Source organism: Pseudoalteromonas sp. MEBiC 03485 (assembly GCF_004195145.1).
GTDB classification, from domain to species: Bacteria; Pseudomonadota; Gammaproteobacteria; order Enterobacterales; family Alteromonadaceae; genus Pseudoalteromonas; species Pseudoalteromonas apostichopi.
On record NZ_SGBT01000001.1, the window covers coordinates 1,007,057 to 1,122,399 of the forward strand.

Below are 115,343 nucleotides of genomic sequence, written 5' to 3' on the forward strand. Positions count from 1 at the left end.
CCCGTGAAGCGTTTGCATCATTAAAGCATGCCGTGATTACAACGCCTGCCGGCCAAGAGGTGATGCTGGGTGATGTCGTTGAACTGAACGAAAAACCTGGTATTAGCTATATTCGCCGTGAAGGTGGCTATCGTACTGTGTATATCTACGGCAGTATCGATGAAGAAGCGATTGAACCGGGTGAAGTTGTTAAGCAAGTTGATGAGAACTTATTACCGCAGTTAAAAGAAGAATACCCATCAGTTAAAACTGAGCTAGGTGGTTCTATTGAAGAACAACAAGCGCAAGCTAACGAGCAAATCATGTTCTTCATAGGCGGTATGATTTTAGTGTATATCTTGCTTGCAGTGCCGCTTAAAAGCTATTCACAACCTCTTATTGTTATGTCGGTTATTCCATTTAGCTTAACTGGTGCTATTTGGGGCCACTTCTGGTTTGGCTTAGATATTAGCTTGATGTCAGGCTTTGGCTTGATTGCTGCAGCGGGTGTTGTAATTAATGACTCGTTAGTTATGACCGACTTTGTGAACCAAGCACGCCGCGAAGGTATTTCAACTCGCCAAGCGGTTATTGAAGCAGGTTGTGCGCGTTTTAGGGCAATCACCCTGACTTCAATTACAACCTTTGCCGGTGTCTTACCAATTATGTTCGAAACTAGTCTGCAAGCTAAATTTGTAATTCCGATGGCTGTCGCACTTGGTTTTGCGGTTATGTTTGCAACCCTAATCACTTTAGTACTAGTACCTTGTTTGTATATTGTTATGAGTGATATAGGTAATGGCTTCTTGAATATATTCCGTGCAGGCCACAGAGTAGTGACCAGAAGAAATCTAGCAAGAGATTAAAAGTCTCATCAGTTTAAAAGCCAACCAAGCGGTTGGCTTTTTTGTATCTCATGCATTTCTAGTAACTATTTGCTATATAAGATGTTTGGTTACATTCTTTTGTTTGATTTGTGATTCGGTCACGATTATACTCAATCTTGTTTTTGGCAAACTAACTGAAAAGTTAGGACGCAAAGTTTCCGGTCTAAGGTTTTATACTATGATAGCGGGGCCGCTGATAAGCACATAATCTAGTGCTTTGGTTCACTTGCCTCAAACTAAAAGTATTTTTTGTTCGGTTGTTGGATAATACCTATTAGTTGTTCTTAGGGTGATATTTTGTTTATGCATACGTCAATGGCCTCCGGGAAGTGGTTGCCGATTGGTTGCTTGAATCATCATACCCAACTGTTTGTTGGTGATAGGGTGATTGTGACCTTTTATGACATGCAAGGAGAGCTAGTCGATTTATCATTCGAATACCCGATCAGCAGTGCCGATCAGGGTGAGCCTCATAATTGGCCACGTTCTGTTGCTGAGCATATAAACGTGCATATTCCGCTAGTAAAAGCGGGCAAAATGACTGAACAAGGTTTAGTGGTTGCGTACCGTTCAAACCAAATTTATGCCCTTGAAGGCTCGGGCATTACACATGTAAAAGTGGCGTTTAATTGTATCGCCAAGTGTGAAGAGCGAGTAAAAGATAGTCTGCAAGATTATGACTATGTTTATCCTCAAGCATGCAGCGATTACAGTGCAGGAATTAAGGTTTTACAACCTAAAACAGGCCATATTTATATGTGTAAACCATGGCCATTTAGCGAGTTTTGTCGTGTTAAAGATTCACACAACCCGCTATTTGAACCAGGTGTAGGAAAAAGCTGGGCTATGGCTTGGCAGCAAGTTTCACATTAAAAGTTTCCCCCTAAATGCTATTTTAGCATTGCTTAGCCCACTCAATTTGAGTGGGCTTTTTTAATACCAACCCGCAATAATACTTAATCATTTTGAGGGATTAAACCTGCCGCTAACTGCGTTAAAAATTTCTCATTTAGAACAACTGATTAACGAAATTTTTGCCTTGTTATCAACGAGGTTTTATTGCCTCAAAATAGACTACTTAATTAAGCTGATTGGTATAATTCTGTGATAAACTGCCAGCAATTCGTTTTTTATTTTGGTTTTTTCTTGTGTCGTCAAATTCGTATTCTTTGTCTTTATTAGCGCATCCTCCTGTTGCAAAAAAACAGCCACACCAATTAACTACTCACCAACAGACGCGCACCGATAATTATTATTGGATGCGTGATGATGAGCGTGAAAATACAGATGTATTAGCGCACTTAAATGCTGAAAATGACTATTGCGATAAGCAACTAGCCGACATAAAACCACTTCGTGAGCAGTTATTCAATGAGTTAAAAGGCCGTATTGTAAAAGATGACAACACGGTACCCGTTAAAGATGGCAAATATTGGTATCACTCAGAAGTACGAGGCGATGATGAATATGCACGTCATTATCGCAGCAGTTCAATTGAAGCGCGTGATAAGCAGTTATTGTTAGATGTAAACCAATTAGCCGCTGACTACGAATTTTATGAACTAGGCGAGGTTGCAATTAGCCCAGACGAGCAGCTACTTGCCTATTCTGAAGATACTGAGGGCCGCCGTATTTATACTGTGCGTTTTAAAAATATCGCCAGTGGTGAAATGTTTAGCGATGTTCTCGAAAATACCGAAGGTCAAGTGGTGTGGGCTAATGATAATAAAACAGTTTTTTATGTTAAAAAGGACCTACAAACCCTGTTGGGTTTTCAAGTTTACCGCCATGTTTTAGGTACGCCACAAGCAAATGACGTACTTGTATACGAAGAACAAGATAAAAGCTTCTTTATGGGACTAGGAAAAAGCCGTGATGAAAGCCTAATTATTATTGATCTTGCGACCACAGAAACAAATGATATGTGGGTGCTTGACGCTAATAACCCAGAGCGTGAATTCAGCGCATTAATGCCACGCGAAGAAGGCCATGAATTTGATGTCGATAAACTGGGTGATACCTTCTATATTGTGACGAACTGGCAAGCGAAAAACTTTCGCTTAATGACTGCAACGCAAAGCACTATTGCCGATAAAACGCGTTGGCAAGAGCATACTCCACATCGTGAAAACGTGTTGTTAGAAGGGGTCGAGATTTTTGATAATTTCCTTATTCTTACAGAACGAGAGCTAGGTCAAACACGTTTTGTGGTGGTCAATCAGCATGCTCAACGCTTGACGTTAGAGTTTGATGACCCTTGTTATTATGCTGCAATTGCAATGAACCCTGAGCCGAATGTGAGCTCTGCACGTATTTATTATTCAAGCTTAACAACACCGGGCTCTTTGTATGATGTTGATTTAAAAACAGGTAACAAAACCTTATTAAAACAACAGCAAGTGCTTGGGGATTTTAATCCAGAGCATTATCGCTCAGAACGTTTAATGGTTAGAGCAAGAGATGGCGAGCAAGTGCCAGTGTCATTGGTTTACCGTATTGATCAATTTAATAAAAATGGCACGAACCCGCTGTTACAGTATGGCTATGGTGCCTACGGTATTACCATCGATCCTAGCTTTTCAAGTAGCTCATTAAGCTTACTAGACCGTGGCTTTGTTTATGCGATTGCCCATATTCGTGGTGGAGAAATGCTAGGTCGCCATTGGTATGAGCAAGGAAAGAAGCAACATAAGCAAAATAGCTTTAGTGACTTTATTGATGTTACTCGTGCGCTTACTGAGCAAGGCTATGCACACCCGCATAAAGTATTTGCATCGGGCGGTAGTGCTGGTGGTTTGCTAATGGGAGCTGTGGTCAACCAAGCGCCTGAGCTTTATTTAGGGATAGGTTGCCATGTGCCATTTTTAGATGTGTTAACCACTATGCTTGATGAGAGTATTCCACTTACAACAAATGAGTATGACGAGTGGGGGAATCCAAATGACCCGGCGTTTTATGATGTGATTAAAGCCTATTCGCCCTACGATAATATCGAGCCCCAGGCTTATCCTAATATTCTCGTCACCACCGGATTCCATGACTCTCAAGTACAATATTGGGAGCCAATGAAGTGGGTCGCAAAGCTGCGTGAATTTAAAACCGATGACAACATCTTGGTGTTCAAAACCGACATGGATGCAGGTCATGGTGGTGCATCGGGTCGCTTTAAAAGTCTTGAAGAAAAGGCATTAGAAATGGCATTTTTTATTGCTTTATTACCAAATTAAGACTTAGATAAATAAGTGAATAGATGCTATAAGCATAAAACTTAAGTTGTATTTCAAAGGGGTGAGCATGTTTAAAGCCCATGGTGATTGGCGTTATTTTGTTGAGCCGCCGGTGATTTATGTGGAAATTAGTGGCAGCTTTAACAAAGAAGCTGTTGCTTCATTTAGTATCGAAGTTGGTCAAGAAATCATGAAATACCCTGAACATTCAATTCAGTATGCCGTGGTTAATTTGGAGCAATTTGAATTAGCGACTGCTGATAGTATTGAGATTGCAAGGGCTTACTTTCAGGCCGTAAAAGCGCGGGGTTACAAACGTGTTGACTATATTAAAGCAAATATTATTGCTCGCAATTTGTTAGAAACCGTTTGGTCAGGTGTAGAGATGGATATTAATTTTCACCCAGATGCTGAAAGCTTTTTTCAAGCAAGACCCGAGTACGATAATTTAAGAAAGTGGTTAAAGTAATACCTTCTGAATATAAAAAAGCCCTCATTTGAGGGCTTTTTCGTGTCAATTCTGAATATTAATCAAGGTAAGCTTTTAGCATCCAAACAAGTTTCTCTTGTTCTTTGATGTAGTCGCCCATTAATGATGCTGTACCTTCGTCGTCTGCATTACCTGCTTGTGCTAAGATTTCACGCTGCATTTGGATAAGCGTGCTGTAACCTGCTAATAGATTTTCTACTGCAGCAGTGCCTTCAGTGATGTTTTTTGCTTCACTAATCTTGCTATCTTCGATGTACTCAGAGAATGCATGTACAGGTGTACCACCTAAAGTTAAAATACGCTCTGCAATTTCATCTACTTTCTCAAGTAGTAAGTTATAAATTTCTTCAAATTTAAGGTGTAATTCAAAAAAGTTACGACCTTTGATATTCCAATGAAAGCCGCGTGCGTTCATGTATTGAATTTGGTAGCAGCTTAGTAAAGAGTTTAGTGAATTTACGATGTCTTCACTTTTTGCGCTGTTTAAACCAATTGCATTTACCTGTGACATAGATTGCTCCTTAAAAAACCGTTAAGTGTTAACTTGCTAGTGCTTGACGTTAAGTATTAGTCATCTTGATTAATCTGTAAAATGGTTTAATTCGAACACAGTGATAGGTTTTAACTATCAAAGGTTGGTTTTTTCCATTTATGCACTATCAACATAACTTTGAATTACTTTTATATAGACTTGGGGCAACTGAGCAAAAAATCTACCTTATTTAATAAATATCCAAAAATTAGGCAGAAAGTATGATCTAAAACAAAGTTTGCACCTGCTTACAAACACGCTGATTTAGAACTTGATTTAGGTCAAAAAATCAACGAACCAGAAGCGCATAATGACTTTACCGCATTTAACCAGGAGAAGAAAAATGGACGGTAAAACAGTTAAAGAAAGCAAAGCTGAAATAGTTGTTGTAGTGATTGCATTACTTGCATTTGTTATCGGTTTGGTAGGTCATCTAGCTGGGGCTAGCTTCGCAAATTTTGATACCTTTGGCTACATTGCTGCACCTGTGCCACTGATCTTAGGGATCATCGTTTTAATCTCATATAAAGTGGCTGCAAGTGCTGAAGATTAAAGTGTCACTCACTTTGATTTATAAGCTTAATAATGTAATCCATCACTTGGCGTGAGTAGATCATACTGGTGTGACTTAAATGAAACACCTTGTGTTCTGCCATGCCATGGAGCTTAGTTTCATCCATCAACACCGTACCATCAGAGATACTACCTTTGGCAATAAGCGGCATTAGACCTATTGGTAAATCGCCTGCAATACTATAAAGCTTGGCATCAAACGGCCAATCCCCATTCTCTGATAATAAAAATTCCACACTGTTTTTTAACAGCATTTCAAAGCCCTTTTGCTGCATTTGCTTAGCAATATGACTGCCTTTATGCGGGGTGCCTAAGGTGATCACCTTTTCGACATGGCGACTTTGAAGAGAATTGGCCTCTAAGTAAGCGCGAGCAACCAAGCCGCCCATAGAATGACAAACTAAGGCGGTCGGCTTACCACCGATAAAGCGATCAATCTTATCGAAAATTGCCGCTCTATCGGGAGAGAGCGTGTTATAGGTCAAATTGAGTATTTTTAAACCTGACTTTTCAAGGCGCGCGCAAAGTGGACGCATCACAAAGCCCGACATATAAAGTCCGTGTAATACTACAACCTGCCTAATTGCCATCGCATTCCTTACATTAACTGTTGCGGTTTAATTTCGATATTTGCTGTATCTGAGCTAACCCATACTTCGCCATCTTGAACTGTGATAGTGAGCTTAATATTGCGATCGGCTAACTCTGCTAATGCCTGAGTAGCAGCATAATCGAGACTAAAAATACTCAAGTTTTTAAAATCATACAACTTAGGCTGATGTTTTTGCCACCAAATTGCTTGGTTATTTTCACCGTAAGTATACAAAATAACTTGCTTGGCTTTATTGCAGGCTTTTTTCAGGCGCTTTTCGTCAGGTAGTCCAAGCTCAATCCATAGTTCAATTTCTTCGCTGTAGTTAATGTGCCAAAGCTCAGGCTCGTCATCTGCGCATAAGCCTTTCGTAAACTCTAAGCCTTCACGAGCATTAAGTGCAAAAGCTAACAAGCGGATCATCAAGCGTTGTTCGGTTTCTGATGGGTGTTGTGCCAGTGTTAAATTGAAATCTTGATAAATGTGGCGGTCCATATCGCTTAACGATAATTGCGCTTTAATAATGGTTGATTTAAGAGCCATAATTGCTTACTTGAAAAAATTTGCGCCATTATAGCGCAATTAATCTTACCGACACTTAAATATCTCCAGCGAAACTCTAGGTTAATCCTTATTTATTATCACAAGCGGTATTCGTAAACCTAAATTACTTCGGTGACATTTTAGTCACATTTACTTTGCTAACGTCTAAAGTTGATTAACTCGAATTCAATAATTAGGGCTATTTGGGAGGATGAAAGTATGTGCAAGTTATTGAAATCAAGATCATGGTTGATGCCAAGAGGGACGCAATTATGAGAGAACAATTTAGACAGATACTCTGGTCACTTGCATGGCTATTGTTGAGTAGTTTGGCATTTTACTCTTACGCAGTAGAAGAGCCGGGGGCAATAACGGTTATTGTCAAAAATCAGACTACAGATCGACCACTTCCAAACGCACAAGTCATACTTAAGAAACGAGAAACCTCTGCAATACAAACCTTACAAACTGATCTACAAGGGCGTATTGTTGTTGAACAACTCGATCCGGGCCTTTACTCAATAAAGATTACAAAAAGTGGTTTTGCGGCTTTATACGAACCAAGTATTCGCGTTGTAACACGAAAAAATACGAAGGTTGAATTTGACCTTAGAGAACAAGCCATAGAGGTAGTTGAAGTAAGAGCCCAACAAGCTGATACATTTACTTCAGGTTCTAGCACCTATCTCGACAGAGAATCTCTGCGAAGTGCCGTGGGAGGAGGTGCAGATCCACTACTTTCTCTAGATGGATTGCCAGGTGTCGCATCTGACAGTGAATTTGCAAGTTTTAGTGTGCGTGGTCGAGGCCCAAGAGATAATTTACTCTTTGTTGATGATTTTCCTTTTGATAAAGCTATTCACTTTGATGCGACGTTAGGTGAAGAGGAAGATGTAGGAGGCGGTGGTCGCTTTTCTATATTTGCCCCAAATGTAATAAATGGAGCAGAATTTTCCCCCGGCGGGTGGCAAGCAGCTTATGGTGGTCGTGCAGGATCTTTGCTGAAGCTAGAAGTGGCCGATGGTAACCCTAGCCCATCTGCAAGTTTTCGCTACGACCTTGCTGGTTATGAAGTTGGTTATGACGGCCCTATAAATATCACTGATGAAGCAACTATGCTTTTTTCTGCAAGGCGGCTAGATTTTGGTGCCTTGTTTGAAACTATCGAAGAGCTAGATATTGGTGAACCTGTTTTAAGGGATATTATTTTTAAATCAGTGATACCCATTAATCAAAATAACACTTTTGAAGTGTTACTCATGGATACGCATGAGAAATATACTCGTGGCGTTGAGCATGTTTCTGAATCACCTAATTTTGAAGATACTGCATTGCAAAATGCCGAGCAAGATAGTGACCTGTATGGTTTAACATTGACCACGTTGCTTGGTGAAACCGCTGTTTTGACTAATAAAGTTTACTACCGAAAAAGTGATAAATTGAGCTCTGAAGGTGAGGCTTATCCAGATCTTGTGCCCGAGGGAACGCCAGCTTCTGAATACCCTAGTCGAGAAGACATTATTACTATATCTGAAGGTGAAACAGAAATTGGTTGGAGAAGTGATTTTGAGGTAGAAAATCAATTAGGGATGTTGAGCGTCGGTGCCCGAATTACGCAAATTGAACTAGATTACAGCACATTTTTAGATGGTGAATGGAATCGGTTTGTTTATGATAGTGACGATTATAGACCTGACTCACAGCAAAAGTTTATTGTACTAACACCTGAAAGCCTTAATTCAGTCACGTCTTTGAAAGAAGTAAACTATGCAGGCTATATAGAACAAATTTTTGAAATGGGTGATTGGGATTTTGGTACAGGTTTACGATTTGAACGAGATGGGTTTGCTGATGAAAGTTTTATATCACCTCGATTCAGCATTAACTGGATGCCAAGTCAAAAGGTAAGGTATTTTGCAACGGCGGGGTTATTTCATCAGTCACCGCGATATTTAGAACTCGCGGCTAACGAGACTAATAATCTTAAAACTGAAAAAATAACCCATACGAGTGTTGGCTTTAAATATTTCCCTAATGCCAACTGGTCATTACTAACGGAAGTTTATTATCAGCAGCTTAGCAACTTAGTGGTTGACCTAGACCGTACCAGTGGAACTTATGCAAATGATGGTGATGGTACTTCATATGGTGCTGATTTTGTGCTTAATGCTACTATTTTCGAAGGTCTTTACGCCAGTGCAACCTATTCTTACAATGATGCGGTCGTAGACCGAAAGGATGGTTTTGGCGACGTAGCTGCTGAATTTAGTCGTGAACATGTTGCCACGTTAGGGCTGACATGGGAGATAAGTGACCGTTGGAAGCTTGCTGGACGATATAAATACCTTTCTGGCAGACCAGATGACATATTTATTGTACATGAAGATGTTTTGGGGCCAGGACAGCCTTTACGTTACTCTAAGGAAATTACAGAGCGTAATGTTGGCCGCAAAGAAGGATCAGGCTCATTGAATGTTCGTGTAGATTACCGACGTGCCTTTGGTCCTATTGATGTTACCGCCTTTCTTGATGTTATAAATGTCACGGCAGCTTCATCAGCTGATGACACTGAGTTTGATTACCGCCGAGGAATTGAAGTCGTTGACGATAGCGAAGCTGAACCGCTGATCGGGTTGCGATTTGATTACGCTTGGTAAGGAATAAAAATGCTAGATGCTTTGAATACTGAGCCGATCAGAGCTTTGATTGTTGAAGATAACCGTGACATTAGTGCGAATATTGCTGCGTATCTAGAAAGGCACAGTTACCTCTTGGACTTTGCTTATGACGGTATAAGTGCAATGCAACTAGCGATGAACAACAAGTTTGATGTCATTGTTTTAGACCTAATGCTTCCAGGGATGGATGGCTTACACTTTTGTCAAAAGTTGCGAGCTGAAGCTGACGTTGAAACACCTGTACTTATGCTCACTGCGAGAGACACGCTTGATGATAAACTGAGAGGATTTGCAGTAGGAGCCGACGATTATTTGGTAAAGCCATTCGCATTGCAAGAGTTACATGTGCGCCTGCAAGCTCTTTATAAGCGGAGTCACGGCAATACCAACAAAGTATTGACTGTGTCTGATCTAACGATGAATAAGTCCACCTTGCAAGTATATCGTGCTGGCCAGCTTATTGAGCTTAATCCTGCAAGTATGAAGTTATTGCAGCGGTTAATGGAGGTATCTCCTTCTGTTGTTACACGCGATAGTCTCGAAACTTTATTATGGGCAGATGAGCCTCCTGATGGTGATGCGCTTCGTTCGCACATGTACAAGTTAAGACAGGCAATTGATAAACCATTTGATACGCCATTGATTCATACTGTGCACCGTATCGGCTATCGAATTGCAAAGGACTTCCAATAATGTATCGGCATAGTTTGCACAAACGTGTCGCTATTGCATTTGCAATGTGTGTGGCTGTGCTGAGTATTGCATGGGGTTTTGCTTTCTTTGCTGCAATAAGATTGAGTGAAGATCGAGTGCTAACCCAGCAATTGCAAGTTGCATCAGATAACTACCCTGCCATTACTACAAATCTTAAGGCGTACGATAAAGTAGATAACTTACCTCAATCACTTCAAACGTGGGCGCAAACAAATCCAGCAGTTGGGTTGTATGAATTTGATAGCGAAGAATTACATGTTGCCGTTATTGATACAGGTAATGAGCAGTCACATGGGTTTGTAGTGTTTGATGTCGCGCAGATTGAGGCTTCTTCGTCAGAGGATTGGTGGTTATTATTCATTATTAGCAGCCTTGTAGGAACATTGGGGTTACTAGGCTTTGGGCTTGGAATTGTTGTGATGCGTCGAGCTTTGGCTCCCGTAACTCAACTTGCTAAAGCTGTGGCCGACATTGATCCTGAGCAATTATCAAACGAAGATTACAAGCGTATAGATGCTAACCGATATACAAATGATGAAGTTGGCATGCTCGCAATTACAATAGAGCAGGCTTTTGAGCGAGTTAGTGCATTCATCGCAAGAGAACGCTATTTTACAGACTCAGCAAGCCATGAATTGCGCACGCCAGTGACAGTCATTACCGGCGCCCTAGAGCTTTTAGAACAAAGCCAATTGACTCCTGCCGATATGAAGGTGATAGATCGTGTAAGGCGGGCAACATACGACATGAATAAAATGATCGAAATGTTTTTGTGTCTTGCTCGTGAAACTGATGATGGCTTGTATGATGAGCAGTTTTTAGTAATGCCACTGGTAAGAAAAGCAGTAGAGCAGCAACGCTATTTGTTAAACGGTAAACTCGTTGGTGTTGAACTTGATGAGCTTGCCAACCCCATAATTTATGGGCATGCACAGGCATTTTCTATTGCGGTTAATAACCTGGTGCGAAATGCGTTTGAGCATACCCTTGCAGGACAGGTACCGATTGCAATTTTGATTAAAGAGCATGAATTATTAATCACCAATCAGTTCAGTGGCGGTGATGCCCAGCATACGGCGACTGAAACAGCTTCTCACGGCTATGGCTTAGGTTTAGGTATTGTGCAACGCTTATGTGAGCGCAATGGTTGGTCATTCTCACTGCATGCAGATACAGCGCATGTAGTCGCTCGTCTTTCGTGGTGATGGAAGGCGTGATTTTATTTTTAAACAATCCTGCTTGATGTAGTAAACTATACCTATCAGCAAAATCCCCATGGCGTTAGCCTTTAAAATAAGAGCTTAATAATTAAATGAGTAGAGCAGGAATACAGTGGTTCCCGGGTCACATGAACAAAGCCCGAAACGAAATTAAAGAAATCATGCCACAGATGGATGTGATCATTGAGGTACTTGATGCCCGTATTCCTTATAGTAGTGAAAACCCAATGGTTACTGCGCTGCGTGGCGATAAGCCGGTGATCAAAATCATGAATAAGGCGGACTTGGCTGATCCTAAGTTAACGCAAGCTTGGAAAGACTACTTTGAGCAGCAAAGTGGTGTGAAAGCGATTGATTTTGGTAATGATAAAGCAGGTGAAGTGCACCGTATTAATGAGCTTTGTAAAAAATTAGTGCCGCATAAAGTGGGTGCCGATAAACAAATTAAAGCCATGATCATGGGTATTCCAAATGTTGGTAAATCAACACTTATTAATACTTTAGCTGGCCGTATTGTGGCAAAAACAGGTAATGAGCCTGCGGTAACAAAAGCGCAGCAACGTATTAAGCTTGACGATGGTATTATGCTTTACGACACGCCGGGTATGTTATGGCCGAAAGTAGAGAACGAAAACTCAGGTTATCGTTTAGGTGCAACCGGTGCAATTCGTGATACCGCTATCGATTATGAAGAAGTGGCAAGTTACACCGCTGAATATTTATTGCATGCATACCCAGAGCTTTTAAAAAGCCGTTATAAAATTGATGAGCTACCAGAGTTTGACTGGGAGTTTGTTGAAATGGCAGGTAAAAAGCGTGGCTGTATCCGCGGTGGTAATCAAATCGATACTTACAAAATGTCTGAAATTCTTATTAATGAATTACGCGATGGCATTATTGGCCGTATTACCATGGAAACCCCGGCTATGCGAGAAGAAGAAGAGCAAATGGTTGCTCAGCTTCGCGCTGCTGCTGAGGCTAAAAAAGCAGCTAAAGAAGAAGAAAAAAAGCAACGCCGAGCGCGTGCGCGTAAAAACCGCCGTTAATAACTCGTCGTTTTGTTTTAGACATAAAAAAAGCCCTATAAGGGCTTTTTTAGTTTCATATCTACCGTCACCGATATGAGCAATGTAGCAAGTAAAATAGTAGGGCGACCACCTGTTGCCAACATCAAGGGGCGTTGCGATTAGCAACAGGCGATCTTAGCTTTATCGTGGGCCACACGTGTTTCAGGGTCGAGAAACAAATCAGTTTATTCCGAACAAGTACTTCGTTGTCTTGTTGATATTGATTATCAATTAGATTTGCATGTCTGTCAACACTCAATTGAAAATAATTCTCATTTCTTTGTGTCTGTTTTTTAACCTTCTGTAATACAGTGCATTAGCACTAAAGTTAGGCTGTAAATTACTAGCAATAAAAACTATGCTGGGGGCTATAACAATTAAAATAATCACATACGATGTTCTCAATTTGGTCAATAAGCCTTCTTGCAATTGTGTATCTGGCAATTTTATTTGCGGTTGCTGGGTGGGCTGATAAAAGAAAAGTATTACCCTTCAAAGGGTTAACCTATGGTTTGTCTCTTGGGGTGTATTGCACTTCATGGGCGTTTTTTGGTACTACCGCACAAGCTGCGTATAACGGCTGGTGGTTGGCACCGACCTATGCCGGCACCATTTTGCTATTTATTTTTGGTTGGCAAGTGTATTGCCGTATAGCGCATATTTGTAGGCAACAAAAAATAACCTCGATGGCTGATTTTATCGCTACGCGATATGGTCAGTCGTCTAGCTTATCTGGGCTAATTTCACTTATTTCAGTGATTGCGATTGTGCCCTATATCTCTTTACAGCTAAGTGCAACTGCACAAAGTATTAATTTACTAACTAACCGCTCAATGATGCAAAGCCACGAAGTGTGGGCCGATAGTACTTTTTATATCACCATCGTGTTGGCACTTTTTGCTATTTTGTTCGGTGCTCGGCGCTTAAAACCCAGTGAGCATAACCCAGGCCTGATAGCCAGTATTGCTTTTGAGTCAGTGGTTAAGTTATTGGCGTTTTTAGCGGTGGGTTTGTATGTTTGTTTTGCTTTGTTCGACAGTCCTGTAGCACTGTTTGAAAAAGCCCGAGATCTAAATATTGATCAGCAAGTGGCTGCCACGCAAAGTCCAACCTATGTGTATGTTGCCCATACTTTACTCGGTATTTTGGCGACCTTATGTTTGCCAAGACAATTCCACATGAGCTTTATCGAAAAAAATAACGATAAAGAACTGGCCTCGGCACGTTGGCTATTTCCGATTTATCTATTACTCATTAATCTGTTTATTCTACCGATTGCATACGCCGGATTAATTTACTTTCAAGGCCAAGAAGTAGGTTACGACACCTTTGTATTAGCTTTACCTATGGCTGCTGATGATGCCTTTGTGGCGTTATTAGCCTTTTTAGGTGGCTTTTCAGCGGCAACCAGTATGGTGATAGTGTCATCAATTGTGCTTTCAGTGATGATCACCAATGACTTTATTAACCAGTTTATTTTACGCCGCTCTCAACTTACATCGAGTAGCCGCGGGCTTGATAAAAACAATCTATTACATGCTCGTAAAATCGTTATCGTATTGATTTTATTGCTTAGTTATTTTACTCACCGAGTGCTGGGTGAAAGCACAACCCTTGCAAATGTGGGTTTGATGTCGTTTACCTTAGTCGCGCAATTTTCACCGGCCATGATCATTGGCTTATGGTGGCGACAAGCATCGTGTCGTGGTGCGCAACTGGGGATTTTGAGCGGCTTTATTATTTGGGGTTACACACTTTTACTGCCGAATATCGCTGGAGGTTTAGGTAGCGATAGCTTATGGCTTGAGAATGGACCTTGGGGAATAAGCTGGTTAGCACCTACTGATTTATTCTCTTTAGGTATGGAAAGCATCAGCCAGGCGCTACTGTTATCGTTAGGTGCGAACTGTTTAGTGTATTTCCTAGTGCCGTTATTTAGTCGTGCAACTTTGGCTGAGCGTTTGCAGAGCAATAAGTTTGTTTCTCAGCTTAGTGATTCTCGAGTGAGTAATCATCTACAGCCTTTGAGTTACCATGACTTAGGCGCGCTAATGCAGCGATTTGCCGAAAAAGAAGCTGCACAGTCTTTGGTAAATCATTACTTTCCGGATGATAAAAGTAAGTGGAAGCGTCCTGCCAATGTTGAGTTAGAGCTATTAGTTGAGCGCGAGATGTCAGCGGTGATTGGGGGAGCATCAGCACGGCTTATTTTAGATGTAGCTAAAAATGAGCAGCGTCAGCCTTTAGAGCAGGTTGCTGAATTTGTTGATGAAGCGAGCCAAGTACTTAAGTTTAATCGTGATTTATTGCAGTCAACAATCGAAAATATTCAACAAGGGATTAGTGTGGTTGATAGTGAGCTGCGTCTTGTTGCTTGGAACCAGGGTTATAAAAGCATGTTCGCTTATCCTGACGATGCTTTATACATTGGCCGCCCAGTAGCTGATATTATTCGATTTAATGCCGAGCGCGGCTTATTTAGCGGTGAGAGCATGACCAGCGAAGTCGAAAAACGCTTAGCTTATTTACGCCAAGGTAGTGCTTATAAATATCAGCGCTCGCACAATGATGGCCGTGTGTTTGAAATGCAAGGTAACCCACTGCCTGGTGGCGGCTTTGTAACAACCTATACCGACATCACCGAGTTCGTAAAACAACAAAAAGCGTTAACCGAAGCAAATGTTAGCCTTGAAGAAAAAGTAGCGGCACGCACCTTAGCTCTGACCCAAGCAAACCAAGAGTTGTCGATGGCAAAGCAAGTGGCGGAGCAAGCAACGGTCAGTAAAACGCGCTTTTTTGCTGCTGCTAGCCATGATTTGCTGCAACCTTTCAATGCTGCGAGCTTGTTTTGTTCTTTAATGAATGAAAAAGCCCAAGATACCGAACTTAAAGAGCTAGCGATGAATATTAAGAATTCACTGGGCAGTGCCGAAGAGTTGTTATCGAGTATTTTAGAGTTAACCAAGCTCGATTCAGGCTCGTTTAAAGTACAAATGAGTGAGTTTGCTGCCAGCTCGTTGGTTGAGCCGCTGCGTAATGACTACGAAGCCCTTGCCCGCGAAAAAGGCTTAAAGTTTATTATTGAAACCTGCGATGTGCGCTTGCATACCGACAAAGCGCTGCTGCGACGAGTGCTGCGTAACCTTTTGAGTAATGCGATTCGTTATACTGAGCAAGGTGAAGTGCGCTTAAAAATGCAGTACGACGACGACCATGTATCCTTTATTGTTGAAGACACAGGGATCGGTATTGCATCGAGCGATCAACAAACTATTTTCCAAGAGTTTAAACAGCTTGGTGCAAAACCAAGCGCCGAGGGGTTAGGCTTAGGGTTGGCAATCACTAAACGTATATGTGACTTACTTAAAATACCCCTAGTGATGGGGTCTGAGCTTGGTAAAGGCACGCAATTTACCCTCACTCTGCCTTGTAAAGTGAGTGCTGCGCCAGCGCAAGCGAAAGGGGCAGAGGCATCACAAGAAACAGAGCTGGGGCAATTGCGCATTTGGCTGCTTGATAACGACCGAAACGTATTAGAGGCATTAAAGCAGTTACTCGAAAATTGGGGCTGCGAAATATCAACGGCCACTAACTTAGCGGAGCTTGAGCAGTTAAAGGCAAGCCAAGCCCTGCCGCAATTGTTGATTATTGATTATCAGCTTGATGATGGGGTAACGGGCCTTGAAGTGATTGAGCAAGCTGCACTAACACGCTTACCTGCCATAGTGAATACCGCGAATCATGACGAAGGAATACGCGAGTTAGTGCTCGATGCGGGCTATCCATTGCTTTATAAGCCTCTGAAAGCGCCCGCTTTAAAACGCATGATTAAGCGACTGACTTAATCTGCGTTTTGCTCAGTTGCTGGGGTATTAGCTTTAGTTAAGTGGTTACCATGGGTAGTAAATGTTTTATCCCAGCCCAGTGCCACAATACTAGGATCGACAACAACTGCATTACCTCCACCATAAGCAACATCGGTACCTAAAATATCGGTAATATCGTAATTATCGATACTAAAAGAGAGGTTTTGCACAACTTGGTCTTTATCTGGTTCTTGAATAACTAATGATTGAAGATGGTCAGCTAAGTCTTCTTCAAAGTTAGGGAAATAGTTTTTCTTTTCAAGGTATAACGAAGAAACACGTGTGCTATGAGTATCAATAACACTGCCTCGATTTGAATTTACAAATTGCACTGCATTGTTAGTCAGGGCGGTAAATACATTTTTCGCTGTATATGGGTAGTTAAGTAAATTTGGGCTACCAATATAACCACGGTAATAGCCATATATTAATAGCGGGTCATTGTTAAATAGCGGTGCAACAATGTTGTACTCTATATCGTTTAATGAATACTGGTTACCGTTAAAGTTAAAGCGTGGCTTATCAAAAAAACTTGGCTCTTCGTTTATTAGCTTAGATAAGTTTTTTACTGGGTACTGCTGGACTAACTCATTGAGTACCGTCACGTTATAAAGATTGAACCAGTAAGCTAGCAGTTCAGACTTTGGCAAGTTACTCAAGTTAATCTTATTTGGCAGGTCGGCCATATTTTTTTGTATGACCTGCAAGGCTTGCCTCATTTTAGGATTGTCTTTATATGAATCATAATAAAAGCGGTTTGCTTCTGTTGCTGTTGAAGGTTTAGGGTTGGATGATAAATGTGTACCAATCGTCGTGGTGTGTGAGGTGATGCGGTAGCGGTCAGACATGCCTAAATCAATGACCGAAGCACTTAATATTTGCCCATAGCCAGCGTAATCAAGAGTAATGTTTGAGTTTGCATCATACTGATGAAATTGGCTAAATTTTTCTTGGTTAATTGCTGTGATGGCTGTTTTATTAATAGGAGCCTTTGAATTACAGGCCGTAACTAAAATTAGTGATGTTGTTAATGCGATGGTCTTTATAGCGCTTTTCATTTTTACCACCTTCCTTAGTACAGAAAATAAACATATTACTTTTACTTTAAATTGGCAATATCCAGGTAATTAACACAGAAAAAACAAGACTTAAAGTTGGCTATTGCGGTTTTGCTAAGTGTTTTAGTTGGGTATTTCAGGGGGATTAAAGCGGCTCATAGCGAGCCGCTTTAGGTTTATATTATTTATCTTCAGACTCTTTAGTTGGTAAGTCTTTTATTTCAACGCGAGTATTTGCTTCATAGTATTTTTGCGTGATTTTTTGCAAAATCTCGCGGCGTAACGGGCTTACATGGCCGACTTCTTTGGTTAAGTTTTCACCATAAGTAACAAAATTAGTATCGAAGCCCTCTGCTACTATACTCGGATCGGCGACAGTCGCGTTACCTCCACCATATTCAACATCGCTACCTAGAATGTCGGTAATATCGTAGTTATCGATACTAAAAGAGAGGTTTTGCACAACTTGGTCTTTATCTGGCTCTTGAATTACTAACGATTGAAGGTGGTCAGCTAAATCTTCTTCAAAGTTAGGAAAATAGTTTTTCTTTTCAAGGTATAAAGAAGAAACTCGAGTGCTATGGTTACCTATCACACTACCGCGGTTTGAATTTACAAATTGCACTGCATTGGTGGTCAGGGCGGTAAACACATTTTTTGCTGTATATGGGTGGTCAAGCAAGTTTGGGCTGCCAATGTAGCCACGGTAGTAGCCATATATTAATAGCGGGTCATTGTTAAATAGCGGTGCAACAATGTTGTACTCAATATCGTTTAATGAATACTGGTTACCATTAAAGTTAAAGCGTGGCTTATCAAAAAAATTTGGTTCTTCGTTTAATAACTTGGTCAGGTTTTTAACAGGGTACTGCTGCACTAATTCATTGAGTACCGTCACGTTATAGAGGTTGAGCCAGTAAGCGAGTAACTCTGATTTTGGTAAGTTACTTAAATTAATTTTGTTCGGCAGGTCGGCCATATTTTCTTGCACTATTTGCAAGTCTTGCTTCATCTGAGGATTCTTTTTGTACGAATCATAATAAAAGCGGTTTGCTTCTGTTGCAGTCGACGGTTTTGGGTTCGACGACAACCGCGTGCCTATTTTGCTCGTATTATTTGAAATGCGATAGCGGTCTGACATACCTAAATCAATCACTGAGGCATTTAATATTTGTCCGTAGTCAGTGTACTCAAGGGTGATATTTGATTTTTCATCGTACTGATGAAATTGGCTAAATTTTTCTTGGTTAATAGCTGTCGTTGCTGTTTTATTAATAGGGGCCGTTGAATTACAGGCTGTAACTAGAATAAGTGATGTTGCTAATACGATGGGTTTTATGGCGTTTTTCATTTTTATGACCTTCCGTAGTTTAAAAAATAAACATAGCGTGGTTTTTTTATAAGCGCAACAATCTGTTGTTTTTGTTTAAAGTACTAACCTTTTTCGTTGCTTAAGTAGGTACGGTGATGTTAGCTTCTGTGCCTTGCTGGGGTTTTGAGTTTATCGATAACTCAAAACCTTGGTTGCGCACAAGTTCTCGGGTGATCACAAGCCCTATACCTGTGCCATTTGCTTTGGTTGAGTAAAATGGCACGAACAAGTTATCAGGGTTTTGAATACCACAACCTTGGTCGCTAATTGCAATATTTAAGCTATCACCTTGCCTTGACCAAGTGAGGCTAGGGGCTGAATTGCTGCCTGCTTCAAAGGCATTTTTTATCAGGTTGATCAATGCTTGTTCTAGCTGGCCTAAGTCGGCATCAACATATAATTCTTCACTGCTATTTATCACTAGTTCAGGAAATATAGCGCTTAAACGTGTGTTTAGTTGCTCGCTACTGATTGTCTGTTTTTGTGCGGGGGGTAGCTTGGCAAACGCACTGTAACTGGCTACAAAATCAAGCAAGTGCTGAGCGCGTTTTTCTATAACTTGCAGCATATCTTGGGCGAGATCATCGTGACTGCTAATTTGTCCTTGGCGCTTAAGGGTTTGCAATGATTGACTCATTGAATAAATCGGCGTGAGTGAGTTACGCACTTCATGATTTAACACTCGAATTAACCGTTGCCAAACAAGTTGTTCATTATCGCGAAGCTGTTGCTCAATTGAAAAGAAGGTCAGTAATTCAAAGTTTCTGCCGGTCCGCCAAAAAGTCTGCGATGAGATTTGAAAGCGTTGTTTAAACAGTGAGTCGTTGTTTTGTTGCCATTCGCCATCATGCAGGGCAATGCCTAAGTCGCTGGCCGATTTACCTTCAATCTGGCGATGGATAATACTGTTTTTAAACGCCTTATTACTAAAGTAAATCAAGCCATGGGGGTCTAGTATAACGATGGGTAAGTCCAGCATGCTGGCAAACTCAAACACAAACTCTTCTGTTTGCATATAATGGCGCTTATTTTTGGCTATTTTATTGCTGAGCTTGGCAAAATCTTGCTTAAGCGCTGCGACTCGTCCACTTTGATAAGACGCTAAATGCCAACTATTACTTTCGTCATTTGCCAGTGCATCTAGTTGCAGACCAAAGCGTTCAATCACATCGATGATCACGCGGTAGCTTTTAATTAAAGCAAAAGCGCTTATCCCGATAAACGGCAATAATAGGCTAATACTGGCAAACCAATCTAGTTTTAAGCTGAGCGAAAGGGCAATACCAAGCGTAAATAGCACCGCTATAACCATAAAAAAATAGCGTCGAATACGCTGCTCTAACGACAACTTGCTACTCATTTAGCGTTCTACTTCTTTTAAATCGAGCTGATGTTTATCAATGCGACGATAAATCGCCGATTTACTTAATCCTAAAAATTCTCCTGCGGCGATAACATTACCATTAAATTGCAGCAGCGCTTTTTGAATCATTTGTTTCTCAAGCTCTTCAAGGGGCAATAGTGGCAAGGCTTGTTCAGCATTACTATTCGTTTGCTCGCAACTTGGTTGATCTAAAATGAGGTCATTGGCTTGAATATTGTTGTTATCGCTCATGATCACCGCGCGTTCAATGCAGTGGCTTAGCTCACGAATATTACCAGGCCAGCTGTAGTTTTTTAGCGCGTTTAGAGCATCAGGACTTAGCGCCATATTTGCACGTTGGTATTTTTTACCATGCACCAATAATAAGTGTTCTGCCAAGGGGGCGATGTCGTCTTTTCTGTCGCGAAGCGGTGGAATGTGCAGTTCAATGGTATTGAGTCTAAATAATAAGTCACGGCGGAACTCACCCTGCTCAATGGCCGTAGCTAATTCACTATTGGTGGCAGAAATAATGCGAACATCGGCGGTTTTGGTTTGGCTTGAACCTAGCACTTCAAACTCTTTGCTTTCTAGCACGCGGAGCATTTTACTTTGCAGCTCAAGGCTTAAAGTCGCAATTTCGTCTAAAAATAAGGTGCCGCCTTCGGCAATTTCAAAACGCCCTAAGCGGTCTTCTTTGGCATCAGTAAAAGAGCCTTTTTTATGGCCAAATAATTCACTTTCGAATAGAGTTGGCGCAATAGCGCCAATATTCACGCTTACATAGCGTTTATCACATCTGAGAGAATGCTTATGAATATAATGTGCTAATAAGCTTTTGCCTGTACCATTTTCGCCGGTAATTAAAATGCTGGCATCGGTTTTTGCTGCGCGCTCAGCTTTGGCAAGCAACAGTTGCATGATTTTTGATTTAGCTATGTAATGTGCTTGTGTGTCACTGGTAAGCGCCTTTAAGCACGCGTTGTCGTGATTACTTTGCTTGAGCTTGAGTTGTTGTTGCACAACGGCGGTTAAGCGTAAGTTATTCCATGGCTTTTCAACAAAGTCGACAGCCCCTAATTGCATGGCTTTAACGGCAACATCAATGCTAGCCCAAGCGGTCATCACAATGACAGGTATGGTCGATCCTAATTGATTTAGTTGCTTTAAAAAGCGTAACCCTTCTTCACCTGAGGTGGTGTCGAGCTTGTAGTTCATGTCGAGCAAAATCAGGCTAATGTGCTCTGATTTTAATAACTCAAGGGCATGTTCAGGGCCTTCGGCCTCAAGGCAATATAAGCCCAGTTGTTGTAATGCAACAGTAGCAGCCAGACGTACATCAGCTTGATCGTCTATGACTAAGATTTTGTCCATGATGTTTTCTTATTATCCTGTTGAGGTGGCTTAAATTTAAGCCACCATTTTGTGCTGTTAATCGTTACGTAGTGCGGCCATAGGTTTTGCTTTAAGCAGTAAAACCAAAGGTCTAAAGCAAGCGAATAGCGCAATACATAAGGTAATACTCCAAGCGAGTAATTGCAGTCTTACATCAAGTATCAACCATGACATTAGCTGTCCTTGTAACATGTAAAAACCCACCATTACCGCGGCGAGAGCAACCGCAAAGCCAATGAGCACAGGGATAATAGCTTCAACACTCATCAGCTTGAATAAGCGCGCTTTTTTCGCACCTAATGCCATACGAATACCAAACTCATAACGGCGTAGACCCAGGTTGTAGCTCAGTACCCCAAAAATACCGATTGCTGCTAATAATAGAGTAAATAGCGCTAAGGTACTACACAGAACCACTGTCAGTCGGCTCATATACAGTAAATTGTCGTACTCTTGTTGCAGGTCATTAAACTGCCACATGGTTAAGTCGCTGTTCTTTTCTTTTAGCGTATTAAGTATTTGTTTATTAGTCAGCTTGACGCCATCATAAGCTTTGATAGTAAACATGTAGCTATACGGTGTTGCAGGCCACCAAATGTGTCGACCAAACGACTCGTCGTAGTATTTAGGGTGATTAAAATCTTCGGTTACACCCACCACTTCATACATCTTTTCTTCTAAGCCTTGGTAGCTCTTGCCGATAATATTTCGATAGTCTTGGTCTGGTAATAAGTTTTCTGCCACGCTGACTGATACTAGTATCTCGTTGGTTTCACCACGTATTGCTTGTTTACTAAAGGTGCGGCCAGCGAGAATTTTGGTGTTAACTAAAGCAAAGTAATCAGGCCCTACCCACTGACTAGGGAAGAAAACGGAGCTTTTCCCGTTTACATCAGTCAAGGTGTTGGCGTTTTGTCTTTGCGAAACAGGGCTGTGACCTAGGGCAACATCATCAATACCTTGGCTATCAAGCAAAACCTGCTTGTATTGCAGCATGTGTTCGTAGCGCTCAGCCAATGACATTTGATTATTTGGCTGGAACAGGTTGGCAAAATATAGGTTTTCGGTATCGCTACCGAGCGGACGGTTTATCGTGCCCATGGCTTTACTGACTACCATCACAGAAAAACTAACAAGCAGCGCGGCAACAAACATTTGTGAGCCAATTAAAATACGCACTGTGCGGCCAGATACCTGCGAAACACCGCCCTTACCACTGTTTTGCATTTGCGTATTTAGGGTTTTGTAATTTACCAAACGTGCTGTAATTACAGAGAAAATATAAGCAAGAGCAATACACAGTATAATGGCAACAATAACTAACGTGGTATCAACGGCTAAGCTATTCACCAGTGGTAAACGCCCTTCTGCCAATACTTTAAATAAACGTATGCCCCATACCGATAAAAACAGCGCAATGCTTACTGATAAGGTCATTAAAATCAGTGATTGTAAAAAGATACTTTTAAATAGCGTGCTGCGTTTTGCACCTAACACCGCCTGCAAGGCGAGGGTTTTATGTTGCGCAAGAGCGCGTGAGAAGAACAAAGTGCTTACATTAAGTACTGCAATAATCAGTAGCCCTACCGCACCAGCTAACATCATCAAGCTTAAGTCATCGTTATTACCCAGCTCAACGTCACGATAAGGGGTTACTTCAGGTTTTACATCGGTGATCCCCCCGTTGTTTAGCCATTCTGATTTAACCGTATCAATTTGCTGTTTTAAATCGACTTTAACTTGATCTATGGTGACCCCAGGCTTTAAAACAGCAATTAGTTTTAGGTTTTTGAACGTGTTTGTCCATGGGCTTTGCCAATCGTCATTGTGAAAGAAACGGCGGTCAGCACTGGATGGAAACCACACTTCAACATCACTTGCTTTAAACATGTAAGGTGGGCTGAATGAGTCATCAACAACACCGACGATACGGTGAACATAATCGGTTTCACCAGCCATGACTGAGAGTGTTTTACCAATAATGTTCGGGTCGCTGTTGTAATGTTTGCGCCAGAAGTTAGCAGATATAACAACCCGGTCATCAGGAGTTTCTAGCGTTTCTCCAAGGTCAAAACCTTGTCCCATTAAAAATGGCGTGTTTAATAAGTCAAAATAGTTGCCGCCAACATACAGCACAGGCTCTTTCGGTTCGCCATCAAGGTTTGCAAAAATTTGCTCACCTGCATTGATCATCATACTTTGTTCAAAGCTTTGATTATGCTTAAGCCAATGCACCATCGACTGATAGCTTTGAAAGCCAGTAGCATCATAGTCATCATAGGTAAGTGATTGCTCAACCACCACCATGCGGCTTTCATCGTACACATCAAGGGGCTTTAAAAAGTAGCTGTTAACAAGGCTAAGCACCACAAACAAGGTGGCCAGTGTTAAAGCAAGCGTTGCGATAACCGCAGTGACAAAGCCCGGTGCATTCATTAATGATGCCCACGCTAAGCTTAATTGGGCGCGTGTTTTGGTTAATTTCATCACATCACCTCGGCGCTTTCGAGAACTTGCTCAGCAGTGTCGCTGCTAGGTGCTTGGCGAGCTTCAGAGTAGGAAACAATTTCACCATCTAACAATTTAAGTTGCGTTTTAGCGCGCCCGGCATAACGTAAGTCATGGGTTACCATACAAATCGTGGTGCCTTTTTTATTTAGCTCATCGAGCAAGTCCATGACAGCATCACCATTTTTTGAATCTAAGTTACCGGTTGGCTCATCCACCAATAAAATGCTTGGCTTGCCAGCCAATGCGCGGGCAATGGCAATACGCTGTTGTTGACCACCAGATAATTGGTTTGGTTTATGCTGAGCACGGTGGCCCATTTCAACTTCATCAAGGGCTTGTTTTACCGCAAGCTCTATTTCGCTCGGGCTCATGGCTGGCTCTCGGTAAGTGAGCGGCAGTGCCACGTTGTCAAACACCGATAATTCATCAATTAGGTTAAACGACTGAAATATAAAACCAATGTGAAGGTTTCTAAGTTCAGCTTGCTGATCCATATCGAGGGTTTTTGTGTCGACTTCTTTAATGAAATAGTCGCCAGCAGTTGGGCTATCTAGTAAGCCTAGTAATGACAGCAACGTCGATTTACCACAGCCAGATGGGCCGCTAATGCAAATATAGTCACCCTGGTTAATATTCAGGCTGATGTCTTTTAATGCATAGGTTTCAACATTTTGGCCGCGATAAACTTTGGCGATTTTGTTTAATGAGATAAGCGTGTTGGTTTTCATAAGCTGTCCTGTTCGATTTTTATTGTTGCCAAATGCTGCCATTTAGAAAGGTCAGAAATGATCAGCTGTTCGCCCACGGTGGCACCGCTCAAAAGTTGAATTTGATTGTCACTGAGTGTACCAAATTCGATATTCGTTGGCGTTGCTAACTGGGTATTTGGATTAAGTTTAAATAGCGTGGCATCGCTGTGTGCTTGCGCTTTTTGCGGCACGTTAATGGTTAACGCATCGGGAATAATGTTGCTAACAACATAGCCTTCAATGCTTAAATCTGGGCGGGCATTGGCAGGCAGTGTGCCTTGTAAATCAAGTTCAATAATAACCCGACCATCGGTAACGATAGGGTCAATTCGGGTGACTTTGGCATCAACTTCACCGTGGCTTGCTTGGCTAAAGGTGTTTACTTTTGCTGCCATATTGAGTGCCACTTTTTCGGCATCAGCTTGCTTCACACTCAGCTCTGCTTTTAGTGCTTTGTTTGAGCCAACCACAGCAAGGCGGGTGCCCGGCACTAGGTTCTGACCAAGTTCAACATTCAATTCTTGTAGCATGCCATCGATACCTGCCGTTATTTGCAGCTGATCAAAAGCGTGTTGCTCAACTTGATAATTAAGCTCAAATTGGCTTAATAGCTCTTGCTGTATTTTGCTACGTTGTAAGTGCATTTCTTTGAGCTGAGCGAGGCGTTGCTGCTCGATACTTACGCGCTCTGTAAGCTGTGCAACGTTTAGCATGCTTCGTTTATAATCTAGGCTTGAAACAATTCCTTGTTCGATCAGTTTACTTTCGGCATCGACTCTAAGCTCTGCGCTTTGTAGCTCACTTTTTAAAATGGCGAGATTCGCTTGGCGTTCAAGTAGCTCACTTTGCTGGTTAATTTTTTGCTCATTAACACTGGCTTTTTGGCGAGCGAGTTCTAGCCGAGCGACCGATAAACGCTGCGCTTGCTGAGGGTTTACTAGGCTTAAAATCACCGTGTTTTTGTTAACAATAGTGCCGGGGTAAACGTGGATAGCTTCGACCATTGCGGTGTCAGTATTGGTTAAATAGCGTTGATACTTCGGTTTTAAACGGCCAAAGCCACGTATTTTTACTACAAAATCGGCTTGTTCTACGGTTGCTATTTGCAATTGGCTTGCAGAAACCACGGTGGGTGTCGCCCATTGATAAACCATTATAGCGCCAAGCGCTGACACGCTAATAGCTGCACCAATAAGCCATTTTTTAGCTTTTGATTGCTGAGGTTTACGTTTTAGAGTGCTGTCTAAATCCATTGGCTATATTTCATTGCGTTGTAAGTTTAGCAACACAAAAGCGAGGAACGTGCCAAGGTTTAATTTATTGATTTTTATAGTTTTTTAATTTTGTGATTAGGTGGGCTTTCCCACTTTTGGGATTAATAAAATCAAAAGTGGGACAAACTATAATGCAGTGTTTACTGGGTTAATTCTGCAAGTTTAGCCAGTTGCTTTTTAGCATGTGCGTTATCAGGTTTAAGCTTGAGTACTTGGTTATAGTTGGCTATTGCTTGTTTAAGGTTACCGAGATACCAGTACGCTTCTGCTAGGCTATCAAAGGTATTGTAACTATTAGGGTAAAGGTGTGTGTTAAGCTTAAAAACCGCTAATGCTTCATTGAGTTTGTCTTGGTTGATAAGCGAATAACCCCATAAGTTAATATCGTTTTCAGCAAATTGAATCTTCTTTTCTTTGCTTAATTGATCCGCAGCCGCAATTGCATTTTCGTAGCCTTGTACTTCAAGAACTTGCCATAAGCGTTTTATATTTTTGGGCAGGCCAAAGCCATTCTCTTGTTTCATTTCTGGAATATAAAAGCCAGCAATTTCATCTACAAATTGCGATGGCATTGCACCCATTAAGTTGGTTAAGATCACAATTGACATATTATCTTCTGGGTAAACAAAGATACCAGCCCTGTTACCACCCACAGCGGCTAATGCAGGATGCTCTTCTCGGTCCATAACAGGCCAGCCAAGACTGTAGCCGTTTAAACGTTGATTGAAGCCTTGAGTGTGACCGCTTTTTAGGCGAGTCGGAGTCCACATTTGCTGTATACTGTCTTCACTAATAAATTGATTTGTTTGTAAAGCGATTAGCCAATTTGCCAATTCTGCTGCTGTTGATGCCATGCCTGCGGCGGTTTGTAACATTTCAGAAAAAATGGCTTCTCTTGAGTTGAACAGTTCATCGCCTTGATTTTCGTATCGTCTTGCTGAGTGCTTTACAGCATTGTTGAGGTTATTAAAGCCCGCTTCAAGTGTTCTGCTCATTTCAGCCTGCTGTAATTGGTTTTTTTCGATAAATTGCTGAAATGGCATCCCCGATAGTTTGTTAATTAACTTACCAATAATAACGTAATTTGTTTGGTTGTATTTAAAGCGAGTGCCTGTTTCGAATTCTAATGGCTTGGTTTGAACTAGTTGCCATGCATCATCGGGTCCTTGATCTGAGATTAAATCAGCAACTTCACCTTTTATTATGTCAGGTAAGCCTGATGTATGGCTCATTAACTCTCTGGTTGTTATAGCGTGCCACTCAGTTGGCAATTCTGGCAGATAAGTGCCAATAGGCGCATTAAGATCTAATTTCTTTTGCTCAACAAGCTGCATCAGCGCCACACCAACAAAAGCTTTTGTTGCAGAATTAATGGCAAATAAAGTGTTGCCATCAACGGCGATATTATCTTCAATATTTGCAACTCCGTAGCTGGCAACTTTAGTTACTTTATTATCTCGAACGACGGCGAGTTGTAGCCCTGGAATATTTCTTTTTTGCATTAACTCAACCACCCATTGGTCAAGCTCATCTGCATGTGCAGAAAAGGCGCAGAAACTGGCTGATAGCAGTGTTATGGTCGGAAGAATTAATTTTTTTGCTAGTTTTTTGCAAGCTGTGTACACGATGTTGTCCTTAGTGTTCATTTTTATCTATTACTTTTTACTTAGATAGTTTTGATGTGAGCACTAAAGCGAGGAGTATGCCAATATTTAACGTTTTGAAATTTATAGTTTTTATTTTGTATCTTGGTTTAGGAATTCCCATTTATGGGAATTTCAAATTAAAACTGGGAGTGAAAGCTTAAATTAGCTTTCTTCGATTTTGCCAACCTGTGAAAGTTGATTAAACAAAATGCCTGCTTGGGTGCGGTTATAAACATTAAGCTTGCGTAAAATCGCTGAAACATGCTGCTTGATAGTAGTTTCTTGAATCGACATTTCAAAAGCGATTTGTTTATTCAATAAACCGTCGGCAATCATCGCCAATACGCGATATTGCTGTGGTGTAAGCTTTTCAAGATTGCGAGCAAATTCGCTTTGTTCGTCGTTTATCACTACATCGGTTAAATCAACTTCGGGTGGTAGCCAAGTGTCGCCATTTAATACATGGCTAATTGCTTCACTGATGACATCTAAAGAAGATGACTTAGGAATATAGCCTGCAGCGCCAAGACTCATGGCTTGTTTGATTATGGCGGGGGTTTCATTGGCAGAGACCATAATCACTAAGATATCTGGGTAGTGATTTCGTAATTGCGAAAGGGCTTGTAGGCCATTTGCACCTGGAATAGTTAGGTCTAAGAATATCAGTTCAATTTCAGGATGTGCATTTAATAGTGCGAACAAGCCATCAATGTCACTTGTTTCTTTAATATGTTCTTCGGGCACTGATGTCGCGGCGGCTTGACGCAGTGCACTTCTAAATAACGGGTGATCATCGGCGATTATAGTGTTCACAGCTAAAGACATTCCCTCGATTCTCCAATGCGTTATGTTATAAGTGATTTTGCGCTTTGAAACAAGGTTTGCCTGAAGGGAAGTTTCAGACAAACCTTTCTCACACAAGGATTTAGGTTCTTTTTTAGAAACGGTAACCAACAGTGAAGGCAACAGTGCGAGGGTCGCCGTAGTAACCGATTAGCGTATTATCACCACCTAAACCAGGGGTGTATTTGCTCGTATCAGTTGGATCTGTTGGATCAGGTGCTACGAATTGGTAACCACCAATCATGTACTCTTCATCCGTTAAGTTTTTGCCGTAAAGACCAGCAGTCCAGTGACCGTCTGTGCTGTACCAAGTAATGCCCATGTTAAAGATACCGTAAGCATCTTGAGTGAGTAGGCTATCTTCTTCGAATAGAGCGTAGTCGCCTCGGTGGTAGTAGTTACCATTTACTACAAAATCCCCCATTTCTGTGTACATGCGATAGGTCGCACCTAGATTGAAGGTCAAATCTGGCGTGTTTGATACTGTGAAGCGATCTGATTTGTCGAATGCCTCACCTGTTTCAGGGTCGTAATCAATTACGTTATCAAAGCTACTGTCTATATAGCCAATTGATGCATCAAAGCTTAGTGATTCTGTGGCTACGTAGTTAAGTTCAAGTTCGATACCATCTGAGGTTGATTCACCAATGTTACCTAAGCGTTGGTTTAGATCAGATGCACTGTCTCCCGGTAACACCGAAATATACTGACGGTCTTTATGATCAAGGGTGAACAAGGTTACGTTCGCACGTAAGTTATTATTCCACTCACTCTTCATACCGATTTCGAATGAATCAACGATTTCAGGTTTTGCTGCAGGCTCTGCGGTTGTTGCTCGCGGGTTGAAAGTACCTGACTTAAAGCCTTGCGCATAACTTGCAAAGAACATGATGTCGTTTGAATACTGATATTCAACACCAGCACGTGGTGTGAAGCGTGACCATTCTTCTTCATCATCTAGTACGGTTGGTACGAGTTGACCTTCTGGGCGAGTATAACCAGGGATCCAACCTGATTCTGGATATACAATGTCAAAAATTAGGCCGTTGTTAACAAGCGCCTCTTTTTTGTCTTTGGTGTAACGTGCACCCAATGTCATTGACCATTGATCATTAAAGTCATAGCTACCTTGAATATACGCAGCTTTACTATTTGAGTTACTACAACCACTAACTTCACGAGTGAGGCCAGGAGCGCCTAAGCTTTGACCTAAGATACCTAAAATTGCCTCAAACTGGCCACATGATTCACCATCGTAATAGTAAAGGCCAGATACAAATTTGTAGTTATCACCTTGATGGTTTAGCTGTAATTCGTGAGTAGTTTGTTCATCATCGTAAATAGCGGGTACATCGAAAATCGGCAACGACGTATTATCAAAGTCGATATTAGTTGGTGAGTAGCTCTCTCGGCTTGAGCCTATGTATTTTATGCTCGTGCTGTCAGTCATATCCCAACGAGCAGTTAAGCTGTAGCCTTCTAGTTCAACTTTGTTCCATGTTGGTAAGCTGGTGTATGAGTCATACACACTGTCTGGAACTGGTGCATCTGTTAGTAGGCTAGGAAGTAAGCGGTAGCCACCTTTCGCGTTAGATTTATCTTCTGTTTTATCCCACGCAAAACGGAAAAATAGGTCATCAGTAGGCGTGTATTCTAAAGTAACACGAGCTGCGGTAACGTCTTTGTTGTAGTTTTCGCGGTCTTGGTTATCAAGAGCAGATGTTAAAAACTCACCAAAACCATCACGATTAAGTGTTGCAAAACCAAAACCTACATAGAGTTTTTCGTCAATAATTGGCAGTTGACCAGTAATTTTTAGATCTTTTTGGTTATAGCTACCTACAGTGCCTTGTATATTTAAAGTTGCATCACCGCTCATTTCTTTGGTGACGTATTTAATTGCACCACCAATGGTATTTTTACCGTAAAGCGTACCTTGTGGACCACGTAATACTTCGATTTGTTGCACATCAAGAAGGTCAAGCACCGCACCTTGTGGGCGAGCAAGATAGACATCATCAATATAGATACCAACACCCGGCTCATAACCCCACAATGGGTCTTGCTGACCTACACCACGAATAAACGCAGTAATTGTAGAGTTAGTACCACGGCTTGCTTGCAAGGTGGTATTTGGCGAGAACTGCTGAACTTCGGTCATGACGACGATACCGTTTTCTGCAAGCTCTTCAGCACCAACTGAAGTTACAGCAACAGGAACTTCTTGCAGGTTTTCAACGGTTTTACGCGCTGTTACCTGAATACGTTCTAGTTCCCCTTTTTTTGCTGCAGGTTCGGCTTGTTCTGCCGCTTGAGCACTGACACCTGCTAATGCAAGTGATACAGCCAGAGTAAGTGGCGCGACTTTTGGGTTAAGCTTTATCATGTTGTATTCCTTGTTATTGTTGTCATTAGTCTTATGGCCACTCTCGTTGATGTTGCCGAAGACTTAATAAGTTTGCCCGTGTCACCTGTCAGTTAATGTAGAAGATAGTTGCAAAAATTGAATTAGTACCATAGTGCTATACCCACCACAGCCCTTTATTTATCAAGCAATTAAGCTATTTTTAAAGCAGATAGTACCTTAGTGTTATGTATTTTTTAGGCGCTTAAGGTAAGACTGATAGCATTATTCCGATGTCACCTCATCTGTGTAATAACAATAATTATAGGAATGTCTATGCTGAGCATGATAGGACTGTTAGGCGGTTTAATACTGCTGATCATTTTAACGCTGCGTGGGGTAAATTTATTTATCGCCGCGCCAATCTGTGCGTTGTTAGTCGCACTTAGTAGTGGCATGGCCATTTTCCCTGTATCGGCAGATACAAACTTTATTAACGCCTATATGGATGGCTTTGCTGGTTTCTTAAGTGCGTGGTTCTTTATGTTCTTGCTGGGTTCTTTATTCGGTAAGTTCATGGAAGACACCGGTGCTGCAGACAGTGTTGCGAGCTATATTGTAGGCAAACTAGGTATGAAACACGCAGTTCTTGCGGTGGTGATCGCCTGTGCAGTTTTAACCTACGGCGGCGTGAGCGTCTTTATTGTTGCGTTTTCTGTTTACCCAATGGCATTAAGTTTGTTTAAAGATGCAAACTTACCGCGCCGCTTTATTCCAGCAACCCTGGCATTTGGCTCGGTGACCTTTACCATGACTTCGGCAGGCTCGCCAGAAATTCAAAACTGGATCCCGGTTAAGCACCTTGGCACGTCGCCATATGCAGCATGGGAAGTGAGCTTAGTGGTGGCCATTTTCATGGCAACAGTAGGTTATTTTTGGTTAAACAAGATGATCAAAAAAGCCGTTGCCAATGGTGAAACTTTTGAAGCTCGTGATGATGATCCTGTCATTATTGAGCGTCGTCGTCCGCACCCAATTACTGGTGTGATCCCGCTAATCGTGGTGTTACTTTTATCATTTACTCTACATGATGTACTGCAGCAAACAGCACTTATTGTAGCCTTGCTTGGTGGCGTATTGAGTATTGTGATTATCAACTTCAAGCATTTTCACGATATGGGAAATGCTATTAATGTTGGTACAACAGGCGCTTTAGTGGCAATCGGTAATACTGCAGCAGTGGTTGGTTTTGGAGCTGTAGCGAAAGTATCACCGGCATTTACCGCAGCAGTAGATGTGATGACTCATATGCCTGGGAATGAGCTGGTTGGCGCTGCAGTGGCAGTGAGTGTAATTGCTGGTTTAACGGGCTCTGCTTCTGGCGGGCAAGCTATTGCATTACCACTTGTAGCACCGGGTTATTTAGATATGGGAGTTAATCCTGAACAGCTGCACCGCGTGGTGGCAATTAGTTCTGGAGCTCTCGATACCTTGCCGCATAATGGCTATGTAGTGACAACAATACGCGCTATCTGTAAAGAAACGCATCAACGAGCGTATTGGTCAATGGCAGCACTTACTGCGGTCGTTCCGCTTATCGGTGTCGCATTGGCACTTGGACTCTTTATTTTCTTTTAAGGAACAGCAATGAAAACCAAATTAATAATTTTGCTATGGCTGGTTGTATTTAGTAGTACTGCGTTTGGCGCCGAAAACAAAGCCGAAACCATGCTAGTGGAAAAACAGCATTTTACGACAAAGGATTTTACCACTGTGTCTGGCGTGACCTTGGAGCAAGTGGATATTGGCTGGGAAAGTTACGGAAAACTAAACGTCAATAAAGATAACGTGATTTTAATTACTCATTATTTCTCTGGCACTTCTCATGCCGCAGGCAAATATAAAGCGGATGATGCCCTACCGGGTTATTGGGATGCGATTATCGGCCCAGGCAAAGCTATCGATACGAATAAATATTATGTGATTAGTTCAGATACGTTAGTGAATGCCAACTGGCATGATGAAAATGTAATCACCACAGGCCCTGCGTCAACTAATCCTAAAACAGGCAAACCTTATGGTTTAGATTTTCCTGTGGTTACGATTACTGATTTTGTGAATGTGCAAAAGCGTTTACTTGAAAGCCTAGGTATCACTAAGTTACATGCTGTGATGGGCGCATCAATGGGGTCGTTTCAAGCACTTGAGTGGGCAACGCGTTACCCAGATAAAGTAGAGCGTTTAATTCATGTGATTGGCGCTGCAACGATGGATGCATGGACAGTCGCAGCACTTGAAAAATGGGCGTTACCAATTCGTTTAGATAAAAACTGGCAGCAAGGTAATTATTACGGCAAAGAGCGTCCGTTAGATGGCTTAGCGGCAACCATGCTTAATATTACGCAAGATGCGATGCATCCAATTATTTATAACGCGAGCTTCCCTGACTTTAACGTGCTTGATGAAGGCGCGTTAAAAGACATTCGTACCTTGCCTAAGTTAAACCAAGTACTAGCACAACGTGCAATGGCGCGTGCGAAAACCCAAGATGCAAATCATGTACTTTATTTGGTCCGGGCATCACAACTATTTACCGCTGGCATGCAAAGCGATTTAACAACTGCACTTAAAAATGTATCTGCCAAAACATTATTACTACCCGCAACGAACGACTTACTGCTTCGCCCTGAAAACATGCGCACCGTGTTTGACACTATGAAAGCAGCAGGTAAAGACGTTGAGATTTCAGAAATTGAAGGGGGCTGGGGACACCTTGATGGCATTTTCTCAATCGCCCCTAAAGCGCAGCTTATCAGTGAGTTTTTAGAGGAGTAGCCCGATGAGCAAAACAGTTTTAATTACTGGTGCAGCCAGTGGTATTGGTTTATATGTTGCCCAGCAACTAGCGATGCAAGGCCACACTATTATTGTCACTGATTTAAATCAGCAAGCTGCAAAACAGGCGGCAGCAGGTATTGTTGAGCAAGGTGGTAGCGCCGAAGGGTATGCACTTAATGTGGCAGATAGTGATGCAATAGAGCAGTTTTTCAATGAGCTTAATCAGCCGATTGATGTGCTTATTAATAATGCGGGTATTCAGCACGTTGCAAAGCTTGAAGATTTTCCGGCTGATAAGTGGCAGTTTTTACAGCAAGTTATGCTCGTTGGCCCGGCGATGATGACCAAAGCCGTGCTACCACGAATGCGTGAACAAGACTTTGGTCGCATCATTAATATTGGTTCAATCCACGCCATGGTGGCGTCCAAATATAAGTCAGCTTATATCGCTGCGAAGCATGGCTTAATCGGCTTTGCTAAAACTATGGCGCTGGAAACTGGCGATGCCAATATCACTATTAACACTGTGTGCCCAGCGTATGTAAAAACGCCGCTAGTGGAGCAACAAATTGCCTCACAAGCAAAAGAGCACGGCATTTCAGAGCAACAAGTGATTGACACGATTATGCTGGCACCAATGCCGAAAAAAGCATTTATCGGTTTAGATGAGATCCTGCATACCGTTAGCTTTTTAATGGCCGATGCAGCACGCAATATTACCGCCCAAGCAATCGCCATTGATGGCGGTTGGACTGCACAATAGGAGGAGCCAATGGCAGGTTTTGATAAAGTAGTTACAAGTTACAGCGAAGCGATGGCAGGCCTTGAAGATGGCATGACAGTGATAGCGGGTGGTTTTGGTTTATGCGGTATTCCTGAGGGTCTGATTGCACAAATTAAACGTCAAGGCACCCGTGATTTAACTGTGGTATCGAATAACTGTGGCGTTGATGGTTTTGGTTTAGGTGTGCTGCTTGAAGACAAACAGATCAGCAAGATGGTTGCATCTTATGTAGGTGAAAACGCACTATTTGAGCAGCAGCTATTAAATGGTGAACTTGAAGTTGAGCTAACACCGCAAGGCACTTTAGCTGAAAAAATGCGTGCTGGCGGGGCGGGCATCCCTGCATTTTATACCGCAACAGGGGTGGGGACCCCGGTAGCTGACGGTAAAGAAACCCGCAATATTAATGGTCGCGATTATTTATTAGAGCCAAGCATTACTGGCGATTTCGCGATAGTTAAAGCGTGGAAAGCAGATCGCTACGGTAACTGCATTTATCGTCATACGGCGATGAACTTTAATCCGATGGCAGCAACCGCAGGCAAAGTTACGGTTCTTGAAGTTGAAGAAATTGTTGAGCCAGGAGAGCTGGAGCCAAGCCAAATTCACACGCCGGGTATCTATATTGATCGGGTGATTAAGGGTGAATTTGAAAAGCGCATCGAGAAAGTTACCACTAAGCAAGAGAATCAATAAGGAGCACGCTGATGGCATTATCACGAGAACAAATCGCTAAACGCGTGGCGATGGAACTACAGGATGGTTACTACGTTAACTTGGGTATAGGTATTCCAACCTTGGTCGCTAATTATGTCCCTGATGGCATCGAAGTGATGCTGCAATCTGAAAATGGTTTACTCGGTATGGGGCCATACCCAAGTGCAGACCAAGTTGATGCCGATATGATCAACGCAGGCAAAGAAACGGTCACTGCTGCAACGGGGGCGGCTATTTTTAGCTCTGCTGAAAGCTTTGCCATGATCCGCGGCGGCCACGTTGATTTAACCGTGCTGGGTGCGTTTGAAGTGGACCAAAACGGCAATATTGCCAGTTGGATGATCCCGAAAAAGTTGGTTAAAGGAATGGGCGGTGCGATGGATTTAGTCGCCGGTGCTAAAAACATTATTTGCACCATGACCCATGCCAACAAGCATGGCGAATCAAAACTGCTGACCGAATGTAGTTTGCCGTTAACAGGTGTTGGTTGTATCAATAAAGTGATCACCGATTTGGCACTTTTAGAAATTAAAGACGGTGCATTTCATTTATTAGAGCGTGCCCCGGGTGTCTCGGTTGATGAGATTATTGCTAAGACACAGGGCAAGCTTATTGTCTCTGGCGACATTCCTGAGATGACTTTTAGCTAGTTTTACGACTTTAAGCCGTTAATTTGCCTAGAATTTATACTAAACCCCAATAATGTGCTTTTTGTTCATGACTTTTATGAACAAAAAGCCATTTATCACCATCAATGCAACTTACCCCCTAAACATTTCGTTAATCTATCGTTAACACTATGCTCCAAACCAGATCGCCATTTGCAGTAGGCCGATCAACGACAACAAATAATTATAATCTGGTGTGGAGTAATTCATGAAAGCAAGTAACACACAGCTCGCTTTAGCCTTTGTAGCGGCGTTAGCAAGTACATCAGCATTCGCACAAAGCGACACTGAACAATTACAGCAACAACTCGACGCACTTCAAAAAGAAGTGGACTCATTGAAAGCATCAAGTAGCTTTAACTTAGAGTTTGGCGGTCGCGTTCAACTTGACTACAACTACTTTGATGGTGCCTACAATGCCAATAATGAAGGTACAGGGGGGAGTGAATTCTTCCCTCGTCGTATCCGTACTTATGTTGAAAGTGAACATGGCAAGTGGGATCACAAACTACTACTCGAATTTGCTGAAGGCACGGCTGAAATCGTGTTAGCGCGTGTACGTTATGCATTCGACAACGGCTTAAAAGTAAAAGCCGGTAAAATCCGCGAAGATATGTCATTAAATGCACTAACCAGTTCAAAACATATTAATACTATTGAGCGCAGCACCCTTGCTAATTCTTTCTCACCTTTCTTCCGTTGGGGTATCTCGGCTTATCAATACTTTAAAGACTCAGGTTTACGTTATGCCGTGGGTGTTTACAAGAACGATGCGTTTGGTGCCTCAGGCCACGACGAAGATGACAAACTGACATTGGCTGTAACAGGTCGCTTAACGTGGTCTAGTGCAGCACCAGGTGATGTGATTCATTTAGGTGCTTGGCACTCTTATCGTGATATGGGTGGTAATGATTTAAGCGCTCGTTTTGCCCGTGGTGAAGTGCGTGAAACCAATGTTCGCTTAGTGGATTACGCGGTCGGTGGTGAAACGGCTGCGCTTGATAGCATGTCGCAAAGCGGTCTTGAATTTGCCTACCAAGCGAATGCATTCACTCTAGAGGCTGAATATGCCAGCCGTTATCTCGATACGGTTGATAGCAGCAATGAACTTGATGGAGAGCGTTTTGATGGCTTTCATGTTTCGGCAAGTTATTTCTTAGGCGGTGAGCAGCGCCGTTACAAAGCAGGTTCAGCATTATTTGTGCAACCAAAAGGGATTAAAGATGCATGGGAGCTTGTTGCACGTGTGTCACAAATGAACGCCAGCAGCAAACAGCAAGGTACCGACGTAACCACTTACACAGTAGGCACATCATATTACCTAAGCAGCGATATCAAATTTATGGGCAACCTGATTTACAGCGATGTTGATGGTGCCGGTGCTTCTACGCTGGTAGATGATGAAGATTCAGGTATGGGCATCAGTGCTCGTATGCAGTACTTATTTTAGGAGTCGTGCATTATGACTAAGTTTAAATCATTAAAAAGCTCTCTTTTAGCAGTTTCGTTATTAGTAACCAGCCCGCTCGCATTGGCAAACTTACACTTTTTGGTACCGGGTGGCCCTGGTGGCGGTTGGGATACCACAGCACGTGGTGTCGGTGAAGCAATGGTGAAAGCGGGCATTGAAGATAATGCATCGTTTCAGAATATGTCGGGCGGCGGCGGTGGCCGTGCGATTGCTTATTTGATTGAGTCGGGCACTAAAAAAGGCGATATGTTGATGGTTAACTCAACGCCTATCGTACTGCGCGCATTATCAGGAAAAATCCCTTACAGTTATCGCGATTTAACGCCAGTTGCCAGCATGATTGCTGATTATGGTGCGTTTGTTGTGCGTAATGACTCACCTTTTAAAACATGGCAAGACGTTATTGATGCAATGAAAAAAGACCCTGGCTCTGTAAAAGTAGCGGGTGGCTCAGCGCGCGGCAGCATGGATCACTTAGTAGCAGCACAAGCGGTGAAAGCAGCGGGTATTGATGGTCGTCGATTACGTTACATTCCTTACGATGCCGGTGGTAAAGCGAAAGCAGGTTTATTGTCGGGTGAGGTCAACTTACTTTCGACAGGCTTAAGTGAGGCACTCGAAGTCGCTAATGGCGGTCAGGCACGGATTTTAGCGGTGACTTCTGCAGATAAACTTCCTGATTACCCAGCAATTCCAACCTTAAAGTCGCTAGGTTACGACATGGAGTTCGTAAACTGGCGCGGCTTTTTTGCGACCCCAGATTTACCTGCAGATAAGCTAGCAGAGTACACAGAAAAGCTGCGTAAGCTGCAACAAACCCCTGAGTGGGAAGCGGTTCGTGCCCGTAATGGTTGGCTAAATCTGTTTCAAGAAAAAGACGCGTTTATTAAATCACTTGAGCAGCAAGAAGCGCAATTACGCGTTGTAATGAAAGAACTTGGTTTTATCCGAGGCTAAGGTTAGACAATGTTAAACCGTGAACTAATTGGACCAAGTTTATTCTTGGTCCTCTTTACCCTCTACGCCCTTGTGGCTTGGCAAATTCCACTTATGCCATTTGAAGAGTACGAAAGTGTTACTTCAGCAACCTTACCAAAAGTGTATGCAGTATTCGGTATCGTGGTGTGTGTACTTTCGATTGGTGCCAACTTATTAAAGCAGGCGCCTGCAGAAAAAGCAGAGCTACTCAGTAAAGGCAACTTACTACGTACCTTTGCACTGTTGGTTTTAATGGTTGCTTATAGCGCCATGCTTGAACCGTTTGGTTTTTTAATTGCCACCAGTGCATTTTTAATTGCTGGCTTTTTTATTATGGGTGAACGCCGTAAGAAGGTGTTGTTGTTTGCTTCAGTGCCTGTGGCCGTGGTTTTTTGGTTTTTAATGACACAAGTACTGGGCATCTACTTAGTACCTGGCAATCTGTGGAGTTAAGTTATGCTTGATGGAATTATGTTAGGTTTGTCGACCTTACTCGACTGGAACAACTTGTTATATGTGATTGTAGGCTGCTTTGTTGGCACGTTCATCGGTATGTTACCTGGTCTAGGTCCAATTACTGCGATTGCGTTGATGATCCCGATCACTTACAGCATCGGTGCTGATTCGGGCATGATTTTAATGGCCGGTGTTTACTACGGGGCTATATTCGGTGGCTCTACTTCTTCTATTTTGATTAATGCGCCGGGTGTGGCGGGGACGGTAGCGTCATCGTTTGATGGCTACCCGCTAGCAAAGCAAGGGAAGGCAGGTAAAGCCCTTGCGATTGCAGCTTATTCATCCTTTATAGGCGGTACGATTGGGGCCATTTTACTGATGGTGGCTGCGCCTTTATTAGCAAAAGTGTCATTAAGTTTCCAATCGCCTGATTATGTTGTACTGATGTTTTTAGGCTTAACGGCCATTGCCGCGTTCTCTAATAAAGGGCAATTTCTAAAAGCCATGATGATGACGGTATTTGGTTTAATGCTGGCAACAGTAGGGATTGATCCCTCTTCAGGTACCGAGCGTTTTACTTTTGGCCAAGCTGATTTATTAGATGGTATTAGCTTTTTATTAGTAGCAATGGCAACGTTCGCGTTGGCTGAAGCACTGATTAATGTGGCACGCCCTGAAGCTGAACCAGATAAAAAAATTGATGATCCTGATACGCCAAAAATTGGCTCAACAAAACTGACTAAAGAAGAAGTAAAAGATATGGCTCCTGTGGTTGGCCGCTCATCTTTACTTGGCTTTATTGTCGGTGTTTTACCGGGCGCAGGGGCAACCATTGCCAGCTTTATGGCCTATGCCACTGAGCGGAACCTTGCTCCAAAGGCACTGAAAGATAAATTTGGTAAGGGCTCAATGCGTGGCTTAGCCGCACCTGAGTCTGCTAATAATGCTGCTTGTACGGGCTCATTTGTACCATTACTGACTTTAGGTATTCCGGGTTCGGGCACTACTGCAATTATGCTAGGTGCATTAATTGCCTACGGTATTCAGCCGGGTCCTATGCTAATGCAAGAAAATCCAAGTGTGTTTTGGGCGGTAATTGTCAGTATGTACTTTGGCAATATTGTACTGCTTATTTTGAATTTGCCGTTGATCCCGTATTTTGCCAAAGTGCTGGCAATGCCTAAATCTGTGCTGACAGTAATGATTTTATTCTTCAGCTTAATTGGCGTGTATTTAGTGTCATTTAACACCTTTGATTTATTTATGATGGTGGGCTTTGCGCTGGTGGCCTTGGTGCTTAGATTGTTAGCTTTCCCGATGGCGCCTTTATTACTTGGCTTTATCCTCGGAGATATGATTGAGCGAAATTTCCGCCGTGCGATGATGATTTCAGATGGCTCGCTGAGCTTTTTATGGGACCGCCCATTAACACTGAGTATTTTTGTGATTTCGATCTTAGTGTTGTTGTTCCCACTGAAAGACTATATTGTCCAACGTCGTAAAGACAAAGCAGCTACGCAAACAGGGCAACATGCGTAGTACAAGGCACTGATATGAGATACACCAATAAGCTAAACCCATTTCAGCATGTGGTTAAAAAACCAAAGCGCTTAGAAACGCGGCTCATCATTTGGGTTACCGGTCTATGTGTTTTACAGGCTGTGTTGTTTGGCGCTTTGGTGTATCAGATCACTGCAGAAAGCTTACATAACCACATGGGTGATAAAGCGCTTTCGCTAGCAACCAGTATTGCTTCACGAGATGACGTGCTAAACGCATTACAAACGAAGCAAGGGCTTAATGAGTTAAATAAGCAAATAGAGCATATTCGTGAACTAACCGCAGCTAGTTTTATTGTTATCGGTGATAGGAATACCCGTCGCATTGTTCACCCCGACTCTGACAAGCTGGGTAAACCTATGGTGGGTGGGGATAGTAAAGCGGCGCTACGTGGTGAGCGTTATGTGTCGATTGCAAAGGGAAGTTTGGGCGAGTCTATCCGTGGCAAAGTCCCTGTGCTCTCAGAGCAAGGCGAAGTCATCGGCTTGGTATCGGTTGGCTTTTTAGTGCAATCAATTGAACCGCTCATTCGTGCTCGTAGTGCTGAAATTATGCTTTGGGGCTTGTTGTTAGTCGGTTTAAGTATTTTGGCTGCGGTGTATATCGGGCAACGGGTTCGTAATGCTATTTTTGGTTTACAACCTGACGAAATTGCAAGGCTGTTCTCAGAGCAAGATGCTATTTTGAATACTGTTCGTAGCGGCATTATCGCCCTCGATCCAGAAGGTAACGTGCGTAACTTAAACCAACGTGCTTGCGAAATCCTTGGTAAACCGATCAGCTGCATTCATCAGCCACTTAAGCTTGAAGATTTACTTCCTGAACATACTGAGTTTTTGATGCATAACCAACAGCGTCCGATTGTAGGTTTTGAATTATTTGCTGCAGATAAACGCATTGTGTTGTCGCGATATGCACTGCAAGTGCAAGATCAGGCTGATGGGATTTTATTGAGTATGCGCCCAGCGGATGAGCTTGAGTATTTATCGCAGCAATTAACTAAAGTGCAAGCTTTTGCTGAGCTATTACGAGTACAAACTCATGATTACTCAAACAAGCTAAACTTGATTGGTGCATTAATTCAAATGGGACAAACTGAGCAGGCTATTGAGTTAATTGGACAAGAAAGCAAGGGCTCGCAAGCACAGATCCATCATTTACTCGAAAGGATCCAAGATCCGGTACTTGCTGGGTTACTTGTTGGTAAATACCATAAAGCCCGTGAATTAAACGTAATACTTGAGCTTAATCCAGATAGCTTATTGGGATCAATCACCCGTAAAGATATGCTGGAACGGGTTGTCTCGATACTTGGCAATTTGATTGATAACGCAATTGAAGCCGCTATTCGAGCTAGCGATACACGTACCCCTAAGGTTCGTGTTACGGTTGATGAAACCAGTAAAACATTATTGTTTGATGTTGAAGACAGCGGTTTTGGTTTAGGCGATGACAAGGATGTGATATTTACACCACAATACAGTTCTAAGTCAGGGGCTGAGCATGGTATTGGCCTTTATTTAGTCAAAACCAACTTAGATTCGTGTCGTGGTAGTTTAGAAATAGGTGAGTCTGATCTGATGGGGGCACGTTTAAGTGTCTACATTCCAAAATAATAAAAATGATCAGCCTATAAATAAAAGGTAAAGAACATGACTTACTCAGTTGTCATTGTTGAAGATGAAGTAGAAGTTGCCCAATTATTGGCGCAATATTTATTACTTCCTCATGGCGTAGCTGGCCAACAAGGGGCGCGGCAAACACTGCGTCAAGGGCAATATCAGGTTGTTGGTATTGCAGGCAATCTTGCCACTGCGAAAGCGTTATTATCGGCCGTTAATGCCGATTTAATTTTGCTCGATATTCATTTACCCGATGGCAATGGTCTTGATTTACTTAATGAGTTGCGCCGCGAGGAAATGAAAAGCGAAGTAATGCTTTTAACCGCAGCAAAAGAAGTAGAAACACTAGAAAAAGCCATGCAGCTTGGCGCTTGTGACTTCTTGGTTAAGCCATTAATGCTAAATCGCTTAGATCAAGCATTGGCACGATTCGAAGCAAGACAACAATGTTTCTCAGATGCCGATGAAGTAACCCAATCTATGGTCGATACTTTATTTGGATCGCAAGAACAGTTAAAAACGCCAGTAAGGCTACCAAAAGGGGTGGATCAGCTTACTTTGCAAAAGATCTTAAAAGCTTTTAAAGCGAATATTGGCACGGCTTTTACTGCTCAGCAAATGGGGGATTTAGTGGGCGTAAGTCGCTCAACAGCCCGCCGTTACCTCGAATACTTGCTTGAAGCTGAGCAAGTCAGTGCTGATCAGAGCTACGGAAGTATCGGTCGACCCGAACGTTGTTATAAAATGACAAGCAGTTAAATCGCATCATTTAATTGCCAAATCAGCTCTAAATTAGCGATTTTAGTAGCATAAACTCACTGTTCGGCACGTTAAAAAGTGCCGCTTATCCTGAGCATAGAAAAATTTTATAAAATTGATTGCATTTTAAGCGACTTCGATGGTGATGTTCGCTTTAAGTAATGCTATACTCCCGCCGAATAATTTTTCGACTTTATTAAGAGTAAAATAATGGCAGATTTATCGAAGTACAGAAATATTGGTATTTTCGCCCACGTTGACGCGGGTAAAACTACCACCACTGAGCGTATCCTTAAGCTTACGGGTAAAATTCATAAGACTGGTGAGGTACACGACGGTGAGTCTACTACTGACTTCATGGAACAAGAAGCTGAGCGCGGTATTACAATCCAATCAGCAGCTGTAACTTGTGAGTGGAAAGGCCACCGCTTAAACGTTATCGATACTCCGGGACACGTTGACTTCACAGTAGAAGTATACCGTTCACTTAAAGTACTAGACGGTGGTATCGGTGTATTCTGTGGTTCTGGTGGTGTTGAGCCGCAGTCAGAAACTAACTGGCGTTATGCGAACGAATCAGAAGTTGCACGTGTAATCTTCGTAAACAAATTAGACCGTATGGGTGCTGATTTCTACCGCGTTGTAGGTCAAGTTGAGAAAGTACTAGGTGCTAACCCACTAGTTATGACTTTACCAATCGGTATCGAAGACCAATTTTGTGGTGTTGTAGACGTACTTGAGAAAAAAGCATACGTTTGGGATGAGACTGGTCTTCCTGAAAACTACGAAGTACAAGACGTTCCAGCTGACATGGTAGACAAAGTTGATGAATACCATGAAATGCTTGTTGAGTCTGCTGTTGAGCAAGACGAAGACCTAATGATGGCTTACATGGAAGGTGAAGAGCCTTCTCTAGAAGACATCAAACGTTGTATCCGTAAAGGTACTCGTGATCTTGCGTTCTTCCCAACATACTGTGGTTCTGCATTCAAAAACAAAGGTATGCAGTTAGTACTAGACGCGGTTGTAGATTACCTACCTTCGCCTACAGAAGTTGACCCACAACCTCTAACTGATCCTGAAACAGGTGAGCCTACTGGTGAAGTAGCAACTGTTTCTGCAGATGAGCCACTTAAAGCGTTAGCGTTCAAAATCATGGACGACCGTTTCGGTGCACTTACGTTCATCCGTATCTACGCTGGTCGCATGAAGAAAGGTGACACAATCCTTAACTCAGCAACTGGTAAAACAGAGCGTATCGGCCGTATGGTTGAGATGCAAGCTGACGAGCGTAACGAACTTACTGAAGCACAAGCGGGTGACATCATCGCTGTTGTTGGTATGAAGAACGTTCAAACTGGTCACACTCTTTGTGATCCTAAGCACGAATGTACACTTGAAGCGATGATCTTCCCTGATCCAGTAATCTCAATCGCTGTTGCTCCTAAAGACAAAGGCGGTAACGAGAAGATGGGTATCGCGATCGGTAAGATGGTTGCAGAAGATCCTTCATTCCAAGTTGAAACTGACGAAGATTCAGGCGAAACCATCCTTAAAGGTATGGGTGAGCTTCACTTAGATATCAAAGTAGATATCCTTAAGCGTACTTACGGCGTAGACCTAGTTGTTGGTCAACCTCAGGTTGCTTACCGTGAAACTATCACGAAAGAAATCGAAGATAGCTACACGCATAAGAAACAATCTGGTGGTTCTGGTCAATTCGGTAAGATCGATTACCGCATCAAGCCAGGCGAGCAAAACTCAGGCTTCACGTTCTCTTCATCAGTTGTTGGTGGTAACGTACCTAAAGAATTCTGGCCTGCAGTTGAGAAAGGCTTCGCATCAATGATGCAAGAAGGTGTTCTAGCTGGCTTCCCAGTATTAGACGTTGAAGTTGAACTTTTCGACGGTGCTTTCCACGCAGTTGACTCATCAGCAATCGCGTTCGAAATCGCTGCTAAAGGCGCTTTCCGTCAGTCTATCCCTAAAGCGGGTGCACAACTTCTTGAGCCAATCATGAAAGTTGACGTATTCACTCCGGAAGACAACGTAGGTGACGTAATCGGTGACCTTAACCGTCGTCGTGGTATGATCAAAGACCAAGAAGCTGGCGCAATGGGCGTTCGCATCAAGGGTGATGTACCACTTTCTGAAATGTTCGGTTACATCGGCCACTTACGTACAATCACGTCAGGTCGTGGTCAGTTCTCTATGGAGTTCTCACACTACGCACCATGTCCTGCAAACGTTGCTGAAACAGTAATCGCTGCAGAAAAAGAGAAAAAAGCTGCTAAGTAATTAGCCTTTTAATTCTTTGAAAAAACCCGCACTAGTTGCGGGTTTTTTATATTCTAAAAAGATATTTAATTGATATAAACAAAACTATTCAATGTAAATGGTTGATTTTTGTTCAGTCCTTCTTATACCAACCCGCAATAATACTTAATCATTTTGAGGGATTAAACCTGTCGCTAACTGCGTTAAAAATTTCTCATTTAGAACAACTAAATAACGAAATTTTTGCCTTGTTATCAACGAGGTTTAATTGCCTCAAAATAGACTACTTAATTAAGCGGATTGGTATTAATTGTCGCAATCCAATAATCTCATTCTTTAGTATCTATATATCTCTAACATTAAGCTTAAAGTCTTGGTGTTGGTTTTTTAAGTGTTATTTTCATACAAAATTAATATTTCATAAAAGACTGTGTTTTTAGCAGGTTGCAATCCAAATATTGAAATGCACTTATAAAGTATTTTTATTCACTTGTGTACCTATTTTCAGCAATGTAGAATCGTGATAACAACCATTTTTAGTTATTTAGTATTAATTTTCTAAAGCTATCAAATTAAGATTTATATTTATGAAAATGATCAAGTTAAGTCCAAACTGGATTTTACAAGGAATCAAGATCGCGTTGGCTATGCTTATTGCATTAGTTGCCAACTCCTTTGGAACATCATTATTAATTATTATTTTGCCTGTATTACTTATATTTCTTGTGCTGAGCTATTTAGGGATGCGCTCTTTATATTGTTATAAGGCAGGGATATGTTACTCATTAGGCTTAGGAAAGCGTTATATAAATGCTGAGGACATTAAGGAAATTGAGTTTAAATCGGTGGCATTTTTGACTGTTTTTAGGGTTTTCCTTAAAAATGGCAAAGTATTAAGGTTTATTAATTGGCAAATTGATGAGCAGCAACAGGGCTCGATAACAGCACTTTACCAACCTGACAATAAAGAAGAACAAATCGCTTAACGATACAAATAAAATGGCCGCGAAAGCGGCCATTTATTCATATTGTGTCGTTTATTTCTTTAGACGACGACGCAGTGCAAATGGTAAAGCTAGTAAGCTTAACCAAGCAAGTGAACCAGAATCATCATCTTTAGACTCTTTTTCTGCTTCATCTTCTTCAGTTACATCATCTGCTTCATCGTTAGTAATGTTGATGTATAGCAGTTGCGCTTCTGATAAGTTGCCTGCGCTATCCTGTGCACGGATCATCAGCGTAAGCTTGTCTTCTTCTTCGAAATCTAGCTCTTTAGCAACTGTGATTTCACCTGCGGCACTGATTGCAATCGCATCTGCATGCTCACCAACAATGCTAAAACTTACTACAGGTGTGTAATCAGCATCGCCATCAGAGAAAACTAATTGGCCTATAACTGCGCCAATTTCACTGTTTTCTACGATTTCGAATGTTTGATCTGCTTCGATTATAGGTGCTTGTTGCTCAGGAATAGGCTCTGCAGATTGAATATCAATAATCACAGGATCATGATCAGATGCACGATATGCATTATCTGCATAAAGGCCTGCTTGTTGTGTTGCTGACTTATACTCAAGGTTGTAGTCTAGGCTGATTGGCTCATCGGCATTGATATGCCAATCAGTCGCAGCAACAACTTTATCAAGCATAGATTCAGTTACTAGCGCGTGGTCAAGACTACCAATACGGCCAGAGAAGCTATAAGAGTAACCTAATGTATCACCGTCTAGTTCAGCAACCGCACTCTTAAGACCTTTGTCTGCAAATGCACGAATAGGATCTTCCATCGCGTAAGAGTTCATGTCACCCACTAGGATGATATCTTCATCTTCAACTTCAGTTGGGTAAGTTGCTAACCAATCTGCATAAGCATTAGCACCCGCAACACGGATTTCATTCCAACAGGCTTGACCATCGCCTAAGTCAGCATTATTACCCTCAGCGCTGCCACAGCCACCTTTAGATTTTAAGTGGGCAACTGCAACTGTGAAGATTTCTTCGCTTTCAAGAGATTGGAAGCTTTGGGCAATAGGCGGACGATTGCTGTAATCAAAAGGTTCAGCAGTTGTATGAGCTGCCTTACCTACTTCTGATACTTTATTTGAGCGATAAATTAAAGCTGTTGTGATTTGATCAGTACCAATTTTTTCAACATCAAAATCAACAAATGCGTAAGTGTTTTCTGCATCTTCGTCATTAAGTGCTGAAACTAGGCTTGCAATAGCACTGTTTTCACCGAAACCATCGTTTTCGATTTCCATTAAGCCAATGACATCAGCATTGATAGCTGTAATTGCACTGACAATTTTTGCTTGCTGACGAATAAACTCTTCTTCGCTGTCTGCACCACGGCTAGTTGGGAAACCTGCGCCTTGGCCATCACCATTGAAATAGTTTAATACGTTGAAGCTCGCTACACGAAGATCTGCATCTTCGTTAAGCTCTGGCGCATCGGTACGTGGGTTTGTTGCTGTAAACTCAGGTTGCACTGTAGGGTGAATGCGGTAACGGTTGAAACTGTAACCCATCACACCTGTAACAGTGTTTACTGTGTCACCCAAACGTAATGTGTTATAGGCATCAAGACCTGTGCCTGGGTAGGCGATTGGATCAAGGTTTTGTTTTGTTGAACCATCGTCGAGTAAGATTTGTTTTTTCAGGTTTTCAGCTTCAACAGCATTTGCTGCATCACCCGGTAGTGCAATTTGAGTACCTTGGTATAAACGCTCAGTACCTAAGTCAACCTCACCATAACGGCCAAGACCGTAGTTGTTATTGACAACTAAAGGTTGATCTATGGTTACTAACATACCTTCATAGGCTTCAAGGTCTGCAACTTCAGCAACTGGTAAAGTAACAACGGTTGGATCTGTAGATAGGCCTGTAGCACAGATTTCAACTTGGCTTACATCACCTAGCTGTGTCGCGCTGTAGTATTCAGCTACGCTACCTTTAACACGTACATGATCACCAACGTCAACATTAGTATCTGCGAAATAAACAAATACACCTTCAGAAGTAAGTGGGTTTGTATCAGCATCAGCAGCAAGTGAGCTAATAAAGAAGCCTTTGAGCTGATCATCACCTTGGAAGTCTGCGGTCACTACACCTTCAACTTCAACTTCAGTGTCAATAAGTGGGCTGTCGCCGCCTTCACCTTGAATTGCGTTGATTAATGTTTTTGTTGCTCCACACTCAAGCGGAGTAACTGGCTCTGGCTCAGGAGTTGGTTCTGTGCTTTCACCGTATTGACCAATATTGCTAAAATCATTTTGGTCGAATTGTTCCCACTCTTCGCTAGGGTTAAATGCTGATGTTGCATCAGTACGACCTGAAGTCACAGTCGTTTTGCGACGTAGTGTTTTATTGGCTGTTGTTACACCACCTTCATCCCATGCTGAACCAGGATCAACACCTAGTTGACCAAAGCTATCAACTATTTCACCGTCTTTAGTTAGGACTAGCGCGTCATCACCGTTGAAGTAAGTAATTGTTGATTCTATATCGGCTTTTGTCTTCAATTCATCAACAGAACCAGCGTTAACAATAACGTAGGTCGCATTTGCTGCAAGTGTACCTGTTAAAGCTAAGCTGTTGTTTGGATCTGCTAGGTCTCCATTACCATTTGAGTATAAAGAGATAGTGTAACCATCAAGCGATAGTTCAGCGCCAGAGTTGTTGTAAAGTTCTACCGCTTTATTGTTGGAGCTTCCTTCAACGTATTCAGAGATGATTAGGTTGGCAGAAGCAGGCGCGCTCAGGCTTGCAATAACAAGCGCGAGCGGCGTTAATTTTGTATTTATCATTATTTTTCCCGTGTATGTATTTTTAAAGTCCCAATATGGGACACAGTACTTTAAGAAAAATCTATGACAAATTAAATGCAAAATGTTAATAAAATAGGAATAATTTCCAATTTTTAGAACATTTACTTTAGATTAGTTATTTTTTAACCAAACTGCTGCTTGTTTTGCAAAATAAGTTAGGATGCCATCTGCGCCAGCACGCTTAAATGCTAATAATGACTCCATGATTATTGCTTCTTCTGCAAGCCAACCGTTATCAATGGCTGCTTTATGCATGGCATATTCACCACTGACTTGGTAAGCAAATGTTGGTACACCAAATTCATCTTTTACGCGACGTACAACATCTAAATATGGCATGCCAGGTTTCACCATAACCATGTCTGCACCTTCTTGAAGGTCAAGGGCTACTTCACGAATAGCTTCATCAGAGTTGGCAGGGTCCATTTGATAGGTCTTTTTATCGGCGCCTTTCAAGTTACCTGCAGAGCCCACTGCATCACGGAACGGACCGTAGTAGCTTGAAGCGTATTTTGCAGAGTAAGCCATAATACGAGTGTGGATATGGCCTTCGGCTTCGAGTGCTTCACGAATTGCACCAATGCGTCCATCCATCATGTCTGAAGGTGCGACTATATCGGCACCTGCTTCGGCATGTGATAGCGCTTGCTTAACTAAGATTTCAGTTGTTACATCATTAATCACGTAACCATCTTCATCAATTATGCCATCTTGGCCATGTACTGTGAACGGGTCAAGTGCAACATCAGTGATCACACCAAGCTCAGGAAACGCTTCTTTTAATGCGCGAACTGTACGCTGTGCTAATGCATCAGGGTTGTAGGCTTCTTCAGCTAGTAAAGATTTTTTATCGCTAGGTGTTACGGGGAAAAGAGCAACGGCAGGTACACCTAATTCAACGAGTTCTTTTGCTTCTTCAAGTAGTAAATCAATAGAAAGGCGCTCTACGCCTGGCATAGACTCAATAGCTTCGCGGCGGTTTTTACCTTCTAAAACAAATACAGGAAAAATAAGGTCATTAACGGTCAGTTGGTTTTCAGCCATTAGGCGACGAGAGAAGCCATCACGACGCATGCGGCGCATACGTGTATAAGGGAAAAGGTCGAGTCCTGATTGGGCCATGCTTGTATACTCCTAGTTTGGTAGAGGATAACTCACTACGCGATTTCGACCTGATTGCTTAGCATGATATAAGGCTTTGTCGGCATAGTCAGTGAATAAACTTGGGTTATTAATGTCTTCAGCAATTGCGCTGTAAACACCTGCACTCAAAGTAAATTTAATCGTTGTTCCGGCAACTATTATATCAGTCTTTTCTGCGGCTTTGCGTATTTGTTCGGCAATTTCTAATGCACCTGTCAGTGGCGTATTAGGCAACAGCACGACAAATTCTTCGCCGCCGTAGCGGGCCACTTCATCGAGCGGTCGCTTAAGGTGCTGCTTGATGACATCGGCGGCAGCTTGAATTGTTTGATCACCTGTTAAATGGCCGTAAGTGTCATTGACGGCTTTGAAGTGATCAATATCTATCATAATTATAGCCAGTGGCGTTTGTTCACGACGAGAACGGCGAATATCCATCAGCAGTTTTTTATCAAAATAGCGGCGGTTCTTGGTTTTGGTCAGCGCATCTTCCATATTGAGCTGTTCAAGCTCCCGGTTTTTTTCTTCTAGCTCGCGAAGGGTGACTTGTAACTCGAAAGTACGCTCCTCAATATTAGCCTCAAGATTTTGCCGAGCTTGCTCTTGAAGTTTTAGGCGTTCTTGCATCAGATTATCTTGTGCTTTACTTTCAGCCAGAGCTGTCTGCTGTAATGCTACTTCTGCATCACGTTGCATTATAAACAGTTTTGTAACAGCATAGCTTAGGCTTAAACTACAAATTAAAAAGAAAATAAAGATGAGTGACTGCTCATTTATATACAAGTTGTATGGATTAAAAACGGCAAATGCGCTGTGAATAATTGCTGAGCAGAACGCTAACATAGCAATAATAAATGCAATGGATGGCTGTTTATATTCGTGGTTAAACTGTTTTATAGCGATAGCAATAAAGGCAGCTAATAAAATAGGCAAGCTTAATAAGCAGAGCGAAATCGCGACATAAACAGGTAAAAACCACAATATGAAAGTAATGAAAATGACACCCCATGCGAGCCAATTTTGAATAAGGCTCAAGCGACTTTTCTCTGCACCAAAAATATGACGCTGTAAAGGTACGAATAATGCGCAGCATATAAAAAACAAGCTTGGAATCGTTAATTGTTGAAATGATGTGCCACTTGGTTGAAGGTAGCGATACCCAAAGCCATATAAGTAGGTAAGTGATAGCCATAATAACATCAGTAGAAAGCCTGTATAAGCAAAATAACTGCGTCTTGAAAAACCATAAAGTACCAAATTAGTAATCGCTAAAGATAAAATGAACCCTACTAGTAATCCGTAGAGTAAATTAAACTTACTTTTATGTTTTAGGTATTCTGAGGGCTTCCAAAGGCTTAAGGGTACTCTAAGGCCACCGTTATTTTTAACTCTCAAATAAACGATAGAATGGCTTGCTTTGGGAATTGTTAGAGATACAAGCAGTGATTCATTTTTTATTTGTCGATTTTCTAAGGGAAGAGCATCTCCAATTTTTGTGCTAAATAAAACATGGCTAGCTTGGAGGTGGAATACATCCACTTCATCAAGTAAAGGGTTATCAATTGACAAGATCAGTGGTAAGTCATGTAGTGATGTATTCTGAATCGACATTTTTAACCACAAAGGACTTAAGTTCATGCCTAAGTTAAGAGTGTTGCCATGGTTTTTTTGCCAAGGTACAGCATCACTCGTAAATGCTTGCTGTTTTGTAATAGGATCAAGCGTGTACTCAACATCAAGAGAATGCAGAGATTTAAAGTGTGGGCTAACAGTAATCGGGTTAGCCAGCAAGCAGGGAGTAAAAACAACAACGAAGAGTACGCCACACAGTGACCATAGGCGCTTCATCTTAACCCTTAGTGGTAAATAATTGCCAAAAGTTTAGTGTAGTGTGTTTTGCAACATCAGTAAATTCGCATCCTTTCAAATCAGCAATTTGCTGGCATATATAAGGAAGGTTCTGAGGCTCATTGCGGCGAGATTTCGGTCTTGGTCTGATATTTCTCGGCATCAAAAAGGGGGCATCGGTCTCAATTAACAAACGATTCAAAGGAATTGACGGTACCAAGGCCTGTAGTTGCTCACCTCTGCGCTCATCGCATACCCAGCCCGTGACACCAATATAAAGCCCCATAGCTAGGTAGTTTTGTAATGCATCTTGGTCACCAGTAAAGCAGTGCAATACACCTCGCACCTTATAGTCACTCAAAATTGCGAGCATATCTTCGCAGGCATCTCGTTCATGCAAGTACACTGGCATATCAAGCTGTTCAGCAAGCTTCAGTTGGCGTCTAAACACGCTACGCTGCACATCTCGAGGAGAAAAGTCACGATTGTAATCTAAACCACACTCACCAATGGCAACCACTTCCATGTTTTGGCTAAGAGTCATTAAGTGTTCTTCAAGGTGTTTATCTGCTGTTTTTGCATCGTGAGGATGAACTCCTGCTGTGCAATACTGATTGAACTGTTTAGCGAGTTTCAAAGAAGTTTGGCTGCTCTGAAGATCGCAGCCAATAAGCAGCATCTGTGTTACATCTGCCTCAGCGGCACGTTGTAACACAGCGTCATGAATATCATCAAATTGATGATTGCTTAAGTTGACACCAGCATCAACTAGCGAAGTGCTCATTAGTTAGTACGTTTTACACGAATCGAACGGTTTTGACCTTTAACTTTTAGGAGGAAAGAATTGAAAATACCTCGTTCAATTATGACAACATCTTGTGCTTTTAAACGTAAGCTATCAGAGCCAACTTGACGCCATTGCTGACCATTATCAAGCTCGATGATCAGTTCACCATAAGGTGCTTTTTTTACGCTTTTTACTAAGGAACTTATTTGGTCATCGTTAACTTTTGCAACTTCTTTATGCTCTAAACCAAAGTCTTCATTTTTTGTTTTTACAATTTGTTCGCTTGTTGCAGCTGCAACAGGCGCCGCGACAACAGCTGCTGTAGAGCTTGCTGCAGGTTGTTTAATTTGTTGTTTTGTTGCTGGTTTAGACAGCGATTTACCAGCCATTACGTTGTCGTAACAAAGTAAGCGATTAAAATCATTTTCAACAAAAGTACACGCTTGTAGTGCTTGTAAGTTAACTTCGTTTGCTTGAGTAGTACCAGCAATTGTTAAAAGAGCAACGAAGGGAATGAGTTGTTTTTTCATTTTATTCCTCGGATTCCTGTTGAGGCTTGGCGGTATAAAATGCAGCCAAAATTAAACCTAATTCAAATAATAACAGCATGGGTAATGCTAGTAATGTCTGTGACAGTACATCAGGAGGTGTTAAAAACATGGCAACCACAAATACACCTACCACAATATAAGGTCGTTTTTCTTTTAAACTTTTTGTTGTTGTAGCACCACTCCAGCATAACAGCATGATGGCGACGGGTATTTCAAACGCAATACCAAAAGCAAAAAACAGTTTTAAAGCAAAACTTAAATAGCTACTAATATCAGGCGCTAATGTCATCATATCAGGGCCAGCGTTAGTAAAAAACCCTAAAATGATTGGCAGCACTACAAAGTAGCAAAATGCGATACCACTATAAAATAGCAAAATACTCGAGGCCAAAATCGGCATTAGCATACGCTTTTCATGTTGATACAAGCCGGGTGCTATAAAGCTCCAAACTTGGTGCAGTATCATTGGAATAGCAGCAAATAAAGCCACAAATAGAGTGAGTTTAAACGGTGCAAAAAAGGGTGCTGTTACATCCGTTGCGATCATGGTGGCAGTGCTTGGCAAATTTGCTATAAGAGGTGCTGCAACAAAGCTATAAATATCGTTGGCAAAATAAACCAAGCCGATAAATATTAGCAAAATGCTTAACAAAGCTTTCATGAGTCGATTTCGCAACTCAATTAAGTGGCCAACAAAGCCTGTGTGAGCTTGCTCGGTCATAATTTACTATTCATCATCGTTGTTATTGACCACAAAAGCAGAGATTAAATTCACTTTTTTTCATCATTATTGTTAATTTCTGCTTTTTCAGGCGTGTCTTTCTTGTAACTGTGGGTGACTGACTGGGCAGCCTTTTGTAGTTCGTTTACAGAGTCTTGCAGATCTGGAGAGAGTTCTTGCAAATTTTGTTGCTCTGCTTTTTTTAAGTTTTCGTGAAGCTCATGGATACGGAGTTCTTCGTTCACTTCAGCTTTCACTGAGTTGGCGACTGATTTTAATGTTTTTACCCAGCGGCTCACAGTGCGAATTGCCACAGGCAAGCGCTCTGGACCTAATACAATCAGACCTACGATCAGTACGACAACAAGTTCCCACATCCCCATGTTGATTAAGCCTTATGGTCGTCTTTGCTTTTCTCTACGGTTTCTTTGCTTTGCGTGTTAGAAGATTTTTCTATCTGCTCGCTTTTTGCGTTAGTTTGGTCTTCATCAGACACTGCTTTTTTAAAGCCTTTTACAGCACTGCCTAAATCACCGCCAATGCCACGAAGTTTCTTTGTGCCAAATAACAAAACGATGATTGCTAAAATAATGATTAATTGCCAAATACTGATACCACCAAAACCCATGGGTTACTCCGTTTTTATCAAATTTTTAGAATAGACTTGTCTCGATTATACTCACCAAAACATAAATAGCACTTAGTTTATGTGCTTCGCCATGCAGCAATAAAGCCCGCTACAGCAAAGCCAGCGGTAATTGCGCTCGCAACTAAATCATGCTGTAAATAACATAAGCCTGAAACAATCAAGCAGCTACCAGCAAAGATGCTAAGTAACAAAGGTTTAGCAGATTGCGGCGCAGGCAATTGTACAGGTTGTTGTTGACGTTTTAAGTTTTGATAAATTAAATCAGGTAATTCAGGCATTTTTTCTGCCCAAAATGGCAAGTTCGCATACATTTTTTTCATTACTGCAAGCGGACCAACTTGTTCTTTGACCCAATCTTCTAGGAAAGGTTTAGCAGTTTTCCATAGATCAAGCTGCGGATACAGTTGTCTGCCAAGGCCTTCAACATACAACAGCGTCTTTTGCAGTAACACTAATTGCGGTTGAACTTGCATATTAAAGCGACGAGCCGTATTAAACAGGTTGACTAACACATGGCCAAAAGAGATTTCAGCTAATGGTTTATTAAAAATTGGCTCACACACAGTACGAATAGCAAACTCAAACTCTTCGATGCTGGTATCGGCTGGTACCCAGCCAGAATCAACGTGTAGTTGCGCTACTTGGCGATAATCACGATTGAAAAAGGCAATAAAGTTTTCTGCTAAATAGCGTTTATCTTCGCGATTAAGGGTGCCTACAATGCCACAGTCAATACCTATATATTTTGGGTTATGTGGGTTTTCACGAGAAACAAAAATATTACCCGGGTGCATATCTGCATGGAAGAAACTGTCACGGAATACTTGCGTGAAAAAGACTTCTACTCCGCGTTCGGCTAGTAGCTGCATATTGGTATTTTGCGCAAGCAATGCTTCAGTATCTGATACAGGAATTCCGTAAATACGCTCCATTACCAATACATTACTTCGACTGTAATCACTGTATACAAAAGGGATGTAAAGTGAATTTGAGTCTTCAAAGTTACGACGTAGCTGTATTGCATTCGCCCCTTCTCGCATTAAGTCGAGTTCATCCAACAAGGTTTTTTTGTACTCGTTTACGACTTCAATAGGACGTAAACGTTTAGCCTCTTTTAATAACTTTGCAACTAATCGAGCGACTTTTTGCATCAGCATTAAGTCAGCATCAATTTGCTCTTTTATATTGGGGCGTATGACTTTAATTACCACATCTTGAGCTGCGCCATGCTCATCAATTAAGGTAGCAGTATGGACTTGTGCGATCGATGCTGATGCTAAAGGTGTTTGCGAAAAGTCACTGAACAATTCACTAATATCATTAATACCCAGCGCTTTTTCGATAAGCTGCTGGGCAAGTTCACCTTCAAAAGGTTCAACCTGATCTTGAAGTAGTGCAAGCTCTAATGCGACATCATGAGGGAGTAAGTCACGGCGTGTTGAAAGCATTTGGCCAAACTTGATCCATACCGGGCCAAGTTCTTGTAGAGCAAGTCGCAAGCGCATACCTGCAGGTTTATCTTTATGTTGGTTGCGTAACCAAAATAAGCTTCCGCGTCCGAGCTTTGCAAACCAAGGCACTCTTTTACGCGGAATTAATTCGTCTAAGCCGTAGCTCAGAAGGGTTTTAGTGATGTAATAAAGACGAGCAGACGACACACAAGTTCCTTAGCGCATTAGCGTGACTGTAACAGCGCGTTAATTCGCATCTCTAATTGAGATACTTGGCTTTTTAATTGGCGATTTTGCTGTTTAAACTCAGCAAGCTCAAGAGGGTGTATGGTCACTGCTAACTCATCTTGGCAAAGTGTTGTTAAGGTATTTTCTAACTTACTCTTTGTTTGTGAACCACGACGTTTTAAGGTTTGTAAAGAGAGCCACAACTGTTGTGCTGGGGCATCGCCAATGTATCGAGAAAAGTGCTCTGGCCAGTCAATATCAAGCTCTGCAAAAGCATTGCTAAAGCCTTGTGCAAGATTTAAATCGCCTTGCAAGTCGAGCTTATCTTGGCGAATGAGTTGCGTTAGCATTGACGGATCTTTAAGCGCCAACAAGGTATTGATATCAGCGCTGATCATGCAGTCAAAATTGCGCTCTTGCGTACTGTATAAATGAATTTGCTCGTCGCTGTATACGCACAAAATTGACTGTTGCCAATCACGTATCTCAACCAACAGCTGTTTATCAGCAATTGCTGCAAGTTTGCCTTTTAACTGAGGGTCTAACTGCAGCAGTTGATTAATGATTCGTTCGACGAGTGATAACAGAGCGTTTGCTAACATCGCGTTACCTACTTAATTAATAGAGTTTTTAGTATTTAAAACCACGATGGAGGGCAACAATACCGCCAGTAAGATTTTGATAATTAGTTTGTTCAAAACCTGCATCTTCCATCATGCTTTTTAACGTTTCTTGATCTGGATGCATTCGGATAGATTCCGCAAGGTATTGATAAGACTCGCCATCATTCGCTACTAGCTCACCCATTTTAGGTAAGATATTAAATGAATAGAAGTCATAGGCTTTGCTCAGTATTTCTTGTTCCGGTTTAGAGAATTCAAGTACTAATAAGCGACCGCCAGGCTTCAGAATACGATACATTGAGCGTAGTGCTTTATCTTTATCGGTAACGTTACGAAGACCAAATGCGATAGTGATCAAGTCAAAGCTGTTATCAGGAAATGGCAATGCTTCTGCATTCATTTGTACATATTCAATATTGCCAACACGACCAAGGTTACGAAGTTTCTCGCGGCCAACTTTCAGCATTGAAGAGTTAATATCGCCTAAGATAACCTGACCCGTTTCACCAACTAATTGACTAAATTTAGCGGTTAAATCACCAGTACCGCCCGCAAGGTCTAATACATAGTGACCTTTACGAACACCTGAACTTGCAATAGTTTGGCGTTTCCATAAACGATGAATACCGAACGACATAAGATCATTCATTACGTCATACTTTGCAGCGACTGAGTGGAATACATCTGCAACCATTGATGCTTTGTCGTTTTCAGCAACGGTTTTATAGCCAAAATGCGTGGTCTTTTCTTGATTCTCGTTCATGATTAATCTCTATCGTGGCAATAAAGACTAGTGTACTTGATTGTAGCTGTGGGGTGCAATTTGATTATAACTAAATCATCAGATTAGCGTGGCTTTTCATGACTTAGCGCAGTGTTAAACTTTATTGACCGGCAATAAAACTACTTTGTCCAAGCGACTTGGCTTTAGCTGCAGCTAAAGAAGCTTTACGGGCTAAACTATTAAAGTCACCATCGCCTTCATGCTTGGCAATACCAAGGGCTAGGGTGATAGCAGGTAATTTGGTGCCATTTTTTGAGCTTACAAAACGTAGTTTTTCGACGCCATTTCGTACTTTTTCAGCTATTAAGTTGGCAGTTTCAGGCTCTATGTCAGCAAGTAAGATGGTAAATTCATCTTTACTTGTACGCCCTGGCAAACCACTTTCTTGTACGTATTTTTGCACTTGCTTTGCGACTTTATTTAAAATGACCTCACCAATGACATCACCATAGTTTTCAATAAAATGATTTAAGTTTTCTATGTGAATAGAGATAGCACAAACCGCTTTATTTTGGCCGACCCAGAGTTGGGTTTGTTGATTTAAGTAATGGCGCTTGTATAAGCCAGTTTGTTGGTCGGTAATGTGTTGCTTGCGTAATTGAGTGAGCTGTTTTTGGGTTTTTTCTTGTATTGATTTGGCTTTTGCTATTTCTTGCTTAAATTGGCGATGCTGGTTGAGCAGTACTTCAGATTGCTTACTGAGCATTTTTAATGCGTGACGCGTTTGTTCAATATTGTTTTCATCGATTGAATGCACACAGTCACTAACTTGATCAGCAAAGCGCACAATATTTTGCTCGTTATTGCTAGCATTACGCGAAAGGGTGTTAATGACTGAGTCAACGTTGCGAACAATGGCGGTTTTCATTTTATGGCCTTGTTCTATAAAATCGAAATACAGCTGTTCTACATAGACACAATCAATGGCTTTTCTTTGTGCAATGGCGCGGTCAATTGTGGCATTAAGTTTGGGGTTAGATTGGCTGACGTAGGTGTAAACAACTTGGTAGTTAAGTGGTGACGGCGGTAATGCATGGTGTTCTAAAAAGATACATACCTTTGTCATTTTTTCTTGAGCAATAGCCATGGGATCATGGAACATCATTTTTCAATACCACTAAATACGCATATCAACCAATTAATCATCTCTTCCGTAAAGTGTATTTGCTTCCAAGCATAAATACTGAGTCTACAGTAATCTGTAATCAGCCTATTTAAAAGCAAAATCGCTAATTTTGGAACTTAAATTTGTTCTGTTTGTGTCTATTAGCTGATTTTCTCAACAACTTTAACAAGTGTAATTAAAAATTGCTTAAAGCTTGCACATTGATGCTTCCCCAGTGATGCTAATTTGAGCGCATTTAAACTGAGCTTGGTCGCATTTGCTTGGGTTTTAGTCAGTGCTGCGCTACTTTAGCAATACTGATTAAAACTAAAAAGAATGCTATGAAACAAACACTGTCGCGAACTTTAAACCGTTCTGTTATTGCGGTTGCTTTAGCTTGTACTTTAAGCGCTTGCCAGGTAACAAATATTGATGCTGATCAGCAATTTACTCAAGTAGCCGAAAATATTGTTAATTACCGTCAAAGTATCAGTCCATATGGTAAAGAAAATGGCGTAGATGGTTATTTATTAGAAAACCTATCAGCAGAGTTTCTAGAGCAAAAATATAAGAAAAATACAGCGTTACTCGCCGATTTAGATGCTATAGACCGTGATAAATTATCTGAAGAAAACCGCATCAACCTAACTATTTTACGTGGTCAAGTGCAAAATAGTGTCGATGAATATGTGTTTAACACGCATTATATGCCACTAACGTCTGAGTATGGGTTTCATTCTAGCTTATCATTTATGATTTCAAGCTCTGACTACACAAAAGAACAAGATTACCAACTATATCTTGCTAAATTACAGCAAATTCCTCGCTATTTTTCGCAAAATATTGGTTGGATGCGCAAGGGTCTTGAGGTGGGGCTGACTCAACCTAAGGCTGTTTTAGAAGGGTATCAAGACTCAATTACTGCGTATATTGTTGATGATGCAACAGAGTCAGAATTCTACAAACCATTTTTAAAAAATACCGCAGGTATTAGTGACAGCGAATTTGCAGCATTGCAAAAGCAAGCGCAAACTATCATTAAAGAGCAGGTTATTCCGGCTTATCAAGGTTACTTAACTTTCTTTAATAATGAATATCAGCCAGGTGCACGAACAGACATTGGTATTTCTAGTACGCCAAACGGTAAAGCGTTTTACGAAAACCGTGCTAAATACTATACCACCACAGATATGACGCCAAAAGAAATCCACGAGCTGGGTTTACAAGAAGTGGCACGCATTCGTGCCGAAATGGAAAAAATTATTAAGAAAGTAGGTTTTGAAGGCTCATTTGCTGATTTTGTCCACTTTTTACGTACTGATCCGCAATTTTACGCAAAAACACCAAAAGAACTGCTAAAAGAAGCCTCTTACATCGCTAAGAAAATGGATGCTCAATTACCTAAGTTATTCCACACCTTACCAAGAATGCCTTATGGTGTTGCGCCAGTGCCAGCGAGTATTGCGCCTAAATATACAACTGGCCGTTACTCAGGTTCTCGTCGCGATGACCAAGCGGGTTATTATTGGGTTAATACCTATGCGTTAGACAAGCGTCCATTGTATGTTCTTGAAGCATTAACTTTGCACGAAGCTGTTCCGGGGCACCACTTGCAAATCTCACTTAATGCGGAACTTGAGTCACTGCCAAGTTATCGCCGTAATGCTTATTTATCGGCATTTGGTGAGGGTTGGGGCTTATATTCAGAGTTTTTAGGTATCGAAGCGGGTTTTTATCAAGACCCATACAGTGACTTTGGTCGTTTGACCTATGAAATGTGGCGTGCAGCTCGTTTAGTGGTTGATACAGGTATGCATATGTATGGCTGGAGCCGCGAGCGTGCGATGAAGTTTATGAGCGAAAATACCGCGCTTTCATTGCATAATGTGAAGACCGAAACCGACCGTTATATTTCATGGCCTGCACAAGCTTTGTCATACAAAATTGGTGAGTTAACAATTAAACGTTTACGCCACGAAGCTGAGCAAGCGCTTGGTCAAGATTTTGATATTCGCGAATTTCATCATCAAATATTACGTCATGGCTCAGTGCCAATGTCAGTACTTGAAGAGCAAATTCAACTTTATATTAAAGCTGAGTTAGCCAAACGAGCAGCATAGCGGCATAAAAGAAACGAAAAGGCGTGATTTAAATCACGCCTTTTTTGTTTATTGCACCTAATATAAACAACTTATATGATTTGATAGATGTCATTTCACAAAGGGGCCTTGGATGAGTGATTTTATAATTTTTAGTATCGATGTATTTGCCAGTTTATTTATTTTTGCATTAGGCATCGTTTTGCTAGTGATTGTGTGTTTTTACATTAGTGATGTAACGCAATCTAAACATGCTATTCGCCGTAACTACCCAGTGATTGGCCGCTTTCGTTACTTTTTTGAACGCCAGGGGGAATTTTTCCGTCAGTACTTCTTTGCTATGGATAGAGAAGAATTACCCTTTAACCGTGCAGAGCGGAGTTGGGTGTATCGTGCTGCGAAGAATGTTGACCGTACGACGGCCTTTGGTTCAACTCAGAGTCTTGAAGCGACAGGAACCGTAATGTTTATGAATTGCGCGTTTCCTACCTTAGATGAAGAGGCGCTCGATCCTAGTGAAGTCACTTTAGGACCTTATTGTCCTAAACCCTATACCACAAATGCATTATTTAATATTTCAGGCATGAGCTTTGGTGCACTATCTAAGCCGGCTGTTCGAGCACTATCTCGAGGTGCTAAATTAGCTGGCTGTTGGATGAACACAGGTGAAGGCGGGCTAAGCTCTTATCATCTTGAAGGTGGTGCTGATATCGTGTTTCAGATCGGCACGGCAAAATATGGTGTACGAGATGAGCACGGTAAATTAAGCACCGAAAAACTCAAAGCAATTGCTGATCACGAACAAGTTAAAATGTTCGAAATTAAAATGAGCCAAGGCGCAAAACCCGGTAAGGGAGGTATGTTGCCGGGACGTAAAGTGACTGCAGAAATCGCAAAAATTCGGGGGATTCCTGAAGGGCAAGACTCAATTAGTCCAAATGGTCATCCTGAGATTAAATCACCAGCTGACCTACTTGATATGGTCGCCATGGTGCGCAATACCACGGGCAAACCCACAGGTTTCAAAGCGGTGATTGGTGAATACACTTGGCTCGAAACCTTATTCAGTGAAATTAATAACCGTGGCATTGAATCAGCCCCAGATTTTATCACAATAGATAGTGCCGATGGTGGTACGGGCGCTGCCCCTCAGCCTTTGATGGATTCTGTGGGGTTGCCCCTGCGAGAAAGCTTACCTTTGGTTGTTGATTTATTGAAGAAACATGGGCTTAGAGAGCGAGTGAAAGTGATTGCCTCGGGTAAGTTGATTGTACCATCTAAAGTTGCTTGGGCATTGGCATTGGGCGCTGACTTTATTGTTTCAGCTCGTGGTCACATGTTTTCGCTTGGTTGTATTCAAGCATTGCAATGTAATAAAGATACCTGCCCAACCGGCATTACTACGCATAATGAACGCTTACAACGAGGCTTGGATGTAACAGACAAAGCCCAGCGTGTTGCTAACTATAATAAGTACATTCATTACGGCGCAGGGCTTATAGCCCATTCGTGTGGCGTATCAAGTGCCAGAGAGCTGGCTCGTCAGCATGTGCGGGTGGTACAAGAAAATGGCTTATCAGAACCGCTCGATAAAATGTATGAGCACTACAATAAATAATCTAGTTGGGTTGAATAATTAAAAGGCGCATTGAGCGCCTTTTTAAATTTTTGACTATTAGTTTAATAAACTGATTAACAAAGAAAAGAACTCGTCTTTATTATTACAGCTTGTGGCATTGAGCATCAGTTGCTCGCCGAGTACAAGTGTTTGTTGTTGTACTGCTAAACGCGCTTGTTCATCTTCAATTCCATCGATATCAGCAACATGGGCTAAACCAATAGTACGGCGAATAAGTTCAGCGCCACAGTAGCCAATCGCATCTCGCAGTACTTGTTGTAAGTAATCTTCGCTAAAAGCGCGATTTGCAAAGCTAATATCAGTTGCTTCGTTACTTGCTAGGTTTAGCCAGTGTTGTTCAAATTGGCTATAACAGTCTTGTAAGCAAGTTAATAAATGGGTTTGATACTGACGGCGTTTTGCTTGTTCTGTGATACGGGCGTTTTGGGCGCAGTAATTTAGTAACAAATTACCCATAAATGAGCCGATATCAAAACCAACAGGACCAAAAAAGCCGAACTCTGGATCGATCATTTTGGTGGTATTGCTATCAACAAAAATACTGCCGCTATGCATATCACCATGTAATAAAGTTTGTGGGCAAGATAAGAATTTAGCTTTTAATTTTGCTGCTGCTAGTTTTAAAGCATCATTATTACGAATACTTTCGACGTGCTCATTAAGCTCAGCTGGGAAATTATTGCGCTCATGCTCAATGTACGGATCAGTAAAGAATAAGTCTTCTGTGATCTTACATAAATCAGGATTAATAAATTGACTGACTTTGGCTTTTTTATCTTCAGCAGATAAGTAAAAGTCTGAGTTATAAAAGCCTGTTCGGCTTAAATAGAGCGCAACATGACTTGCCAATAATGGAAATTGCTCTGCGTTGATTTGTGCGCCACGTAAAATTTGTAACTCACCTAAATCTTCTAATACAGTTAAAGCCAGTTCTACATTATGATGCAATATCGCCACTGTATGCTCTGGACATAACTGACCATGATTAATCAATACTTCGGCTTCAATGCGTGCGCGGTCCAAAGATAACGGCCATGACTCACCTACACAACGGGCGTAAGGAAGTGCTTGTTTTAAAATTACACTATTGTTGTGCTGATCAGCAACACGAAAAACTAAGTTTAAGTTTCCGTCGCCAAATTCGTATGCACTAAGCTTTGCATCATTAGTGAATACTGAAATTCGCTTACTTTCAATAAGTTCTTTAATGTAATCAACAGCATGCTCTGCAGTGAAGGCAGTATATTTAGCCATGGCTTAATCTCGTAATACAATTAACTTTAAGCATTCTATACCTGTAACCGTTTAGATGTCTATACATCCAGCTTGTTAGTTCTCAAAACTGATGTAAAATAACGACTCATCTAAATTAGTTATCTGGATTTTGTATGCAAGATCTCATCGCGAGCAGTATTAAATATCAGCAAGGTACGCTAACCGTGCTTGATCAGTATTTGTTGCCACATCAACAGCATTGGCATGTATGTAACGATGTTGAAACGATGAAAGATTTGATTCTGACTTTGAAAATCCGGGGCGCACCTTTAATCGGCTTAGGTGCTAGCTTATTGGTTGCACATTTAGCTGAGCAGGGCATGAGTCAATCAGCACTTTCTACTGCCATTGATGAACTTGAAGCAACCCGCCCAACAGCGGTAAACCTTATGCACTGTATGGCCAAGTTACGTGCAGCGCTTGCAGAGACGAATTATGTTGCTGCTGTTGTCTCTACAGCTGAGCAGTTATTTAAAGAAGATATTGCCCTTTGCGATAGTATGGCTGAACGTGGTGCTGCCTTGGTTGATAAAGGCGACAACATTTTAACCCATTGTAATACAGGTGCGTTAGCGACTGCGGGTGTTGGCACTGCACTAGGCGTTATTTATAAAGCGCAGCAACGCTATGGTGATATTCATGTTTGGGTTGATGAAACACGACCGTTACTGCAAGGCGGTCGTTTAACTGCTTTTGAGCTCGAGCGTTGGCAAATTCCTTACACCTTGATTTGCGATAACATGGCGGCCAGTTTAATGGCTGCGGGCAAAGTCGATAAGATATTTGTGGGCGCAGATCGTATTGCTGCAAACGGAGATTTTGCCAATAAGGTAGGCACTTATAACCTCGCTGTGTTAGCGCATTTCCATAACATTCCATTTTATGTTGTAGCGCCACTCACGACACTTGATACGCAAACGATATGTGGTAATGACATTGAAATTGAGCTGCGCAGTGTAAATGAAGTGCGCGGTGTTAGTGGTAGTTTTGGTGAAGCAATGTGGGCACCGACTAATGCACAGGTTTATAACCCTGCCTTTGATGTAACACCGGCTAACTTAGTAACAGGTTGGGTGCTCGATACCGGGGTTTATAACCAAGCAGATATCGAGCAAGGTATTTTAAAGCAGTTAAAATAGCGGATTTATTCAGCGCTTTTTTTAGTGTAGAGCTCAATGCTATTTTGATTGTTGGCAGTTAAGAAGGTCACTGCCAGCTTGTCGTTTTTAGCATTAAGGCGCGATATATAGTGAGAAGGCTTCATTTGAAGTATTGACTCAACGCCCTGCATTTTGGCTAAATTAATGCTGAAAACTTCAGTATCAGTGGCGATATACAAGCTATGTAGGTTACTTGCCATCGACACAATAGAAGGCTTTAACTCAGTTAGTTTGTCTGGTGTAGTCAGCTCACTATAGGTATTGTTATCGCTGTCTAAAAGCAGGTATTTATCGTATTTAGAATGAACAATCAGCTGTGTATCGTCATACCATGCGATAGCTAGAGGTGTATCTATAGTACTTTTGATCACTTCATCGCTGTTGGTGTGAAGAATCATTATTTGATTTAGCTGATTGCTAAGATCGGTATATAGCACGGCAATCTTGTTACCTCTTATAGCTGCCAACTTGGTACTACCAGGAAGTGTCCAGTGCTTAATTTCTGAGAAATCAGCTGCATTTAATAATGTTAATTGCTGATTGGTTTTATTAAAGCTAACAAGTCGGCTACTGTCACTATTTACTGCAATTACTGAGCTATCTTCACCAATTTTGCCAGTTATATTGATGTATTGGTTTGCTTTTCTGAGCCAGTGTTGGTGTTCTGCAAACTCAAAGTCAGAGAAGTACACATCATTATTGGCTAATGCGACTAAGTCGTCTTCGTGCTTATTCGCTGTGGCGATGTAACTCATTGTTTTTGAATTAAGGTCAAATATTGCGGCATCTTTATCGTGAAGGTCAGTACTGATCAAAACACTTTCTTTGCTTAACGGGTAAGCATAGTTTGCTCGCTTTACTGGCGCTTTTATAGCGGGTTGTCGACTCATACTATCAAAAGAGAATGATTCAATAGTTGAGGTGCCGCGGCTATACCAAACAAGAGAGTTAGTTTGCTGATCATAAGTTGCAGCCCAAGCTCGGTAATCGTTCGTCGTTAAAAGTTTAAGTGAACTGCCATCTAAATTCGCCATGTATATTTCTACTTGGCCAACATTATGGCGCTCGAAGATGATGCGGCTCGGGTTTTTAATAGTTGTTAAAATAAAGTCCCCAGTGCCAGTGATATTGGGTGTGCTAATGCGAATTTCTTCACCGGTTTTTAAATCTTGTGCATATAAAGCATATAAATGAGTTAAGCCACGGTAATTATTACGTCTTGAAATTGCGACATCACCCACTTCGATGTACTGACTTGGCTGAGAATTAAGTAAAGATTGGTTAATACGTGGTTTTATTAACGCTTCACTTGATAACAGGTTGCTTGCTTGCCAAGTGATACAATCGCTGTAGTCTTTGTTTTCACAGGAACCGTAAAATAATCGTTCTCCATCCTCAGACCAACCCTGTAAAAAGATATTGCCAGAGGCAATCACATATTCTTTTTTAGTGGTTAAGTCGACAACATAAAGGTACTTATTATCAGTATCATTTTGCAGTATGTAGGCTAATTTTGTTTTGTCTTGATTGAGCATTAAGCGATAGTGTGTGCCTTTATGCCATGAAATAGTTTCTGCTTGCAGGTCTAAATGAGGTACTTCACTTTGCTCTTCAGTAGTGGCTTTAGGCTGTTGTAAGAACAACCAAATAGCAGCAAGCAATAAACTCAATACTAAGGCTGCAAAAGGCCACGGCCAGCGTGAAGTATGATCTTTTTGTGGACTAATGTTGGCTGTATTAACTTGAGTCTCAGCGTCTTTATCTACTGTTATTACATTTTCTGTTTTTAGCTGTTCTGTACTCACAGCGTGATCAAGAGACTTAACTTCAATAAATAAACTGTAACCTTTGCGGTAATGGGTTTTAATGGTTTGCCCAGGTTGCTTTTCTGACTTGAGTACTTTTCTTAGCTCTGAGATTGCACGGTTGATGGCATTGTCATCAACAAAGCTTTGTTGCCAAATGTTCTCAACTAATTCTTGGCGAGTAATAATGCGATCATTATGGGTAATGAAAAAGCATAATAGTTTATAAAGTAAAGGTTCTAGTTCGCGCGTATGAGTGCCATCGCTGATGGTTTGCTGCTGTGTGTTAAATTGCCACTCACCCACATAAATAACAGTATCGCGTAAGGGTGAAAATGCCGACCCCATGTTTAGTCCTTTAACTAATAATTAGTAATGATCTTGATGAGGGAGAATAATAACAGCTTTTGTTCTTTATTTGGGTTTTTTTGTTTTAATTTTGTAAATTAAAGGCTCTTTTTAGCAACATATAACCAAGCTTGGTTGCTACACTGAAATGTTTCTTCAATGCGCTGATAATCGTCAACTTCGTAAGCATCTGCCTGAGCAAGCTCTTGTTCGGTGATTAAGTAAATTGTGCCATTAACCGTATCACTTTGTTTGCCCGTTTTGATTAAAGCGGGGTGAAAACGCTGGCCACTACTTTTAAGAACTGCTTCGTCGGTGATCTCGACCTCGCCAATGATATACCCTGATAATGTCGCAGGAATACCTTCTAGCAAGCGCCCGAAGGTATCCAATTGAACTTGTCGGTACTGCAAGGTACCGTACGAAAATAGCTTTTCCATGTTAATCCAGCAGTGGGAAGTTGGTCGCAATGGTTGACTCAGTGCTTTTAGCGACCCAACCTTCGGTATTATTGAATAAGCGAATTGCTGTGAATTCAGGGTCGCTGCCCATATCAAACCAATGTGGTGTGAGTTCTGGTACTGAAATTAAGTCGCCTTGTTGGCAAAGCACTTGATACACCTTATCGCCTAAGTGTAAGCAAAATAAACCTTGGCCTTTTACAAAGAAACGTACTTCATCTTCGCTATGAGTATGTTCAAACAAAAATTTGCTGCGTAACTCGCTGGCATTGGGGTTACCTTTGGCAAGTGAAATAACATCGACTGTTTGATAACCACCCTCTGCTTTAAGACGCTCTATATCGTTAGCATAGGCACTTAAAATAGCGTTATGACTGGTATCCTGATCAATCTTTGCAGTTGCTTGCCATTGCTCAAAGCGAACGCCAACTGCATTAAGCTCTCTAGCAATAGCGCTTAAATCTTCACTATGAAACAGTATGTTATCTGCGTTTGTATCATTAAAAATAGTTAATTGACTCATACTAAAAGCTCCGCGCTGAATGCTGTGAAATCGTTAATATATGGGTGGATATCACTTGCTTCTTGGCCATCTCGAATAAGGTGAAGCGTTCGCAGACCTGCCGCTTTTGCAGCATCAAGCTCTGCTACCACATCGCTTAAAAATAGCACCTCTTCAGCGTCAAAAGGCAGTTCAGCAATAATATTCTCATAAGAGCTTTGTTGTTGTTTTGCACCGACTTTAGTGTCGAAGTAATCACTGAACAAAGGTCTCACATCACCATAATCAGAGAACTCAAAAATCAGGTGCTGGGCTTTCACAGAGCCTGATGAGTAGACATATAAACTTTTGCCAGCCTGTTTTTGGGCTTGTAAAAAGTCATAAGCATCTGGGTAAAGGTGGCCAGTAAAATCGCCATTTTCGTAGCCCGTTTGCCAAATTAAGCCTTGTAATTGCTTGAGTGGGGTAATTTTTTGATCTGTTTCAATCCAATGAATTAAATGCTTAATAACCGTCTCGATATCGGCTTCTGGTTGTTCTATATGTGCTTTAACAGCCTCAATTTGGGCTGCTACTTCTGGGTCTGTTTGATGTGACTTTACAAACTCAGGTAACTGCCCAGCCGCGTATGGAAATAATACGTCCTTAACAAATGAGATTCGGGTAATCGTGCCTTCAATATCGGTTAAAATCGCTTTGATCATGGCTGAACTCCGGCTTGAATACCTTCTAGTTTTAAGCGCTCAAGTTCACAGCTAAATAGGAACTCTAAGCCTTCTAAATGACGAAGTACTTCTTTGATATTTCGACCTACTACATATAAACCATGGCCACGAATCAATACAGCATGCTCAATAGGGGTGTGAAGGTGATGATCACTAACAAGTAAGCTTAAACGGTCGATGTCTTGGTCATTATCAAAAATTGGAATACTTAGCGTATCTAAATGCGATTTAACACCACTTAGAGACTTTTGCATTTCGTAGCCATTTAAGTTGATAGTATGGCCCTTAATAACACGAGATAGCACGGTTGCTGCGACAGAATGAGTGTGCAAAACAAATTTAGCAGATGGGATTAGCTTATACATATTTAGATGTAGCTCAGTTTCTGCTGATGGATTACCAGAGCCTTTGGTGCGATTGCCTTCATGATCAAATTCGATAAATGCATGAGTGCCGAGTTGACCTTTATCGAAGCCACTTGCCGTGACAACATAACCGCTTGCAGTGCGGGCTGAAAAGTTACCACCAGTAGCAGGGACCCAGCCACGTTGGCTTACCCATTTACCAGCTTCAATTAGTTCTGAAATAGCGGTATTGTTGTGCATATATTCCTCGACATTCTAAAAGTTATTTAGACGGCTATACATCTGTTTTAAGCAATGATAGCATCGCTTTGGGCGCAAAACCATCTTTAAGGAACCTCTGTGTTTGAAAGTAAATTGCCGAATTTAGGCACTAGTATTTTTAGTCAAATGACCGCTCTGGCAAATCAGTACCAAGCTATTAATCTATCTCAGGGTTTTCCTGAGTTTGATGCACCTGATTTGTTAAAAAAACAACTCAATCACTATGTACTTGAAGGGGTAAATCAATATGCGCCTTCAAGTGGGGTTACAAAGCTACAACAGCAAATAGCTGCTCTGATTGCTAGAAAATACCATAACAACATAAACTACGAGCAACAAGTCACTGTCACTTCAGGGGCAACAGAAGCATTATTTGTAGCAATTCAAGCGCTTGTTAAAGAGGGTGATGAAGTTGTGGTGTTTGACCCCGCTTATGACTCGTACCAACCAGCAATTGAACTTGCTGGCGGTCTCTCAGTTCACGTTGCCTTGCGTGCGCCAGACTACAAAATCGATTGGCAAGCCGTAGCCGATGTCATTACAGACAAAACGCGTGTAGTTATAATCAATACGCCACATAACCCAAGCGGGAAAATCTTTAAAACAGAAGATATTAACGCCCTTAAAGCGCTTGTTGCTAAGCATGATTTATATGTAATCAGCGATGAAGTGTATGAGCACATTACCTTTGATGGTGCTTTGCATTTAAGCGCACTGACCGACCCTGAGTTATTTGCACGTAGTTTTGTGATCTCAAGTTTTGGTAAAACCTTTCACAGCACTGGCTGGAAGATGGGTTACTGTGTTGCGCCTGCTCAGCTAATGGTGGAGTTTCGTAAAATTCACCAATACGTGACTTTTTCAAGCTTTACGCCTGCCCAGCATGCACTAGCCGATATGCTTGAGTTAGAGCCTGAGCATGTTGATGAACTGAGCCTTTTTTATCAACAAAAACGCGATTTACTTAGCGAAGCACTAGCACACAGTCGCTTTAAAATTTTACCAAGTGAAGGCACCTATTTTTTGCTACTCGATTATAGTGATGTGTCTGATCTTGATGATGTTGAGTTTTGCCAATGGCTGGTTGAGCAAGCGGGTGTTGCAGCTGTACCACTCAGTGTGTTTTATAACAGTACAAGCAGCGATAAGGTGATTCGTTTATGTTTTGCAAAAAATGATGACACATTAAAACGTGCCGCGGAGATTTTATGCCAACTTTAACCTTAGCTTTAGTGCAGTCATCACTGCATTGGCTTGATAAAAGCGCTAACCTTGCCCACTTTACAGAGCAGCTTAATGGCTTAAAAGAGCAAGTTGATTTAATTGTCTTACCAGAAACATTTGCTACTGGTTTTGCGATTAATCTAGATTGCAGCGAACCAGAACAAGGCGAGGTACTTAGCTGGTTAAAAGCCACAGCTAAGCAAAAAAATGCTGTGGTTGCAGGCTCTGTTTTAGTCGCAAAAGGTGATAAAAAGGCCAATCGCTTTTATTGGGTTTGGCCAAATGGCGAAGTAAAGTATTACGACAAACGTCATTTATTTTGCTTAGGTAACGAAGGCAATTTTGTTGTAGCGGGTAAGCAGCGTGAGATATTTACGATTAATGACTTTCGCATTTTACCGCAAGTTTGTTACGACTTACGCTTTCCTGTATTTCAGCGAAACTGCAACGATTACGATGTGATGATCAACGTAGCGAATTGGCCAGCAGCTCGTCGCCATGTATGGGATACCCTTCTAAAAGCACGAGCGATGGAAAATCTTTGCTTTGTCGTAGGTGTGAATCGCATTGGGGCTGATGGTAATGATGTTGCCCACAGCGGAGGCACTGCTGTATATGACTATAAAGGTGATACCTTGGCTGAGCTGGAGGATAACCAATCGGGTATCATTATTCAGCGCTTAGAAAAATCACCGCTTGATGATTTTCGAAGAGCGTTTCCTGCTCACTTAGATGCTGATCAATTTCAGTTACTGTAATTGCTCGAAGCCGCATACTCAAAAATTTGTTAAACTCATGGTTGGATTATTTACTATAAGCAATCATGAGTCGCAAAATCACCCCCGTTATTCTTGCTGGTGGCATAGGTTCTCGTTTATGGCCTTTGTCGCGTAAAGCGATGCCTAAGCAGTTTTTATCTTTACTTAGCGAAAAGTCACTATTACAGAGCACGCTTTTACGAGTGGCTGACTCACGATTTAATGCCCCAATTTTAGTATGCAATGAAGAGCATCGTTTTATCGCTAAAGCGCAAATTGCAGAAATCACAGATAGCTATACGTTACTGCTCGAGCCTGAAGGTAAAAATACCGCGCCAGCGATTGCGTTAGCAGCTGAATTTGCATTGCAAAATGGCCTAACCGATCCCTTATTGGTGATGCCAGCTGATCACCACATAAGTGATTTTGATAAGCTTATTGCATGCTTAAATAAGGCTATAGCGCTTTGTCAGCAACAACAATTAGTGACTTTTGCAATTACACCTACTGAGCCACATACCGGCTATGGTTATATTCGCCAAGGTGAGCAGTTAGCCCAGGAAGGCTGCTTTAAGGTGGCTGAATTCAAAGAAAAACCAGCCCTGCAATTAGCTAAAAAATACCTTGCCAGTGGTGAGTATGGCTGGAATAGCGGCATGTTCTTATTTCTGCCAGAAGTGTATTTAAACGAGCTTAATCGCTTTGCGCCAAAGATTGCACAAAGTGTCGCAAAAGCGGCTAGCTTTACTGAAGACTTAGGGTTTCAAAGGCCTGTTGTGAATCAGCTAACAGCATGTCCAAGTGATTCTATTGATTATGCTATTTTGGAGCGTAGTGCTAACGTTGCAGTTATTCCTGTTGATTTAACTTGGAGTGATGTTGGCAGCTTTTCAGCATTATCGAGAATCGCTGAAAGAGACCATCATGGTAACTATCTGGGCTCGCAAGGAGTGAGTTTAGATAGTGAATATAATCTACTTATAAGTGAAGCAGATCACACCATTGCGGCGCTCGGCGTCAGTAATAAAGCAATTATACATACTCATGATGCCACCTTAGTGGCAGACAAAAGCTCGCTCGATAAGCTTCCTGATTTACTTAAACAGCTTGCTGTAGTTGATAGTGATAAATTGACTCACCATCAAGCCGTATTTAGACCTTGGGGAAACTATCGAACTTTAATTGAAAGTACTGGTTTTAAGGTAAAGAAAATAATCGTCAACAGTGGCGCAAAGCTCTCAACTCAACGCCATCAGCATCGTGCAGAGCATTGGGTTGTAGTATCTGGTGTCGCAAGTGTACGAGTTGGCGATGAAGAATTTGAATTAACAGCCGATCAATCTTGTTATATTGCCGCTAAGCAATTGCATAGTCTTGCTAATCAACAAAGCACGCCACTGATCGTTATTGAAGTGCAAACTGGTGCAATACTTGATGAATGCGATATCGAGCGATTTGATGACAGGTATGGGAGAGGCTAGCTGAAAGCTATAAGTTTTAAGCAGATCGAGAGAATTGCTTTTTGATAGAGATAGCGTGGCTATCGTGAATTGGAGTATATCTTTTTACCGCATATGTTTTACCTTCAGCTTGGCCTGCATCTCAAATTTTCAATATTGATGATGGTCTATCGCAAAGTGTCATTTTTGATATTCTGCAAGTTCTTCAAGGCCTCATGTGGTTTTAATCACAGGCAGGTTTAAACCGTTTGATGGTTATGAGTTTACTGTATCCACAGTATCTATTCTTCGGCACTCGATAACGAATCGCAGTTATTTATTGGTACTTAAATAGTGGCGTTAAGCTGCTAGCATTACATAATGATCAATTTTCAGAGCCTATTTTTATTACAACTTTGCTTAAAAGGTTGAAAAGTTTATGTTACAACGACACTAACAATACTCTTTAGTTACAAACATGACTGAACTTTACCATTGGTTTGATTTATTCGGCGTAGCCGTGTTTGCTGTCTCAGGAACGCTACTGGCGTACAACAAAAAAATGGATGGCTTTGGGGTTGTTGTGTTAGCCACAGTCACTGCTATTGGCGGTGGTACAGTACGCGACGTTATTTTAGATGTTCCTGTATTTTGGCTGCATGATCAAAGCTACTTTTGGGCTATTTTATTGTCTGTATTTGTCACCACTCGTTTAATCAATAAGCAGCGCTCGATTTCACTTAATGCGCTGCAAGTTGCAGATGCATTTGGTTTGGCATTTTTTGCGGTGATGGGCACACAAAAAGCCATGCTTGCAGGTATGCCAGACACTACGGCGATTATTATGGGTGTAATAACAGCCTGTTTTGGTGGCGTTATCCGTGATGTGCTTGCTGGAAATATGCCGATGCTGTTAAAAGGTGAGCTCTATGCTATTGCTTGTATTGCTGGTGGCATCGTTTATACATTAAGTATCTCGCTTGGTTTAGTAACCGAAGTAGCCATGATTTTAGCAATGCTAATGACCTTATCGCTTCGTTTAGCGGCAATGAAGTGGCAACTTACACTTCACGTTTTTAAATATCCCGACTAAGCTTAGTATTAAGGATTAATGATAGGGACATCATGGATTGTGTCTTTAGCTAGAATATTTTCACGTGCACAAGTAGGTGTGCAAGCCCCTGAAGTAATTGTTGAAGTACACCTAGGAAATGGCTTGCCAGCTTTTCATATCGTTGGCTTGCCAGAGGCATCAGTCAAAGAGTCGAAAGACAGAGTGCGTAGTGCTCTCGAAAACTCACAGTTTGGTTTTCCTGACCAACGTATAACCGTCAACCTTGCGCCTGCCGATTTGCCTAAAGAGGGTGGTCGTTTTGATCTGGCTATTGCTGTGGGTATTTTAGTCGCCTCTGGGCAAATAAACTGCCCTGATATACATCGATATGAGTTTTACGGAGAGTTGGCTTTAAATGGTGAAGTAAGAGGGGTTAACGCTATTTTACCATCGGTATTGGGAGCAAAAGAGCTGGGCCGCTGTTGTTTCTTACCCGCGGAAAACGATAACCTCGCAAGCCTAGTGTCGGGCGTTTCTCGAAAAGCCGTTTACTCCTTACAAGATGTCTGGAATGACTTATTAAATCAGCAACCTTTACCACTTAATATTAGCTATCCAGAACAGCAGTCGCAGCGTGATTCACTACTCGATTTAAGCGATGTGAAAGGCCAGCCTGGCGCAAAAAGAGTGCTCGAAATTGCTGCCGCTGGTGGCCATAATTTGCTGTTTCTTGGTCCTCCAGGTACTGGTAAATCAATGCTTGCCCAGCGCATGCCAACGATTATGCCAACTATGTCCGATGATGAAGCAATTAGTACTGCCGCGTTATATTCTATTATTGGTCAATCGGTTGATTTATCTAATTGGCGTGAACGCCCCTTCAGAAACCCTCATCATACTTGCTCTGCAGTTGCCCTAGTCGGTGGTTCTTCGAACCCTAAGCCGGGTGAAATCTCCCTTGCTCATAATGGCGTACTGTTTTTAGACGAGCTGCCCGAATTCGAAAGAAAAGTGCTCGATTCACTGCGTGAACCAATGGAAACGGGCGTGGTGACTATATCGCGAGCGGCACGACAAATGGAATTTCCATCGCAATTCCAGCTAATCGCCGCATTAAACCCTAGCCCCACAGGAAGTCATACCGATAAACGTGCAACACCAGATCAAGTTCTGCGGTACTTATCTCGGGTGTCTGGGCCATTTATCGATAGGATTGATTTACAAATTGAGCTGCCGCGACTTACCAGTAGCCAATTACAGAGCACGCAAGTGGAAGAGAGTAGTGAACAGGTGAGAGCCAGAGTCGAAAGAGCCTATACAATTCAGCTTAATCGACAAGGTAAAGTGAATGCGCGATTGAATAATAAAGAAATGAGCATACATTGTACGCTTGCAACTGCTGAGCTACACTTTTTAGCAAAAGCCAGTGAAAAACTGGCCTTATCACCCCGCTCGTATCATCGTGTTATTAAAGTTGCGCGTACCATTAGCGACTTAAAAGCGCAGCCTTCAATTACCTTAAACGAATTAAAAGAGGCGCTGAATTATCGCGCCTTTGAACGGTTAATTAGCCAACTAACGCAGTATTAGCAAGCTTGTTAAATAGACAGCATGTAGCCTTTGCCGCGAACGGTAACGATACGTTTTTGGTCTTTTTCATCGCTTAACTTTTTACGTAAGCGGCCAATAAGTACATCAACGGTACGATCGCTTGGGCTCCAGTCAGGTTGACCAATTTCTTCGGAAATTTTTTCACGTGATGTGGCCTTACCAGCATTTGCAATAAGACAAATAAGTACCTTGTGCTCTGCCTCTGTAAGACGAGACTCTTCACCATTAGGAGTGATCAATGTGCGGTTATCTGGGTGCAGTTTAAAGTCGGAATATTCTATAAATTCTTCACTTTCATCATCATGCTGTGAGCCTTTTATACGTTTAAAAAGGGCGCGCATTCTTAGTTCAAGTTCTAGTAAGTCAACTGGCTTGCAAATGTAGTCATCGGCACCTTGTGCAAGTCCGGCAATACGGTCAGCTTGCGAGTCACGACTAGACAGTACAATAACACCAATATCAGTTAAGGCGTTAAGTTCTTTGGCAAGAAGCAGCCCATCGCGCTTTGGTAATACAATATCGATAACTGCTAGAGAAATTGCTTCTTTAGACGAAGCACGTGATTGCACAATGCTTAGTGCATCTGCACCCGTTGAATCTACCTCAATATTAAACTCAGTTTCTTTAAAATGATTAAGAATGCGTTTAACGAGTAATTCGTCGTCTTCAACCAATAAAACTTGAATAGTCATTCGCTTTAATTTCACACTTGATTTGTTGTTATGTTAGCACTGTATGGCAAAGGCTGAGAAGTGTCATGGCGAAGTTTGTAACTATTTCTTACAATTTAATAGCTTAGCGTTTTTTAAATAGAGGGAAAACTGAGCACTCAACGAGTGCCCAGTTAAATAACTAAACTACTTTTCAGGATAAAGATATTGCCACCATTGTGGCTGATCTTTTAAGTTTTTATCAAAATAAGCCAACATCGTATTCCACCAATCAAAGCGCTTATCGCGAGCAAATATTTGGTGATCAGCACCCTTGTACTCAATCAGCTCAACATCCTTACCCAATAATTTTAATGCCGTGTACATATTGTGACTTTCACCAACAGGTACATTGGTATCTGAGTCACCGTGAAGTAGTAATAACGGCGTTGTTACTTTGTCAGCATGAAACACAGGGCTATGTTGGCTATAAAGTGTAGGATTGTTCCAAGGGTAGCTATTTTTAGATGCCTCAGCTGAGTATAAGTAACCCCACCAACCTTGGCCCCAATACGAGGTGATATTTGAAATCCCCGCATGGGCAATCGATGCACTGAACATATCCGTTTTGGTTGCTAATAACATGGTCATAAAGCCACCGTAGGATGCACCTAGATTACCCACACGTTTACTATCTACGAAGCTATATTTATCTAAAAAGGCTTTTGTGCCGTCAATGATGTCGTTGGCTGTGTACTCACCCCATGCGTTTACGTGTTTAGCTGAAAACTCTTGGCCAAAACCTGTTGCACCAGTAGGTTGTACAACGTAAACAACATAGCCATGCTCAGCCCATAAGTTAAATGGGTAACGACCCGTAAAACCACGTGTTACAGGCGATGTACCGCCATAGTAATAAACCAGTGCAGGGTATTGTTTATTGCTATCTAAATCATGGGGCAGATAAACACGGCCTTTAATTTCAATGCCATCTTTATTAGTAAAGTTAAACTCTTCCAGTGAGGCTACTTGAGTATCTTCATAGCCAATTGGCTTAGAGTCCCACAATACTTTAGCGCGATTCTTACCTAAGTGTAGTTGTTTTAACTGCTGAGGTGTTGACGCTGTGGTGCCGGTAACCAAGATCCGCGGGGTGCGTTCGTGTGAATAGCTAACTTGCTCAACAACATCAAAGCCCGTATTCACTTTATTAAAACGTTTTTTACTCAAGTCGAATTGATAAAGCTGCACAGTGTCTCGCTCGGTAACTTTAATTAGTGCATCACCATTATCAAGCACATTTAACTGGCCGATAGCTGGGTTAAACTCTTTACTTAGAGCGCTGGCTTTTTTACCGTCACGGCTCAGTAGATAAAGTTGACCGTCATAGTTATTAGCAAGCATTCCTTCAGGAAGATTACGACCTAAGCCATTATTAAAATCAGGGCCGGCAGTGACATAAATACCGTCATCAGTATATTTAGCCTGATTAAAGGTATTGTATTGACCAAGTACTGTGAGGGCCGATGTAGTTAGGTCTAACTCAACAAGTTCAGTTGCGGGTTGTGGTGATAGCTGCATTGCTTGTGCTGAGCGGCTCATTAAAACGTGGCCGTTTTTAGCATCAAAATCTTCAAGTGAATGGCTAAGCGGGCCTTGGCTTAAGATTTTGCTTAGACCTGTAGCGATATCGAGTAAATATACTTGCGATGTAGTACGAGCATAAGACCAACGGTCTTGCAGGCCTTGATAATGTTTAGTGAGCTTACCATTATCTGTTGGAGATTTTGACCAACTAAAAATTAAGCTGTTGTTATCAAAAAACTGAAAACCATTTGCACCAGCAAGGTTTTTAGCAATCACGTTAAGTTGCATGGTTTTTAGGTTTAAACGTTTAAGCTCGCCATTTAATAGATACACTAAAGTTTTACCATCTGGGCTCCAAGTAATGTTACTCGGTTGGGCTGACTCAAAACGATAAAGGGTGTTGTTTTTGGCGTCTTTAAGCTCAGTAACATATTGCGCTTGATTAGCGGTTGCATCTTCGTAATGACGTTGGCTAGTAATGAAGTAATCGCCATTTGGCGCCATTGAAATATAACTTACCGTTGGCGCATCGAATAATTGCTTAGCCGACAAACCGTGTTGTTGTTTAGCGCTAAATTGCACAGCATCTAGTTCAGACTTAGCTGTAAAATCAAGCTCAACCTCATTCCAGTTGGCAACTTGTTCAGTAATGATAACAAACTGATGATCGCCTTGGCTTAAAGCTAGCTCATAGCTTTTATTCTTTTCTGTTTGCTTTTCACCATCAATAAATAGCTGTGCGTTTTCAATGCCTTTAAGCGTTAATGAGCCTTGGCTAAAGCGCTCAGTTGAGGCGGTAAATTTAAGGGCTTGTAAACCACCAAGTGTTAGCGCACTAATTTTGTCGAATGATTGCCAGTCAAGCTCATTACCAAATACACGAATGCTATTGCTGCTTTTCTGTAAGCTAGGTAATAGGTTGGCAATAATGGCATCATGATGGTCCGTTTGATATGGCTTAAGTTGCATATCTTCGCCAAGAGGACCAATAAATTGCACCGCTGATTTATCAATGGCAGCGGCCATTGCAGTATTGCTTAATGCACATAGCGCTAATGCACTAAATGTTGTTTTTAGCTTGGCTGATTGGCTTAGCCAAGTAGTTGAAAGTGTCATAGTTTCGCCTGTTGAAGGTAATTTAAACCAATATAGCACGCTGCAAATTACCCAAAAAGTGCTCTGCGTTAGATTGCAGTCGGGTTTGAGCTTGTGGTTTTCAATTGCTATGGTGAGCAGGTTAACTTTTTAAGAGGGCTCAGCGTGACATTGCTACTTGTTTATATGTTTGTTGCCATTGCGGTTTCGTTTTTGTGCTCAGTGATGGAGGCGGTACTGTTAAGTATTACACCAAGTTATGTTGCCATGCTCAGAAAGCAACAACCGCAACTGGCAAAACGTGTTGGTAAGCTTAAAGATAATATAGACCAACCTTTAGCAGCAATACTGACGTTAAATACCATAGCGCACACGGCAGGCGCCGCTGGCGTTGGCGCACAAGCTGCAGTGGTGTTTTCAGATGCAGCAGTTGGCGTTGCCTCCGCAATTATGACGTTATTAGTACTGGTGCTTTCTGAAATTATTCCTAAAACATTAGGCGCTAATTATTGGCGAGGATTAACCCCCATTGTTAGTGTGAGCCTCATTTGGTTGGTATTTATTTTAAAACCTTTTGTGTGGTTTGCAGATATCTTAACGCGCTTTTTGGGGCGTAATTACGATGAAGCTTATTACATCCGCCAAGAGATTGAAGCAATGGCTGATATTGGCTCTGAGTCAGGAGCGCTTGGGCAAGATGAATCTGAAATCATTCGCAGCCTGCTGCATTTTCGTCATGCCAAACTCGATACTTTAATGACGCCACGTACGGTGCTTTTTAAAGTGCATAAAGATTTAACTGTAAACCAATACTTGTCGGAACATGGTTCGTCTTCGTTTTCAAGGGTATTGGTGTATGACAAAAATGGTGACGATATTATTGGCTTCGTGCATAAAAATGACATCATGCTGGCTTATCATCGCTTAGGTGAAGACTATAAAATTAGTAAGCTCGTTAAGCCTATTTACACGGTACCAGAAACCTTGCATGTGCCTACATTACTCGAGACTTTACTGTCAGAGCGTACTCACATTTGTTTAGTGGTAGATGAGTACGGTGATGTACAGGGCATTGTTACTCTTGAAGATTTAATTGAAGCATTAATGGGACTTGAAATTGTTGATGAGCATGATCAATCAGCTAATATGCAAAAAGTCGCCAAACAGCGCTGGCGACAACGTTTAGCATCGAGTAATACCATCGTTAGTGACGATAAGCGTAATCCTTAACGGCGGTGTCCTGCTGCCGTTTTTACCATTTGCCGCCATGAGAGTGACCAATTTAAAAAATCTTCTTTGGCCTTTGGGCGGCACAGTAAAAAGCCCTGCATTAAAATAAACTCTTTGTAGCGGTCAAGGTACTCAAGCTCTTCCACACGCTCAATGCCTTCAGCAACAATGGCAAGGTCTTCTTGAATTGCTATATTCACCAAACTACTAACAATCACTTGGGAAAACTGGTCGGTTTCAATATTGCTAATCAGGGTGCGATCGATCTTTATTTCGGTAAATGGCAGCGTTTTTAGCTGCTGAACATTAGTAAACCCTGTGCCAAAGTCATCAAGTGAAATACCAAAACCGCGCATTCTCAGGCGGTTGAGTGTTTCAAGTTGAGCAGTACTACGGAGCGCATACTGTTCGGTAATTTCTAAAATTACTTCACTTGGTGTTAAGTTGTTAAGGTGAAGTATTAAAGCGAGTTTATCTGGGCAACTTAAGTCCTCGAGCTGTGAGGGTGATAAGTTAAACGCCAATTTTAAGTTAGGATCAAACTGCTCTTTGATTTCTGCAAAGTCGTTAGTCGCCTTTTCAAATAATTGAAATGTGATGAGGTTTATTAAATCTAGGTCTTCAGCTATGCAAATGAAACGATCCGGTAAGATTATTTCCTCTTCTTGGCTAGTATTTATACGGGCAAGTACCTCAATACTTTCGACCCGATTATCATGGCGATTAATCTTAGGCTGATAAAACGGAATAATTTCATTATGGCTGATAGCGTGTAGTAACAGTGACTCAGAAATAGGGGTTTTGGTGCGCTCAACATGAATAGCAAAGTGCTCAAGTTTTTGCAGTAGTAAATAAACCTGATTTAGCTGTACCGGTTTAGTGACATTACCAATTAAGTGGGCGTTATGCTTACGTGCCAGATCAGCAGCAAGGTCAATAACTTTAGGATCCATTTCCGAAATAATAGCAATTGCTCCATGGTACTTCATAGAGCCTAAATGACGAATAAGCTCCATACCATCCATGTCTGGCATGTTGAGATCAGTAAAAATAGCATCAAAAAAGTGAGGGGCTTTTTTCACCTTTTCTAATGCTTCTTCGGCACTTAGACAAGTTGTTATATGCGGAACCTCAAGCTCATTTAAAATGGCATGCATAACAATCAAGATGGCTTTAGAGTCATCTACTACGAGAATGTGTCTATTTGACTTCACCATATTCACTCCATGAACAAGAACGCTAAAGTTAAAAGTAGTAGATAAAAGGTATTTAGTCATGTTTTTTACCTGTTTTATAGCGTAAAAAATACACAACCTTGTCCCTAAAGGAAATTAGTAATTTTGCAAGGCCTAAGTATAATGGCCGCACTTTTTATTCGTATATATAAGAACTATGGTCAGACTTCAGCTGAGTCTCGCAGACGAAACCTTTATTTTGCATTTAAATGGCTCACAGTTAATTCAGCTTTTTCATCAACAACAAGCAATTGCCTTCGATAACCCAGAGCTCGAACTTTATGAGTTTGATTTTCAGGGGCAGCGTATTGGTCTTGATACCAGTAAAGTGCACGAAAAAAGCTTAGCAATTTTTGTTAACCAGCAGCAGGTGAGCCAACTTGCTTTACCTGAGTTACAAGAAGCTGAACCAAAACGCGGCATTATAGGTTTGCTGGCACTGGGTTTTAAATTATTCAAAAGTGCAAAAGTAGTGAAAGCAGCTTTAGCGGGTGCTTCGGTGGCAGGCTACGCTTGGTTATTTTCCATTGAATTTGCCTTAATGTTAATTGCTTGCTTGGTTGTACATGAATATGGTCATGTGCGTGCTATGAAATATTTTGGCATTAAAACTAAAGGTATTTACCTTATTCCCTTTGTTGGTGGTTTGGCCGTTTCCGATGATAAAATTACCACGCGATGGCAAGATGTGGTGATCTCACTCATGGGGCCCGCTTTTGGCTTAATTACCTCAGTACTGGGAGTCGTGCTTTACTACGCCACTGAAATGGAAATATTCGCTGGTGTGGCGGTACTCAGTGCACTGTTAAACCTATTCAACTTGTTACCTATTCTGCCCTTAGATGGCGGCCATGTACTTAAAAGTATCAGTTTTTCGATGCGTTCATGGATAGGTCTAAGTGTGTGTTTGTTAGGTGTGTTATTTGGCTTATGGCTAAGCTACACCTTTGGTTTGATGCTACTTGTGTTCTTCTTATTTGTAGGGGCACTTGAGATTATCTTTGAGTGGCGCGGACGTCACTACTCACACCTCATCCCTCTTGATACTTATGGGCAAGGTTTCTCAGCGGTAATGTACGCACTGGTTGTTGCAGGTCATGTGGCAGTGATGATGCACTTTGCCGATTCAGAAAGCGCAATCCTAAGCTTACCAATGAAGATTTTAGCAAGTTAATAAGCATTGCAATATTAAATATTAGGAAGTGTTTTTTCACTTCCTAATTTTGAGTTAAGGATAAAAGCTCAGCATCAAAGATATAAACACGCCGGTGATGATCAGCTGTACAAGGCAAAAGCCCATGATGTCTTTTGCTTTTAGGCCGGCAATAGCAAGCACAGGGAGTGCCCAGAACGGTTGAATTAGGTTGGTCCAGGCATCGCCCCATGCAACCGCCATAGCAACTCGTGGCATATCAGCGCCAAGTGTTTGTGCGGCTGGAATGACAATCGGCGCTTGCACTGCCCACTGGCCGCCGCCTGATGGCACAAATATATTCACAAACCCTGCACTTACAAAGCTCCAAAATGGCAGCGTCTCGGCGGTTGCAATGGCAATAAACCCTTCAGAGATTTGTTGAGCGAGTCCCGTTTTTACCATAATCGCCATGATCCCAGCATAAAATGGAAATTGAATGACAATACCAGCGCCGCTGGGGATTGCTTGTTGTAAGCTGCTTAGTAAATTATGTGGTGTTTGATGCAGTAAAATTGCACTGAATAAGAAAATAGCGATCACGCTATTTAAGTTTAAGCCGCCACCGTTTAGCACAAAATAATAGAATAAATAGGCAAGACCAACGGCACCTACCCCCATACCAAGCAAGCGACTGTGCTCGATGACTTCGGCAGGGCGGGTAGGCGTCGCTATTTGTTGTGATTCATCTTCAAGCTTTGCTAGGTCAACATAAACGCTGTCTTTTTCGCTTGGCAACATATAGCGATTTACCAGCGGCATAATAATAAATAAGCCCACAACGATGGCGATATTGAATGCTGAAAAGATCGTGTTCTCGGTGCCTATTATGCCAATGCTTTGCTGTGAAAAGTGACCATCGGTTGCGATAGTCAGCGGTACTGAGCCGGCTAAGCCGCCATGCCAAACAATAAAACCAGAATAAGCACTGGCAACTAGTAAACGGTAATCAACGCGGGTTTGTTTCGCAATTGCTTTGGCGAACAAAGCGCCAATAACTAAACCAAAGCCCCAATTTAGCCAGCTAGCCAATAAAGACACGAGCGTAACGAGTATGATCGCTTTGGCAGGGCTGTTGGCGAGAGTTGCAAGTTTGTTGAGTATGCTGCGCATAACAGGGGTACTCGCTAGCATGTAGCCCGTTAGCAGCACCAGCAGCATTTGCATGGCAAATTGTAATAGGTTCCAAAACCCACCTCCCCAAGCCGCGAGTACCTGCGTGGGCGTTGACGGAGTAAAGAGACTTGCAACGATGAAGCTCAGTAAGGTGAGTAAAATAACAAATACGAACGGGTCGGGTAGATAACGCTCAACTAGTTTAGTGAATGGTTTAGCAACGCGATTTAGCATAGTTTTTATTGTTGTCGTCGAATCGATAATGCCAATAAATCATGAATAACGATAATTGGCAAATTGCGACGCCGTTGCTTTAGCTGATGCGTTTAAAAACAGATGCTATAGCGATTACTGTGAGTCTTGCTCTAGCACGGCTTTTAAGCGAGCTTGAACTTCTTCTACTAATAGTATTGGCTGGAACTTGGATAAAAAGGCATTACAGCCAACCTTCTCAACTAAAGCTTGGTTAAAGCTTCCGCTTAGGGATGTATTAAGAACGATATGTAAGTTCTTCATTCGGCTGTCGTTACGAATTTCGTGTGTTAAACGATAGCCATCCATTGCTGGCATTTCAGCATCGGTGATCACCATAAGTAATTCTTTCTCAACATCTTTGCCTTGATCAGCCCAGCCTTTTAACATCTCAAGAGCTTCAAGTCCGTTACGAGCAGGTATGATTTCGATACCAAGTTGCGATAATGTATCGCTTACTTGCTTACGTGCTGTAGGTGAATCATCGGCATGAAGAATTTTGCGGCCTGCAAATTCGTTCACGATGCTTTTATCAAGAATATCTTCAGATATTTGGACTTCGTATTCAACGATTTCGGCGAGCACTTTTTCTACATCAATAATTTCAACCAACTGCTCTTGGTCATCACGTTTCAATTTCGTTAAGGCAGTTAGGTAGTGATTTTTACCAATAGCAGTTGGCGGCGGCATGATATCTGACCATGTCATATTGACAATTTGATCAACTTTACCAATTAAAAAGCCTTGCACGGTGCGATTGTACTCAGTGATAACGAGGTTTGTATCTTCGATGTGTTTAGCTTCTGGCATGTTTATCGCTTTGCGTAAATCAATCACTGGAATGGATTCGCCGCGAATATTTACGACCCCAGACACTTTAGGATGCGCATGGGGAATTTTACTAATTTGCGGTAACTTGACCACTTCTTTCACTTTGAACACATTGAGTGCGAATAAGTGGCGGCTGTGTAGGTAAAATAGCAAAAGCTCTAAGCGGTTTTCACCGACCAGTTGCGTACGCTTATCAACAGAAGCAAGAACACCTGACATATTTCACCCTAAATACCTAATACAGAGATAGTATAGTCTACTATTATTTTTCATCGACATGCATTAGGAATTTTCCATCAGTTGCCAAAGAGCAAGCATTACAGTACCGTATCGATAATTTCCTCCACTATAAATCGCAAGGATTATGCATCATATATTTAATCGTTTAGTGGTACTTATTCGCAGTCATATAGATCAAGTAAGTTGGCAGGCTGTGGTATTTACTACGCTTTTGCATATGCTACTTATTTGGTGGCTACTTATGCTTGCAGGAGAGCAAGCGCTCACACCACTCAGTACTTATTTTTATTATTATGTAGTAACAACATCAACAGTTGGCTATGGCGACTTTAGCGCTAGCACAGAGCTTGGCCGTTGGATTGTCGCATTACTACAAATACCTTTTGGTTTAGCATTATTTGGCGTTCTGTTAGGAAAAACAGGGCAAACAGTAACTTATTTAATTAGGCGCGCTATGACGGGTGATAAAAGCTTCGCACATATAAACAATCACATAATTATCTTTGGTTGGCACGATACACGGACTAAGAAGATGGTTGACTATATTTTGGCCGATCATAAACGTTTAGATCGTCGTATTCTATTGGCGGTCACAGAGCAAATGGAACATCCATTTTTAGCAAATCCGATGGTTGATTTTGCTCGGCTAAGTAGCTTTACTGACTTAGATGAGTTGAAAAGAATCGCCATTGATCGCGCCGACAAAATTATAATTGATGGCCAAGATGATGACCAAACCTTTACAACAGCCCTGCGTATTAGCAAGTTGGTCAATGAACAGTGCCACATCAGTGCGCACTTTACTGATGAAACTAAAATCGAAATGCTACATGAGCATTGCCACAATGTAGAATGTAGTAGTGCTAAATCAGCAGAGATATTAGTGCGTTCAATGCAAGACCCAGGTTCAAGCCGCGTGCAAGAAGAGTTGTTATCGACACTACACGGGGATACTCAATTTAGTTTACCAATTCCAAAAGGCGTGCAAGCAATGGAATTTGGCAAGCTGTTTCATCACTTTAAATATAGTCACGATGCTATACTACTGGGTGTCGCACATAACTTGAGTGCAAAAAATATGGACTTAAACCCGCCACTTGATTATGTAGTAAGTGAGGGAGATATTTTGCATTATATTGCTGCGGAGCGTGTTTTGAGCGACGAAGTTGATTGGTCAGCGTTGGTATAGTACCAATCCGCAATAATACTTAATCATTTTGAGGGATTAAACCTGTTGCTAACTGCGTTAAAAATTCCTCATTTAGAACAACTAAATAACAAAATTTTTGCCTTGCTATCAACAAGGTTTTATTGCCTCAAAATGGACCACTTAATTAAGCGAATTGGTATTTATGAGTGAAGTTGCGTTTTTAATTATTGTATTGAGTGCCTACATCTTACCTGTGGTCATTGTGCTCAATAGTAAACGCACTCAGGGCCACGAAAAGAATGCTTGGTTAATAGGTATCATCTTCTTTTCGTGGTTAGCTTTAGTGATGTACTTAACAATTATCCCCAAACACGGACGGGTCAAAAAACACCGCAAAGTAAAACCCAAGGGTTAACTTACGCCTTAAGGTTTCAAGCTGCTGTATCACTTCAACTGTTTTAGTTTATGATCTATCACAGGATCATCGGGTGAGAGTTGCTGAGCCACTTCTAATACCTTAATTGCATCGTTTGGGTGCTCATCTTGATGTTTGATTGCAACATCAATCAGCGGTTGCACATCAATCGCATCTTTTTGCTCTTGCATGTGCTCGGCTTTTTCTTCAGCTAAAATTGTATGCGCGGTGCTTAGTAAGGCTAAACGATGTGGCGAACTCTTGTTTGCCTTATTTAGACGACGATAATAATCTTCTTTAAAGCGCAGCGTTTTGGTTTGCTGGCGGAATTGGGCTATATCAACTTGCTGGTGGCTAATAAAATCAACAGCAACATCTTTATAAAAGCCAAACTTATTTAAATATGTTGCATGAACACTATGGCCCATACCAAACACGCGTAAGTGGGTTAGTTGTGGGTAACGTTTAGCATGAGCTCGGTCGATGCGATTCGTTGGGTCGTAAATAATATAACCCTTTGCATGGCCTAAATCTAAATCGTGGTAGTCACCGTTCCAATCAAATTTTTGCGCGATGTCGGTACTTGAACGATCATCCCATGGCGCTTTTTCTTTGTTTTTTGTGCTAACAGGGTGAAAGAGTAAAACTTTATCAAGCTTTAATAGATTGGCAAATGCACCAACGGCAAAGCCTCCTCGACTCAAGCCATAACCTAACCGCTCTTTAAACCCACTAATCAGTGGTGCTAGCTGCTCAATGAAAAACAACAGATTACGGTGTCTAAACCAGTTACTAATGCCTAAATGTTGAAAGGCGATAATATTCACATCTTGCTTTTTCGCGAGCTTATAAGCCCAAGGCGAAAAATCATCAGTGATATCATGTTCTTGATAATTTGTTCCAGCAGGAGAGAAGGTAATTAGCAGGGGCTTATTGGCATCAATGATATGGTATTTTACATAAACATCGCCGAGCAAGTCACCGCCAGTCATAGGCATAAGGCTTTGTTGCTCATCGCGGGGGAGACTGGTCCATTCCTCTAACCAATACAGTAATTTCATACATCCCCCTTAGTACCTCTAAAATAAAGGGGCGAAATTATAGCAAAAATAGCAGCTCATTAAAAATGGTCGCTACTTTAATAGCTCATTGCTATGATCTGTTGCCAATCATGTTCGGTTACCGGCATTACTGACAGTCGTCCGCCTTTTTTAAGGGCTATTTCGGTAATTGACTCATTGGCTTTAATTGCTTGCAGGCTAACTAGCTTTTTAAGGTGTGATTGATATTTCACATCGACCACAAACCAGCGCGGGTTATCAGCGGTTGCTTTGGCATCGTAGTAATCGCTATTTAAATCAAACTGTGTTGGGTCGGCATAGGCTTCGCGAGTTACCGTCGCGATACCTGCAACACCCACCTGTTTGCAACTTGAATGATAAATCATCACCAAGTCACCTTGCTTGATACCATCGCGAAGAAAGTTGCGGGCTTGATAATTACGCACGCCATCCCACATAGAGGTTTGCTCAGGTGCGTTCTTTAGATCATCAATTGAAAATGCATCGGGTTCGGTTTTAAAAAGCCAATAAGCCATAATGAGGTGCTCTTACAAAGATTTACTTCCAATTAGTCTATAGTATCATTAAACGCTTGTCGGGATTGAGGATAAATAAATGAGCCAAGTATTAGATGACCTACTGTCATTAATGTCGTTAGAAGAGATTGAGCAAGGCTTGTATCGCGGGCAAAGCCAAGATTTAGGATTTAGAGCTGTATTCGGTGGTCAAGTAATGGGGCAAGCCCTATCTGCAGCAAAAGAAACATTACCACAAGGACGTATTGTTCACTCTTTACACTCTTACTTTTTGCGCCCAGGTGATGCTGCAAAGCCGATTGTCTATGATGTCGAGAATATTCGTGATGGTAAAAGCTTTAGTACTCGCCGTGTAAAAGCAATTCAATACGGTAAGCCGATTTTTTACATGACCGCCTCATTTCAAGGTGAAGAAGAGGGCTTATCACATCAAGCGCAGATGCCTGATGTACCTCAGCCTGAAGAATTAAAATCATCTCTTGAATTTTACCAAGCAAATGCAGAGCTTATTCCTGAACCAATTCGTAATAAGTTCATCCGTGAAGTACCGATTGAAATGCGTCCTGTGACTTTCCATAACCCGTTCAAACCACAAGTTATGGAGCCAGTTAAGCATATTTGGTTTAAAGCAAATGGTGAGATGCCTGATGACCAGCGTATTCATAATTACTTACTTGCGTACGCGTCTGATTTTGAATTTTTACCAACCGCATTACAGCCACACGGTGTATCGTTTATGCAGCCGAATATGCAGGTTGCGACGATTGACCATGCAATGTGGTTCCACCGTCCTTTTAGACTTGATGATTGGATTTTATATTCAGTTGATAGCCCAAGTGCGAGTTCTGGTCGTGGTTTGGTACGAGGTCAGTTCTTTGACCGTCAAGGCAATTTGGTTGCCTCAACGATCCAAGAAGGGGTCATGCGCCAGCGTTAATTTTCTGAATGCTGAGCTTGGCTTTGCACTATATCATCAATTGACTGCCAGACCCGTGCTGGCAGCAATGCTTTAAGATATAAATACACTTCACACAGCTCATTGCTGCCCGTTAAGCCTTGCTCTGTTTCGGTAATTAGCTTTTGCTCACGTAAGCTTGAAATAAAACCAATAAGCACTTTTTTATCAAAGAACTCTGGGGTTTTAATGCCATGCAAGGTGCCTAAGCGCTCTGCTAACACTTGGCTTTCGTGTTCAAGTTCTTCACGCTCAATACCACTGCTAGTTTGAATAAAGCCAACCACGATAGCGTAACGCTGTAGCGTAAGGTTTAAGGCACGACCTAGCATTTCGAGTTTTGCTAAACAGTCGTTGCTGTTGGTGATCTTGATGTTATCGCCATCAATTTCAATGAGATCTTGATCAACGAAGCTTGCTAGAACCCGAGTAATGTAGTTTTCATCTAACTCATGTAGGAACCACTCTTTGGCAAACAGCGGGTAAAAACGCGCAATTAAGGCTTGGCACTCTGCTAAGGTCGTTTTGTGTGCCTTGAATAAATGCAGCGCCAATAAGCTTGGAACTGCAAATAAGTGCAATACGTTATTTCGATAGTAGTTAAACAGTGTTTTTTCTTTATCGTTGATAGCGATAATTTCGCCAAATTCATCACTGATAACATCAAACTTATTAAGTTTGAGTGCATGCTCTAGTAGCTGTTCTGCGCTTTCGTCTGGTGTGGTCACCTTTTCACTGTAACTTGCGCTACGTTGTAAATGAAGATAAAACTCAAGTTGAGCAATCAGCTTAGGTCTACTCAATGCATGTTTATCATTAACTAATAAAATCATGGCAAGTAGATTCACTGCATTTAGTGCAGCAGCACTATTAATATTAACCATTACCTTATCAGCAAGTTCGGCGACCTGCGGTCCAAGCCATTGTGGTTTCTGAACATCAGTTGGGTGAATAGATTCACGCCAATCAGGTTGTTGATCATTTAGGTATTGATTAATCGAAATAGGGTCGCCAAAGTTTAGGTAACCACGGCCATAGTTTTTTAGGTTTTTTATCGCTTTAAAGATACCTAATACCGACTCACCTTTCTTATCGTTACCAGCAAGCTCTTTTAAGTAGGTATTAATTTCCATTACGTGCTCATAACCAATGTATACAGGAACAATCGAAATAGGGCGATCAATGCCACGTAGCATGGCTTGCAACGTCATGGCGAGCATGCCTGTTTTTGGGGGTAACAAGCGACCAGTGCGGCTACGGCCACCCTCAGTGTAAAACTTTACTGAATAGCCTTTGATAAATAACTGGCTCAGGTACTCTTTAAATACAGATGAATACAATTTATTGCCCGCGAATGAGCGGCGAATAAAGAAAGCACCACTACGACGGAAAATACCACCTGCTGGGAAGAAGTTTAAGTTGATACCTGCGGCGATATGCGGCGGAACCAAGCCCAAATGGTAAATAGAGTAGGTCAGCAATAAGTAATCCATATGCGAGCGGTGACATGGCATATAAATAATCTCGTGACCTTTATCTGTAAGCTCATGCACTTGTTCAGAAAACTTAATATCAATACCGTTATAAAGTTTATTCCAAAGCCAAGTTAAAATACGGTCTGCAACACGAATAGTTGCATCGCTGTAATTGGCGGCAATCTCATCAAGTAATTTAAGGGCATTTTGGCGAGCTTGCTCTTGGCTAATGTTCTTTTCTTTCGCTTCTATTTGAATTGCTTTTTTAATTGTTGGTGATGCAAGTAGCGAATTAAAAAGCTGCTCACGCGATGGCATCTTCGGGCCTGTCGCTGCTAGTTTTTGACGGCGAAAGTGTACACGGGCTACACGTAATAATTTATGCGGAAGCTCATCAACATCGGCTTTTTCATTTACTAATAAAGATAAGTCGAGCGGCTGACTAAAACGAATAAAATTATCGCGCCCAGAGAATAGCAGCACAAAGAACTTACGAAACCAGCTAGGTGTTAATGAGTGAGATACCAAAGTTCCCAAACCTGGCTTTTCTTTTCCTGGGTTTCTGCCCCATAAAATCGTCACTGGGATCACTTGAACGTTTTTCTCACCTGATTGCATCAGATGGTCAATAATCTGTTTGCCTTGTTGCAGGGCATTGCTTGGTTTGCTTTTGTTACCAATTAGCGGTGGCGGGTTTTGAATACCAATAAAGCGATCAAGTTCAGCATTACCTAATAACTGTTCTTCGGTTGGGTCTGGTAAATCGTATTTCTTACATACCCGTGCGAGTGCGGCTAAATCAGAACGCGCATTAAGCCTAACAATATAGAAGGTCGGGTTGGCTGGGTTTAGATTGTATTGTTCAATCGGGTTTTCTGGTAGCACCTTACTTTTTACAAACAAGCGGTTCATACCGGCAGAAATGAAATTTAAACAACGATTAATGATACGCATCAACTCACCAAAGTTATTAGTAGATATTAAATAGACCGAGTGTGGTCAAAAATAAGCAGCATAGAATAACAATTATTAACTGGACTGACCATTTAAAAGCGATTTTCTAGCTCCTTTACCGAACCAAGTATAATTTAAAGACGCTAATGTTATTGATAAAGTTCGAAAAATAAACAAAATTTAATTTAGACCTTTGGGATTTTCAAAATAGTTGTTGCATTTATCACCAATCTATCTATAATACGCAGGCTTTCAAAATTCCCTCGGGAACTTGGAAGGAAAAATTAAGCTTGGATTTCAAGCTAATAAACAGGAATTCCGATTTGGAATTCAACGTAGATATAAGAGAACAGCCGACATCTTAATTAATAAGTGTGTTTCGGTCGTTTTTTTATGCTCTTTTTAAATGCTCTTTATATTGAGGTTTAAGAATGTCAAATCAACGCATTCGTATTCGCCTAAAAGCTTTTGACCACCGTTTGATTGACCAATCAACGGCGGAAATCGTGGAAACTGCGAAACGCACTGGCGCACAAGTACGTGGTCCAATCCCACTACCTACACGCTTTGAACGTTTTACTGTACTAACTTCACCGCACGTTAACAAAGACGCGCGTGATCAGTACGAAATCCGCACCCATAAACGTCTGATCGACATCGTAGAACCAACTGACAAGACTGTTGACGCTCTTATGCGTTTAGATCTTGCTGCTGGTGTTGATGTTCAAATCAGCCTGGGTTAATCGGAAGATTAGAGAGGTTTTAGGAAAATGGCATTAGGTCTAGTCGGTCGTAAAGTGGGTATGACACGTATCTTCACTGAAGATGGTGTATCTATCCCTGTGACAGTTATCGAAGCGACTCCTAACCGTATTGCTCAGATCAAATCTGAAGCAACTGACGGTTATAACGCGCTTCAAGTAACCGCAGGCACTAAAAAAGCAAGCCGTGTAAACAAAGCAGCAGCGGGTCACTTCGCTAAAGCTGGTGTTGAAGCGGGTCGCGGTCTGTGGGAATTCCGCCTAAATGGTGGTGAAGGCGATTTTGAAGTAGGCGCTGAGCTTACTGTTGAATTATTCAACGAAATCAACAAAGTTGACGTAACCGGTACTTCTAAAGGTAAAGGTTTCCAAGGTGGTGTTAAGCGCTGGAACTTCAGCATGCAAGACGCTACTCACGGTAACTCTCTATCTCACCGTGCTCCTGGTTCAATCGGTCAAAACCAATCACCTGGTAAGGTGTTTAAAGGTAAGAAAATGGCCGGTCACATGGGTGCTGAGCGTGTAACGACTCAAAACTTAGAACTAGTTCGCGTTGACGCTGAGCGTAACTTGCTTTTAGTTAAAGGTGCAGTACCTGGCGCTATCGGCGGTGACGTTATCGTTAAACCAGCTGTTAAAGCATAAGTCCTGGAGATTTAGTGATGGAATTAGCAATTAAAGACGCTTCTGGCGCTCTTGAAGTTTCTGAAGCTACTTTTGGACGTGAGTTTAACGAAGCATTAGTACACCAAGTAGTTGTTGCTTACGCAGCAGGTGCTCGTCAAGGTACTCGTGCTCAGAAGACACGTTCTGAAGTAAGCGGTGGTGGTAAAAAACCATGGTCTCAAAAAGGTACTGGCCGTGCACGTGCTGGTACAATTCGTAGCCCAATTTGGCGTTCAGGTGGCGTTAGCTTCGCAGCTAAACCACAAGATCACAGCCAAAAAGTAAACCGTAAAATGTACCGCGGTGCGATCAAAAGCATCTTATCTGAATTAGTTCGTCAAGAGCGTTTAATCGTTGTTGAACAGTTTGGTCTTGAAGCACCAAAAACTAAAGAACTAGTTGCTAAGCTTAAAGAACTTGAGCTTAAAGATGTTCTAATCGTGACTGAAGAAGTAGATGAGAATCTTTTCTTATCGGCACGTAACCTATACAAGGTTGACACGCGTGATGTAGCTGGTATCGATCCTGTAAGCCTAATCGCTTTCGATAAGGTACTTATTACAGCTGCTGCTGTTAAGCAACTTGAGGAGGCGCTAGCATGATCCGTGAAGAACGTCTTTTAAAAGTGATCCTTGCTCCACACATCTCTGAAAAAAGCACTATCGCTGCTGAAGAAAACAACACGATTGTTTTCAAAGTAGCTTCTGATGCAACTAAAGCTGAAATCAAAGCTGCAGCAGAAAAGCTTTTTGAAGTAGAAGTAACTGGTGTTCGCACACTAAACGTTAAGGGTAAAACAAAACGTACTGGCATGCGTTTCGGTCGTCGTTCAGACTGGAAGAAAGCTTACGTTACTCTTAAAGAAGGTAGCGAGCTAGACTTTGTCGGCGGCGCCGAGTAATAAGGGGAGTTAGAATTATGGCACTTCAAAAGTGTAAACCAACTTCTGCGGGTCGTCGTCACCTGGTTAAAGTGGTTAACCCAGATCTACATAAGGGTAAACCTTACGCACCACTACTAGAGAAAAACTCTAAGTCTGGTGGTCGTAATAACAAAGGTCGTATCACGGTTCGTCACATCGGTGGTGGTCATAAGCATCATTACCGTGTAATCGACTTTAAACGCACTAAAGATGGCATTCCAGCTGTTGTTGAGCGTCTAGAGTATGATCCAAACCGTAGCGCAAACATCGCTCTTGTATTATATGCAGACGGTGAGCGTCGTTACATTATTGCACCTAAAGGCTTAAAAGCTGGTGATTCAATCCAATCTGGTATTGATGCACCAATCAAAGCTGGTAACACGTTACCAATGCGTAACATGCCTGTAGGTTCGACTGTTCACAACGTAGAATTAAAACCAGGTAAAGGTGCGCAAATCGCACGTTCTGCTGGTGCATACGTTCAAATCCTTGCTCGTGAAGGTCAATACGTAACTCTACGTCTTCGTTCTGGCGAAGTTCGTAAAGTTCTATCTGACTGTCGCGCAACACTTGGTGAAGTAGGTAATGCTGAGCATATGCTGCGTTCACTAGGTAAAGCTGGTGCAAATCGCTGGCGTGGTATCCGTCCGACAGTTCGTGGTGTTGCCATGAACCCGGTAGATCACCCGCACGGTGGTGGTGAAGGTCGTACATCTGGTGGTCGTCATCCTGTGTCTCCATGGGGTAAACCGACTAAAGGTGCTAAGACACGTAAGAACAAGCGTACTGATAAATTTATCGTACGTCGTCGTACTAAATAATAGTTGAGGAATAGCCATGCCACGTTCTCTCAAGAAAGGTCCTTTTATTGACCTACACTTGCTGAAGAAGGTAGAGAAAGCGTTGGAAAGCGGTGACAAGAAGCCAATTAAAACTTGGAGCCGTCGTTCAATGATCATACCTAACATGATCGGATTGACCATCGCTGTCCATAATGGTCGTCAGCACGTTCCTGTGTTCATCACAGACGAAATGATCGGTCACAAACTAGGTGAATTTGCACCAACTCGCACTTACCGCGGTCACGCTGCGGATAAGAAAGCGAAGAAACGTTAAGAGGGGAATGATAAATGCAAGCATTAGCTAAACATAAATTCGCCTCTGGTTCGGCGCAAAAAGCACGTCTAGTTGCAGATCAGATCCGCGGACTTCCGGTTGATCGCGCTCTAGAAATCCTGGCGTACAGCCCTAAAAAAGCGGCTGTATTAGTTAAGAAAGTACTTGAGTCTGCTATTGCTAACGCAGAGCATAACGAAGGTGCTGACATTGATGAGCTTCGTGTAACTACGATCTTTGTGGACGATGGTCCAACAATGAAGCGTATTATGCCACGTGCTAAAGGACGCGCAGACCGCATCCTTAAGCGTACAAGCCACATCACTGTTGTGGTTTCAGATAGCTAGGAGTATAAGTAATGGGACAAAAAGTTCATCCTACTGGTATTCGCCTAGGTATCTCTAAACCTTGGGTTTCTACCTGGTACGCGAATTCAAAAGATTTCTCTGATCAGCTTTTTGGCGATCACAAAGTACGTACATTCCTTACTAAGGAATTAAAAGCGGCTTCTGTGTCTAAAATCGTTATTGAGCGTCCAGCTAAATCTATCCGTGTAACAATTCACACAGCTCGTCCTGGTGTTGTTATCGGTAAAAAAGGCGAAGACGTTGAAAAACTACGTCAAGCAGTAACTAAGATTGCAGGTGTTCCGGCTCAGATTAATATCGCTGAAGTTCGTAAGCCTGAACTTGATGCACAACTAGTAGCTGACGGTATTGCGTCACAGCTAGAGCGTCGTGTTATGTTCCGTCGCGCTATGAAGCGTTCGGTACAAAATGCAATGCGCATTGGTGCAAAGGGTATCAAAGTTGAAGTTAGCGGTCGTCTTGGCGGTGCTGAGATCGCACGTTCAGAATGGTATCGTGAAGGTCGTGTACCTCTACATACTCTTCGTGCTGATATCGACTACGCAACTTCTGAAGCCTTAACCACTTATGGTATCATTGGTGTTAAAGTTTGGATCTTCAAAGGCGAAGTTATTGGTGGTTTACCACTAGTACAAGAGCAAGAGAAGCCAGCTAAACGCGCGCCAAAGAAAGCCAAAAAAAGTGCTAAGTAGAGGTAGCGAGTAATGTTACAGCCAAAACGTACAAAATTCCGTAAAATGCACAAAGGCCGCAACCGCGGTTTAGCGCAAAACGGTAACAAAGTAAGCTTCGGTACTTTCGGTTTGAAAGCTACTGGCCGTGGCCGTATGACTGCTCGTCAAATCGAAGCAGCTCGTCGTGCTATGACACGTCACGTAAAGCGTCAAGGTAAAATCTGGATTCGTGTATTCCCAGATAAGCCAATTACGAACAAACCATTAGAAGTTCGTATGGGTAAAGGTAAAGGTTCTGTTGAATATTGGGTTGCTGAAATTCAACCTGGTAAAGTACTTTACGAAATGGAAGGTGTTTCTGAAGAGCTTGCTCGTGAAGCATTCAACCTTGCAGCGCGTAAATTACCATTCACAACAACTTTCGTAACTCGGACGGTGATGTAATGAAAGCTAGCGAACTAAAAGACAAAAGCGTAGAAGAGCTAAATGCTGAACTTCTAGGACTTCTTCGTGAGCAGTTCAACCTGCGCATGCAAGCAAGCACTGGTCAGTTAGCTCAGACACACACGCTAAGAACAGTACGTCGCGATATCGCGCGTGTAAAAACAGTTATTAACCAGAAGGCAGGTCAATAATGAGCGATAAAATCCGTACTCTTCAAGGCCGTGTAATCAGCGACAAGATGGACAAATCTTTCACTGTTGCTATCGCACGTTACGTGAAGCATCCAGTATATGGTAAATTCATCAAACGTACGACTAAACTACACGTACATGACGAAAACAACACAGCTCAAACTGGTGACGTAGTTACTATTTCTGAGTGCGCTCCTATTTCTAAGACTAAGTCTTGGACTTTAGTAGACGTTGTTGAGCGTCCAAAGAAAGCTTAATTTTTAATTAAGTTTCCTTACTAAAAAGCCCCGGCATCTGCTGGGGCTTTTTGTTTTTAAAATACAGCAATATGCTGATCGAGAGAGTGGCTTTTTAACTTGAGTTCATTAACTCAAGTTTGTTACCGCTATGCCAATTCATTTCTCACATGCTTTAAATAGGCTTGTAGGCTTTCTTGCCAAAGTACCATGGCATCAGTTAATGAATCCTTCAAAGGTTTGTTATCGAGTAGCCTACGCTCAATTTTCTTAAGTTCTAAACCATAGCGGTTAAAGCCTAGTTGCAAAGCTGTGCTAGCTTGGCGGTGGAGTAGCTTGATACACTGATCTTTATCGTCTTCGACGAGCTGCTGGCAGCGGATCAGTTTGTTTCTAGCTGAGAGTACAAACTCGTTGTAAATTGATGACATCTCATCTTCATTGAATGAACTTACAAGAGTGGCTGCGGCCGTTTCATCATAAAGTGTATCACGCAGTTCTACGGCAATACTTGCTGCTTGATTCGTTTGTGAATCACTGAGCGCTTGGCGTAGTTTTTGCTGCTTTATTGGCTTGCCTACAATGTCTTTAATACCGAGTGCTAAGTACTCTTTAATTTCATCCGGACTAAGGCTTGCGGTAAACGCTAATACAGGGGTTCGTTGGTTTAAATGGTCAATATTTTTTAGCTTTTTCAGCACTTCTTGGCCAGTTAGATCTGGTAAATTCATATCCAATAATACTACATCAAAGTGATGTTTCTGCATCAGTTCAATTGCGCTGGTACCATCTTTAGCAAGCTTAATTTTGTGTTCATCATCGGCCATAAATTCAATGGCAATTTTCTGGTTTAAATCGAGATCTTCAACTAATAAAACATCAAGACCGGTTACGTAATCTTTTGATTGATGGCGTTGTTCAACTAAGCTGAGTTCACCAATAGCAAGAGGAATATCAAAGCTGAAAGTACTGCCTTTATCTAGTTCACTTTCAATAATCAGTTTACTGCCTAATTTTTCGAGTAAACGACTGGTGATCGCTAAGCCAAGGCCCGTTCCGCCTTTTTCTTTACCTGCGCTGCTTTGTACATAAGGTTCTGTTAGGTATGCAATCTCTTCATCTTCAATACCTGGGCCTGAGTCTATTACACTAACACGCACAAGGTGATCTAATTGACCTTCATTTAGCAGTTTAACATGGATTTTCACGGCACCGTGGTCGGTAAATTTAATCGCATTTCCAACAAGATTAATAATTACTTGCCTGAGTTTTTGTTGGTCGCAGTAATAACATGCTTGTTCAGGTAGGTTGTAAATAAGTTCAAATTTTAAGTGTTTTTGCTCTGCTAAAGGGCTTAGTAAAAGGCAGAGGTTATTGAGCCAGGTTTTAAACTCTACGTCTTCTTCGTAAAGCGCTTCATCACGTTGGTCGAGGCTTGCATAGTCGAGTACTTTATCTACCAATAGGTTTAGTGATTCAGCTGAGTTAATTATCGCCTCACAGTAAGGCTTATCTCGTGGGTCACTCGACTGATTCATTATTAACTGTGCACTTCCTAAAATTCCATTTAATGGTGTGCGTATCTCATGGCTGATAGTTGATAAGAATAAGCCACGTATTTCTAGATCTTTATGCGCTTTTTCGGCTAATTGGTTTAAGTTTTGTTCGCGACGTTCATTACATAAAAGTGCCATACCTGTTGCGTAAAAGATCGGCGCGATGACGCCATTTATCAACAAAGGGATACTAAACCAATTTGTAGATAGTAGATTAGCTGCAGTGATATTTTCCATCATTACAGTACGGCCTGTGAAAACCGCTAGAAGAATGCTGAGAATTAAAATATAAACAATACTGCCATTTGGGTAACTTTTACGACCATTACGAATGAATAAAGCCAGTAAAAATAATACCTCAACGATATGTTGAAGGTCTGAAACCAGAATTCGACTACGTAATTCTGCGCTGTCGGAGGCAAGGTAAATTATACTGATAGCTAGTACGACGGTAATAGCAATAAAGGTTTTAAAGCCAACGCATTTGGCATTTAAAAACTGGCAAATAGCGAGTACATGAATAATGGAGGCAGTAAATAGCAACGTATTTGCAATGCCAACACTGGCAATATTATTGATGCGGCCATGTAATGCAAAACTCATTACTGATGCAAACATCACTAAAGGATAGAAAATATAAAGTAAAGTACCCGGAGTTTTTTTATTGGTTCGCCATGTAAGATAGTTAAGAAGGGTCATCACTGCCATCATGGCTGCACTGGCGTAATATAAAGTAACAGAATCGAGCATTGTATTTCCGGTGTTTTGCAATCAGTTTGAGCATAAAGTCAATTGCAGTGTTTAGCAACCAGAAACAAAAACAGACGCGGCTGCGTCTGTTTTAACTAGTAGGATGTTTGGTTTAACGAATTTCGTCTGGAATATTTTGCTGTGCCCAAGACAATAGCTCGATACGGTTACGACATTTAGTTTTTCTAAATGCACTATATAAATGAGTTTTAACTGTATGTGGGCTGATGCTTAAGTCTTCAGCAATTTCTTTATTCTTCGAACCTTTACTCATTAGTGAGATAATTGCTTTTTCACGTTTAGTAAGTTTAACCGGTTCGATATCACCATCTGTCAATTTGTGGAGTGCATCTTTATTGAACTGCAACATACGATTTAGTGCGTTACACATGATATCGCGGCGGTACCATAGTTGATCTTCAAGTAATAAACGAATGCCTTTCATTAACACATCTGCATTATCTGTTGTGTAAAATACACCACGAATACCACTTAATAGAGCACGGTTAGCAAGTTCAGGGTTTTCATCTAAGTTAAACAGTACGATATCGCATTTCATTCGAAGATTAACTAGTTGTTCTTTTAACTTACCCCACGGATCAGTGCTTGAAGTTTCAATAAATAACAAGCGTGTTCCTTCTGGTACTTCAGAGATATCAGTACCAGATGTCACTGCAAGTCCTTGTGTTTTTAACAATGGCTCTAATACGTTTATGCCAATAGTGTTAATTGGCTCTGGATCTAATAATAAAAAGGCTGAACTACTCATATATATACACTCTTGAATAAAGTTGACAGTTAAATCCTATCACGCAATCCACCCCTTTCGTATTAGAAATTTCTGAGAGTTGTGCAGGAAAAGTACAGTTTGTGTCTGTTTTCTGTCAAAAATTACAGTTAGTTAACAAAGTGCAGTATGTTAACTAACTGATATATAATTATTATAGCTGAAAATAATATGTTTGTGCTAGTTTTTACAATTGTTTACATATCAAAGTATTAGATCGGTTGTTTTTTCTTGTCTTGATATGGAGGCCAGCCCATTTCTTTACCTGCTAGCATGTGTAGATGTATATGGTACACAGTTTGTCCACCATGGTCATTACAGTTCATTACGACGCGAAAACCGTCTTCACTAAAGCCAAATTGCTTGGCGAGCTTTGCTGCAACCACATATAAGTGACCGACTAAAGCTGCATTTTCTTCTGTAACATCGTTAATTGTCGCTATTGGAGTTTTTGGGATGATCAGTACATGAAAAGGGGCTTGCGGGTTGATATCTTTAAAAGCCAGTGATAGCTCATCTTCATAAATAATATCAGCTGGGATCTCTCGGTTAATAATCTTTGTAAAAATAGTCTCTTGGCTCATACTTAGCTCTCTTATAAATGTGGTTAAATGACCACCCACTAATGACAAACTTTATTTGCAGTGTCAAACTGAAACTGCCGCAAGTTGAACAACCAAGGAGTGAACATGCGTAAGTTAGTATTACTGAGTAGTGCGTTAATGCTATTTAACAGTTTTAGCAGTGTAGCTGAGACTATTCACTTTCCAGAAGAGTTTGTACCTTTACAAGTTGGAGAGCGCCTTATTGAGCAGTCGTTTTTCAGTCGTGTTGACGATGTTGAGCTTGCTCCTGGTACATACCAAGTGAAGATGAAATACACAGATCTATACGAACAAGGATATGATGACCATCAAGTTGTTGAGTCTGAGCCGTTTTGGGTTGAGCTCACGGTGGAAAGTGGCAAAGACTATGATTTAGTGTTCAATCGTGCCAATAATGCTGTTGCCGCAGAAGTATTTGCTGAAGCACCGCAAGTAAGCTTAAAAGCCAAGGGTAGTGAACTTGCTGTGCCTTTATCTATAGTTAGCTATCGTGTAGCAAGCACGCCTGTACAAGCTGTGGCAAGCGCCCCAGTTGCTGCTACAAGCAACAAGCCTGCGACTGCAAAACCTGTTACATTGCCTGCAAAAGTACCCGGCGGACAAGCAGGACTTAAAAATATGCCAAATGCGGCTGCTATGCTTGAATTTTGGTGGCAACAAGCAAGCCCTGAAGAGCGCCGTGCCTTCTTACAAAAAGTAAGTAACTAATAAAAGAATTAAAAAAGGCGCTGATTTTCAGCGCCTTTTTTGTGTTTGATGACTTACTTTGCAAATAAGTCGTCAACAGTACCTTGTGCAAGTGGGTGGTAACCCGGACGTGCTTTTAAGTACACATCATGTGCCCAGTCTTTTCTACCGTTTTTAATAAGTGCTTTATAGAGTGGCACAATTAATTTACGGCGACCGATGCCCGATAGATGTTTATCTAAAGCAGGGTAGATAGGTTGATAACCATTACCTACCGCTAGCATAAACCATGCGAAAGCGCGCTCTGCATTAGTTGACTGTGTTAGGTTGAATTGATTATCCAGCTCAGTCATTTTTGCAATGCTTAAATCGCGAGGAAGATTATTTAAAAAGTGTAGCCACTCATGAACTGACCAATCTGCTGTTGGTAATTGGGCTGCACTGATCTCACCGTTTAACCATGTTTTGGTTACTGCATCAACTTTATCGAAGGCATCAGAGGTTGGATTCGGTGCATCGCTTGGTAAACCAGGCTCAAAGATCCATTCATTGACTTTATCCATGCTCACTACGCCAGGATATTTGTCGATAAGGTTGGCTTTTAAGTAAGTAACAAATTGAGCTGTTGTAAGAGACTTAAACGCAAACTGGTCAAAGTAACCTTTTACGAATGGGTCGAACTTGTCACGGCCAAATTTGTTTTCAAGATAAATTAAGAAAAGCTGACCTTTAGTGTAAGGCACTGAGCTAAATGCATCATCAGGATCGCGGCCATTAAGTTTTAAGTTAAGGCGCGTATCTGGTGCTGGCAGAGTTTTAAGTAATGCACGTAAGCCGGCTGCATCAAGCGCTTGTTCCATAACTGCACGGTCACGGCCAAACACTTCTTCCATAATGCGGTTTTCAACGTAAGACGTGAAACCTTCATTTAGCCATAAGTCTTCCCACGTCGCATTAGTCACTAAGTTACCAGACCAAGAGTGAGCAAGCTCGTGAGCAATTAGGTTTACTAAGCTTTTATCACCAGCAACAACTGTTGGGGTGATGAAAGATAAGCGTGGGTTTTCCATGCCACCAAATGGGAAGCTTGGTGGTAGCATTAATAAGTCATAGCGACCCCATGCGTATTCACCATACATAGCGTTAGTTTTATCGATCATTGCTTGTGTGTCGTTAAACTCAGCAACAGATGCATCTAAAATTGTTGGCTCAGCAAAGATACCTGTTTGCTTAGACATGGCTTTAAATTCTAAATTACCAGCACCAATTGCGATTAAGTATGGCGAAATTGGTTGTGGCATATTAAATAAGTAATCGCCGTCTTTATAAAGAGCATCTTTATTATCAGCACTCATTACCGCACGAATGTCTTTAGGGGTGTGAATACGTGCCGAGTATGTTACGCGCATTGCTGGCGTATCTTGTACTGGGATCCAGCTACGAGCATGAATTGCTTGTGATTGGCTGTACATAAATGGGTGTGATTTACTGGCTGTTTGCTCTGGCGTTAACCACTGTAAACCTGAAGCTTCTGGGCGGCTGTTGTAGTAAATACGAGCTTTAACCGCTTGGCTTTTAAATTTAATTGTTAATTTTGAGCCCTTCACGTCATCACGTGCAGCAAGGGTGAAGTCAGCCTTGTGCCAGCTGCCTTTTTGATCTTGATACATTACTTTGTCGATATCTAAATCGCGTGTATCAAGTACTAGCGTTTTGCTTGTTGCATTGTGCCAATCTAGCGTGTGCTCAACAAAACCTTCTAGTTGTTTGTCATCAAAATCAACATCTAAATCTAGTAGTAGGTGAGTGGTTGTTACGTCATCTAAGTTTGCGTAAGTGTGCTGGCTGATTGCATCTGCAGTTGCTTGAGAGCAAGCACCGGCCATAGCAAGACTTAAAAGTAATGGTTTAAACTTCATAATAACCCTGGAACGGAAATGAAAAAGAGCTCGTTTTATAACATGATTAGTGCAGTGGGTTGAGTGATTTTTACAATCTAATGCGTATTTTGCGACGATAGGTTACACTAATGCGATTAGTTACCGGTAACCTTTGAGGCGTTTTGTGGCTCAGTCCCTGCAATCTTTTCATACCTTTTCTTTGCCTAGCCAATGCCAGCATTTTTATCAAATTGATGAAGTGGATCAGCTTTTAAGCACAGACTTTTCTAAGCCATTTTGTATTTTAGGTGAAGGTAGTAATACGGTGTTTTTATCTGACTACCAAGGTTCTGTGATCCACATGAACACGAAGGGTATAGATATAGAGCAGCAAAGTGATGGCTTTTTATTGCACATCGCAGCCGGAGAAAACTGGCACCAATTAGTCTCTATGACCGTTGCCAATGAAATGCCTGGGCTTGAAAACCTTGCTTTAATTCCAGGTACTGTTGGGGCTGCGCCAGTGCAAAATATTGGTGCTTATGGTGTGGAGCTTGAAAAGTTTGTTAGTTATGTTGAGTACTTTGATATTGCAACCAAAACGATAAACCGCTTAGCTAAGAATGAATGCCAATTTGGCTATCGTGATTCTATATTCAAACATGCCTTGAAAAATAAAGCTGTGATCACCCAAGTAGGGTTGCTGTTACCTAAAAAATGGCAGCCAGTGCTTAGTTATGGACCATTGCAACAGCTTTCAGCTCCCTCTCCTCAGCAGGTGTTTGAGCAAATCATCGCAACTAGAAGCAGTAAATTACCAAATCCAAACAAACTTGCGAATGCTGGCAGCTTTTTTAAAAACCCAGTGATCAGTAATGAGCAACTTGCGTTACTTTTAAAACAGTATCCTGAGTTACCTCATTACTTTGTTGATGCTGAGCACCATAAGGTTGCGGCAGGATGGTTGATTGAACAAGCAGGATTAAAAGGTTGTAAAATCGCAGGTATTGAGGTTCATCAACAGCAAGCGTTAGTGCTAGTCAATCATGGTAATAGTACAGGCGATGATTTAATTGCCATGGTAAAACATGTTCAACAACAAGTTTGGCAAAAATATCAGATTGCTCTACAACACGAAGTACGACTGATTAATGCCGTTCATGAGTGTCACATTGAATTAGGAGCTTCATTATGAAAGCACCAGACGGTAATAAGCTCGCTATTTTACATGCTCTGAATACTGGTGGTTTTATTTCTGGTCAGCAATTGGGTGAGCAACTTGGTATTAGCCGCGCAGCAGTGGGTAAACATATTCACTCGTTACAGGAAATGGGGCTCGATATTTTCAAGGTCACTGGTAAAGGGTATTGCCTTAACAATAGTGCAGGCTTACTGAACAAAGATAAAATCGGCCAGTATTATACTGTATTGGGTGGCAGCACCGCTGAGGTCGAAGTGCAGCCAATTATTGATTCAACTAACAGTGAGCTTATGCGCCGTTTACAAACAGAGGTACCACTGCCATCTGGTAGCGTGTTAGTTGCAGAAATGCAGCAAGCTGGAAGAGGACGCCGTGGGCGCGTTTGGCAATCTCCGTTTGGTGCAAACTTATACTTTAGTTATTTTTGGCGTTTGGATGATGGTTTGCAAGCTGCTATGGGGGTATCTATTGCTGTTGGGCTGGCTGTTTACGATACACTTAAAGCCTTGTACCAATTGGATGTAGAGCTTAAATGGCCAAATGATATCTACTTAAACCGTGAAAAATTAGCAGGTGTATTAGTTGAACTTGATGGTCAACCACAAGGACCTTGCCAGCTTGTAATAGGTATAGGTATCAACTTACATATGCCAGAAAGTGTTAGCCAACACATAGATCAAGCATGGACTGACTTAAGCCAGCATGTAAAGGGGTTAGATAAAAACAAGCTGGTGGCTTATTTGTGCTTTTATTTAGAAAAACGCTTAACCCAGTATCAGCAATCAGGTTTAAACGGTATGTATCTACAGTGGAATCAGTTAAATGCATTTGCAGGCGAGTGCGTTGAGCTAAATACTGGTCATCGAAGCTGGCGTGGCATTTGCGAAGGGATTGATAACCAAGGTGGCGTGCGCATTCGTCAAGATGGCGAAGTAAAAAGTTATTATGGTGGTGAAATTTCATTACGTAAGGCTGAGCTATGAAACTATTAGTGGATGTTGGTAATACCGCAATTAAAGCCGTTTTATTTGATGGTAAGGGTTATCAAGCATGTGAGCTCAGCAATTTACCTTGGTCACAAATAAAAGAGCTGGTATATGCCTGCGTGGGTAGCGCTGAGCTACTTAAACCTTTATTGGCACAGGCGCAGCAACATGCTGTTCCTTACTTTGAAGCAGAGGTGACAGCTAAACTCGCTATGTTAACCTGCGCCTATCAGCAGTTTCAAAACTTAGGAATTGATCGCTGGCTCGCGGTGATAGCTGCGTATGTAGAATATCCTCAGCAAAACTGCATCATTATCGATGCCGGTACCGCAACGACAATCGATGTGCTCAACAAAGAAGGGGCGCATTTAGGGGGCTGGATTTTACCCGGTCTTGATTTAATGACGTCTTCACTTACCCAAAACACGCAGCGGGTATTTGATGATAAACAAATACCCTTTACTACAGATTTAGGGCGTAATACTCCAAATGGTCTAAAAAATGGTGCCATGGTTGCTACCCTAGGTGCAATCGAGCTAGCAAAACAACATCTTAACCAACAAGATTGTCAGCTATTATTTGCTGGTGGCTATGGCAAACTGTTAGCAGATTCATTTATAGATGCTAAATTTGACAGCTTACTGGTTTTTAAAGGGCTGAATTATTGGCATGAAATAGCCACAAAATAGTAAAAGTATGGGTATTTGTCTGAATAGTGAGCGTTTAACACATAAAATCACATTTTTTTTAATTTTATGGTTGCATCACAATAAACCTTACCTTAGAATCTCGCCCCGTACTAAAGCAGTGCCGACTTAGCTCAGTTGGTAGAGCAACTGACTTGTAATCAGTAGGTCATCCGTTCAACTCGGATAGTCGGCACCACTTTCCTTTTACCGGAAGTGACTTAGTAAAGAATTTTCGTGGAGGGGTTCCCGAGCGGCCAAAGGGATCAGACTGTAAATCTGACGGCTCAGCCTTCGCTGGTTCGAATCCAGCTCCCTCCACCACTTTATTCTTGACGGTTAGAGGTAGTTTAAGAACAGGTTCCTATGCGGGCATCGTATAATGGCTATTACCTCAGCCTTCCAAGCTGATGATGCGGGTTCGATTCCCGCTGCCCGCTCCAGACTTCTGGTGTTGCTGATATAGCTCAGTTGGTAGAGCGCACCCTTGGTAAGGGTGAGGTCGGCAGTTCAAATCTGCCTATCAGCACCAGTATCGAGAACTCATCTTAATATCTTCCTTTATCTGTCAGAAAAAACTATTTGAAATTTGAAAAAATTAAATTAATCTACCCTCGGTGGATTATTTTCATATGTAATCTAGATACACAAAACTGATAGGTTCCGTCATGGCAAAAGAAAAGTTTGAACGCGTAAAACCGCACGTAAACGTTGGTACAATCGGCCACGTTGACCACGGTAAAACAACTCTAACAGCAGCAATCACAAACGTACTTGCAAAAGTATACGGTGGTGTAGCTAAAGACTTCGCATCAATCGATAACGCTCCAGAAGAGCGTGAGCGTGGTATCACAATCTCAACTTCACACGTTGAGTACGATACTCCTACTCGTCACTACGCACACGTAGACTGTCCAGGACACGCCGATTATGTTAAAAACATGATCACTGGTGCTGCTCAAATGGACGGCGCAATCCTAGTAGTTGCTGCGACTGACGGTCCTATGCCACAAACTCGTGAGCACATCCTACTTTCTCGTCAGGTTGGTGTACCTTACATCATCGTATTCATGAACAAATGTGACATGGTTGACGACGAAGAGCTACTTGAGCTAGTTGAGATGGAAGTTCGTGAACTTCTTTCAGAGTACGACTTCCCAGGTGATGACTTACCACTAATCCAAGGTTCAGCGCTTAAAGCGTTAGAAGGCGAGAAAGAGTGGGAAGACAAAATCGTTGAGCTTGCAGAAGCACTAGATTCTTACATCCCAGAGCCAGAGCGTGACATCGATAAGCCATTCATCATGCCTATCGAAGACGTATTCTCAATCCAAGGTCGTGGTACTGTTGTAACTGGCCGTGTTGAAGCTGGTATCATCAACGTGAATGACGAAGTTGAAATCGTAGGTATCAAAGAAACTACGAAGACAACTTGTACAGGTGTTGAGATGTTCCGTAAGCTTCTAGACGAAGGTCGTGCGGGTGAGAACATCGGTGCACTTCTACGTGGTACTAAGCGTGAAGACGTTGAACGTGGTCAAGTACTAGCTAAGCCTGGTTCAATCACTCCACACACGAAGTTCACTTCAGAAGTATACGTACTTTCTAAAGATGAAGGTGGTCGTCACACTCCATTCTTCAAAGGTTACCGTCCACAGTTCTACTTCCGTACAACTGACGTAACAGGTGACGTACAGTTACCAGACGGCGTTGAAATGGTAATGCCTGGTGATAACATCAAGATGACTGTAGAACTAATCTGCCCAATCGCGATGGACGAAGGTTTACGCTTCGCTATCCGTGAAGGTGGCCGTACAGTTGGTGCTGGTGTTGTTGCAACTATCGTTGAGTAATCAACTATAGTAATGCATCAAGCATTAAGAAAAACCCGAGCTTAGTCTCGGGTTTTTTTATGGGTGAAAAAGCTATCAGCTGTAAGTTTTAAGCCGCTTTTTCATTTCCCTAACGCTTTGTCTAGCTCTTCTCTTAAGCGTGGGCTTTTTAGATTTTCAGCCATAATTTCGGCAACTTTTGCATTACTGCTATTTTCAAGAGTAGTTATTCGTTCTGCTAAATCGGTGGCGAAACTATTATTTCCGTCTCGCATTGCACGGAAAAATTGTCCAATCAGTGCAGTGGCAGAAATATTGCGAACATAATTATTATCGTCCGTTTGTAGTAACTTCTGAAAATGCTCAGCGAGTTTTGGCGAAACGTTTGTTTGCCGAGATAAACTCTCTAGGGCACTAACTCGGATCTTGGCATCATTAGTGTATTCACTGATGCTTATCATGGCATCGATTACTGCATTTGCTTGGCTTTCATCTAGGTCGCGCCTGAGCATGCTTAAGGTCATTTTTAGTTGGCCGTATGCTGCTAAACGCTCATTTTCTGATTTGCTTAAATTAAGCAATGTTGCGAGTGCTTCATTTATCGAAGAGTCAGCATATTGTGGGTCTGCTTTAATGCGTTCGCGGTAGTCGTCAGGTAAATTACTTAGCCAACCAAGAGCTGGGTTTCTCTTTTCAATCTCGGCGCGTCGCTCACTTTCTTGTTGTTCGATTGCTTGCTTTACCAATGAGGCAAGTAGCTCAGGAGCAATGGTTGGAGTTTGATGCTCAAGCTCGTGAATGCGTGTTTCTAGGTCTAAAATATAGCCATGTAAAGCAATGAGATTTTCTCGGTCTTGCTCAGGAATAGCTAACTCTTTTAAGCTAGATTTTGCTGGTTGAATTAGAAAAGGTTTGTCAGTAGAAGTTGATTTTGTTTGGCTATAAATTGATAAGCCCAGTGCAATGCTTGCAAAAACCAACGCAATATTCCCTTGCCAAGTCGACATATCACATCACCCAAATTGCTTTGTAATACTAGCAGATTAAAACAGGCTATTTGTATTATCAATTACTTATATTGATAAAAAAGCGCAGCTAGTTAGCTGCGCTTTTAAATAGAGTTAAAGCTGATTAATGGGCTTTTGCGTATGCTTCGGCTTGTTGCCATACGCGTAGCATATTGCCACTTAAAATCTTTTTGATGTCTTTATCGCTATAACCACGGTCCATTAGACCTTGCACTAGGTTCGGATAGCTAGACACATCTTTTAAGCCAGTAGGTAGAGAGTCGCCTACACCATCGTAATCTGAGCCAATACCCACATAATCGATGCCAATTAGTTCAACTACATGGTCAATGTGATCAAGTACTTGCTCTAAGCTTGCAAATGGGAATGGGTTTTTAGCACGATAAGCTGCGTCAAAATCTTTGCTTAGTTTAGTACCGTCTTTTTTCTTATCGGCTTTTGCAGATTTTAGTTGATCGTACCAAGAGCCAGCTTTTGCTGTAACAAAGCTTGAGCCGAAGTTAATTTGAATAACCCCACCATTCTTTTTCAGCGCCAATAGCATGTCATCATTCATATTACGCTCAAAACCAGGCGTATACTTACGAAGTGACGAGTGTGAAGCAATCACTGGTACTTTTGAAATTTCCATTACTTGGTAAAACGCATCATCAGAAATATGCGAAACATCAACTAGCATACCAATGTTGTTCATTTCTTTTACTAGTTCTTTACCAAATGGGCTCAGGCCTTTCCACTTACGACGAATATCATAAGATGAATCAGAAATATGGTTGCTTTGTGAGTGAGCTAGAGTGATGTAACGTACGCCACGCTCATAAAAATGCTTAAGGTTTTTAATGTCGCCTTCGATAGGCGAGCCGTTTTCCATACCCATAGCAATCGACATTTTGCCTTGTTTAAATTGCTCTTTAATATCGGCAGTAGAGTCTGCAATAGCGAACTTATTTGGCGCGCGTTGCACAATGGCTTCCATAGAATCGATCAGCTGATTTGCTAATTGATAGCTCTTACCTTTGCCTTCAAACTCTAGGTTTGCAGGAATGTAAATTGACATGAAAGGGGCATTCAAACCACCTTGCACTGCACGTGGATAATCAAAGTCTCCGTCGCTTGTGGCTTTTGTTACATCTGCCCATTTGTTATGAATACGGTAAGGCACATCGATATGGGTATCGATTAAAATAGTGTCTTTTGCCAGCTTAATGGCTTTATCTGATGCAGTAACCTGAGCTGCGTTTGCTTGACCAATCAGGGCCAAAGAAACCGCAGCAACCAGTGAGCTTAGTTTTTTCATTTTTAATGGCTCTTTAAGTTAAAAAGTCATTGTGAAGGGTTACTGTATAACTTACAAGTTTAGTCGTTAAACGACGCTTGGTGCTCTGGTTCGGCTTGCAAAGCGATGAATTCAGCTTTAGAGATAATCGTAACTGACTCATGTAACTCAGAAAAAAATACCATAGCTTCACCACTTTTAAGTTGTTGGTGAACCTGCGCGACCTTGCTTTCAATACTAAACTCTTGTTCGCCGTAATCAGTACCTTCACGTAAAACATAGCTTTCGATTAAATTATGTAGGGTTTCTTTATCAAGGCGGTCGTGAGGAATGATCATAGCTGCTCTTTCTTAATTAATTGTTGAAAATACTCTGGAACAATACTTTCAAGCCAATACTTGGGTTTAAAAGGGTTTTTGCCGCTAATAAAGCCAACATGACCACCTTGTTCAGAGATGCGCAGCGTAACATGTTCACTCACATCTAAGCTATCTGGCACAGCTTTTATTGATAACATAGGGTCATCTTTGGCGTGCACGATAAGCGTAGGCGTTGCAATGCTTTTCAAAAATGGTTTTGCGCTAGCTTGTTGATAATAATCTTCAGCGCCAGCAAAGCCATGTAGTGGTGCTGTGAGCATGTTATCGAATTGCCATAAGTCATCAATCGCCATTAGTTTTTCAGGTGTTAAGTTAATTTGCTGTTCGATTTGTGGCAGCTTTCTTTGCATTGATTTTTTCATACGGTCGAGCAAATACTTTTGATATATTTTGCCCAAGCTTTTGCGAATAACTTCACAAGACGATGACAAGTCAAATGGCGCAGACACAACTGCTGCGCCTGTTAAGTTCGATTTAGCACCTTGCTCACCTAAATATTTTGCAAGCACATTACCACCTAATGAAAAGCCCACAGCAAAAAGCGGGCGTTTTGGAAATTTGCTCTTAAGGTGGCTGATGAAAAAGCGTAGGTCCTCTGTTTCTCCACTGTGATAAGCGCGTGCTAAACGGTTAACTTCGCGTGAGCAGTTTCGAAAATGCATTAACACCACTGCAAAGCCTTGCTGCTTTAGTTTTTTCATCATGCCTTTAGCATAAAAACTATTTATGTTGCCTTCTAAACCATGCAATACAATGGCGAGTGGGGCTTGTTCGTTATGAGGGATTGCCCAAGCTAGTTCTAAAAAGTCACCATCAGGGGTATCGATTGTCGATAAGTCGTAGCGGGTATTATGAAAAGGGCGAAAAAAGCGCGGCATTATGGTTTGTAAATGGCGATTGCGCATCCACCACGCAGGCTTAAACTCAGGTAACATAGCTGACACTTTCGAAACAAAATAAGCGCCTATTGTAGCAAGTTTTTGCTTTTTGAGAACCGCTGCGAGATTTTTGCTATATACAAATAAAAAGCCCCTAAACAATAAATTGAATAGGGGCTTTGTGCGTCGTGCTTAATTCTTACTTAGGAACTTCTGCGTCGTGAACTTTTTTAATAAAGTAACCAACATAGAAAAGGCATAAAACGATAACAACTGCCAAAATGCCGAATGACATAAATAAAACTGGGTCGCTAAAAAAATCTCTGAAGAATACGTTCATGGTTGTGCCTCCTAATGTCTATGAGTTAATCATAGGCTGGCTTGAGGACGGCTGATATGATCCAGATCAAGCAATTTTCCTGATGCTAACTAAGGCGATTTAATAGTTGATTTGGATCAAGTTTAATGGGAGCGTTGAGAGTTAAGCAGAGCGATTGGATGGTCTTTTAATGTTGTTAGCTTGATTTTTAATTAAATGGTAGGAGAAATTTTATCGCTTATCGCTTATCGCTTATCGCTTATCGCTTATCGCTTATCGCTTATCGCTTATCGCTTATATATAGCATTATATTGTTAGTATTAGGATACCGAGAGAGTGCCATGCTATTTAATGTGTTTATAAGTAATTGTTGTTGCTGTTTTTCGAGCTTGAGTTCTGCGCTGAGTAACTCTTTGCGAATAGTGGGGTAGTCTGGAAGCTCGGTTTGTATAGTTTTAAGGTAGGCGCGTGTTGCACGTAAGGGTTGTAAAGCGTGCTGGTCAAACTCGGCTATGCATGACTCAAGCTCACTTAGTTGAGGTGGGGTTACAGCAAGCTCTAATGAGTCCAGATAATAAAGCAGTAGGCAAAGGTTCACATTTTTGCCTTGCTGGTTTTGATAGTCTAGTAGCTTTGTTTGCATGCCATCTTTGCTGTAAAGCTGACATGCAAACTGCCAAAATTCCTCGCTGTTAAGCGTTTTCATCGGCAAAGGCCTGCTCTTTTTCTTCAAGCTCTTCAAGTGCCATGAGTAGCTCTTCTTCAACGTCATTTAGCTTCGGGGTTAAGTTTGCTTGTTTACTAAGCAGCTCTGTCAGTTTGGCTTTATTTTCATCATTGTATAAGTCATTGTCAGCAAGTGCATTTTCGATTTCTCCAAGCTCTGTAGAATACTTATCAAGTAGCTTTTCAAGCTTTTCGATTTGCTTTTTCAACGGCTGTACTGACTTTCTAAATTCTGCCTCTAAGCGCTTTTGCTCTTTACGGTTAACGCTTGAATGTGCTTTCGAGGCATTGTCTTCAGTGCTTTTAGCAGCTTCTTTGTTAGCATTGAGTAGCCATTGGTAATAGGCGTCAAGGTCATAACCAAATTGTGTTACTTCGCCGTTATCAACGAGGTAATACTCATCAGCGGTATTTTTTAGCATGTGACGGTCGTGCGATACGGTAACCATAGCACCTTCGAAGCCTTGTAGTGCCATCACTAGGGCATGGCGCATTTCTAAATCTAGGTGGTTAGTTGGCTCATCCAGTAACAGAAGGTTTGGCTTTTGATATACCAGCATGGCTAATACTAAACGGGCTTTTTCACCGCCAGAAAATGGCGCAACTGGCTCAAGTGCTTTATCACCAAAAAAAGCAAAGCCACCTAAAAAGTCACGCAGTGATTGCTCTGGAGCTTGCGGGTTTAAACGTTGTAAATGGGTCACAGCACTGGCTTTTAAATCAAGTGACTCAAGCTGATGCTGAGCAAAGTAACCAATATTTAAGCCTTGATGCTGAAATACTTCACCAGCTTGAGGCTGTAAATCGCCAGCTAATAATTTAATGAGTGTTGACTTACCCGCGCCATTACGGCCAAGCAGGGCGATGCGACTACCTGGAACAAGATTTAGCTTGATGCTATGTAAGATGGTGATGTCGCCATAACCTGCTTTGGCTTGGTCGAGTGTCATTAATGGATTTGGCAGGGCCGTTGGCTCAGCAAACTCAAAATCAAAGGGTGAGTCAACATGGGCTGGGGCCAATTTTTCCATACGCTCTAGCGCTTTTACGCGGCTTTGTGCTTGCTTAGCTTTACTGGCTTTTGCTTTAAAGCGAGTAATAAACTTTTCAAGGTGAGCAATCTGTTCTTGTTGTTTTTCGAACATCGCTTGTTGTTGTAATAAGCGCTCTGCTTTTTGACGTTCGAATTGCGAGTAGTTGCCTTTATAAACGTTTATTTTTTGTGAGTCTATGTGCCAAATTTGGTCAACCACGGCATCGAGGAACTCTCTGTCATGGGAAATGAGCACCAGAGTGCCTGTGTAGGCCCGTAAAAAACGTTCTAACCAATACACGGCATCTAGGTCTAAGTGGTTGGTTGGTTCATCCAGCAGCAATAAATCGGCATCACGTATAAGCGCTTGCGCCAAGTTTAAGCGCATACGCCAACCACCCGAAAAGGCGCTCACCGGGTTGTCTATTTGCTCATTACTAAAACCTAAACCGTGTAACAGTTCGCCGGCTTTTGCTTCAATGCTGTAGCCTTGAATATGTTCTAGGCCAATATGTGCTTTAGCTTGCGCATCGCCATTATTATTTTGCTCAGCTTCGCGTAGTGCAATTCTTAGCGCATAATATTCAGGATGGCCTTGTAATACATAATCGAGGGCACTGATTTCGAGCGCGGGTGTTTCTTGCTTTACAGAGGCTATTGACCAGTCTTTAGGAATTTGGCATTCACCAGCATCGAGTTGCAATTCAGACTTTAATAGCGCGAACAGCGTTGATTTACCACAGCCATTAGCGCCAACAAGGCCGACTTTATGCTCTGGGAATAAGGTTGCAGAGGCACCTTTTAATAAGGCGTTACCACCACGTAGAAGTTCGATGTCTGAAATTTGGATCATGAAAGTTTACTTGCACAGCACTAATTAAATTGCCGCTATCATAACACGGATCACATTAGGCTTCGCAATCGTATCAAACAGAGAGTTATTAGGCTAAAATAGCCACCTACATGCCACGGGAGATCATCTATGAGACAAAAGAAACGCTTTATTGCTGGCGCATCATGCCCTGAGTGTAAGGCTATGGACACCATGATGCTTTATAAAGAACATGATGTGGAAAAAGTGGAGTGCGTACAGTGTGGCCACAAAATGACGCAACCAGAACAGGCTGTGCAAGCCTCAACACGCCAATTTGAGCAAGTGATTGGTGTATTTAAGCCGGGCGATTAATTCCCGGCTCTATCCTACCTAATTAATAGTGCGGCGGTGGCGGCTCTTGCATTTGCGACATCAAAGAAGGCTGTTGTGATTCTTTGATCTTCTCTGCAAGTAACTCAGTCTGGCGTTTCATTTTTGCCAACTGCTGTTGGTGCGCTTTAAGCTCATCATTCAATATTTCAATTGTTTCATCTTGAAAAGCGACTTTCGCTTCAAGTTCCATTAGACGATTTTCAATTGTATTCATTTGATTCTCTTAGATTAAAACTTTCAGCGAATCCGCTGGAGCTTTCGGTTAATAACGCTTGGTTGTTATCAGTAAACGCAACATCTAACACCACGGCTGATTTCGGGCGGCTTCCTTCACGAGGAATAACTTGCCACGTTTGTAATTTTTTACCAGACTCAAGCTGCCATAAATCGACTAATCGATTGGGTGAACCGGTGGCAATTAAAGTGCCTTCATCGTTAAAACGGACGGCGGTAAAAATTTTCTGACGCGCAATATACGCCAGTTTGCTAACAAGATCACCTGTAGTCAGCCGCCATACATTTGCTTGCTTCATACTATCTGCGGTAAATGCGTAACGACCTTGTGGATCAAGGGCGACTTGAGTAACGCGACTTGGATGATTAAAGCGATGGATCACCTGCCCTGTACGAGTATCCCAAAAGTAAGCAACGTAGTCATTTGAACCACTGATGGCGTAG

105 protein-coding genes, 4 tRNA genes and 1 riboswitch (2 of these 110 running past the window's edge) are annotated in these 115,343 nt (G+C 41.7%); of the genes, 57 read left to right on the top strand and 52 right to left on the bottom strand.

Going from position 1 to position 115,343, the window contains the following annotated elements; genetic code table 11:
* The 4 genes from EVU92_RS04665 to EVU92_RS04680 form a co-directional block, all read left to right on the top strand.
* Positions 1-845, top strand: the 3' end of a protein-coding gene (locus EVU92_RS04665) for an efflux RND transporter permease subunit (protein WP_130050207.1). The gene continues 2,293 nt to the left of window position 1, outside the view; only the last 845 of its 3,138 coding nucleotides appear in the window; its start codon lies beyond the left edge, outside the window; its stop codon occupies positions 843-845.
* A 135-nt stretch (positions 846-980) separates the two neighbouring features.
* A riboswitch (cyclic di-GMP riboswitch) is annotated at positions 981-1,064 on the top strand.
* A 105-nt stretch (positions 1,065-1,169) separates the two neighbouring features.
* Positions 1,170-1,739 (top strand): chitin-binding protein, encoded by a 570-nt coding sequence (locus EVU92_RS04670; protein WP_130050208.1) that lies wholly within the window; start codon positions 1,170-1,172, stop codon positions 1,737-1,739.
* A gap of 275 nt (positions 1,740-2,014) precedes the next feature.
* Positions 2,015-4,093, top strand: coding sequence for a S9 family peptidase (locus EVU92_RS04675; protein WP_130050209.1), 2,079 nt, complete (start codon positions 2,015-2,017; stop codon positions 4,091-4,093).
* Positions 4,094-4,160: 67 nt separating this feature from the next.
* Positions 4,161-4,562, top strand: coding sequence for a hypothetical protein (locus tag EVU92_RS04680; RefSeq protein WP_130050210.1), 402 nt, complete (start codon positions 4,161-4,163; stop codon positions 4,560-4,562).
* A 58-nt stretch (positions 4,563-4,620) separates the two neighbouring features.
* Here the strand turns inward: EVU92_RS04680 and EVU92_RS04685 are convergent, their stop codons facing one another.
* Positions 4,621-5,094, bottom strand: a complete 474-nt coding sequence (locus tag EVU92_RS04685; RefSeq protein ID WP_130050211.1) for a Dps family protein — start codon at positions 5,092-5,094, stop codon at positions 4,621-4,623.
* A 364-nt stretch (positions 5,095-5,458) separates the two neighbouring features.
* On the opposite strand from EVU92_RS04685, the gene EVU92_RS04690 reads away from it, so the two are divergent.
* The gene (locus EVU92_RS04690) at positions 5,459-5,668 is read left to right on the top strand and encodes a hypothetical protein (protein WP_054562952.1); all 210 of its coding nucleotides are present in this window, start codon (positions 5,459-5,461) and stop codon (positions 5,666-5,668) included.
* A 4-nt stretch (positions 5,669-5,672) separates the two neighbouring features.
* On the opposite strand, the gene EVU92_RS04695 is transcribed toward EVU92_RS04690, so the two are convergent.
* Positions 5,673-6,278 carry an alpha/beta hydrolase gene (locus EVU92_RS04695; protein ID WP_130050212.1) on the bottom strand — a complete coding sequence of 202 codons (606 nt, stop codon included), beginning with the start codon at positions 6,276-6,278 and terminating at the stop codon, positions 5,673-5,675.
* A gap of 8 nt (positions 6,279-6,286) precedes the next feature.
* Positions 6,287-6,823 carry a YaeQ family protein gene (locus tag EVU92_RS04700; protein ID WP_130050213.1) on the bottom strand — a complete coding sequence of 179 codons (537 nt, stop codon included), beginning with the start codon at positions 6,821-6,823 and terminating at the stop codon, positions 6,287-6,289.
* A gap of 272 nt (positions 6,824-7,095) precedes the next feature.
* On the opposite strand from EVU92_RS04700, the gene EVU92_RS04705 reads away from it, so the two are divergent.
* From EVU92_RS04705 to EVU92_RS04725, 5 genes are all read left to right on the top strand, one after another.
* Positions 7,096-9,480 carry a TonB-dependent receptor gene (locus EVU92_RS04705; protein WP_130050214.1) on the top strand — a complete coding sequence of 795 codons (2,385 nt, stop codon included), beginning with the start codon at positions 7,096-7,098 and terminating at the stop codon, positions 9,478-9,480.
* Positions 9,481-9,516: 36 nt separating this feature from the next.
* Entirely contained in the window at positions 9,517-10,194 is a 678-nt protein-coding gene (locus EVU92_RS04710) for a response regulator transcription factor (protein WP_205987940.1), read from the top strand.
* Complete coding sequence (locus EVU92_RS04715) at positions 10,194-11,420, top strand: HAMP domain-containing histidine kinase (RefSeq protein WP_240701298.1); 1,227 nt, start codon at positions 10,194-10,196, stop codon at positions 11,418-11,420. The genes EVU92_RS04710 and EVU92_RS04715 overlap by 1 nt, the downstream gene beginning before the upstream one ends.
* 107 nt (positions 11,421-11,527) lie before the next feature.
* Positions 11,528-12,481 carry a ribosome biogenesis GTPase YlqF gene (gene ylqF / locus EVU92_RS04720; protein ID WP_130050217.1) on the top strand — a complete coding sequence of 318 codons (954 nt, stop codon included), beginning with the start codon at positions 11,528-11,530 and terminating at the stop codon, positions 12,479-12,481.
* A 416-nt stretch (positions 12,482-12,897) separates the two neighbouring features.
* Positions 12,898-16,347, top strand: coding sequence for a PAS-domain containing protein (locus EVU92_RS04725; RefSeq protein WP_130050218.1), 3,450 nt, complete (start codon positions 12,898-12,900; stop codon positions 16,345-16,347).
* Here EVU92_RS04725 and EVU92_RS04730 read toward each other — a convergent pair.
* The 10 genes from EVU92_RS04730 to EVU92_RS04775 form a co-directional block, all read right to left on the bottom strand.
* Positions 16,344-17,426: a DUF547 domain-containing protein gene (locus tag EVU92_RS04730; RefSeq protein WP_130050219.1), complete on the bottom strand. Its 1,083-nt coding sequence runs from the start codon at positions 17,424-17,426 to the stop codon at positions 16,344-16,346. The two genes, EVU92_RS04725 and EVU92_RS04730, sit on opposite strands and share 4 nt — an antisense overlap.
* A gap of 181 nt (positions 17,427-17,607) precedes the next feature.
* Positions 17,608-18,777, bottom strand: coding sequence for a DUF547 domain-containing protein (locus tag EVU92_RS04735; RefSeq protein WP_130050220.1), 1,170 nt, complete (start codon positions 18,775-18,777; stop codon positions 17,608-17,610).
* Positions 18,778-18,877: 100 nt separating this feature from the next.
* Positions 18,878-20,158, bottom strand: coding sequence for a HAMP domain-containing sensor histidine kinase (locus tag EVU92_RS04740; RefSeq protein ID WP_130050221.1), 1,281 nt, complete (start codon positions 20,156-20,158; stop codon positions 18,878-18,880).
* Positions 20,159-21,535 (bottom strand): sigma-54 dependent transcriptional regulator, encoded by a 1,377-nt coding sequence (locus EVU92_RS04745; RefSeq protein ID WP_130050222.1) that lies wholly within the window; start codon positions 21,533-21,535, stop codon positions 20,159-20,161.
* Positions 21,536-21,592: 57 nt separating this feature from the next.
* Positions 21,593-24,043, bottom strand: coding sequence for an ABC transporter permease (locus tag EVU92_RS04750; protein ID WP_240701299.1), 2,451 nt, complete (start codon positions 24,041-24,043; stop codon positions 21,593-21,595).
* A complete protein-coding gene (locus EVU92_RS04755) occupies positions 24,043-24,795 on the bottom strand; it encodes an ABC transporter ATP-binding protein (RefSeq protein ID WP_130050224.1) in 753 nt (250 codons plus the stop codon). The genes EVU92_RS04750 and EVU92_RS04755 overlap by 1 nt, the downstream gene beginning before the upstream one ends.
* Positions 24,792-26,069 carry an HlyD family efflux transporter periplasmic adaptor subunit gene (locus EVU92_RS04760; RefSeq protein WP_130050225.1) on the bottom strand — a complete coding sequence of 426 codons (1,278 nt, stop codon included), beginning with the start codon at positions 26,067-26,069 and terminating at the stop codon, positions 24,792-24,794. The genes EVU92_RS04755 and EVU92_RS04760 overlap by 4 nt, the downstream gene beginning before the upstream one ends.
* Before the next feature lie 161 nt (positions 26,070-26,230).
* On the bottom strand, positions 26,231-27,736 hold the full coding sequence (locus EVU92_RS04765; RefSeq protein WP_130050226.1) for a serine hydrolase: 1,506 nt from the start codon (positions 27,734-27,736) through the stop codon (positions 26,231-26,233).
* A gap of 162 nt (positions 27,737-27,898) precedes the next feature.
* Positions 27,899-28,561: a response regulator transcription factor gene (locus EVU92_RS04770; RefSeq protein WP_130050227.1), complete on the bottom strand. Its 663-nt coding sequence runs from the start codon at positions 28,559-28,561 to the stop codon at positions 27,899-27,901.
* Positions 28,562-28,673: 112 nt separating this feature from the next.
* Positions 28,674-30,965, bottom strand: coding sequence for a TonB-dependent receptor (locus EVU92_RS04775; protein ID WP_130050228.1), 2,292 nt, complete (start codon positions 30,963-30,965; stop codon positions 28,674-28,676).
* 294 nt (positions 30,966-31,259) lie between these two features.
* On the opposite strand from EVU92_RS04775, the gene EVU92_RS04780 reads away from it, so the two are divergent.
* The 13 genes from EVU92_RS04780 to EVU92_RS04845 all read left to right on the top strand — a co-directional run bounded on the left by EVU92_RS04780 (position 31,260) and on the right by EVU92_RS04845 (position 46,039).
* Complete coding sequence (locus EVU92_RS04780; protein WP_130050229.1) at positions 31,260-32,561, top strand: GntP family permease; 1,302 nt, start codon at positions 31,260-31,262, stop codon at positions 32,559-32,561.
* Positions 32,562-32,570: 9 nt separating this feature from the next.
* Entirely contained in the window at positions 32,571-33,758 is a 1,188-nt protein-coding gene (locus tag EVU92_RS04785) for a homoserine O-acetyltransferase (RefSeq protein WP_130050230.1), read from the top strand.
* A gap of 4 nt (positions 33,759-33,762) precedes the next feature.
* Positions 33,763-34,524 carry a 3-hydroxybutyrate dehydrogenase gene (locus EVU92_RS04790; protein ID WP_130050231.1) on the top strand — a complete coding sequence of 254 codons (762 nt, stop codon included), beginning with the start codon at positions 33,763-33,765 and terminating at the stop codon, positions 34,522-34,524.
* Positions 34,525-34,533: 9 nt separating this feature from the next.
* A complete protein-coding gene (locus tag EVU92_RS04795) occupies positions 34,534-35,241 on the top strand; it encodes a CoA transferase subunit A (RefSeq protein WP_130050232.1) in 708 nt (235 codons plus the stop codon).
* An 11-nt stretch (positions 35,242-35,252) separates the two neighbouring features.
* Positions 35,253-35,912: a 3-oxoacid CoA-transferase subunit B gene (locus tag EVU92_RS04800; RefSeq protein WP_130050233.1), complete on the top strand. Its 660-nt coding sequence runs from the start codon at positions 35,253-35,255 to the stop codon at positions 35,910-35,912.
* Between the two features lie 226 nt (positions 35,913-36,138).
* A complete protein-coding gene (locus EVU92_RS04805; RefSeq protein WP_130050234.1) occupies positions 36,139-37,380 on the top strand; it encodes a porin in 1,242 nt (413 codons plus the stop codon).
* 12 nt (positions 37,381-37,392) lie between these two features.
* The gene (locus EVU92_RS04810) at positions 37,393-38,358 is read left to right on the top strand and encodes a tripartite tricarboxylate transporter substrate binding protein (RefSeq protein ID WP_130050235.1); all 966 of its coding nucleotides are present in this window, start codon (positions 37,393-37,395) and stop codon (positions 38,356-38,358) included.
* Positions 38,359-38,367: 9 nt separating this feature from the next.
* Positions 38,368-38,832 carry a tripartite tricarboxylate transporter TctB family protein gene (locus EVU92_RS04815; protein WP_063700962.1) on the top strand — a complete coding sequence of 155 codons (465 nt, stop codon included), beginning with the start codon at positions 38,368-38,370 and terminating at the stop codon, positions 38,830-38,832.
* A 3-nt stretch (positions 38,833-38,835) separates the two neighbouring features.
* Positions 38,836-40,374 carry a tripartite tricarboxylate transporter permease gene (locus EVU92_RS04820; RefSeq protein ID WP_130050236.1) on the top strand — a complete coding sequence of 513 codons (1,539 nt, stop codon included), beginning with the start codon at positions 38,836-38,838 and terminating at the stop codon, positions 40,372-40,374.
* 14 nt (positions 40,375-40,388) lie between these two features.
* Positions 40,389-42,011 (top strand): sensor histidine kinase, encoded by a 1,623-nt coding sequence (locus EVU92_RS04825; protein WP_130050237.1) that lies wholly within the window; start codon positions 40,389-40,391, stop codon positions 42,009-42,011.
* Positions 42,012-42,047: 36 nt separating this feature from the next.
* Positions 42,048-42,776, top strand: a complete 729-nt coding sequence (locus EVU92_RS04830; protein WP_130050238.1) for a response regulator — start codon at positions 42,048-42,050, stop codon at positions 42,774-42,776.
* 210 nt (positions 42,777-42,986) lie between these two features.
* Entirely contained in the window at positions 42,987-45,074 is a 2,088-nt protein-coding gene (gene fusA / locus EVU92_RS04835) for an elongation factor G (RefSeq protein WP_130050239.1), read from the top strand.
* 566 nt (positions 45,075-45,640) lie between these two features.
* Positions 45,641-46,039, top strand: coding sequence for a hypothetical protein (locus EVU92_RS04845; protein ID WP_130050241.1), 399 nt, complete (start codon positions 45,641-45,643; stop codon positions 46,037-46,039).
* Between the two features lie 51 nt (positions 46,040-46,090).
* On the opposite strand, the gene EVU92_RS04850 is transcribed toward EVU92_RS04845, so the two are convergent.
* From EVU92_RS04850 to EVU92_RS04905, 12 genes are all read right to left on the bottom strand, one after another.
* Positions 46,091-48,859 carry an ExeM/NucH family extracellular endonuclease gene (locus tag EVU92_RS04850; protein ID WP_130050242.1) on the bottom strand — a complete coding sequence of 923 codons (2,769 nt, stop codon included), beginning with the start codon at positions 48,857-48,859 and terminating at the stop codon, positions 46,091-46,093.
* A 132-nt stretch (positions 48,860-48,991) separates the two neighbouring features.
* Entirely contained in the window at positions 48,992-50,002 is a 1,011-nt protein-coding gene (hemB, locus tag EVU92_RS04855) for a porphobilinogen synthase (RefSeq protein WP_130050243.1), read from the bottom strand.
* Positions 50,003-50,014: 12 nt separating this feature from the next.
* Positions 50,015-51,871: a diguanylate cyclase gene (locus tag EVU92_RS04860; RefSeq protein ID WP_130050244.1), complete on the bottom strand. Its 1,857-nt coding sequence runs from the start codon at positions 51,869-51,871 to the stop codon at positions 50,015-50,017.
* 1 nt (position 51,872) lies between these two features.
* Complete coding sequence (locus EVU92_RS04865; RefSeq protein ID WP_130050245.1) at positions 51,873-52,655, bottom strand: TatD family hydrolase; 783 nt, start codon at positions 52,653-52,655, stop codon at positions 51,873-51,875.
* Complete coding sequence (locus tag EVU92_RS04870) at positions 52,655-53,188, bottom strand: hypothetical protein (protein ID WP_130050246.1); 534 nt, start codon at positions 53,186-53,188, stop codon at positions 52,655-52,657. Before EVU92_RS04870 ends, EVU92_RS04865 begins: the two co-directional genes overlap by 1 nt.
* 1 nt (position 53,189) lies before the next feature.
* Entirely contained in the window at positions 53,190-53,930 is a 741-nt protein-coding gene (gene tatC, locus EVU92_RS04875) for a twin-arginine translocase subunit TatC (protein WP_130050247.1), read from the bottom strand.
* Between the two features lie 50 nt (positions 53,931-53,980).
* Entirely contained in the window at positions 53,981-54,313 is a 333-nt protein-coding gene (gene tatB, locus EVU92_RS04880; protein ID WP_130050248.1) for a Sec-independent protein translocase protein TatB, read from the bottom strand.
* A gap of 5 nt (positions 54,314-54,318) precedes the next feature.
* Positions 54,319-54,558 (bottom strand): Sec-independent protein translocase subunit TatA, encoded by a 240-nt coding sequence (gene tatA, locus EVU92_RS04885; RefSeq protein WP_130050249.1) that lies wholly within the window; start codon positions 54,556-54,558, stop codon positions 54,319-54,321.
* A 77-nt stretch (positions 54,559-54,635) separates the two neighbouring features.
* Positions 54,636-56,237, bottom strand: a complete 1,602-nt coding sequence (gene ubiB / locus EVU92_RS04890) for a ubiquinone biosynthesis regulatory protein kinase UbiB (RefSeq protein ID WP_130050250.1) — start codon at positions 56,235-56,237, stop codon at positions 54,636-54,638.
* Between the two features lie 17 nt (positions 56,238-56,254).
* The gene (locus tag EVU92_RS04895; RefSeq protein ID WP_130050251.1) at positions 56,255-56,860 is read right to left on the bottom strand and encodes an SCP2 sterol-binding domain-containing protein; all 606 of its coding nucleotides are present in this window, start codon (positions 56,858-56,860) and stop codon (positions 56,255-56,257) included.
* Positions 56,861-56,888: 28 nt separating this feature from the next.
* Positions 56,889-57,644 (bottom strand): bifunctional demethylmenaquinone methyltransferase/2-methoxy-6-polyprenyl-1,4-benzoquinol methylase UbiE, encoded by a 756-nt coding sequence (ubiE, locus tag EVU92_RS04900; RefSeq protein WP_130050252.1) that lies wholly within the window; start codon positions 57,642-57,644, stop codon positions 56,889-56,891.
* Positions 57,645-57,765: 121 nt separating this feature from the next.
* Entirely contained in the window at positions 57,766-58,752 is a 987-nt protein-coding gene (locus tag EVU92_RS04905; protein WP_130052227.1) for a GGDEF domain-containing protein, read from the bottom strand.
* Positions 58,753-59,111: 359 nt separating this feature from the next.
* Here EVU92_RS04905 and EVU92_RS04910 point away from each other — a divergent pair, with 359 nt between their 5' ends.
* Complete coding sequence (locus EVU92_RS04910; protein ID WP_130050253.1) at positions 59,112-60,890, top strand: DUF885 domain-containing protein; 1,779 nt, start codon at positions 59,112-59,114, stop codon at positions 60,888-60,890.
* A gap of 112 nt (positions 60,891-61,002) precedes the next feature.
* Complete coding sequence (locus EVU92_RS04915; protein WP_130050254.1) at positions 61,003-62,487, top strand: FMN-binding glutamate synthase family protein; 1,485 nt, start codon at positions 61,003-61,005, stop codon at positions 62,485-62,487.
* 57 nt (positions 62,488-62,544) lie between these two features.
* Here EVU92_RS04915 and mtnK read toward each other — a convergent pair whose 3' ends face one another.
* Entirely contained in the window at positions 62,545-63,762 is a 1,218-nt protein-coding gene (mtnK, locus tag EVU92_RS04920; protein WP_130050255.1) for an S-methyl-5-thioribose kinase, read from the bottom strand.
* A 134-nt stretch (positions 63,763-63,896) separates the two neighbouring features.
* On the opposite strand from mtnK, the gene mtnA reads away from it, so the two are divergent.
* Entirely contained in the window at positions 63,897-64,922 is a 1,026-nt protein-coding gene (gene mtnA, locus EVU92_RS04925; protein WP_130050256.1) for an S-methyl-5-thioribose-1-phosphate isomerase, read from the top strand.
* 5 nt (positions 64,923-64,927) lie between these two features.
* Here mtnA and EVU92_RS04930 read toward each other — a convergent pair whose 3' ends face one another.
* The 5 genes from EVU92_RS04930 to EVU92_RS04950 all read right to left on the bottom strand — a co-directional run bounded on the left by EVU92_RS04930 (position 64,928) and on the right by EVU92_RS04950 (position 69,389).
* Positions 64,928-67,096: a winged helix-turn-helix domain-containing protein gene (locus EVU92_RS04930; RefSeq protein WP_130050257.1), complete on the bottom strand. Its 2,169-nt coding sequence runs from the start codon at positions 67,094-67,096 to the stop codon at positions 64,928-64,930.
* 98 nt (positions 67,097-67,194) lie between these two features.
* Positions 67,195-67,536, bottom strand: a complete 342-nt coding sequence (locus tag EVU92_RS04935) for a gamma-glutamylcyclotransferase family protein (protein ID WP_130050258.1) — start codon at positions 67,534-67,536, stop codon at positions 67,195-67,197.
* Position 67,537: 1 nt separating this feature from the next.
* Positions 67,538-68,080, bottom strand: a complete 543-nt coding sequence (locus EVU92_RS04940; protein WP_130050259.1) for an acireductone dioxygenase — start codon at positions 68,078-68,080, stop codon at positions 67,538-67,540.
* Positions 68,077-68,763, bottom strand: a complete 687-nt coding sequence (gene mtnC / locus EVU92_RS04945; protein ID WP_130050260.1) for an acireductone synthase — start codon at positions 68,761-68,763, stop codon at positions 68,077-68,079. Before mtnC ends, EVU92_RS04940 begins: the two co-directional genes overlap by 4 nt.
* Positions 68,760-69,389: a methylthioribulose 1-phosphate dehydratase gene (locus EVU92_RS04950; RefSeq protein ID WP_130050261.1), complete on the bottom strand. Its 630-nt coding sequence runs from the start codon at positions 69,387-69,389 to the stop codon at positions 68,760-68,762. The genes mtnC and EVU92_RS04950 overlap by 4 nt, the downstream gene beginning before the upstream one ends.
* 99 nt (positions 69,390-69,488) lie before the next feature.
* Between EVU92_RS04950 and EVU92_RS04955 the strand changes: the two genes are divergently transcribed.
* From EVU92_RS04955 to EVU92_RS04975, 5 genes are all read left to right on the top strand, one after another.
* Positions 69,489-70,631, top strand: a complete 1,143-nt coding sequence (locus EVU92_RS04955; RefSeq protein WP_130050262.1) for a methionine aminotransferase — start codon at positions 69,489-69,491, stop codon at positions 70,629-70,631.
* Positions 70,619-71,392 (top strand): amidohydrolase, encoded by a 774-nt coding sequence (locus EVU92_RS04960; protein WP_130050263.1) that lies wholly within the window; start codon positions 70,619-70,621, stop codon positions 71,390-71,392. Before EVU92_RS04955 ends, EVU92_RS04960 begins: the two co-directional genes overlap by 13 nt.
* A 65-nt stretch (positions 71,393-71,457) precedes the next feature.
* Positions 71,458-72,873: a mannose-1-phosphate guanylyltransferase/mannose-6-phosphate isomerase gene (locus EVU92_RS04965; protein WP_205987918.1), complete on the top strand. Its 1,416-nt coding sequence runs from the start codon at positions 71,458-71,460 to the stop codon at positions 72,871-72,873.
* A gap of 436 nt (positions 72,874-73,309) precedes the next feature.
* The gene (locus EVU92_RS04970) at positions 73,310-73,924 is read left to right on the top strand and encodes a trimeric intracellular cation channel family protein (protein WP_054563935.1); all 615 of its coding nucleotides are present in this window, start codon (positions 73,310-73,312) and stop codon (positions 73,922-73,924) included.
* 39 nt (positions 73,925-73,963) lie between these two features.
* Entirely contained in the window at positions 73,964-75,475 is a 1,512-nt protein-coding gene (locus EVU92_RS04975) for a YifB family Mg chelatase-like AAA ATPase (protein ID WP_130052228.1), read from the top strand.
* A gap of 8 nt (positions 75,476-75,483) precedes the next feature.
* Here EVU92_RS04975 and EVU92_RS04980 read toward each other — a convergent pair whose 3' ends face one another.
* Both EVU92_RS04980 and EVU92_RS04985 read right to left on the bottom strand, forming a co-directional pair.
* Positions 75,484-76,188, bottom strand: a complete 705-nt coding sequence (locus tag EVU92_RS04980) for a response regulator transcription factor (RefSeq protein WP_130050265.1) — start codon at positions 76,186-76,188, stop codon at positions 75,484-75,486.
* Between the two features lie 165 nt (positions 76,189-76,353).
* Positions 76,354-78,849 carry a S9 family peptidase gene (locus EVU92_RS04985; protein WP_130050266.1) on the bottom strand — a complete coding sequence of 832 codons (2,496 nt, stop codon included), beginning with the start codon at positions 78,847-78,849 and terminating at the stop codon, positions 76,354-76,356.
* A gap of 144 nt (positions 78,850-78,993) precedes the next feature.
* On the opposite strand from EVU92_RS04985, the gene EVU92_RS04990 reads away from it, so the two are divergent.
* Entirely contained in the window at positions 78,994-80,058 is a 1,065-nt protein-coding gene (locus tag EVU92_RS04990; RefSeq protein WP_130050267.1) for a hemolysin family protein, read from the top strand.
* Here EVU92_RS04990 and EVU92_RS04995 read toward each other — a convergent pair.
* Positions 80,055-81,275 carry an EAL domain-containing response regulator gene (locus tag EVU92_RS04995; protein WP_130050268.1) on the bottom strand — a complete coding sequence of 407 codons (1,221 nt, stop codon included), beginning with the start codon at positions 81,273-81,275 and terminating at the stop codon, positions 80,055-80,057. The two genes, EVU92_RS04990 and EVU92_RS04995, sit on opposite strands and share 4 nt — an antisense overlap.
* Before the next feature lie 175 nt (positions 81,276-81,450).
* Between EVU92_RS04995 and EVU92_RS05000 the strand changes: the two genes are divergently transcribed.
* Positions 81,451-82,467: a site-2 protease family protein gene (locus EVU92_RS05000; RefSeq protein ID WP_130050269.1), complete on the top strand. Its 1,017-nt coding sequence runs from the start codon at positions 81,451-81,453 to the stop codon at positions 82,465-82,467.
* 54 nt (positions 82,468-82,521) lie between these two features.
* On the opposite strand, the gene EVU92_RS05005 is transcribed toward EVU92_RS05000, so the two are convergent.
* Positions 82,522-83,835, bottom strand: coding sequence for a TIGR00366 family protein (locus EVU92_RS05005; RefSeq protein WP_130050270.1), 1,314 nt, complete (start codon positions 83,833-83,835; stop codon positions 82,522-82,524).
* A 114-nt stretch (positions 83,836-83,949) separates the two neighbouring features.
* Positions 83,950-84,903, bottom strand: a complete 954-nt coding sequence (locus EVU92_RS05010) for a chemotaxis protein CheV (RefSeq protein WP_130050271.1) — start codon at positions 84,901-84,903, stop codon at positions 83,950-83,952.
* Between the two features lie 145 nt (positions 84,904-85,048).
* On the opposite strand from EVU92_RS05010, the gene EVU92_RS05015 reads away from it, so the two are divergent.
* Both EVU92_RS05015 and EVU92_RS21760 read left to right on the top strand, forming a co-directional pair.
* A complete protein-coding gene (locus tag EVU92_RS05015) occupies positions 85,049-86,113 on the top strand; it encodes a potassium channel family protein (RefSeq protein ID WP_054563927.1) in 1,065 nt (354 codons plus the stop codon).
* A gap of 163 nt (positions 86,114-86,276) precedes the next feature.
* Positions 86,277-86,489, top strand: a complete 213-nt coding sequence (locus tag EVU92_RS21760; RefSeq protein WP_130050272.1) for a hypothetical protein — start codon at positions 86,277-86,279, stop codon at positions 86,487-86,489.
* Between the two features lie 29 nt (positions 86,490-86,518).
* Here the strand turns inward: EVU92_RS21760 and EVU92_RS05025 are convergent, their stop codons facing one another.
* The gene (locus EVU92_RS05025) at positions 86,519-87,550 is read right to left on the bottom strand and encodes a cytosolic protein (protein ID WP_130050273.1); all 1,032 of its coding nucleotides are present in this window, start codon (positions 87,548-87,550) and stop codon (positions 86,519-86,521) included.
* Positions 87,551-87,627: 77 nt separating this feature from the next.
* Positions 87,628-88,086 carry an EVE domain-containing protein gene (locus EVU92_RS05030; protein ID WP_130050274.1) on the bottom strand — a complete coding sequence of 153 codons (459 nt, stop codon included), beginning with the start codon at positions 88,084-88,086 and terminating at the stop codon, positions 87,628-87,630.
* Positions 88,087-88,165: 79 nt separating this feature from the next.
* On the opposite strand from EVU92_RS05030, the gene tesB reads away from it, so the two are divergent.
* Positions 88,166-89,023: an acyl-CoA thioesterase II gene (gene tesB, locus EVU92_RS05035; protein ID WP_130050275.1), complete on the top strand. Its 858-nt coding sequence runs from the start codon at positions 88,166-88,168 to the stop codon at positions 89,021-89,023.
* On the opposite strand, the gene plsB is transcribed toward tesB, so the two are convergent.
* Positions 89,020-91,470, bottom strand: coding sequence for a glycerol-3-phosphate 1-O-acyltransferase PlsB (gene plsB, locus EVU92_RS05040; protein WP_130050276.1), 2,451 nt, complete (start codon positions 91,468-91,470; stop codon positions 89,020-89,022). The genes tesB and plsB overlap by 4 nt on opposite strands.
* A gap of 431 nt (positions 91,471-91,901) precedes the next feature.
* On the opposite strand from plsB, the gene rpsJ reads away from it, so the two are divergent.
* Genes rpsJ through rpsQ form a run of 11 tightly spaced genes read left to right on the top strand, consistent with a single transcriptional unit; the run spans position 91,902 to position 96,869 of the window.
* Complete coding sequence (gene rpsJ, locus EVU92_RS05045) at positions 91,902-92,213, top strand: 30S ribosomal protein S10 (RefSeq protein WP_002957900.1); 312 nt, start codon at positions 91,902-91,904, stop codon at positions 92,211-92,213.
* A 27-nt stretch (positions 92,214-92,240) separates the two neighbouring features.
* Entirely contained in the window at positions 92,241-92,876 is a 636-nt protein-coding gene (gene rplC, locus EVU92_RS05050; protein ID WP_036974218.1) for a 50S ribosomal protein L3, read from the top strand.
* A 17-nt stretch (positions 92,877-92,893) separates the two neighbouring features.
* Complete coding sequence (gene rplD, locus EVU92_RS05055) at positions 92,894-93,499, top strand: 50S ribosomal protein L4 (protein WP_062568199.1); 606 nt, start codon at positions 92,894-92,896, stop codon at positions 93,497-93,499.
* Complete coding sequence (rplW, locus tag EVU92_RS05060; protein WP_054552368.1) at positions 93,496-93,798, top strand: 50S ribosomal protein L23; 303 nt, start codon at positions 93,496-93,498, stop codon at positions 93,796-93,798. Before rplD ends, rplW begins: the two co-directional genes overlap by 4 nt.
* Positions 93,799-93,815: 17 nt before the next feature.
* On the top strand, positions 93,816-94,640 hold the full coding sequence (gene rplB, locus EVU92_RS05065; protein WP_130050277.1) for a 50S ribosomal protein L2: 825 nt from the start codon (positions 93,816-93,818) through the stop codon (positions 94,638-94,640).
* Positions 94,641-94,656: 16 nt separating this feature from the next.
* Positions 94,657-94,935 (top strand): 30S ribosomal protein S19, encoded by a 279-nt coding sequence (rpsS, locus tag EVU92_RS05070; RefSeq protein WP_010376377.1) that lies wholly within the window; start codon positions 94,657-94,659, stop codon positions 94,933-94,935.
* A 14-nt stretch (positions 94,936-94,949) separates the two neighbouring features.
* Complete coding sequence (rplV, locus tag EVU92_RS05075; protein ID WP_004588690.1) at positions 94,950-95,282, top strand: 50S ribosomal protein L22; 333 nt, start codon at positions 94,950-94,952, stop codon at positions 95,280-95,282.
* An 11-nt stretch (positions 95,283-95,293) separates the two neighbouring features.
* Positions 95,294-95,995: a 30S ribosomal protein S3 gene (rpsC, locus tag EVU92_RS05080; protein ID WP_054552370.1), complete on the top strand. Its 702-nt coding sequence runs from the start codon at positions 95,294-95,296 to the stop codon at positions 95,993-95,995.
* Between the two features lie 12 nt (positions 95,996-96,007).
* Positions 96,008-96,421: a 50S ribosomal protein L16 gene (gene rplP / locus EVU92_RS05085; protein WP_036974208.1), complete on the top strand. Its 414-nt coding sequence runs from the start codon at positions 96,008-96,010 to the stop codon at positions 96,419-96,421.
* Complete coding sequence (gene rpmC / locus EVU92_RS05090; RefSeq protein ID WP_054552371.1) at positions 96,421-96,612, top strand: 50S ribosomal protein L29; 192 nt, start codon at positions 96,421-96,423, stop codon at positions 96,610-96,612. The genes rplP and rpmC overlap by 1 nt, the downstream gene beginning before the upstream one ends.
* Positions 96,612-96,869, top strand: a complete 258-nt coding sequence (gene rpsQ, locus EVU92_RS05095; RefSeq protein ID WP_054552372.1) for a 30S ribosomal protein S17 — start codon at positions 96,612-96,614, stop codon at positions 96,867-96,869. The genes rpmC and rpsQ overlap by 1 nt, the downstream gene beginning before the upstream one ends.
* 128 nt (positions 96,870-96,997) lie before the next feature.
* Here the strand turns inward: rpsQ and EVU92_RS05100 are convergent, their stop codons facing one another.
* The 3 genes from EVU92_RS05100 to EVU92_RS05110 form a co-directional block, all read right to left on the bottom strand.
* The gene (locus tag EVU92_RS05100) at positions 96,998-99,154 is read right to left on the bottom strand and encodes an ATP-binding protein (protein ID WP_130050278.1); all 2,157 of its coding nucleotides are present in this window, start codon (positions 99,152-99,154) and stop codon (positions 96,998-97,000) included.
* A 112-nt stretch (positions 99,155-99,266) separates the two neighbouring features.
* The gene (locus EVU92_RS05105; RefSeq protein WP_063701100.1) at positions 99,267-99,923 is read right to left on the bottom strand and encodes a response regulator transcription factor; all 657 of its coding nucleotides are present in this window, start codon (positions 99,921-99,923) and stop codon (positions 99,267-99,269) included.
* 230 nt (positions 99,924-100,153) lie between these two features.
* Positions 100,154-100,525, bottom strand: coding sequence for a histidine triad nucleotide-binding protein (locus EVU92_RS05110; protein WP_130050279.1), 372 nt, complete (start codon positions 100,523-100,525; stop codon positions 100,154-100,156).
* Between the two features lie 105 nt (positions 100,526-100,630).
* On the opposite strand from EVU92_RS05110, the gene EVU92_RS05115 reads away from it, so the two are divergent.
* The gene (locus EVU92_RS05115; protein ID WP_130050280.1) at positions 100,631-101,254 is read left to right on the top strand and encodes a DUF2057 domain-containing protein; all 624 of its coding nucleotides are present in this window, start codon (positions 100,631-100,633) and stop codon (positions 101,252-101,254) included.
* 53 nt (positions 101,255-101,307) lie between these two features.
* On the opposite strand, the gene EVU92_RS05120 is transcribed toward EVU92_RS05115, so the two are convergent.
* Positions 101,308-103,152 carry a M1 family metallopeptidase gene (locus tag EVU92_RS05120; RefSeq protein ID WP_130050281.1) on the bottom strand — a complete coding sequence of 615 codons (1,845 nt, stop codon included), beginning with the start codon at positions 103,150-103,152 and terminating at the stop codon, positions 101,308-101,310.
* 145 nt (positions 103,153-103,297) lie between these two features.
* Between EVU92_RS05120 and murB the strand changes: the two genes are divergently transcribed.
* The 8 genes from murB to tuf all read left to right on the top strand — a co-directional run bounded on the left by murB (position 103,298) and on the right by tuf (position 107,839).
* A complete protein-coding gene (gene murB / locus EVU92_RS05125) occupies positions 103,298-104,308 on the top strand; it encodes a UDP-N-acetylmuramate dehydrogenase (RefSeq protein ID WP_130050282.1) in 1,011 nt (336 codons plus the stop codon).
* Positions 104,305-105,297 carry a bifunctional biotin--[acetyl-CoA-carboxylase] ligase/biotin operon repressor BirA gene (gene birA, locus EVU92_RS05130; RefSeq protein ID WP_130050283.1) on the top strand — a complete coding sequence of 331 codons (993 nt, stop codon included), beginning with the start codon at positions 104,305-104,307 and terminating at the stop codon, positions 105,295-105,297. The genes murB and birA overlap by 4 nt, the downstream gene beginning before the upstream one ends.
* Positions 105,294-105,989: a type III pantothenate kinase gene (locus tag EVU92_RS05135; protein ID WP_130050284.1), complete on the top strand. Its 696-nt coding sequence runs from the start codon at positions 105,294-105,296 to the stop codon at positions 105,987-105,989. Before birA ends, EVU92_RS05135 begins: the two co-directional genes overlap by 4 nt.
* Positions 105,990-106,109: 120 nt before the next feature.
* Positions 106,110-106,185, top strand: a tRNA-Thr gene (locus EVU92_RS05140).
* A gap of 40 nt (positions 106,186-106,225) precedes the next feature.
* Positions 106,226-106,310: transfer RNA gene (locus tag EVU92_RS05145), tRNA-Tyr, on the top strand.
* A gap of 44 nt (positions 106,311-106,354) precedes the next feature.
* Positions 106,355-106,429: transfer RNA gene (locus tag EVU92_RS05150), tRNA-Gly, on the top strand.
* A gap of 13 nt (positions 106,430-106,442) precedes the next feature.
* Positions 106,443-106,518 (top strand) — tRNA-Thr (locus EVU92_RS05155).
* Between the two features lie 136 nt (positions 106,519-106,654).
* Positions 106,655-107,839: an elongation factor Tu gene (gene tuf / locus EVU92_RS05160; RefSeq protein ID WP_054564107.1), complete on the top strand. Its 1,185-nt coding sequence runs from the start codon at positions 106,655-106,657 to the stop codon at positions 107,837-107,839.
* Positions 107,840-107,940: 101 nt separating this feature from the next.
* On the opposite strand, the gene EVU92_RS05165 is transcribed toward tuf, so the two are convergent.
* The 7 genes from EVU92_RS05165 to EVU92_RS05195 all read right to left on the bottom strand — a co-directional run bounded on the left by EVU92_RS05165 (position 107,941) and on the right by EVU92_RS05195 (position 114,311).
* Positions 107,941-108,825 carry a hypothetical protein gene (locus EVU92_RS05165; RefSeq protein WP_130050285.1) on the bottom strand — a complete coding sequence of 295 codons (885 nt, stop codon included), beginning with the start codon at positions 108,823-108,825 and terminating at the stop codon, positions 107,941-107,943.
* A gap of 124 nt (positions 108,826-108,949) precedes the next feature.
* On the bottom strand, positions 108,950-110,143 hold the full coding sequence (locus EVU92_RS05170) for a dipeptidase (protein WP_130050286.1): 1,194 nt from the start codon (positions 110,141-110,143) through the stop codon (positions 108,950-108,952).
* A 59-nt stretch (positions 110,144-110,202) separates the two neighbouring features.
* The gene (locus EVU92_RS05175) at positions 110,203-110,460 is read right to left on the bottom strand and encodes a YheU family protein (protein WP_130050287.1); all 258 of its coding nucleotides are present in this window, start codon (positions 110,458-110,460) and stop codon (positions 110,203-110,205) included.
* Positions 110,457-111,437, bottom strand: coding sequence for a hydrolase (locus tag EVU92_RS05180; protein ID WP_130050288.1), 981 nt, complete (start codon positions 111,435-111,437; stop codon positions 110,457-110,459). The genes EVU92_RS05175 and EVU92_RS05180 overlap by 4 nt, the downstream gene beginning before the upstream one ends.
* Positions 111,438-111,579: 142 nt before the next feature.
* Positions 111,580-111,720 (bottom strand): DUF3149 domain-containing protein, encoded by a 141-nt coding sequence (locus EVU92_RS05185; protein ID WP_074989877.1) that lies wholly within the window; start codon positions 111,718-111,720, stop codon positions 111,580-111,582.
* A gap of 259 nt (positions 111,721-111,979) precedes the next feature.
* Positions 111,980-112,405: a TIGR02444 family protein gene (locus tag EVU92_RS05190; protein WP_130050289.1), complete on the bottom strand. Its 426-nt coding sequence runs from the start codon at positions 112,403-112,405 to the stop codon at positions 111,980-111,982.
* A complete protein-coding gene (locus EVU92_RS05195; protein WP_130050290.1) occupies positions 112,392-114,311 on the bottom strand; it encodes an ATP-binding cassette domain-containing protein in 1,920 nt (639 codons plus the stop codon). Before EVU92_RS05195 ends, EVU92_RS05190 begins: the two co-directional genes overlap by 14 nt.
* Before the next feature lie 129 nt (positions 114,312-114,440).
* Between EVU92_RS05195 and EVU92_RS05200 the strand changes: the two genes are divergently transcribed.
* The gene (locus tag EVU92_RS05200; RefSeq protein ID WP_054562906.1) at positions 114,441-114,644 is read left to right on the top strand and encodes a YheV family putative zinc ribbon protein; all 204 of its coding nucleotides are present in this window, start codon (positions 114,441-114,443) and stop codon (positions 114,642-114,644) included.
* A gap of 22 nt (positions 114,645-114,666) precedes the next feature.
* Here EVU92_RS05200 and EVU92_RS05205 read toward each other — a convergent pair whose 3' ends face one another.
* Both EVU92_RS05205 and EVU92_RS05210 read right to left on the bottom strand, forming a co-directional pair.
* Complete coding sequence (locus EVU92_RS05205; RefSeq protein ID WP_130050291.1) at positions 114,667-114,879, bottom strand: SlyX family protein; 213 nt, start codon at positions 114,877-114,879, stop codon at positions 114,667-114,669.
* On the bottom strand, positions 114,866-115,343 hold the 3' portion of the coding sequence (locus EVU92_RS05210; RefSeq protein ID WP_130050292.1) for a hypothetical protein. The gene runs 521 nt beyond the window's last position; the window shows 478 of its 999 coding nt (coding positions 522-999); its start codon lies off the right edge, out of view; its stop codon occupies positions 114,866-114,868. The genes EVU92_RS05205 and EVU92_RS05210 overlap by 14 nt, the downstream gene beginning before the upstream one ends.

What these genes read in the sequence shown, in the direction of transcription:
- EVU92_RS04850 (WP_130050242.1), bottom strand. Translation starts at nt 48,859, where the DNA reads ATGATAAATACAAAATTAACGCCGCTCGCGCTTGTTATTGCAAGCCTG.
- EVU92_RS04910 (WP_130050253.1), top strand. Translation starts at nt 59,112, where the DNA reads ATGAAACAAACACTGTCGCGAACTTTAAACCGTTCTGTTATTGCGGTT.
- tatB (WP_130050248.1), bottom strand. Translation starts at nt 54,313, where the DNA reads ATGGGGATGTGGGAACTTGTTGTCGTACTGATCGTAGGTCTGATTGTA.
- hemB (WP_130050243.1), bottom strand. Translation starts at nt 50,002, where the DNA reads ATGGCCCAATCAGGACTCGACCTTTTCCCTTATACACGTATGCGCCGC.
- EVU92_RS04775 (WP_130050228.1), bottom strand. Translation starts at nt 30,965, where the DNA reads ATGATAAAGCTTAACCCAAAAGTCGCGCCACTTACTCTGGCTGTATCA.
- EVU92_RS04830 (WP_130050238.1), top strand. Translation starts at nt 42,048, where the DNA reads ATGACTTACTCAGTTGTCATTGTTGAAGATGAAGTAGAAGTTGCCCAA.
- EVU92_RS05120 (WP_130050281.1), bottom strand. Translation starts at nt 103,152, where the DNA reads ATGAAGTTTAAACCATTACTTTTAAGTCTTGCTATGGCCGGTGCTTGC.
- EVU92_RS04735 (WP_130050220.1), bottom strand. Translation starts at nt 18,777, where the DNA reads ATGAAAAACGCCATAAAACCCATCGTATTAGCAACATCACTTATTCTA.
- EVU92_RS05170 (WP_130050286.1), bottom strand. Translation starts at nt 110,143, where the DNA reads ATGAAAAAACTAAGCTCACTGGTTGCTGCGGTTTCTTTGGCCCTGATT.
- EVU92_RS05100 (WP_130050278.1), bottom strand. Translation starts at nt 99,154, where the DNA reads ATGCTCGATTCTGTTACTTTATATTACGCCAGTGCAGCCATGATGGCA.
- rplW (WP_054552368.1), top strand. Translation starts at nt 93,496, where the DNA reads ATGATCCGTGAAGAACGTCTTTTAAAAGTGATCCTTGCTCCACACATC.
- EVU92_RS05030 (WP_130050274.1), bottom strand. Translation starts at nt 88,086, where the DNA reads ATGGCTTATTGGCTTTTTAAAACCGAACCCGATGCATTTTCAATTGAT.
- rplC (WP_036974218.1), top strand. Translation starts at nt 92,241, where the DNA reads ATGGCATTAGGTCTAGTCGGTCGTAAAGTGGGTATGACACGTATCTTC.
- EVU92_RS04905 (WP_130052227.1), bottom strand. Translation starts at nt 58,752, where the DNA reads ATGGCTATTGCTCAAGAAAAAATGACAAAGGTATGTATCTTTTTAGAA.
- EVU92_RS04765 (WP_130050226.1), bottom strand. Translation starts at nt 27,736, where the DNA reads ATGAACACTAAGGACAACATCGTGTACACAGCTTGCAAAAAACTAGCA.
- tesB (WP_130050275.1), top strand. Translation starts at nt 88,166, where the DNA reads ATGAGCCAAGTATTAGATGACCTACTGTCATTAATGTCGTTAGAAGAG.
- EVU92_RS04770 (WP_130050227.1), bottom strand. Translation starts at nt 28,561, where the DNA reads ATGTCTTTAGCTGTGAACACTATAATCGCCGATGATCACCCGTTATTT.
- EVU92_RS04935 (WP_130050258.1), bottom strand. Translation starts at nt 67,536, where the DNA reads ATGGAAAAGCTATTTTCGTACGGTACCTTGCAGTACCGACAAGTTCAA.
- fusA (WP_130050239.1), top strand. Translation starts at nt 42,987, where the DNA reads ATGGCAGATTTATCGAAGTACAGAAATATTGGTATTTTCGCCCACGTT.
- EVU92_RS04740 (WP_130050221.1), bottom strand. Translation starts at nt 20,158, where the DNA reads ATGAGTAGCAAGTTGTCGTTAGAGCAGCGTATTCGACGCTATTTTTTT.
- EVU92_RS04985 (WP_130050266.1), bottom strand. Translation starts at nt 78,849, where the DNA reads ATGACACTTTCAACTACTTGGCTAAGCCAATCAGCCAAGCTAAAAACA.
- EVU92_RS04825 (WP_130050237.1), top strand. Translation starts at nt 40,389, where the DNA reads ATGAGATACACCAATAAGCTAAACCCATTTCAGCATGTGGTTAAAAAA.
- EVU92_RS04980 (WP_130050265.1), bottom strand. Translation starts at nt 76,188, where the DNA reads ATGACTATTCAAGTTTTATTGGTTGAAGACGACGAATTACTCGTTAAA.
- tatC (WP_130050247.1), bottom strand. Translation starts at nt 53,930, where the DNA reads ATGACCGAGCAAGCTCACACAGGCTTTGTTGGCCACTTAATTGAGTTG.
- EVU92_RS05195 (WP_130050290.1), bottom strand. Translation starts at nt 114,311, where the DNA reads ATGATCCAAATTTCAGACATCGAACTTCTACGTGGTGGTAACGCCTTA.
- EVU92_RS04915 (WP_130050254.1), top strand. Translation starts at nt 61,003, where the DNA reads ATGAGTGATTTTATAATTTTTAGTATCGATGTATTTGCCAGTTTATTT.
- EVU92_RS04715 (WP_240701298.1), top strand. Translation starts at nt 10,194, where the DNA reads ATGTATCGGCATAGTTTGCACAAACGTGTCGCTATTGCATTTGCAATG.
- rpsQ (WP_054552372.1), top strand. Translation starts at nt 96,612, where the DNA reads ATGAGCGATAAAATCCGTACTCTTCAAGGCCGTGTAATCAGCGACAAG.
- EVU92_RS04685 (WP_130050211.1), bottom strand. Translation starts at nt 5,094, where the DNA reads ATGTCACAGGTAAATGCAATTGGTTTAAACAGCGCAAAAAGTGAAGAC.
- EVU92_RS04940 (WP_130050259.1), bottom strand. Translation starts at nt 68,080, where the DNA reads ATGAGTCAATTAACTATTTTTAATGATACAAACGCAGATAACATACTG.
- mtnC (WP_130050260.1), bottom strand. Translation starts at nt 68,763, where the DNA reads ATGATCAAAGCGATTTTAACCGATATTGAAGGCACGATTACCCGAATC.
- EVU92_RS04725 (WP_130050218.1), top strand. Translation starts at nt 12,898, where the DNA reads ATGTTCTCAATTTGGTCAATAAGCCTTCTTGCAATTGTGTATCTGGCA.
- rplB (WP_130050277.1), top strand. Translation starts at nt 93,816, where the DNA reads ATGGCACTTCAAAAGTGTAAACCAACTTCTGCGGGTCGTCGTCACCTG.
- tatA (WP_130050249.1), bottom strand. Translation starts at nt 54,558, where the DNA reads ATGGGTTTTGGTGGTATCAGTATTTGGCAATTAATCATTATTTTAGCA.
- EVU92_RS04995 (WP_130050268.1), bottom strand. Translation starts at nt 81,275, where the DNA reads ATGGTGAAGTCAAATAGACACATTCTCGTAGTAGATGACTCTAAAGCC.
- EVU92_RS04870 (WP_130050246.1), bottom strand. Translation starts at nt 53,188, where the DNA reads ATGAAAAAACAACTCATTCCCTTCGTTGCTCTTTTAACAATTGCTGGT.
- tuf (WP_054564107.1), top strand. Translation starts at nt 106,655, where the DNA reads ATGGCAAAAGAAAAGTTTGAACGCGTAAAACCGCACGTAAACGTTGGT.
- EVU92_RS05025 (WP_130050273.1), bottom strand. Translation starts at nt 87,550, where the DNA reads ATGAAATTACTGTATTGGTTAGAGGAATGGACCAGTCTCCCCCGCGAT.
- EVU92_RS05190 (WP_130050289.1), bottom strand. Translation starts at nt 112,405, where the DNA reads ATGAAAACGCTTAACAGCGAGGAATTTTGGCAGTTTGCATGTCAGCTT.
- EVU92_RS05105 (WP_063701100.1), bottom strand. Translation starts at nt 99,923, where the DNA reads ATGAGTAGTTCAGCCTTTTTATTATTAGATCCAGAGCCAATTAACACT.
- plsB (WP_130050276.1), bottom strand. Translation starts at nt 91,470, where the DNA reads ATGCGTATCATTAATCGTTGTTTAAATTTCATTTCTGCCGGTATGAAC.
- rpsJ (WP_002957900.1), top strand. Translation starts at nt 91,902, where the DNA reads ATGTCAAATCAACGCATTCGTATTCGCCTAAAAGCTTTTGACCACCGT.
- EVU92_RS04750 (WP_240701299.1), bottom strand. Translation starts at nt 24,043, where the DNA reads ATGAAATTAACCAAAACACGCGCCCAATTAAGCTTAGCGTGGGCATCA.
- EVU92_RS05175 (WP_130050287.1), bottom strand. Translation starts at nt 110,460, where the DNA reads ATGATCATTCCTCACGACCGCCTTGATAAAGAAACCCTACATAATTTA.
- EVU92_RS04745 (WP_130050222.1), bottom strand. Translation starts at nt 21,535, where the DNA reads ATGGACAAAATCTTAGTCATAGACGATCAAGCTGATGTACGTCTGGCT.
- EVU92_RS04930 (WP_130050257.1), bottom strand. Translation starts at nt 67,096, where the DNA reads ATGGGGTCGGCATTTTCACCCTTACGCGATACTGTTATTTATGTGGGT.
- EVU92_RS04865 (WP_130050245.1), bottom strand. Translation starts at nt 52,655, where the DNA reads ATGAGCACTTCGCTAGTTGATGCTGGTGTCAACTTAAGCAATCATCAA.
- EVU92_RS05180 (WP_130050288.1), bottom strand. Translation starts at nt 111,437, where the DNA reads ATGTTACCTGAGTTTAAGCCTGCGTGGTGGATGCGCAATCGCCATTTA.
- EVU92_RS05200 (WP_054562906.1), top strand. Translation starts at nt 114,441, where the DNA reads ATGAGACAAAAGAAACGCTTTATTGCTGGCGCATCATGCCCTGAGTGT.
- mtnA (WP_130050256.1), top strand. Translation starts at nt 63,897, where the DNA reads ATGCAAGATCTCATCGCGAGCAGTATTAAATATCAGCAAGGTACGCTA.
- EVU92_RS05015 (WP_054563927.1), top strand. Translation starts at nt 85,049, where the DNA reads ATGCATCATATATTTAATCGTTTAGTGGTACTTATTCGCAGTCATATA.
- EVU92_RS04700 (WP_130050213.1), bottom strand. Translation starts at nt 6,823, where the DNA reads ATGGCTCTTAAATCAACCATTATTAAAGCGCAATTATCGTTAAGCGAT.
- EVU92_RS04820 (WP_130050236.1), top strand. Translation starts at nt 38,836, where the DNA reads ATGCTTGATGGAATTATGTTAGGTTTGTCGACCTTACTCGACTGGAAC.
- mtnK (WP_130050255.1), bottom strand. Translation starts at nt 63,762, where the DNA reads ATGGCTAAATATACTGCCTTCACTGCAGAGCATGCTGTTGATTACATT.
- EVU92_RS04790 (WP_130050231.1), top strand. Translation starts at nt 33,763, where the DNA reads ATGAGCAAAACAGTTTTAATTACTGGTGCAGCCAGTGGTATTGGTTTA.
- EVU92_RS05005 (WP_130050270.1), bottom strand. Translation starts at nt 83,835, where the DNA reads ATGCTAAATCGCGTTGCTAAACCATTCACTAAACTAGTTGAGCGTTAT.
- EVU92_RS04795 (WP_130050232.1), top strand. Translation starts at nt 34,534, where the DNA reads ATGGCAGGTTTTGATAAAGTAGTTACAAGTTACAGCGAAGCGATGGCA.
- EVU92_RS04780 (WP_130050229.1), top strand. Translation starts at nt 31,260, where the DNA reads ATGCTGAGCATGATAGGACTGTTAGGCGGTTTAATACTGCTGATCATT.
- EVU92_RS04755 (WP_130050224.1), bottom strand. Translation starts at nt 24,795, where the DNA reads ATGAAAACCAACACGCTTATCTCATTAAACAAAATCGCCAAAGTTTAT.
- EVU92_RS04815 (WP_063700962.1), top strand. Translation starts at nt 38,368, where the DNA reads ATGTTAAACCGTGAACTAATTGGACCAAGTTTATTCTTGGTCCTCTTT.
- EVU92_RS04670 (WP_130050208.1), top strand. Translation starts at nt 1,170, where the DNA reads ATGCATACGTCAATGGCCTCCGGGAAGTGGTTGCCGATTGGTTGCTTG.
- EVU92_RS05110 (WP_130050279.1), bottom strand. Translation starts at nt 100,525, where the DNA reads ATGAGCCAAGAGACTATTTTTACAAAGATTATTAACCGAGAGATCCCA.
- ylqF (WP_130050217.1), top strand. Translation starts at nt 11,528, where the DNA reads ATGAGTAGAGCAGGAATACAGTGGTTCCCGGGTCACATGAACAAAGCC.
- EVU92_RS04845 (WP_130050241.1), top strand. Translation starts at nt 45,641, where the DNA reads ATGAAAATGATCAAGTTAAGTCCAAACTGGATTTTACAAGGAATCAAG.
- EVU92_RS05185 (WP_074989877.1), bottom strand. Translation starts at nt 111,720, where the DNA reads ATGAACGTATTCTTCAGAGATTTTTTTAGCGACCCAGTTTTATTTATG.
- EVU92_RS05115 (WP_130050280.1), top strand. Translation starts at nt 100,631, where the DNA reads ATGCGTAAGTTAGTATTACTGAGTAGTGCGTTAATGCTATTTAACAGT.
- rplD (WP_062568199.1), top strand. Translation starts at nt 92,894, where the DNA reads ATGGAATTAGCAATTAAAGACGCTTCTGGCGCTCTTGAAGTTTCTGAA.
- EVU92_RS04810 (WP_130050235.1), top strand. Translation starts at nt 37,393, where the DNA reads ATGACTAAGTTTAAATCATTAAAAAGCTCTCTTTTAGCAGTTTCGTTA.
- EVU92_RS04730 (WP_130050219.1), bottom strand. Translation starts at nt 17,426, where the DNA reads ATGAAAAGCGCTATAAAGACCATCGCATTAACAACATCACTAATTTTA.
- EVU92_RS05010 (WP_130050271.1), bottom strand. Translation starts at nt 84,903, where the DNA reads ATGTCAGGTGTTCTTGCTTCTGTTGATAAGCGTACGCAACTGGTCGGT.
- EVU92_RS05000 (WP_130050269.1), top strand. Translation starts at nt 81,451, where the DNA reads ATGGTCAGACTTCAGCTGAGTCTCGCAGACGAAACCTTTATTTTGCAT.
- rpsS (WP_010376377.1), top strand. Translation starts at nt 94,657, where the DNA reads ATGCCACGTTCTCTCAAGAAAGGTCCTTTTATTGACCTACACTTGCTG.
- EVU92_RS05135 (WP_130050284.1), top strand. Translation starts at nt 105,294, where the DNA reads ATGAAACTATTAGTGGATGTTGGTAATACCGCAATTAAAGCCGTTTTA.
- EVU92_RS04950 (WP_130050261.1), bottom strand. Translation starts at nt 69,389, where the DNA reads ATGCACAACAATACCGCTATTTCAGAACTAATTGAAGCTGGTAAATGG.
- EVU92_RS04965 (WP_205987918.1), top strand. Translation starts at nt 71,458, where the DNA reads ATGAGTCGCAAAATCACCCCCGTTATTCTTGCTGGTGGCATAGGTTCT.
- EVU92_RS04760 (WP_130050225.1), bottom strand. Translation starts at nt 26,069, where the DNA reads ATGGATTTAGACAGCACTCTAAAACGTAAACCTCAGCAATCAAAAGCT.
- EVU92_RS05165 (WP_130050285.1), bottom strand. Translation starts at nt 108,825, where the DNA reads ATGTCGACTTGGCAAGGGAATATTGCGTTGGTTTTTGCAAGCATTGCA.
- rpmC (WP_054552371.1), top strand. Translation starts at nt 96,421, where the DNA reads ATGAAAGCTAGCGAACTAAAAGACAAAAGCGTAGAAGAGCTAAATGCT.
- EVU92_RS21760 (WP_130050272.1), top strand. Translation starts at nt 86,277, where the DNA reads ATGAGTGAAGTTGCGTTTTTAATTATTGTATTGAGTGCCTACATCTTA.
- EVU92_RS04805 (WP_130050234.1), top strand. Translation starts at nt 36,139, where the DNA reads ATGAAAGCAAGTAACACACAGCTCGCTTTAGCCTTTGTAGCGGCGTTA.
- birA (WP_130050283.1), top strand. Translation starts at nt 104,305, where the DNA reads ATGAAAGCACCAGACGGTAATAAGCTCGCTATTTTACATGCTCTGAAT.
- EVU92_RS05205 (WP_130050291.1), bottom strand. Translation starts at nt 114,879, where the DNA reads ATGAATACAATTGAAAATCGTCTAATGGAACTTGAAGCGAAAGTCGCT.
- rplP (WP_036974208.1), top strand. Translation starts at nt 96,008, where the DNA reads ATGTTACAGCCAAAACGTACAAAATTCCGTAAAATGCACAAAGGCCGC.
- EVU92_RS04785 (WP_130050230.1), top strand. Translation starts at nt 32,571, where the DNA reads ATGAAAACCAAATTAATAATTTTGCTATGGCTGGTTGTATTTAGTAGT.
- EVU92_RS04680 (WP_130050210.1), top strand. Translation starts at nt 4,161, where the DNA reads ATGTTTAAAGCCCATGGTGATTGGCGTTATTTTGTTGAGCCGCCGGTG.
- EVU92_RS04895 (WP_130050251.1), bottom strand. Translation starts at nt 56,860, where the DNA reads ATGTTAGCAAACGCTCTGTTATCACTCGTCGAACGAATCATTAATCAA.
- ubiE (WP_130050252.1), bottom strand. Translation starts at nt 57,644, where the DNA reads ATGAACGAGAATCAAGAAAAGACCACGCATTTTGGCTATAAAACCGTT.
- EVU92_RS04690 (WP_054562952.1), top strand. Translation starts at nt 5,459, where the DNA reads ATGGACGGTAAAACAGTTAAAGAAAGCAAAGCTGAAATAGTTGTTGTA.
- rpsC (WP_054552370.1), top strand. Translation starts at nt 95,294, where the DNA reads ATGGGACAAAAAGTTCATCCTACTGGTATTCGCCTAGGTATCTCTAAA.
- EVU92_RS04800 (WP_130050233.1), top strand. Translation starts at nt 35,253, where the DNA reads ATGGCATTATCACGAGAACAAATCGCTAAACGCGTGGCGATGGAACTA.
- EVU92_RS04705 (WP_130050214.1), top strand. Translation starts at nt 7,096, where the DNA reads ATGAGAGAACAATTTAGACAGATACTCTGGTCACTTGCATGGCTATTG.
- rplV (WP_004588690.1), top strand. Translation starts at nt 94,950, where the DNA reads ATGCAAGCATTAGCTAAACATAAATTCGCCTCTGGTTCGGCGCAAAAA.
- EVU92_RS04960 (WP_130050263.1), top strand. Translation starts at nt 70,619, where the DNA reads ATGCCAACTTTAACCTTAGCTTTAGTGCAGTCATCACTGCATTGGCTT.
- EVU92_RS04970 (WP_054563935.1), top strand. Translation starts at nt 73,310, where the DNA reads ATGACTGAACTTTACCATTGGTTTGATTTATTCGGCGTAGCCGTGTTT.
- EVU92_RS04695 (WP_130050212.1), bottom strand. Translation starts at nt 6,278, where the DNA reads ATGGCAATTAGGCAGGTTGTAGTATTACACGGACTTTATATGTCGGGC.
- EVU92_RS04860 (WP_130050244.1), bottom strand. Translation starts at nt 51,871, where the DNA reads ATGAAGCGCCTATGGTCACTGTGTGGCGTACTCTTCGTTGTTGTTTTT.